A 115,343-nucleotide genomic window follows, 5' to 3' on the forward strand; every position below is an offset into this window, starting at 1 on the left:
GATGTTTCTCCAGCTTCGATTATTACAGTGTCTCCATTACTTAATATTACTTCTACATTTTTGCTTACTGGTTTATTAATGCTAATTGTAAAGATTGAATCTTTATCTTCAGTTACATTCTCAGTAGTAATACCTACTATTATCTCGTCTATTGTATCTGTTACTTCTACATCTACATTTGGAGTAATTGTTAGCTCTTCAAACTCATCTCCACCACTTTTCACTTCTGTTGTATATTCTAGTGTTTCTGGATCTACGAATACATCATCTTGATTTGGGTTTTTAATTGGATCACTTGAACCTGTAGTTTGTCCAGCTGGGATTTTGATTGTTGTTACTTCATTTCCATCTTTATCTTTTACTGAAATTACTAAATCTTCTTTTGGAGGATTTGTTACACTTGCATTAAATACAATCTCTTCACCCTCTTTTACAGGCTCTGCTGTTACTGTTACTGTTGTTGTAAATGGAGTTATTGTTCCAGGTATAGAACCTGGAGTTGTAGTACCAACTGGATTTAAAAGTTCAGTTGGAATTTGTTCTTGAGGCTCTTCAGTATTTCCTCCACCAAAAGAAGTATCTCTTAAATCACTCTCAACATTTGTTGAAGAACCATCTCTTGAGTTAAACTTACTTCTTAAAGCTCCTCCATCTTGTGCATTTTCGTCACCAGCATTTGTTGCTTGTTCTGTTACATCACCTGCTGCTGTCTCCATATCTGTTGCATCACCATCTTGTGCATTATTCCAAGCATTTAGAGTTTCATCTACTTCTTGTTTATCAAATGCCAACTCTTCATTTCCAAAAGTACTTGCTAGTAAAGTAGTATCTAAAAGTTGTTCACCTTGACTTAGTGTTACTAATTCATTTGTATCAAAAAGTATTTCTATTTTTGATAAATCTGTATTTGAGCTTGCAGCAACTATTGTATCATTTAAAGATACAGTGTCACCTACTTTTAACTCAGTTAAATTTCCTAGAGAATCTTTTACAAAAAATTGCCCCTGTGCAATTGATTGTATTTGTGCTAAATTTGCCATAATTATCTCCTATTAATAATAAAGTTAAATATTTTAGCGAAATAAAAAAATTAATACATCACCCATTGGGGTGATTTTTTGATAATTTTTTAAATTTTTTTACTTATTTTTTATATAAAGAGTTATTTTAGGTTTATTTGAGTTTCTACTCTATATCTTTTGGCTCAAATTTTTTGGCTAGTAGTAGCAAAATTGCTCCTCCCAAAACAATAAAAGCTGTAAGATATAATGCATAATCATAGTTTCCATATTTTTCAATAAAATATACACTATAAAGTGGTGCTATCACCTGCCCTATTCCATATGAAGATGTCATTGCTCCCATTAAAACAACAGGGTTTCCACGTGATAGCTGACCTCCAAGATTCATAAAAAGTGCAACTAGTCCTATAAAAGTACCTCCATATAAAACTCCACTTAAAAGATTTAAGTAGATATTTGAGCTAAAAGCAGGTATTAAAATCCCAACTGCTTGAAGCAAAAGAGCTATTATAATAATATTTGAACTTCCAAATCTATGAGCTAAAAGCATCCAAATAATACAAGACGGAATTCCAGCAACTCCAACCAAAGTCCAAGTAAGACTTCCATAACCTTCAAGACCTTTAAGGTTGTTTATAATATCTGGTAAAAATGTAGCTTGTACCACAAATCCAACACCTTCTGTAAAATATGCAATAATTAAAACTATTACAAAAGGAGTAAATATAGAGATATCAAACTTTACTTTTACTGCATTTTGTTTTACCTCTTTATCAAATGATAAAATATAAACACTATACAAAGATAAAATGATTGCAAAAACAGCTAAAACAGCCCAACTATCTCTCCAAGAATAATTTAAACTTAACACAAATCTTGCTAATAAATCTGTTGTTAAAATAGAAAAACCAATTCCACTAAAATGTATTCCCATAGCTTTTGTTTTACTTTTTATTGTAAGTTTTTGCATAACAATAGATGTTCCAACAATCAAACACATAGCACCAGCAAATCCTGCTAATACTCTTCCTATCATCCAAAGTGTATTATTGTCACTATATGCCAAAATAAAAGTTGTAGTTATAGCTAAAAAAATACCAAATCTATATAAATATACTTTGAAGTTTATATCTTTTACAAAAATTGAAAAAATAGAACCACTTAAATATCCAGCAAAATTTAGTGAAGCTAAAATTCCAACAAATTTGATAGTCAAATAATCATCAAGCATAGCAGGAATAAGACCTGTAAAAGCAAATCTTGCAACTCCAAGACCAATAATTATTGAAAAAATCCCAGCGATTAAAATCGCAATATTATCATTTCGATTAAACAATCTTTTTATCATAATCTAGCTCTCTATTATAATTTTTGGCATAATATCACGAATAGTTATTTTGTGTCAAATAATCAATAACGATAGGTGATATAAAGAAAAATGATATGGATTTGAATTTATTAAAAAAACTAGTGATTATTTTAAGAAAATAGATATTTAATCAATAAGTGATGAGTATAGTGTTTTAGTTAAACTTCTGCTGTAAGTTTTATACTCATCAGTTATTAATCGAAAAGATGGTGGATTATAACAAAAGTTTATTTTATTTACATTTATTTTAAAAACTTATTTAAAAATTTAAACAAAATGTAACAATAGGTAAAAATATTAAATATAAATACCAGAACCTATTGTTGCAACTCCTAAGAAAATAAGCCAAAAAGCACTTGAAACCGCTTTTTTCTTACCAAACCAAACTGCATATACTGCTTTTAAAATATTGTTACTTCCAGTAGCAATCAACATAGCGCTTGCAACCGCAGCTGCATCAATATTGTATTTTCCAGTCAATAAAGCCAAAATAAAAGGGTCTATATCAGTCATTCCTATAACAAAAGATAAGATATTTAATCCTGTTGTTCCATAATTATTTACTACAAAATTTGTAATAAACATAGTAACAATAAATAAAATTGCAAATACAAAAGCAGTTCCCAACTCCAAAGGATTTTTATCTTCTGTCTCTATTGTAGAAGTTTCATTTGTTGCTTTTTTATAATAAACAAAAGATATAAGCAAAGTAATAAAACCAAAAACTACATATGGTGCAGCAACAACTTTAAGCACCTCAAGATTAAAAATAGCAGCTATTATAATAAGTCGTAAATACATCATAAAAGTTGCACTTATTATAGAAGCTGTAAACATATTTGTATCTTCTACGGCTTGTGTTTTTTTTGATAATACAACTGTAGTAGCAGTTGAAGAGTAAGCACCACCCAAAATACCAGTCAATAAAACACCTTTTGATGGGAAAATATATTTTTGAACCAAATAGCTTATATATGAGATTGTAGAGATTACAACAACGGTAAGCCAGATTTTGTATAAAGATATTCCTAAATATGGGATATTGTTATCAGTTGGAAGAAGTGGTAAAACAACTGCTGAAAGCAAAATAATTTTACCAAAAGTCTCTAACTCATAGATATTTATTTTTGGATGGAAAGTTAAAATTCTATTTTTTGAGTTTAACAAAAATATAACCAATACAAATACTAAAGCACTTACCCAAAGAGGAAATATTCCTACAAGAGGTCCAAAACTATATACAATTATTGAGACTATATATAAAAGTATGCTATTTTTGTCTGTTTCTAGCATTTTTTTATATAAAATTGAATATAAAAGAGTAATAGACAAAAACCCAACTATAAAAAGTGAAAAATTCTTTGGCTCAATTTCATATAAAATAAATCCTAAAATTCCTAAAAAAGCATAAGTTCTAGTAGTTCCAAAAAAAACTCTAGCATCATTTTCATGAAATTTTGTCAAATAGGCTCTTACTTCCAAACCTATTATAAAACTAAAAATTACTACTGGAAGAATGTGTAATAAAAGCTCGTGTATCTGCATATTTGTTCCCTAATTTAAAACTATCTTTTCAATTATTTATTTACCATTTTATTTTACAATAATTTTTAAAAAATTAATCACTATCTCTTAAGTAATATAAAGCTAATATTTTCGTTAGTTTTACAATACTATCATAAAAGCATCTGATATTATGATTGGAAAATAAGGAAAATATTATGAAAAAAATTGTTTTAATATTTGCGATTTTATGCTCAACAGTTTTTGCAGGAACAATAAATGTAGCAGTTGCAGCAAATGTTTCTTATGCAATAAATGAGTTAATTGCAGAGTTTAATAAAACAAATCCAGATACAAAAGTTGAAGTAACGCTAGGAAGTAGTGGAAAATTTACAGCTCAAATTCAAAATGGAGCTCCATTTGATGTTTTCCTAAGTGCTGATATGAAATTTCCACAAGCTTTAGAAAAAGATAGTTTAACTATTACAAAACCTGTTATTTATGCTCAAGGTAGTTTAGCAATATTAAGCTCTAAAGAGTTGGATTTTAAAAAAGGTATTAATATAGTTGAAGATTCAAATATAAAAAAAATAGCTATTGCAAACCCAAAAACAGCACCTTATGGAAGAGCAACTATGGAAGCTTTTGAAAATGCAAATTTAAAAGAAAAAATTGAAAATAAACTTGTATATGCTGAATCTATATCTCAAACTGTAACTTATGCAATAACTGCAACTGATGTTGGATTTATAGCAAAATCATCTTTATATGATGAAAAAATGTCAAAATATAAAGAAAATATAAACTGGATAAGTGTAGATTCTAAACTTTACACTCCAATTGATCAAGGAGTTGTTATTTTAAAAAGAGCTCAAGGAAACAAAGAAGCAAAAGCTTTTTATGATTTCATTCTAAGCAAAGAAGCAAAAGATATTTTTCTTAAATTTGGATATTTAGTAAAATGATAGAGAAGTAAATTATGATTGCAAAAGTTAAGGAAATCAAAACAAAAGATAGTTTAAATATTGTAGAGTTTGATTTTAATAATATTCTACTAAAAATGATGAGTTTAGAACTCAATAAAGATTTAAAAATTGGCTCAAAAGTTGAACTTTTGGTAAAACCAACAAATGTAGCAATTTCAAAAAAATATATAGAAGATATTAGCCTTTCAAATCAAGCTCTTGCAAAAATTGTAGATATAGAAAATGGGGAGCTTTTAAGCTATCTATCATTACAAATAAATGATACATTTATCGAAAGCATAATCACAAAAAGCTCAAGCCTTAAACTTGATTTAAAAAAAGATGATATTGTGAATATTTTGATAAAAGCTAGTGATTTATCGATTTTAAAGGTTTTGAATGATTGATTATTTATTAAATGTAGATTATGCTCCATTTATACTCTCATTTAAATTAGCATTTATTACTACTTTAATTTTGTTTATTCTGTGCCTACCACTTAGCTGGTATTTATCACAAAGTAAATCAAAAATAAAGCCGTTTTTGGAAGCACTTTGCACAATGCCACTTGTAGTTCCTCCAACTGTTTTGGGTTTTTATCTTCTTTGGGGATTATCACATAATTCACCAATAGGTCAATTTTTTCAAGAGCAGTTTGGTATTAGTTTGGTATTTAATCTATATGGAATAATAATTGCAAGTTGTATATACAGTCTTCCTTTTATGGTTCAACCACTTCAAAGTGGTTTTGAAAGCTTAAATAAAAATATGCTTGAAGCTAGTTATATTAGTGGGAAAAGCAAATTTAAAACCGTTTTATTTATTGCTTTACCAAATATAAAACCATCTTTATTAACAGCTCTAATCATAACTTTTGCTCATACTGTTGGAGAGTTTGGAGTTGTTTTGATGATTGGTGGAAGTATTCCAAATGAGACAAGAGTAGCTGCAATTGCAATTTATGAGTTTGTTGAAATCATGGATTATAAAAATGCACATATTTATAGTTTAATTATGATTATTCTTAGTTTCATAACTTTACTTGCAGTATATATTTTCAATGGCAACCAAAAAAAGATAGGGTTTTCTAAATGATAAGTTTAAATATAAAAAAAGAGCTTCACGGTTCAAATGGAAATATGAATTTAGATATAAATCTATCTTTACAAGATGGTGAATTTGTAGCATTAAGTGGAGTTAGTGGAAGTGGAAAAACTACACTTTTAAGAGTTCTTGCTGGTCTTGAAGATGCTTTTGGAGAGATTATTGTAGATGGTGAAATATGGTTAAATGAAAAGCTTAAAAAACCTATTCAAAAAAGAGATATAGGTTTTGTATTTCAAGATTATGCACTATTTCCAAATTTAAGTGTAATTGATAATTTGCTTTATGTAAAAAAAGATAAAGATTTAGCTAAACAACTTCTAAGCTTAACAGATTTATATGAACTTAAAAATAGATATCCAAACTCTTTAAGTGGTGGTCAAAAACAGCGTGTGAGTCTTTGCCGTGCTTTAATGAAAAGACCAAAAATACTTCTTATGGATGAACCACTTTCAGCTCTTGATCCTCACATGAGATTAAAACTTCAAGATGAGATTTTAACACTTCACAAAGAGTTTAAAACTACAACTATCATGGTAAGCCACGATCCAAGTGAGATGTATAAATTAGCATCTAGAGTTTTAGTTATGAGTAATGGAAAAATTATAGATGATGGATTGCCAAAAGAAATTTTACTTAAAACTCAAGGAAGTCAAAAGTTTAGTTTTGAAGGCGAACTTCTTGATATTATAAAAGTTGATGTTATAAATATTGCTATTGTAGCTATTGGGCAACAAATTGTAGAAATTGTAATTTCAAATATGGAAGCTAAAAACCTAACAATAGGTGAAAAAGTAAATGTAAGTACAAAAGCATTTACTCCAACTATTAAAAAAATTTAAAGGATTAAAATAAAATGGCACTTATAAAAACAAATTTAGATAAATTAGATTTTTCTAAACTATACAAAAAACAGATGAAAAACTCTACTTTTAAAAGTAAAAGTAGTAGTGATTGGGATAAAAAAGCTCAAAACTTTAATCAAAATGTGATAAATAGTCCATATATAAAAGAGTTTATAAAAAGAGTTGATATAAGTGCTTGTGAAACTTTACTTGATGTTGGAAGTGGTCCTGCAACTATATCTTTAGCTCTTGCACCAAAGCTAAAAGAGGTTTTTGCACTTGATTACTCAACTACTATGTTAGAACTTGCAAACCAAAATGCAAAAGAGAAAGAAATTGAAAATTTAGTAAGCATTCATAAATCTTGGGAAGATTCATGGGAAGATGTTCCAAATGCTGATATTGTAATTGCTAGTAGATCAATGGAAGTAAAAGATATAAAAAAAGCTTTAGAAAAGTTAAATGAAAAAGCAAATAAAAGAGTCTATTTAACTACAAAAGTAGGTGGAAGTTTTATTGATATTGAGATTTTGGCTCAAATTAAAAGAGATATTGTTCCACGACCTGATTATATATATCTTTTAAATACTCTTCATAGTATGCGAATATTTGCAAAAGTTGATTTTATAAAAACAAGTAGCAAAAAGTTTGATACACAAAATGAAGATGAGTTTATTCAAAGATTAAAATGGAGTTTGGGAAAAATATCTAAAAAAGAGGAAAAAATATTAAGAGAGTATTTTAATACAACTTATAAATTAAAACAAAAAGATGATGGTTTAACTTGGGCATTTATCTCTTGGGAAAAAGATTTATAGTAATTAAATTACCAAAGCTATAAAAAGATATCTTGAAAACTTAGAAATTACTACTAAAACAAGAAATTTTCTAAAATCATATCTCAAAACTCCAGCTATAAAAGTAATTGGGTCACCAATTATTGGTAACCATGCAAAAAGTAAAGAGAAAGCTCCAAATTTATCAAAATATCTTTTGGAGCTATCTATATATTTTTGTTTAACTAATTTTTTATCTACTAAATACTCTTCACCTTTTAAACCCAAATAGTAGTTCAAAATTGAGCCTAAAACATTTCCAAAAGTTGCAACAAACAAAAGAGTATAGATGTTTAAACCCTCTTTAATATTGTAAATAAGTATTGCTTCACTTCCAAATGGAAGCAAAGTTGCACTTGCAAATGCTGAAATAAAAAGTAATAAATAGGTCATTTTTCTCTTTTATTATATATTAAAGTTATATTAGCTAAAATCTCAATCTTTAAAAGTAGCATTGAGAACACAAAAGTGTTTTGAATGCTCCTTTTTAGACCCTTTCAAGCATTTCTAAAGACAACGCCCCAGGATGGGAACATAGCAAGGCACCTTTTTTAGTGTTGTGTTTGGGTATCTGGAAAGGAGTACTTTGTACTTCTTAAATCAAATCTTCAAAACTATCATTTAAAATTAAAAGTTTTTTACTATTTTTATTATAAATAAATCTTTTGTCACCATTTTTTACAGCATTTAAAATAGTGTTTTTTATCTCCAAATCACTCTTTGAAGCTCTTTTTAAAATAATAAAAAAATCTTGTAGTGTTATAAATTCATTTTTTTTCTCATTTTTTTGATTTTCAATTTGAGGTTTATATATTGCTCTCATTTCATTAAAAGCACTTTGCAACAATTTTATTTCACTATTAAAAACTTCTATAATTCTTTTTTGATTTTTTTCGAGTCTTTTTATCTCCATAAAATGCTGATTTTTCATCCATTTTATAGACTTTTTCAAAATTTCTATCTGCTCATCTTTTGATTGAATTACTCTTTCAAAAATATTTTCTTGACTATTTTGTTTATCATTTTTTAAACTACTTTTTATAGTTTCTTCATCTATATAAACAAATATTTTTCCATCTTTTTTTTCTGATTTTAGTTGATTTTTTTTAATACGGTAGTGAATACCCTGCAAAGAGATTCCTAAAATCTCTGAAGCTTCTGAAGTGGTTACCAATCTTTGCAAGGTTATTCTCTTTTTATATTTTTGAGCTATCTATTTCAATAACTGTATGTACATTTCCTCGTGGTTTAAAATCTGCAATTACTTTAAGCCATTTTGGTTCTAGTTTTGAAAGAAGTGTATCAAAAATCTCATTTGCTGAATTTTCATGAGAAATATATCTATTCATAAATGAGTTTATATAAATTTTTAAAGCTTTAAGCTCAATAACTCTTTTATTTGGTGTATATTGAATTTTGATAGTTGCAAAATCAGGGTAACCACTTCTTGGACATTTTGCCATAAATTCTGGTAACTCTATATCAATTATATAATTTTTATCATGTTCATTTGGCCAAAAGTTTTCTTTGTCATTTATATCAAACTCTAAAATCTCTTTTTCACCATATTTTATTTCCATTTAGTAACCTTTTTTTTAAAATTTTTGAAATTATTCTATCCAAATATCTCTTATAAAGCTAATTTACGAAAATAAAGATAAAATTCAAATATATTTATAAAGGTTAAAAATGAGTTCAAAAATATTTGATACAGTAATTGTTGGAGCTGGAGTTTCAGGATTAAGTTGTGCTATAGAGTTAAAAATAAAAAATATCGAAAATATTGCTATTGTTGAAAAAAGTAATAATTTTTTTAACACAATAAGAAGTTTTTATAAAGATGGAAAAAGAGTTGATAAAAACTGGAGAAATCAAACTATTGAACTTCTTGGAAATATTAATTTTGATGGTGGTTTAAAAGAGGAAATTTTGGATTATTTTGAAGATTTATTAGAAAAACACAATATAAAACCTTTGTACAATAGTGAAGTAGAAAAAATTGTTAAAAACAAAGATGATATCTTTGAAGTTCATTTAAAATCAGATATTTTAAAAGCAAAAAATGTTGTAGTTGCTATTGGAAAAATGGGAAAACCAAATAAACCAGATTATAAAATACCTCTTGAAATTCAAAAAAATGTAAATTTTAATCTTGATAACTGTTCAAAAAATGAGGAAATTTTAGTTGTAGGTGGTGGAAATAGTGCGGCTGAATATGCTTACTCTTTAGCTTTAGATGAAAATATTGTAACTTTGGCATATAGAAAAGAGTCTTTTTCAAGATTAAATCCTACAAATGAAAAAATGTTAAAAAAGTTTGAAGTTAATAAAAAATTAACTATAAAATTAAATTGCGATATAAACTCTTTAGAAGATGAAAATGGATTTGTAAAGGTAAACTATTCAAATGGTGAAAGTCAAAATTTCAACAGAGTAATTTATGCAATAGGAGGAACAGCCCCAATTGATTTTTTAAAAATTTGTGGTGTAAATTTTGATAATAATATTAAACCAGTTTTTGATGAAAATTTTGAGTGTTGTTGTAAAAATTTATATTTAGCTGGAGATATAACTTCTATAAACGAAGGTTCTATCTCTAGCAGTTTAAATCATGGCTATTTAATAGCACAAAGAGTAGCTAAAGAGTTAAATCTTTAGCTTAAACATCAAGATGTTCTACATCTTTTGCGTGAGACTCTATGTAGTTTCTTCGTGGTTCTACTTCATCTCCCATAAATAGAGTAAATGTATCACTTGCTACTTCGGCATCTTCAATTTTTACTCTTAAAAGTCTTCTATTTTCAGGTGTCATAGTTGTTTCCCAAAGTTGTTCAGGATTCATCTCTCCAAGACCTTTATATCTTTGAATATATGCACCTTTTTTTGCTAAACTTTCAATCTCTTCAAGAAGTTCAATTAAATCACGACCATTAAATAGTGTTAAATCTCTATCTTTTAATTTAGTAAAAATAAATGTAGATTCACTAAAATAAGGTGATGCAAAAAGTTCTTCATCGATTATTAACTCTTCAAGTCCTGCATTTGTTTGAACAAAAAGTTGAATTTTTGTTTCAGTAATAGTTTTTGAAAGTATGTTATAACCACGTACTTCTAAAAATATTTTAACTTTTTCATATAAAGTAGCAAAATCTAAATTTACTAAATCACTATTTTCAATTAAATATTTTAAAACTTCAATCAAAGAGTATCTTTTTGCTAATTGCTCTAACATAGCTCTATATCTTGCTACTTGTTTAAATAAATCAAGTAAATCATTATATCCCATACCTTCAAACTCAAAACTTTGTAAACCATTTTCAATTAAATAAGCAGATAATGCTCCATTATCTTTTAAATAAATCTCACTTTTACCTTTTTTATATCTGTAAAGTGGTGGTTGAGCAATATATAAATAACCTTTTTCAATAACTGGTCTTAAAAATCTAAAAAAGAAAGTTAAAAGTAAAGTTTGAATGTGACTACCATCAACATCGGCATCTGTCATAAAAATTATTTTATGATATCTAATTTTTTCATCATTAAAATCTTCACCTATTCCACAACCTAAAGCTGTAATAATATTTCTAATCTCATCAGATTTTAAAATTTTATCAAGTCTTGATTTTTCAACATTTAGAATTTTCCCTTTTAGAGGTAAAATTGCTTGATAAACTCTATCTCTTCCTTGTTTTGCAGAACCTCCAGCTGAATCCCCTTCCACTAGATATAACTCTCTTATAGTTGGATCTTTACTTTGACAATCTGCAAGTTTTCCAGGAAGTGTTCCAACACTCATAGAATCTTTTTTTCTAGTTAGTTCTCTTGCTTTTTTAGCAGCTTCTCTTCCTCGTGCCGCCATCAAAGATTTTTCCATAACAGCTCTTGCTTGTGTAGGATTTTCTTCAAAATATTTATCTAAGTTATCAGCTGTTAGTTTTTGAGCAATTGGTCTTACATAAGAGCTTCCTAATTTTCCTTTTGTTTGTCCTTCAAACTGAGGTTCTGGAACTTTTACAGAAACAACTGCTATTAAACCTTCTCTTACATCATCTCCAGTTATTTTTGCATCTTTTTCTCTTGCAGCTGCATTTTCACTTAGATATTTAGAAATACTTCTTGTAAGTCCTGCTTTAAATCCAGCTTCATGAGTTCCACCATCAATTGTTCTAATATTATTTACAAAAGATAGAGTTTTTTCAATATATGTATCGTTATACATCATAGCAATGTCAACTTCTACACCATCTACTTTATCACTAAAGTGCATAACATCACACAAAGCTGCATCTTTATTTAAATCAGCAACAAATTGTTTAATACCACCTTCAAAGTGATAAACTTCTTTGATTTTAGATAATTCATCTTCAAGCGTAATAGATATAAGTGGATTTAAATAAGCAACTTCTTTAAATCTTTTTTTAAGAATATTAAATTCATATTTTAAAACTTCAAAAATAGTATCATCTACTAAAAATTCAATAGTTGTTCCAGTTTTTCGTGGACTATCTCCTATTACTTCTAAAACTCCTTGAGGAATTCCTTCTTTAAACTCTTGATAATGAATTTTTCCTTCTCTATAAATAGTCATTTTAAGATGTTTTGATAAAGCATTTACAACTGAAACCCCAACTCCATGAAGTCCACCTGAAACTTTATATGTATCTTTATCAAATTTTCCACCAGCATGAAGAACTGTTAAAGCAACAGTAGCTGCACTAATTCCTTCCGTTGGATGAATTGCAGTTGGAATTCCTCTTCCATCATCTTCAATTTTTGCCCATCCATCTTTAGAAAGTGTTATTTTAATATTTCTACAAAATCCAGCCATTGCCTCATCTATTGAGTTATCAACAACTTCATAAACTAAGTGATGAAGACCATTTATATTTGTATCTCCAATATACATCCCTGGTCTTTTTCTAACAGCTTCAAGACCTTTTAAAACTTTAATATTACTAGCACCATAATCTGACATTTTATTTTCCTTTTATTTTTCTAAAACTATTGGCATTACAATTGTGATAAATTTATTATCTTCTAAATAAAATGGAAGATTTGATTCATTAAATCCTATTTTAATTTTATCACTTGTTGTCATACTTAAAAAATCTAAAATATATTTTGCATTTACTGCTATATAAAAATCATTTGGAATATTTAAATCTATATCAACTTGTGTATTTGCAACACTATCTGTATCTAAAGATTCAAAAATAATAGCTTGAGTTGTAAATGTAATTTTTATATTTGAATTTAAAGATGTAATAAGTTTTATAGATTCAATAAATATATTTTTTGGAATATATAGATTATTTTTAAGATTTAAAGGAATAATTCTTTCATAATCTGGATATTTTCCATTTATAAGTTTTGTAAAGAAAGTTGTATTTTCATTTGAAATTACTAAATTTGTATTATCGTAAGATATTTTTGCATTATCCAAAAATAGTTTTTGAATTTCAAAAATAGCTTTTTTAGGAATAATTAATTGAACTTCTTCATTTGACATATTTTCTAAACTATTCATTGCTAATCTTCTAGTATCTGTTGCACAAAAGTTTATTTTTTGGCTTTTTATATCTAGTAATGCTCCATTTAATTCAAACTTTGGATTGTTGTTATCTATTGCTGGAGATATTTTTTTGATTGAATTTATAAAATTTATTGTAGAGATAGTTAAATCTTTTAAATTTTCATATTTGTTTATAGTTGGATATTCATTTGGATCATAACTTGGTAATTTGAATATTGATTTACCTTGTTTTATTATTAAGTTATTTGAACTAGTTTCTAAAGTAATATCTTCATTTTTTAATCTTTTAATAAATCCTAATAGATTATTTCCATTTACTGTTGTTTTTCCATCTTCAAAATTACTTATAGTATCAATTGTAACTTCAAGACCAATTTCATAGTCAGTAGCTTTTATAGTCATTTTGCTATTTGCAATTTCTAAATATAAATGAGATGTAATTGCACTTGAATCTTTTTTTTCTAAAAATGGTTGCATTTGACTTACAACATTTTCAAAAGTAGATTTGTTTATTACTAGCTTCATTTCTTTCTCCTATTTTTTATTTATTTTCAAGTATTAGTAGTAGTATATGTGAAAAGATGTAAATACAGTTCTAAGCACTATAAAATCGATGTTTAACATAGTGATTAAAATCAAGTATATATTCACATCTTTTCACACATCTAACTATTACTCCTTGTTTATTAATTTGTTTTTTAAATTTTGAATGATCAATTTAAAGTTTTCATCTTTTTCAATTAGCTCTGTTGTTTTTTTAACATTATGAGAAATTGAGCTATGGTCTTTCATCTCTAAAAATTTTGCAATATCTGGCATTGAATTATGAGTTAATTCACGTGCAAGAAATATAACTATTCTTCTTGCATTTGCTACGCTAGAAGTTCTTTTTTTAGATTTTATATCACTTGGTTTTATATTTAATTCATTTGCAACTAAACTTATAATATCTGGAAGTTTTATATTCTCTTTGTTCTCTTTTATTTGGTCTTTTAAAAGATTTTGAACCATTTGTAGATTTATTTCAAGATTAAGTAAAGATGCACTTGCATTTATTCTTATTAAAACACCTTCAATTTCTCTTATTGAACTATCAAGAGTTGTTGCAATAAATGAGACAATATCACGACTTAAGTTTATCCCATTTAATTCTGATTTTTTTTCAATAATTGCAATTTTTGTTTCTAGTTTTGGAATTTGAACATCTGTTGTAAGTCCCCACTCAAATCTTGATTTTAATCTATCAACAAGTCCAGCTATTTGAGATGGAAGCCTATCACTTGTCATTACAATTTGTTTTTTTGCATTGTGTAATTCGTTGAAAGTATGGAAAAATTCCTCTTGAGTGCTCTCTTTTCCGCTTAAAAATTGTACATCATCTATTAAAAGTAAATCACAATTTCTATATTTTTCTCTAAAATGTTCCATATTTTTTTTATTTATTGAAAATATAAAATCATTCATAAACTGCTCAATTGTTACATATATTACTGTTTTATCATTTTCTAAAGCATGGTTTCCAATAGCTTGTAAAATATGAGTTTTTCCAAGTCCAGTTCCACCATATATAAAAAGTGGATTATATTGAACACCTGGTTTTGAAGCTACTGCTAAAGCTGCATTATAAGCCATTTGATTTGAAGGACCAACTATAAATGAATCAAAAGTATATGAAGGATTTAGTATCGTACTTTCTGGAGTATGATTTTGAATTTGATTATTTAGTGTCTCTTTTTTTGTCTTTTTTTCACCAATTAATCTAATTTCAATATCTGGCTTAAGATTTATATTTTTTTCAAAGCAGTTTTGAATAAGATTTGTATATTTACTCTTTATCCAAGAAGCAATATATTTGTTTGCTACTTCAAATATGGCAATATTTTCTTCAATAGATAATTTTTTTAAAACAAGTTGTTTTAAATATCTTTCGAAGTCATTTTTGCTTGTTTCTTTTTGAATAAGTGATAAAAACTCTTTATTTGTCATAATAACCTAAAAAATCAAATTTAATTAAGCAATTATTATATCTAAATATTTTATAAAATAGCTTCAATGGAAAAAGTATAAAAAATAGTTTAAAATCATAAAATAATTTATTTGTACACAATGTGAATAAGTAGTGAATAGTTTTAGAATTTTATAAATAAAAACATAGTTAAAATACGATACAATCGAATATTTAAAAATGTGAATATAAAAAATAAAAAAGAGTGAAATAGTGAAAATATTAGGAATAGACCCTGGAACAAAAAATTGTGGATATGCTATTATTGAAAAAAGTGGAAGAGATTTAAAACTAATAGAAGCTGGATTAATTAAGATAAAAACTACAGTTTTGCAAGAGCAAATTGTAGAGATGACTGAGGGTTTTGATATGATATTTAAGGCTCACAAAATTGATGAAGTATCAATTGAAGATATGTTTTATGCTTTTAATCCAAAAACTGTTATAAAACTAGCTCAATTTAGAGGAGCTATATCTTTAAAAATTTTACAAGAGTTTGGAAATTTTGCAGAATATACACCACTTCAAGTAAAAAAAGCAGTTACTGGAAATGGAAAAGCTACAAAAGAGCAGGTTGCTTTTATGGTTAAGCGACTTTTGGGAATAAAAAAAGAGATAAAACCTCTTGATATTACAGATGCAATTGCAATTGCTTTAACTCACTCTCAAAGAATAAAAGGATAGAAATTTATGAAAAAAATAGGAATTTTGGCTTCGTACAACGGAAGTGGTTTTGAAACAATACAAAAAGCGATTGAAAGTGGTATTTTAAATGCAAAAGTGGAAGTGATTATTACAAATAACTCAAATGCTGGAGTGCTTGAAAAAGCTTCAAAATATGGAATAAAATCTTTTGTGATAAACAAAAATCTATTTCCAAACGAAAATTTGGATTTAAAAATTGCACAAACTTTAAAAGAGTTTGAGTGTGATTATATATTTTTATCTGGATATATGAAAAAAATAGAGGAAAACTTGCTTAAAACTTTTCCAAATAAAATAATAAATACTCATCCTGCAATTTTGCCATCTATTTATGGTGGTGCTGGAATGTATGGAAGTTTTGTGCATGAAGCAGTTATAAAAAATGGTGAGAAAAAATCAGGTGTAACAATTCACTATGTAAATGAAAACTATGATGAGGGCGAAAAGATTTTGATAAAAGAGCTAGAGCTAGAAAAAGATGAAACAGCTCAGAGTTTAGAAAATAGAATAAAAGAGCTTGAAAAAACTGCTATTGTTGAAGCTTTTGTAAAGGTTTTGGCATAAAATTTGCTAGAAAAAGAGTAGTTTTAAACTACTCTTTATCTTTTTAACTAAGGTTTAAAACTATCTGTTTCATCATATTCATATTGGATAGTTGCTTTTACATTTGACATAGTAGAAGCTCCCACTGCTTTTGTATGATATTTTAATCCCCAATTTCTTGCAACATCTAAGTTCTTTGCCAAATTTATATTATACGAACTATTTGATGAACTAGATATTGTAAGAACTTCTAGCATAAACTCTATCTGCTGTATTTGTAGCAAATGCAAAACCAATAAACATAAATAAAATTAATTCAATCTAAAGAATAAAGCTATATAATTAAACTATTATTAAGAATTGTATAGTAAAGGAGATTTTATGATAATTAATTCAAATACAGCATCACAACAAGTTAGCTCACTAAATGGAGCTATAAAAGTAAATCAAAATGATGTTAAAGTAAATTCTTACACAAGCAATTATGATAAAGAAGCTTATGTATTAGATATAAGTTCACAAAAAATAAACCTTTCAGATAAACCAGAAGCCATAATACAAAGTAACAATGCTTATGTAAATAAAAACAATGAAGCTACACATAAAATATTAGATGATTACTACAAAAAAATAGTTGAAGATAACAAAAAATTTGAAGACCCTTTAGCTCATGTTTATAAAAAATACAATGACAAAAGTTATGCTTATTATATAAAAGATTTAACTGATGAAGAAAGATTTGCAGCTTTTACAAATGAATTTGATAGGCAAAAAGGTTTTAAAGGTTCTTATTCATATTTAGACCCAATTTTAACTAGAAATGGAATAAAACCAACAAATGTCTATGTGGAAAAAGCTGAAAGAAATGCTTACAATAGAGAAGCTGTAAATAGTCAATTTGAAACTTTATTAAATAATTACGGAATAACTATCCCAAAAGATGAAAAGCTAACATTTACAATAGAACCAAACCATTTTATACTAAAAGTAAATGGTGCAAAAGATGAGAATTTGGCACAAGCAATAGAAGATATTTTAAATAAAAATAGTGAAAATGTAAAACAACTATTTTTTCATATAAATTATATGAAATCAGATAGTAGCACACAATTTACAAAGGAAAAAGAAGATAAGTGGAATATTGTAAATTCTGCAAAAGAGTTTACAGGATATAATTTAGCAGATTTAGAAGTAAAAGGAGATAGATTTTTAGCTCCAGACGGAACAGATTTATTTAGAATCTTCAAAAATAATTTTGATGAAAGATACCCAAACCCTGGGTTTGATAAAAATACTATTTTAATATACTATGAAAATCAACTTACAGAATTAGCAAGAAAAGGTTTTGAAAATGTACCTGATTTGGTTCTTTCAATAGAGTATGAAAATAGAAGTTTTTATGATATCGGACAAAAAGAAAACTATGGAACAGGAAAAACAGCTTGGATAGAAGAGTGGAATATAGCAAAAACAAGTGAATATAATGCAGCTCAAAATAAAATAAACTATAAATCACAATATACAGAAAATCCATCTGAATTTACAAGAAGTATAAATAAATATGATTTAGCAAATGAACTAAAAGATGTTATCGGATATGACTTAAATGATTTAAAAGAAGAAAATGGAAAATTTTTGACTAGCAAAGGAGAAGATATTTTTAAACTATATAAAAAAGAGCTTCAATCAAAATATTTTTTCTCAAAAGATTTGCAAGAAGCAAAGAGTGATTATTTTGGAAATTTACTAAAAGATTTTTCAAAAATTGGCTTAAACAATATCCCTAATTTTGAAGCAAAAAAAGAGGAAGATTTAATGCAAATTTTGAATAAAATCGAACCTTTGGAAATTTATGTGTAAGTAAGGGGATTTTTTAATATTATTTCATAAGAAAAAAACAAGGATTAAAAATCCTTGTTTCCAAGTTTATATTATTTTATAATATTTGCTAGCTCTTCTTTTGTAGAGATTTTTTCTATTTTAGAAACTTTTCCATTTTCTAAACTATAAACAATAATTTTTCCATCTTCTTTTACAAAGTTATCTTTGTTTGTATCATCTAATAATAAAACTGAAAATGGGTATTTTTTCATTTTTGGTAAAGCTATAAATTTAGAAATCAAACTTGGCATTCCTGAAATATCAGCAACATAAACAGCAGAATTTTTTTCTAAAATATTCTCTTTCTCGCTTAGTGGTAAAAGATAATCTCTTAACATATCGCTTGTGCTTTTATCACTTGCAAAAAGTATAGTTTTTACATTTGTGTCTATAACTTTTTCAACTTCATTTTGATCTTTGATTTTTAAGTTATCAACAACACTATCAACAGCAAGTGGAGCCGCATTTAATCCTAAAGCTAATAAAGAAGCTAAAAGTATTTTTTTTAACATATTTTTCCTTTTAAAAATTTTCAAGATTCTAGCTTTAAAAAGTAAACAGAAGATTAATTTTCTTTTGATAAAGTTGGTAGATTCCATTTTTTATAGTAAGCAAGTACTCTTAAAACAACTCCAAATATAAATACAAGAATAAGTGAAAATAGATTTCTAAGCTCAAAAATTTCTAAAATATAAACAACACTTCCAATAATAAGTGCAACGGTTGCATAAAACTCTGAAACCAAAATAAAAGGCATTCTGTTTATTAAAACATCTCTAATAGTTCCACCACCAACAGCTGTTATAAATGCAAGCATTACAGCACTTAAGAAGTTAAAACCACTCTCAATTGCAATTATTGCACCTGTTATTGCAAATGATGAAAGTCCAATTGCATCTGAGATTACAAATGCCCATTTACCTTCAAGATTTGTAATTTTGTGAAGTTTAAATAGCATGGCTATTAAAACTGTTGCAATTACCAAACTAAGAGGTAAGTTTGAAGTAAAAACATAAGGAGTTCTATCTGCTAGAACATCTCTTGTCATTCCACCACCAAAAGCAGTTAAAAATGCAGAAATAAAAACTCCTAAAATATCAAGTTTACAGTGAACACCAATTAAAAAACCACTTAAAGCAAAAGAGATAATACCTATAATATCAGCAATCTCTAGTGCGCTCATTTAAGAAGCTCTTGCATTGCAATTGCAGTTTGTCTTATCTCCCATTGAGCATGTTCATCAAGTCTTAGTTTAAAATAATTATCAAGCTGTTTTGGCATAAATGCACCCCAAATTTGTGTATATCCCATTTGTGGAATTACTCTTCTTGCTTCTTGAGGTTTAACTCCATTTTCAAGTAATTCAAAATATAAATCTTCACTTTGTTTTATTAAGTCTTGTACTTTTTGATTATCTTTTAATTTTTCACTAACATAAAATTCAAAAGGTACTCTTTTAGCACTTACATATCTTCTACTTAATTCTTGCCAAGAAATTCTGTGTCTTACCATTTGACTTCTTGTAGGAAAATCTACTTTAAATAAAAATACTTTGAAATAATCTTTTATGATATTACACTCTTCTTGTGTATTAAAAATAGTTCTAATATCAAAACTAAATTTATCTTTATCATTTTCAAAATCATAAACAAGTGCTCTATAATTTGTAAGCAAATATCTATCATCTAAAATTTCACCAAATTTTTTACAATTTGAATACTCCAATTTTAAAATCTCTTGATGTTTAGAATTTTCATAATCAAGTAAAACTGGAACAAACTCAAAGCTAGAACTTGGTAATCCCATACTTTCAGCCATAAGTCTATTATATAAACTTTCACTTCCAAGTGCTTTTGGATTTTGGTAACAAATTGAAGCAACTTGTGTAATAGCTAAAATTCTATTTTCTTCATTTAAATTTGCTTTTGAAAAATCCCAATTCTCTACAAAACCAATATTGTCATTTAAGATATTTTGTTTTTCATTTATTTTTTCTATCACTATTTTGCCTTTATAAAAAATTGAATTTAGATTATACAAAATCTCTAATGATATATTCATTATAAAATGATTTTAAATATATTAAATCCATTTTTATAGATATAAATAAGTTGAAAATTATGTTTATCAAGAATCTTTTTTACAATGCTCAAACCTAAGCCAAAGCCATCTCTTTGAATAAGTTCTTGTGTAAAAGGTTTTAAATAGTACTCTAAATCTTTTGATAGTTTTTCACCACTATTTGAAATAGAGATTTGATTTTTATCAACTTTTATAATAATTGGAAAAGCTGTAGCATATTTTAAAGCATTATCAATAAGATTTTTAAGTGCGATTGATAGATAATTCAAATCAGCTTCTATTTTAAAATCTTCAGAAATCTCTATTTTGATTTTTGATTCATCTTCTAAATATAATTTTCCCAAAGATTCTAAAATCAAAGTTTCCGCACTAAATGTTTTTATATCTAAGTTTGTAATATTTAGTTTTTCAAGCTCAATTAGCTCGTTTGTAAGTCTTTCTAAATCATTGAAAATCTTTTTAAGTAGCTCTTTTTTTGAAAAATCATCTATTTTTTCTATTACAAATTTTCCTTTTGCTATTGGAGTTCTTAACTCATGACCAATATCACGAAGTAGCTCTTCTCTTGTTTTTATAGAGTTTTCAATTGAACTTGCCATATTATTAAAACTCTTTGCTAAAGTTCCAATCTCATCGTTGGATTTTATATCTATTCTTGTTGATAAATCACCATTTGCAAAAGCTTTTATATCTTTTGTGATAGTTTTTAGAGGGCTTAAAAGTTTAATTATAAATAAAAACATCATTAAAAGTGCAAAAATATCCAAAAATACCAATATATTTAAAATATTTTTATCACTTAAATTCTCTTCATCTAATGCTTTAAAAGTATATAACTCATCCAAATATTTTATTTTTAGAATATAAATATTCGATGATTTATACTTTAAGATAGAAATCTCTCCAAATGTAGAGCTTTGAGAATATATAGTTTCTAAATTATTTTTATCTAAAAAAATTACTTTTTCTAAACCATTTTTTAAAATCAAAGAATCTAAATAATTTTTATTTTCTATATTTCTAAAAATATCATCAATAACTTTTAGGTATTTTTCTTTTGCAAAATTATCAACTCTTTTTGAATTTATATTATCAATCCATACTCCAATTATACTCATTAGAATAAAACTTAAAATAAAAAGGATAGTTAGTTTTTTAAATATTGACATTTTATCCTACAAACTTATAACCAATTCCCCAAACAGATTTTATATATTTAGGGTTTTTTGAATCATCACCAATTTTTGCTCTAATATTTGATATGTGCATATCAATAGTTCTATTTTTTGTATTAAAATCTAAAGAACTCGCATTTAAAATCTGCTCTCTTGAAGATATTTTATTTTTATTTTCAACTAAATAAATAAAAATTTCAAACTCTATTTTTGTAAAATCAATTGCATAATCATCTATTAAAACAGTTCTATTATCTTTATCTATTGTAAAATCAGCAACCTTAAAAGATTTATTTGAATTTCGTTTTAAAATAGACTCTATTCTTAAAACCAACTCTCGTGGCTCATATGGTTTTGCAAGATAATCATCAGCTCCAAGCTCAAAGCCGTGTATTTTGTTTCCTATATCACCTCTTGCAGTTGAGATAATTATAGGTATATTTTTTATGCTTTTTAGTTTATTAAATAGATCAAAACCATCCATAAACGGAAGCATTAAATCTAAAATTATAATAGAGTAGTCACTGTTTATTTTAAAATCTTCTAAAACATCTTTCGGATTATCAAAAGCAGTGACAACAAATCCATAATCTTTTAGATAATCAACTATTAAAGATTGCATTTGTAAATCATCTTCAATTAGTAAAACTTTTTTATTCAATTATCCACTCCTTGAAATGATCTGCAAATTCGTCTCTTTGCTCTTCATTTAAAATCTCTAATATCTTTTTTATTCTTTTAGCTTCTAAAATTGTAGCCTTTTTTTTGATTTCCATACTTTTTTGAATATATAATTTTTCATCAAAATTTGACTCTTCTATTAAATCTTCAATATCATCTTCAATATCATCTTTAAATTCATAAAACTCTTTATACTCATCTTTTAGCTCTAAAAGAATATTTTTTATAGCTTTTATTTGTTTCTCATCTAAATTTAAATAATCCAAATTTTTATAAGAGTGCTTATATTTTTTGTAATCATCATCACCATTTAGAAACAAAAATATACTACATAAAATCAGAAATATCTTTAATATTTTCATTTTCGATTAATCCTTTTTCAATATCACTATGACAAGCTTTACAGTTTGCAACACTTTTTACTTTTTCATTTTTAAAGACTTCTTTTGGAATCTTTTTGTGCTTTCTTTCCCAATAAGTAGTTTTTGTTAAAGCAATTATATCTTTATTGCCTATTGAATTTATAAAATTCCAACTAGCTTTCATGGTTGAAGTTTCTGCACTATTTTTTAATAAAAAACTCAAAATATCTTGATTTGTTTCTTCATTTAAACTTGCATCATCGCCAAAGTGATTTTCTAAATCACTCATTATTAATTCCCATGATTTTTTAGGTAATAGATTTGGTGGGATAAAGAGTATGGCAACTTCCACACTCGTTTACAAAAGCTACATTTTGTGTTTTATAATCAATTGGCTCAAATTTTGAAGCAACTAAAGCATTATCTGGTTTATAAAGATTAAAAATCAAAAAAGCTATAAAAGCTACAAACATAAAAATAGCAAATAGTTTTTGAAAAAATGAGAGTTTTATACTCTCATCTTCATAAGTCATTTTATATCCAGTTGCTATAGAGTTTAGAGTTTCATGTTTTTTATGAAATAATCTATCAAAAGCAATTCCAACTAAATGTGCAATAATTAAAAAAATAAGAAAATTTGCAAAGAATTCATGAATCTCTTTAAAAAGTTTCATATTTTTAAAAAAAGAGTCATTTAAAAAAGATGCTAATCCCTTTCCATCTTGTATTCCATAAGCTAAAACTCCCGTAACAATTACAATAAAAGTAACAATTAGCATAGCTATCATCACATAAGATGCTAATGGATTGTGTCCTATATATTTTTGCTCATTTTTTAAAGAGCCATCGAAAATATTTTTTAAAAACTCTTTAGCTTCATTTTTATTTGCTGGGAAATCTTTAAATAAGGAGTATTTTGGACCAAAATATCCCCAATAAACTCTAAAAAATAATAAAATCAAAATAGAGTAACCAGCAATTGCATGAAATTTTAGAAGTTTATCATCGTCTGTTAAGAAAGCAATTAGAATAAACAAAGCAAACAAGAGATGAAAAACTCTTGTTGGTAATGACCAAATATATGATTTTTGCATATGAATCCTTTTAAATAGTTCCTATTTAAAAGGAACCAAATCTTTTATTACTACTTTTTATAACGAATATTAAAAATATTCTAAAAAGTAGCAAAAACCTAAAGAGCTTTTAGAAAAAAGCTTTATTTCTCCCATTTTCCATAATTTGGAATATTTACATCATCATCGCTAAAAATACCTTTTTTGGCATTTTGATGACAAGCGGTGCAGTTAAACAAACCTTTAACCTCTTTTTGAGTGATTAAATGCTCTTTTATATCTCTATGTTTCTTTTTCATATATGGCATTTTTGAAATAGAATCAGGAATAGTCCCATTTAAATTCTCAACTATTTTTCTACTTCTTTTATTATTCATACTTTTTTCAGCACTATTTTCATTTAAATAGCCAACTAGAGTTTGAAAAGTTTTCTCATCTACACTTGCATCATCACCAAAGTGGTCACTTAAATTTGACATCATTTTATTCCAAGAGTTACTAGGAAGTAATCCTGCTTGATATGCAAAGTGGCAACTACCACACTCTTTTTCATAAATTGTATTATCAACTGGTTTAATAGTTACATCCATTTTTCCAGCAAATAAACAACAAGAAGTTAAACCTAAAAGAATTATTATTTTCATCTTTAAGCTCCTTTGTTACTTGTTGATGATGTAAGTAATTACATCACCTTTTTCAAGTGCAGTTCCTTCACGATTGTAAACATCATTGAAATTTCTTTTTAACCATTTTTCAATCTCTGTTTTATCTGTAAATCTTTTTGGATTTGCTTTTGGAGATAGAGCATCTATTGTTTTTCCTGTAAAATGATTTTGATTTGCTTTGTATAAATCTGTACCATGGCAAGATGCGCAAGAGACTAATTCACCTTTTTTTCCAATATGTTTTGATAAAAAAATCTCTTCGCCTCTTTTATAATCAAAACCTTTGAAAGATGAATTAGTTTTTAAAACTTCTTGTTTTAAAGAGTCTAAAAAATCATCAACTGTAGCACTAAAACTCAAAGTTGCAACTAAAGTTGCTATTAGAAATGCTTTCACAATTTACTCCTAAATATTTTTATATTTAGAATTGTAAAAGAATAGTTTAAAGATATTATGTTTTTTTACTTGACAATTTATTTACAAATATCAAATAATATAATTAACCATGTAATTACAAAAATAGAGATACTAATAAATACAATAGTACTTCCAACATCTTTAGCACGACCAGCCATAGGATTATGTTCAAGAGTTACTAAATCTACTACTCTTTCTATTGCACTATTTATGGCTTCAGCTAAAATCATTCCCATTAAAGTTATAAATAAAATAGCTTTATTTGTTAAGTTTGTATCAATAAAAATAATTACAGGAATTAGAAGAATTGTTACTATTAGCTCAATTTTAAATGAAGTTTCATTTTTTATTAAGTCAATTAAACCTTTTAATGCATAAGATGTATTTTTAAAAAAGTTATATTTTGGTTGATTTCTCAAAGTTTTGCCTTATTATGAGTTTATGAATAATTAAAATTACTAAGCAAGCTAATATCATAGTAACTAATGTATGACTTAAAAAGTGGTCACCAATTAATATTTTATATCCGCCAGTTAATACACCTACTGTTATACCAAAAGCTAGAGCAATTTTTTGATTTCTAGGTTTTTTAAATAAAAAATATAGAGCCATCAAAGAAAAACCCATTGTTGCATGACCAGCTGGCCAACATCTTTGTTTTTTTTCTTGAATATAATCTTTTGGATATGATTCAAGAATTTTTACATCAATAAAATCTCCGCCAAATTCTATAATATCTACAGGACAAGGAACATTTGTGACACTTTTTAAAGAAGCTAAAGCGGGTACTAAAATAGTACTTAAACATACTATCAATAAACCTTTTTTGTACTTTTCTAATATTTTAATTCTTTTAAAAAAAGATAAAATTGTTGCAATGAGAATAATAGATGAAAATATTATAAATATTTTTTTAAATCCACTATAAAAAATCAAATCTGCCAAATAATTATCTTTTGATAAAATCCAAGATTTTGTTTCAAAATTATAAAAAAGAGATTGAAATTCTATATCAAAATCTGTAAATTGAAATATTAAAATTACAGCCCAAAATAAAAAGGCTGTAAATATAATTTGTTTATTCTTCTTTTCTAGCTTCATTTAAAATATCCAACTCTTTTTTATATACTTCTGTTTTTACTTCAAATAGCCCCAAAAGAGTACTAAATAAATTATCATGTGAGTACTCTTTATCTTTATTTTGGTCTATTTTATTTTTGTCGTATTCATGAGCCATTTGTCCATCATCTAACCAAATAAGAGATGCAACTCTTGTTTGTTCTTTTGGAGCTATTGCATAAGGCATACCATGAAGATATATTCCATTTTCTCCAAGACTTTCTCCATGGTCAGATACATATAATAATCCTGCTTCATGAGTTCTTGAATATTTTTTTAAAAAATTTATAGCTTTTGATAAAAAATAATCAGTATATAAAATTGCATTATCGTATGCATTACTTATCTCTTCTTGTGTACAATTTTCTAGCTGGTTTGTTTTACATGCAGGTGTAAATTTTTCAAACTCTTTTGGATATCTTTTATAATATGCAGGACCGTGATTTCCCATTTGATGAAGAACTATTAATATATCTCTACCTTTGTTTTTTTCTATATAATTTTCAAGACCAACCAACATTCCTTCATCTCTACACTCTTCATCACAAACACTATTTGTTTTAGGAGTTTGATAATCTTCATAATCAACTCTAAGTGCTACTCCTTTTGAATCAGAGTTATTATCTCTCCATAAAATTGCAACATCTTGAGTATTATTTAAAACATCTAAAACATTTTTTGTAGAAGCACCTTTTTTATAGCTGTAGTCATCTTTTGGAAAGATAGAAAACATACAAGGAACTGAATGAGCTGTTGAAGTTCCACAAGAAGACATATTTGTAAAGCTTACAAGATCTTCTTGTTTTAAAAGAGGATTTGTCTCTTTAGAATAACCATTTAATGAAAATCTATCTGCTCTTGCAGTCTCTCCAATAACTAAAATAATCAACTCTTTAGGTTCATTTTCATCTTCAACTACTTTTGAATCCAAACCAATATCTTTAATTTCACTTGGTGCTGTATCTAAAGTTTTATTAACATAATTTCCTATGCTATACATCCAATAAATAGGATTTATATTATATCTTAGAGGTTTATGTTCTCTAAAAAAAGATGTATAAAACTTAGATAAACTAAAAATTATTATAAAAATAATAACTAGAGATAATGTTATAGTTTTTAATTTTGAAAGCAGTTCACCTTTTAATGATTTATAATTTATTTTAGTTTTATAAACAATATAAGAGGGAATAATTGCTAAAAGAACTGTATAAAGAACTAATTTAAAACTAAATAAATCAACAGATTCTTTAAAACTTGTTTGCAAACTATTTCTAATCATTTCTGAATCAATAACAACACTATAACTATCCATAAAATATGCTGCAAATGCAGAACTTATAAAAATCGTTATTAGTATAGGTTTTGTTGTATATTTTGAACTAAATAGAGTTAATAAAACTATAATTAAAAGCGTTAAAACAATAGTTATTGATAAAAAAAACAAAATATTTGAGCCAATAAAACCATATGTAAGAATAAGATCTTTGAAAAATTTATAATTATAAAATAGAGTTAAAAATATAGAGCTAATTATTATTAGTCTATTTTGAGAAAGTCGTAACACTAAAAGGTTCCTTGTAAAAAATTTAGAAATCATATTCCTAAATAATTAATGGATTATGAATAATTTGTCAAGAAAGTGTCAAGAGTTAAAAGTAGCAAGATGCTACTTTTATTTTGTGAATATTAACAAAAAAAGATTAAATTAATATAAAAAGGTAAAAAAACTTTTACTGAATATTTATTGTTTGCTTAACCATATTTTAAGGTATTATAAGCTTTTAAGTTTTTTTTAGCTACAATCCCCCAAAATTTTACAAAAAAAGAAGAAGTATGAGAGACATTAGAAATATTGCAGTTATTGCACACGTTGACCACGGTAAAACTACGCTAGTAGATCAACTATTAAAACAAAGTGGTACATTTTCAGCTCACCAAAATGTAGATGAAAGAGTTATGGATAGTAATGCTATCGAGAAAGAAAGAGGAATTACAATTCTTTCAAAAAATACAGCTATTGATTATGAAGGTGTAAGAATTAACATTATTGATACTCCAGGACACGCCGATTTTGGTGGAGAAGTTGAGAGGGTTTTAAAAATGGTTGATTCTGTTTTACTTCTTGTTGATGCACAAGAGGGAGTTATGCCACAAACAAAGTTTGTTGTTAAAAAAGCACTATCTTTAGGACATAGACCAATCGTTGTAGTAAACAAAATAGATAAACAAGCAGCTGAGCCTGAAAGAGTTGTTGATGAAGTTTTTGACCTTTTTGCACAAATGGATGCAACAGAAGAGCAACTAGATTTCCCAGTTATTTATGCAGCTGCAAGAGATGGTGTTGCAAGATATGATGCAACAGATGGAAATATGGATTTTAAACCACTATATGACACTATTTTAAAAGAAGTTCCAAAACCTTTAGGAACTGATGAAAATGGTTTACAACTTCAAGTATTTACTCTTGATTATGATAATTTTATTGGAAAAATAGGAATTGCTAGAATTTTTAATGGAACAATAAGCCACGGTGAAACAGTAATGTTATGTAAAGCAGATGGTGAAAAATTAAAAGGTAGAGTATCAAAACTTATTGGTTTTAAAGGAATGGAAAGATTCGATATTAAAACAGCAGGTGCTGGTGATATTGTTGCTGTTGCTGGGTTTGAGACAATTGATGTTGGAGATAGTTTATGTGATCCAAATAATCCAATGCCACTTGATCCTATGCATATTGAAGAACCAACTTTAAGTGTAACTTTTTCTGTAAATGATTCTCCACTTGCTGGAACAGAAGGTAAATTTATAACTTCAAATAAAATTGATGAGAGATTAAAAGCTGAGATGAATACTAATATTGCTATGAGTTATGAGCAAATTGGTGAAGGTAAATTTAAAGTAAACGGAAGAGGTGAACTTCAAATTACTATTTTGGCTGAAAATATGAGAAGAGAAGGTTTTGAGTTCTGTATTGGAAGACCTGAAGTTATTATCAAAGAAGAAAATGGTATTAAAATGGAGCCATTTGAGCATTTAGTAATTGATACTCCTGATGAACATAGTGGAGCTATTATTGAAAAACTAGGAAAAAGAAAAGCTGTTATGACAAATATGGTTCCAATGGGAGAAGGCTCTACTAGATTAGAGTTTGAAATTCCAGCACGTGGACTTATTGGAATTAGAACAGAGTTTTTAACTGAAACTAGAGGAGAGGGTGTTATGAATCACTCATTCTTAGAGTTTAGACCACATAGTGGAACAGTTGAAAGTAGAAAATATGGAGCACTTGTATCTATGGAAAATGGAGAAGCATTAGCTTATTCAATTTTTAACTTACAAGATAGAGGTGTTATGTTTATAAAACCTCAAGATAAAGTATATGTTGGAATGGTTGTTGGACAACATGCTAAAGATAATGACTTAGATGTTAATCCTATTAAAGGGAAGCAACAATCAAATGTAAGATCTTCAGGAGCTGATGAGGCTATTAAACTTGTACCACCAAGAACTATGTCTTTGGAAAATGCTTTAGAGTGGATTGAAGAAGATGAGTCTGTTGAAGTTACTCCTGTTTCTATTCGTGTAAGAAAAAGAGAACTTGATCCAACAGTTAGAAAACGAACAGCTAAGAAAGAAAAGAATTAATAAAAAGCGAATCTGTGAAAACGAACAGCAAAAAAAGAAAAGAGTTTATTTAAACTTAAAGGAGAGAGGTTTTACCTCTTTCCTTTTTTTATTTCTATCTTGACAGAAAAATTAAAATTAATTATAATTTATCAATTAGGTAGGTGATAAATATGAAAGTATCAAAAAAAACAGATTATGCATTAAGAGCATTATTCGCAATAGCAGAAGCTGATAGTTTAATCTCAATTAGAGAGCTATCAGAGCAGATAGATGTTCCAAGAAGATTTTTAGAAAATATTATGCTTGAGATGAACAAAGCTGGATGGGTAAAAAGTATTCCTGGAAGATATGGCGGTTATGTTTTGGCAAAAAAATCAGATGAGATAACTATGGGTGAAGTTATACGACATTTTGAAGGTATGATTGCTATGATCTCTTGTGTTTCAGTTTCTAGCTATCAGCCATGTAGTCAAGAAGGAAAATGTTATTTTAGAAGAGTTTTTTTAAATATTAGAAATTTAACAGCACAAATTTTAGATAAAACTACTATTGCTTCTTGTTTAGGACAAGTTCCTGTTACAAAAGAAGATGTTTTAAAAGAAGAATTTGTTGGTGGTTTGGGTATTTAAAAAAGAGATTTTATAATATTTTTTTGTTTTTTATATATTAAAATCTCTTCAATTTTAATATATATTTCAAAAGTATATTTTGTAAAATAGCCATTTTATAGATGTTTTGAACAAAATTTAAAAAATATTTTAAAAAACTCTTGACAAATATTTTTTTTATTATTATAATTTCACCAGTTTAGTAGGTGATAGATAGAAATCACCTTTATTGAAAGGATAAAAAATGATGTGCGACATGTGTAAAATAATATATAAATCAGAAAAAAGAAAATAGGTGAGATTTTTTTAAAATCTTTAATTATCATACATTTAATGTGTATTAAATTTAAAAGAGAGATAAAATGATAAAAAATATAAAAAACATAGCGTTAGCATCATTGCTAATATCAACATTAAGCTTTGCTAAAGATTATGATTATAAAGCAGAAGCAGAAAAAAAATCTATAGAGATTTTAAATGTATCGTATGACCCAACAAGAGAGTTTTATGAAGAGTATAACAAGAATTTTGCAAAATATTGGCAAGAAAAGAGTGGACAAAAAGTAATAATAAAGCAATCACACGGTGGTTCAGGTAAACAAGCTAGAGGTGTAATTGATGGATTAAAAGCAGATGTTGTAACTTTAGCACTTGCTTATGATATTGATGCAATTAGCCAAAAAGCAAATTTATTTCCAAAAGATTGGCAAAAAAAATTAGAGTATAACTCTTCTCCTTATACTTCAACTATTGTATTTTTAGTAAGAAAAGGAAATCCAAAAGGAATTAAAGATTGGAATGATTTAATAAAAGATGGTGTTGAAGTTATTACTCCAAATCCAAAAACTTCAGGAGGAGCAAGATGGAACTATCTTGCTGCTTATGCTTATGGGTTAAAACAAGAGTTAGGTACTTTGGACAAAATTGATTTTAATTCAGAATCTTATAAAAAAGCCAATGAAAAAGCAAAAGAGTATGTTTCAAAACTTTTAAAAAATGTTCCAGTTCTTGATTCAGGTGCTAGAGGAGCTACAAATACATTTGTTCAAAGAAAAATTGGAGATGTTTTACTTGCTTGGGAAAATGAAGCCTTTTTAGCAATAAATGAACTTGGACGTGATGAGTTTGAAATAGTTGTTCCATCTGTTTCAATATTAGCCGAACCACCTGTAACTGTTGTAAATAAAAATGCCCAACATAAAGGGACTTTAAATGTTTCAAATGAATATTTAAACTATTTATACTCAAAAGAAGGGCAAGAGTTAGCAGCAAAACATTATTATAGACCGAGTATTCCAAATCTAGTTAGTAAAGAAAACTTGGCAATATTTCCAAAATTAGAGTTAATTAAAATTGACGATGTTTTTGGAAGTTGGGAAAATGCACAAAAAACACACTTCAATGATGGTGGAACATTTGATTTAATCTATAAATAGATTAAATCAGATTTCTTAAAAAGGAGTTATAAAATGGCAAAAGTTTATATAACTAGAGAGTTAAAAACATATACAAATGGTAGATTTGAAATTGCTTTGCAAGGTGAAAGTATCAAAGATATTGTAGGAAATCTACTAAAAGAGCATAAAGATTTGGAAAATCATATTTATACAGATGATGGAAAATTAAAGAATTATGTAAATATATATCTTAATGAAGAGAATATAAATAGTTTAGAAAATTTTGATACAAAAGTTTATGAAGATGACAAGATAATTTTATTTCAAGCATCATAATTTGTGTAGGAAATAAAAGATAATATAAATATCTCTTGTGATATTCTTACGACTGAATTTTAATAAGGATTTAGTTTGATAAAAGAGCAAAAACTATCAGAGCAAGAGATAAATAGATATAGCAGGCATTTAATACTTCCAGAAGTTGGATTAAAAGGACAACTAAAATTAAAAAATTCAAAGGTTTTAGTTGTAGGAACAGGAGCTTTAGGTTCTCCTGTTCTTTTATATCTTAGTGCAGCTGGTATTGGAACTATTGGAATAATTGATTTTGATACACTTGATGAATCAAATTTACAAAGACAGATTATTCACTCAACAAATGAAATAGGAAATCCAAAAGTAAACTCAGCTAAAACTAGAATAAATGCACTAAATCCAAACATAGAAGTACTAGCTTACAATGATAAATTAACAAGCCAAAATGCTTTAGAGATTATAAAAAATTTCGATGTTGTAGTAGATGGAACAGATAATTTTCAAACAAGATATTTGATAAATGATGCTTGTGTTTTTTTAAATAAACCTTTTGTTTATGGAGCAATTTTTAGATTTGAAGGTCAATCAACAGTTTTTAATGCAGATAAAAATAGCCCTTGTTATAGATGTATTTTTCCAGAACCACCAAAAGCTGGGCTTGTTCCATCTTGCTCAGAAGCTGGAGTTTTAGGAGTTTTACCTGGAATTATTGGAACTATTCAAGCAAGTGAAACTATAAAAATAGTTTTAGAAATAGGGGAAACATTAAAAGGAAGATTGCTTACTTTAAATGCTTTAAAAATGGATTTTAAAGATTATAAAATAAAAAAAGATGAAAATTGTAAAGTTTGTGGAGAGAATGCAACTATAAAAGAACTTATTGATTATGAAGAGTTTTGTGGATTAAAAGATAGTGGAAAAGAGATTGAATTTAAAGAGTTAAGTGGTGAAAATCTAAAAGAGTTAATGCATAACAAAGAACAAATTTTGTTAATTGATGTTAGAATTATCGCCGATTTTCAAGCTAAAAATATTTTTAATTCAAAAAATATACCATTTGAAGATTTACTAAATAGAGTAAATGAAATAGACGAAACAAAAAAAGTTGTATTGATTTGTACAATAGGACTTAAAAGCAAAGAAGCTATTTCAAAATTAAAAAAAGCTGGTTATAAAGGAGAACTTTATAGTTTAAAAGGTGGGATTACATCTTGGATAAATGATAATCAAGATTAAAAATCTCTTTTCATTTTAAAAGGGGCTAAATGTGGAGAATAAAGAGAGTAGAAAGAATGAGATTTTACTACCCAATAGAAAAGCTTTTTTAAAAGATGTAGAAAATGGCTTTTTTAATAAACTTGTAATATTTGATATAAGTGGTTTTGGAAATATAAATCACTACTATGGATATGATTTTGGAGAAAATATATTAAAAATAATCTCTGTAAGACTTCAAGAGAGATTTGAAAATAGTCAAATGTACTATTTAGGTGGAGATATTTTTGTTGCAACTGCAAGTGAAAATATTTCAAAAGAAAAATTTATTCAAACTATAAAAGCTACTACTTGGCATTTTGGATACTCACCAATTGAACTAGATGGTCATAAAGTATATATTCCATTAAGAGCTGGAGTTGCTATAAACTATCCAGAACTTCTATTTTGTGCAGAATTTGCACTAAAACAAACAAGAGTTTTAAAACACAATCTAGTAATTTTTGATAGTGAAGAACATCAAGTGTGTCATCCTAACTCTTTGTCAATTGAGCAAGACTTATATTGGGAAGCACAAATTATTCAAGCTATAAAAAAAGATAGATTTGAGATTTTTGCACAATCAATTAGTAATCAAAATGATAAAAAATATGAGATTTTAGTAAGAATGAAAGATACAAAAGGAGAGATAATATCTCCATATTTTTTCATAGATAGAGCAAAAAAGATAAATTTATATGGGGAAATAACAAAAAAGGTAGTTCAAAAATCATTTGAATTTTTTGAGGGTAAAAATATCGAATTTAGTATAAATTTATCAATTAGTGATATTTTGGAAAAAGATATTTGTGATTTTTTGATTCAAAAAATATGTGAACATGATGTTGGTTACTTTTTAACTATAGAAATAACGGAGAGTGAAGGTGTTGAGAATATAGAAGAATTAGTATCTTTTATAAAAATAGTTAAAAATTTAGGTGTAAAAATAGCAATTGATGATTTTGGAACTGGTTACTCAAATTTTTCATATTTGGTTAAATTGCAAGCAGATTTTATAAAATTAGATGGTTCTATTATTCAAGATATAAATAAATCTCTTTCAGCTAAAGCAGTTGTTGAAGCAATAGTATTTTTTGCAAAAAAAGTTGGTATAAAAACAGTTGCGGAGTTTGTATCAACAAAAGAGATTTTTAAAACTTGCAAAGAGTTGGAAATTGATTATTTTCAAGGATATCTGTTTGATGCTCCGAAAAATATTAAAGATATAAGATTATAATTATGTAAAATAGTAACAGATTATAATATTTATAGATATATATTATAAAAAATAGTTATATCTATCTTCAATTATAATTTTTTTGTTATCATAATCCTTTAAATTATCATTTAGGGGAATTATGAATTCAGTAATAAAAAAAGTCTCTTTCTTTCAATCTTTAGCAGTAGCAATTATTTTAGTTTTTGCAGTTATTAGTATTAGTATTGTTGTAAAAAACTTTATAACAAAAGATGTAGAAAATACATTTCAAGATAGAGTTTTAGATATAAAAGCTACTTTTGAAGTTTTAAATGAATCAATAAAAGATTCTGCACTTTCAGCTTCAAATGTTCTTTCTACGCAATTAAACAATCTTGAAATTGACCATTTAAATAAAATAGATGTAAATGGTATTAAAACATCATCTTTAACTTCAAATGGAGTGGTTTTAAATAATAACAACTCTATTGTAGATAAGTTTACACAAACAACAAGTGCAGTTGCTACAATATTTGTAAAACAAGATGATGGTTTTTTTAGAATTGCAACATCTTTGTATAAAGAAGATGGTTCAAGAGCTATTGGAACTTTTTTAGCAAAAGAGAGTCCAGCTTTTTCAAAAATATCAAATAAAGAGAGATATTCAGGAATTGGTGAGCTTTTTGGAAAAAAATATATGACAATTTATACTCCAATTATTCAAAATAATGAGGTAATTGGAATTTTATTTGTTGCTTATAATTTTGATAAGTTGTATACAATTTTAGAATCTAAACTAGAGAGAATCAAGTTTGGAGATAAAGGTTATTTATATACAATTGATTCTAAAACAGAAACTTTAACAATTCATCCAACTTTAAAAAATAAAAAACTAAATGAGCTTGATAAAAATGTAGAAGAAGCTTTAAAGCAGATGCTAGTTTTAAAAGAGGGTGTAATAGCTTATACATTTGATGATGGCAAAGATGTAATAGATAAATTATCTGCTTTTACAACTTTTGAAGAGTGGAATATGATTATTGTAACTAGTTCTGATATCGATGATTTACTTTCGTTGAATTACACATTAAGACAATACTCAATATTTGGTGGAATAGCACTGTTATTTACTCTACTTGGAATAAGTTATTTTATTATCAAAAAAACAGTAAATGAACCACTTTTAATAATAAATAAAGATTTAAATGAATTCTTCGCTTACTTAAATAGGCAAAAAGATAGTATTGATTTTGTGCATGTAAATACAAAAGATGAGTTTGGAAGAATGTCAAAAGTCTTAAGTGATAATATTGAAAAAACACGACAAAGTATAGAAGAGGATAGAAAACTTATAAGTGAAACAATTTCTGTTTTAGGTGAGTTTGAGCATGGTGATTTATGTCAAAGAATAAATATAGAAGTATCAAATCCAGCCTTGACGCAGCTAAAACAAGTTTTAAATAATATGGCAAATAATTTAGAGAATAATATTGAAAATGTACTTGATATTTTGGAGCAATATTCAAAATATAACTATTTGAGTAAAATTCCAACAAAAGATTTAAAAGAACATTTACTAAAACTTGCAAATGGTGTTAATACTTTGGGTGAATCTATTACAACTATGTTAATAGAGAATAAGAAAAATGGATTAACTCTTGGTGATAGTTCAAATGTTTTACTTGAAAATGTAAATAAATTAAATAGCTCTTCAAATAGTGCAGCAGCAAGTCTTGAAGAGACAGCAGCTGCTATTGAAGAGATTACATCAACTGTTAGAAGTAATAGTGAAAATATCACAAAAATGGCTCTTTTATCAAATGATGTTACAAAATCAGTAGTTATTGGTGAAAAATATGCAAATCAAACAACTATTGCAATGGATGAGATAAATACACAAGTAAATTTAGTAAATGAAGCAATTAGTGTAATTGATCAAATAGCATTTCAAACAAATATTTTAAGCCTAAATGCAGCTGTTGAAGCTGCAACTGCAGGTGAGGCTGGAAAAGGATTTGCAGTAGTTGCTCAAGAGGTGCGAAACCTTGCAAGCAGAAGCTCAGAAGCTGCTAAAGAGATTAAAGATATAGTTGAAAATGCTACAAAAAAAGCAAATGAAGGAAAAGAGATTGCAAATAGTATGATTGAAGGGTATAAAGAGTTAAATTCAAATGTTTCTCAAACTATGAGTTTAATTAAAGATATTCAAAACTCTTCAAAAGAACAACTACTAGGAATTGAACAGATTAATGATGTTGTAAATAATCTTGACAGACAAACTCAACAAAATGCACAAATTGCATCACAAACAAATGAGATTGCAAAACTAACAGATAGTATTGCAAAAGTAATTGTAGATGATACAAATAGTAAAGAGTTTTATGGAAAAGATAGTGTACAAAGTAGAGATATAGGGATTTAGTTAAATAAAAAGTAAAAAGGAGAAAGAAGTTTTTCCTTTTTCTTGACAAATAAAAAAGAAATAGTTATAATTCACCAATTTTATAGATGATTAATTTAATCATCTATTTTTTTGTCTAATTTTAACATTCACCAATCTAGTGTATGTTGTATGAAAAGGGTTTAAATGAGATTAAATTTTGGAATATTAAAAAGACCAAATTCACCAATTCCTGGTTTTGGACTTACTATGGGATATACGGTATTTTACTTAAGTATTATTGTAATTATTCCACTAATTGCACTTTTTACAGAGGCTTTTAGTATGGGATTTGATGCTTTTATAAGTGCCACAACAGATGCTAGAGTAGTTGCTAGTTATAAATTGACTTTTATTACTTCTTTAATAGCAGCAGTTGTAAATACATTTTTTGGAGTAATCGTTGCTTGGTGTTTAGTTCGATATTCATTTTGGGGAAAAAGAGTTTTTGATGCAATTGTAGATTTACCTTTTGCACTTCCAACAGCAGTTTCAGGAATTGCTCTTACAACTCTATATTCAAGTTCTGGTTGGTTTGGACAGTATTTAGAACCACTTGGAATTAAAATAGTATTTACACCAATTGGAATTACAATTGCTTTAATATTTATTGGTCTTCCTTTTGTTGTGCGAACAGTTCAACCAGCTCTTGAAGAGATTCAAATAGAGCAAGAAGAGGCAAGTGCAAGTTTGGGAGCTAGTAGATGGCAAACTTTTTATAAAGTGATACTTCCTACAATTTTTCCAGCAGTTCTAACAGGATTTGCACTTTCATTTGCAAGAGCTTTGGGCGAGTATGGTTCTGTTGTTTTTATAGCTGGAAATATGCCATTTAAAACAGAGATTAGTACACTTTTGATTATTACAAAGCTTGAGCAGTATGATTTTGCAGGCGCAACAGCAATTGCAGTTGTGATGCTTTTAATCTCTTTTGTGATGTTACTTTTAATTAACATTTTACAAAGATGGAGTTCAAGAAGAAAAGGAATGGAGGCAATATGAAAACTATAAGTAATTCACAAAGTTCACAAACAGAATCAAGATTTGTAAAGTACTCTTTGATTTTTGTAGCAGTAGCATTTTTACTTATTATGCTTGTAGTTCCTTTAATAACTATATTTGCAGAAGCATTTAGAAAAGGTTATGAAGCATATTTTTTAAGTTTTAATGATGCGTATGTATTAAGTGCGATAAAACTTACATTTATCACAGCAGCAATAGCAGTTCCACTAAATGTTGTTTTTGGAATATGTGCATCTTGGGCAATAGCGAAATACTCATTTTTTGGTAAAAGTTTTTTAATTACTTTGATTGATTTGCCTTTTGCAGTTTCACCTGTTATTTCAGGATTTGTATATATTTTACTTTTTGGAGCACAAGGATGGTTTGGGCACTTTTTAATAGAAAACGATATTCAAATAATCTTTGCAGTTCCAGGAATCGTATTAGCAACTATATTTGTAACTTTTCCATTTGTTGCACGTGAGTTGATTCCTTTAATGCAAGAAATGGGAAATGATGAAGAACAAGCTGCACTTTTATTGGGAGCTAGTGGTTTTCAAACATTTTGGAAAGTTACTTTACCGAATATAAAATGGGGATTGCTTTATGGTGTAATTTTATGTAATGCAAGAGCCATGGGAGAGTTTGGAGCTGTTTCAGTTGTATCTGGACATATTCAAGGTGTTACAAACACTATGCCTCTTCAAGTTGAGATTTTATACAACGAATACAACTTTGTAGCAGCTTTTGCAGTTTCGACACTTTTGGCGATATTGGCACTTTTAACTCTTGTTTTAAAATATATTTTAGAGTGGAAAGCGCAAAAAAGAATAAAAAACTAGAAGAATTAAAAAATTAAATAATCAAGAGTAGGAAATAAAAAATGAAAATAGAAGTAAAAAATTTAACAAAATATTTTGGAAATTTTACAGCATTAGAAAATATTAATTTAGATATTGTGGAAGGTGAGTTATTAGCTCTTTTAGGACCATCAGGAAGTGGAAAAACTACACTTTTAAGAATGATTGCAGGACTTGAAACAGTTGATAATATAGATAAAGGTGAGATTTTATTTAACAATATTGATGTGGCAAAAAAAGATATTAAAGATAGAGATATAGGATTTGTTTTTCAACACTATGCACTTTTTCGTCATATGACTGTATTTGAAAATATTGCATTTGGTCTTAGAGTAAAACCTAAAAAAGATAGACTTAGCAATAAAGAGATTGAAGAAAAAGTTACAAAGCTTTTAAAACTTATTCAGCTTGATGGTTTTGCTTCAAGATTTCCTTGGCAACTTTCAGGTGGTCAGAGACAAAGAGTTGCTTTGGCAAGAGCTTTAGCAGTTGAGCCAAAAGTTTTATTACTTGATGAACCTTTTGGTGCACTTGATGCAAAGGTGCGAACGGATTTAAGAAGATGGTTAAAAGAGCTTCAAGAAGAACTTGGAATTACAACTATTTTAGTAACTCATGATCAAGAAGAAGCGCTTGAAGTTGCAAATAGAATTGTTGTAATAAACAAAGGAAAAATTGAGCAAATAGGATCTCCTGAAGAGGTATTTCATAATCCAAAAAATGAGTTTGTAATAAACTTTTTAGGAAATGTAAATTTATTTCATGCAAGAGAGATTGAAGATGGTGCTAATTTAGAAGATTCTCAAGATAATAAGTATCTTATTCGTCCTCATGAGTTAGAGATTGTTGATATAAATGATAGCGAAGCTGTAATTCATGCAAAAGTAAAATATATTCAACTGGCTGGTTCATTTGTAAAAGTTGAACTTACATATTTAAATGATGAAAAAAGAGTTGTTTTAGTTGAGATGCCACACTATGAATTTAGTGATAAAAATATAAAAAAAGGTGATATTTTAGGAATTAGAACAAGAAAGTTAAGAACTTTTGAAAATGGAGCTGGTATATAATTGACTATAATCAACATAAAATAATAGGTAAATAGATAATATCACAAAAATTTTTTAGGATTTAAAATGTTAATAGATAAAAATAGATTACCAATTGTTGATATGGATTTTATGAATGACACACACTATGAGGATGTTGATTTAATAAATGATCTTTATAAAAATATAGAACTTTATAATCAAGATAGCTCTTTAGAAAATTTTGAAAATCTAAAAATAAAATATAAAGAGTGGATTGAACATACTGTAAGCCATTTTGCAACTGAAGAAGAGGAGATGGTAAAAAGAGGCTTTTTCGCTTATCCATTTCATAAAGGTGAGCATGATGCAAATATTGAAGATATAAGAGCTGTTTGGGATAATTTTGAAAAAAACAGAGATATATTGGAACTTAAAAATTATATTGAATATGATGTAATAAATTGGCTTATAAATCATATAAAAAGTATGGATACAGTAACTGCAAGATTTTTCAAAACTGGAATGATGGGTGGTTGCGGAATGATGTAAAAGCTTAGGCTTTTGCCTCTTTTAGATTTAAAATTGTTATCTCACTACTAGCACCAAGTCTCATTGGTGGTCCCCAAAATCCTGTTCCTTTATTTACATACACTTGAGTTGTTTCATTGTGAACATTTAAACCTTTTACATAAGGTTGATCAAGTTTTACTAAGAAATTAAATGGAAAAATCTGACCTCCATGAGTGTGACCACATAAAATTAAATCAATATTTGATGTATTTGAAAGAGAGTTAATAAATTTTGGTTGATGTGCTAAAAGAACAGTTGGAGAGTTTTTACAATTTTCTAAAGCTTTATTAATATCTGGTTTAAAAAAATCAATTTTATTTCCAAATATATCATAAACTCCTGCTAAATTAAATCCAAGATTTTCATCACCAATATATACAGATTCATTTTCTAAAACTTTAATTCCAAGAGTGTTTACATAATCAATTATAGGAGTAACTCCGTGAAAATACTCATGATTTCCAACTATAAAATATGTTCCATATTTTGATTTTATATTTTTTAGCTCATCTAAAGCGGGTTTTGCAAATTCTAATTTAGTATCCACAAGGTCACCAGTTATTACTACAAGGTCACCATCTAAAACATTTACTTTTTTTACTAAATCTTCTATAAATTTTTTATCTATTAATCCACCAATATGAATATCACTTAGTTGAACTATTTTATATGGTTTTTTTAAATTTTTAATCTCTACATCTACAACTTCAAGTTCAATATGTCTTGCATTGTCAATCGCTTTTAGATTTGTTGCAAGAATTAGTGAAGTTGCACCAATATCAAAAGTTTTTTTGAAAAAATTTCTTCTTTGTGATGATATTTTTGATTTTTTGAAAGCTTTTTTAAATCCAATTGAAATGATATCGTGAAAAATAGTGATAATAAATGTTAAAAAAATCACCCCAATTGGTAGGGAAAGGAGAAAATAGAGCCAGTTAGGCACTAGTGGAAAGTATCTAGCCATTGGGTACAATAAAGCACCAAAAAATGTTAAATATAATGCAAAGCCAAGATACTTCCTAGTTTTAAGACTAAAATTTAGTTTATTTATAAATCTTTTTTTTATAGTATAGGTCTGAAGAAAAAATGCTACAAAATAAACTAAAAAGAAAATCATAAAACTCATAAAGGAATTATAAATATTTAGAGTTAATAGTTTTTAAATAGATAATTAATAGTTTGTATCTTTTGTTTTTATTATCTCATCTGTTCCTTCAAAAATATCTTTTATAGATACATCTAAAATTTTTGCTATTTTGAAAAGCTGAATTAAATTGAAATATTCACCGTTTTTTCTAATCTCCATTCTTCCAATATATGAAGCACTAGAATATCCCATCTCAACTGCTAATCTTAATTGGCTAAACCCTTTTGATTTTCTTATTTTAACAACATTCATAGAAATTAAATCTAAAAATTCTTTTGATTGATAATCTAAATATTCATTCAATTTTAACACCTTATATAGTGTTAATCTTATGAAGTTTAGTAAATTTAATGCAACCATATATATAGTGTTGCATTTATACACAACAATTATTTTTTATATTAAAATCTATGTAAAAAAATAAGAAAATAATTATAAACAGGTACAATCAAGATTAATACATTTTTTATGTATAAATTACAATTTAAGGAAATATAATATGATTAAAAAATCATTAGCAATGGCTAGTTTATTAGCTTTAGGAACATCTGCAATGGCAGTTGATGTGCAACCATATGTTGGAGCAGGTGCTGGAGTTAGTTTTGGTAAAACAGAAGTAACTGTTAATACACCAGGATATGTTTATCTTGGAGATGAATCAGAAAGAAAAAGTTCGGCATCTTTAATATTAAAAGGTGGAGCTATTTTAGATAGTTCTCATAGATTATCACTTTCTTATGCACCATCATTTCATAGTGATGCAAATGTTCATAATGTTATGGCTGGATATGATTATTTAATTCCATTAAATGATAAAAACAAATTATATGTAGGAGCTCATGCTGGTGTTTCTAGCTTCAAAGGTAAAGATGAAATAAGTGATTATAGTATGTCAGGATTTGCATATGGAGCACAAGCTGGTTATATTTACGATATTACAAAAAATATAGAGTTTGAATTTGGTTTAAATTATACAAAACATGATTTAGATAAAACTGGAACAATGAGAGCTAACAATGGTAATCCTGTATCAGTAAAGATTGAAATGAAAGATTCAATATCTACATTTGCGGGAATTAACTACAAATTCTAATTTTAATTTTCTTTAAAATTTCGAAAAAAAGGAAACTAATAAAATTAGTTTCCTAAATATATAATAAAACAAGGACAAGAATGAAAAAAATAGTTTATTTAAGTGTATTTTTTCTTTTAATTTTGTTTACTGGATGTTCCACAAAAAGCTCTTTAGTATTGAAAGATGGCTATTCCTTTAAAGAAAAACCAAGTATAAATATTGATAAAATTACAAATAATACTTCAAAAATATACGAACATAATATTGAAGAAACAATGAAAGAAGCTCTTATGAAAGAGTTTAAAGACAATAATCTTTTAGCTCTATCAGATAATTCAAATATTGATTTAGAAGTATCAATTTTAAATTATGAAGAGGGAAATGCTTTTAAAAGATGGTTGATGCCAGGTTGGGGAGCAACGATTTTAAATGTAGAGGCTATATTAAAAGAAAATGGAAATATTATAGCAACATCAAAAATCAATAATAATATACCAGCAGGTGGAGCATATACTATTGGAGCATGGAGACAAGTATTTTTTGATACAGCTGAAAAGTTAGTTGAAGATATTCAAAATGAGTATAAACAAAAGAAATGATTTGTTTTCAAATATTTAGATTAAAAAAAGATAAGCAAAATTGCTTATCTTAAAAATCTTATTGAACTAAACCAAACTCTTTTTAATCTCATCAACCAAAGCTTTGATTTCATCTTTTGTTTGAATATAGTGAACTCCAACTCTAAGCCAACCTGGTCGATTTTTCATAGATACTTTTTTAAGTCCCAGTAAATCATGCCCATAAGGTCCAGCACAAGAACAACCAGCTCTAGTTTGGAAACCACTATTTGAAAGTTTTTCGCATAATGTGTAAGGATTAAAATCTTTTATATTAAAAGATACAATACCAATATTATGGCTCTTTTTATTTCCATAAATAAGTAGATTTTGTACACTTTTTAACTCTTCTAATAGGTATAAATATAACTCTTTTTTTCTATTTTCTATAAATTCAAATCCTATTTCATTTCTTAATTTATATGCCAAAGCAGCTCTTATAAATTGTGTAATTGCTGGAGTTCCAGCATCTTCTCTTACTTCTATTTGTTCTTCATATATTTGATTATTTTTATTTACATATTTTACGGTTCCTCCACCTGCAAAACTTGGTGGTAAAGATGTATCTACTAAATATTTTTTAACTACCAAAATTCCACAAGATCCAACACCTCCTAAAAGTTTATGAGGAGATAAAAATAGTGCATCATAATATGATGATGAGATATTTATGTATGAACTACTTGCAGCTGCATCAAAACAGACAGTTGCCTTATATTTTCTTAAAAGATTTGATATTTTTTTGTAGCAAGTTATTATTCCACTTACATTTGAAGCTATTGTAAAAGAGCCTATAATTTCACGATTTTTATTTTTTTCTAATATATTTTCTAAGTGTTCAAGGTCTATTAGACCATCTTTTCTAAGTTTCACTCTTTTAACTTGTGCCAAACTCTCTCTAAAACTAACCTCATTTGAGTGATGTTCATAGGGTCCAACAATTACCAAAGGCATAGACTTTTTATCTATTTTTAGACCTTTTTCTTTTAGCCTCTCTTTTGTTTTTGGTGGAATATAAACTCCTAAAATCTCTTGTAGTTTTTTTATAGCACCAGTTGCTCCTGAACCACAAGGTAAAATAGTAAAGCTATCATCAATTTCTAAACTTTTTTGTAAAGTTTGTCTAGCATCTTCATAATATTTAGTAGTAATTTTTGCATTACTACTCTCTTTTGAGTGAGTGTTTGCATAAGTTTCTAAAACTTCGTGGATTCTATTTTCAATTTGTCTAAAAGCAAGACCTGAGGCTGTGAAATCAAAATATTTATCTTTGTTTTTACCTATTGTGTTATATCTAAGAAAATTCAGTTTATCACTATTCTCATTTAAAAATGGTCTAAAAATATCTTTTTGCATAAAACTCTTCTTTTTAAAATTATTTATAAAATTTATATAAACCATAATTTTATCTTATTTATATTTTAGAACTATTTAATCTGGTTTATTAGATTTATTTTATAGTTTCCTAGCTCTCTTTTTATAATATCATTTGTAGTATGTTCAAAAAGTTCTGGAAGATTTTCACTTAAAATTACCCCACCTAAACTCTTTTTATTTAATAATGAGTAGTAAATTAAAATTCCAGCTGCAACTCCTGTTGGATAAGATACATAAGTTGAACCTGAGTAAGGTGTTTTTAAAAGTTCTCTATACTTGTTAAAAGATAGACCAACTGATTCTATAGTTCTTATTTTTTCATCATTTTGAGGATATAAAATTTCTAAATATATATCAGCAACTGCTGAAAATTCAGCATATTTAATTGTTTTTTTCTTTATATAATCTTCAACAATTTCAGGAGTTTTCATTTTTGGAACTATATTTTTTATAATTGTATTAATCGATATTTTTGAATCACTGTTTTCATAGCAATATTTATTTGAAAATAAATTTAGCTGGTATAAGTTTTTCATTAGTTCAATTTCACTTCCACCAACAAATAATTTAAGATTTTCAATTTGAGGAAAACTTTGTTTTAGAGATATTAATTCCTCTTGAAAAACTGGATAAATATCTACAAAATTTCTAAAATATGGAAATTTATATACTTTTGATTTTGAAAATGGTTCAATAGTTTTTGGTCTATTCTTTTTATAAAAAACTGGAGGAAATGCAAGCTCATCAATAGCTACTTTTGGTGACCACGAAAAGATTAGTTTTTTTGATTGAATCTCTTCTAAAAGATTAATCTCTAATTTTTTAATCTTAACTTCATAAGGAAGATTTTTTAAAGAGTGTATTTTTTCACCAATTAAAAAATTTGTAATTCCAGGAGAAATTCCAAGATTTATTAAAGCAAATAAATTTTTATCTTTAAACTCTTTTTCTAAAATTTGTTGATCAAATTTAAGTGTTGAGATTATCTCATCTTTATAAATATCACTTGCCAAATCAGTATAATTTGTGTTGTATTTCAAAGCTAAATTCATAATATCTAGATTAAAAGATGGAGTAGAACTATTTATAAAAATATCACTATTTTTTAAATATTTTGCATATTTTTTACTATCTTCAAAAATCTCTTCAAAATGTTTTATCTCTAAAAAATCCGATTTATTCAAAACATTACTATTTTTGAAAAAATGACCTTGAGCTTTTTTTATATTTCTTACCACAAATATAAAATTTATATCTTTTTGTTTACTTTTATTAGAAAGTTCATCCAATAAAGTTGCCATAACACTACAAACAGCACCAACCCCAAAAAAAACTATCTTCATATGTACCCCTGAAATTATTTAAAATATTATAATATTTTTGTATTTTATTTCAAAGGTACTTAAAGGTAGAAACAAAAGCCATATTTGGAAAGTTTTACATATAAAAATTGATATTTTGGTAAATTTAAGGTTCTAATTTGGGAGAAAATAGTGCAAGAATTACTTATGGAAAAGAGGAGATTAATCCTCTAATCCTACTTTGTGGTCATTTATTGTTTTTTAGCTTCAATATCAACTTTTATTTTTACTTCATCTGAAACTGCTACACCACCTAGCTCTATTGCCTTGTTCCATTTTAGATCAAAATCTTGACGATTAATTTTTCCTTCAATAGAAAAACCAACTTTATCTCCCAGAATAGCTATATCTTCAACTTCTAAAACTACTGGCTTTGTAATTCCTCTGATAGTTAAATTTCCTGTCATTTTTCCATCATCTCCATCTGCTTTATAAGATGTCATCTCAAATGTCATTTTAGGAAACTTTTCAACAGCAAAAAAATCATCGCTTCTTAAGTGATTATCTCTTTTTTCAATTCCTGTATCAATTGATTTTGTATCAATATTTGTAACTAATTTTTTAAATGTTTTCGTAGCATCATCAAATTCAACTTTTGCATCATAAGATGTGAATTTTCCATGAACATTTGTAACCATCATGTGTTTTACAGTAAACCCTACATTTGAGTGTGCATTATCTACGCTATATGAAGCAGCCATTAGTAAACCTGTTGATAATATCATCCCACTAGCAATTTTTGATAAGATTTTCATTCTATCTCCTTTTATTTTGTATTAACGGTTCAATTCTATATTTTTATAATTAATCAAATATTAATCAATTATTTTATCTTTTTTTAATATTACTAAATAAAAAATAGCAGGAATTATAATTAAAGTTAAAATAGTTGAACTTAACATCCCACCAATCATAGGAGCAGCAACTCTTTGCATAACTTCACTTCCAATTGAATCAATATACATAATAGGAATAAGTCCTCCTAATATTGCAAAAAGAGTCATTAGCTTTGGTCGAAGTCTTAAAACAGCTCCATGATATATTGCATCTTTTAGTGCAACATTTGTTTTTTCTTTAATATTTTTATATGCTTCATCCAAATATAGCATCATAACAATAGAAGTCTCAGCAGCAACTCCTAAAAGAGCCATAAATCCAACAATAACAGCAATAGAGATATTAAATCCTAAATATTCTATATAAAATACTCCACCACTAAGAGCAAAAGGAAGTGTACAAAATATTATCAATGTATATTTTAAATTTTTTAGTGCTAAATAAATCAAAATGAATATAAACATTAAAACTATTGGAATAATAAAGCTTAATTTTGACATTGCTTGTTGTAAAAACTCACTTTGTCCTGACCACTCAAAATAGTAACCATCTGGAAGTTTTAAATCTTTTAAAAGTTTATTTGCATCATTTTTATATTGTTGTATAGAAAAATCACTTTTTGGACTAATATAGACATAAGCAACTTTAAGTGCTTTTTCCGATTGAATTATTGAAGGACTCTCTTCATAAGACAAAGTGGCAAATGTTTTAAGTGGTTTAAATCCTAAATTAGTTTTTATTTGAAGATTTTCTAAAGCTTTTATATCTTCTCTATATTGTGATTCATATCTTAAGCTTATTGGATATCTCTCTAAATTATCTAAAAACAGAGTTAATTGTTCAGCTCCAACTCCAATGCTTAAAGTTTCTAAAATAGTGTTTTTATTTATGTTGTATCTACTTATTTTCTCATCATCTATTTTTATATTTAAATAATATCCTTGATTTATTTTATCTGCACTAACACTCATAGAGCCTTCATATTTTTTCAAAATATTCTCTATTTTTGAGCTCTCTTCTTGTAAAACTTCTAAATCTTTACCATAAAGTTTTATTCCCAAAGGTGTTCTAATTCCTGTAAGTAACATATCAATTCTACCTTTAATTGGATATGTCCATGTATTTATAAGACCTGGAATTTGAAGTTTTTTATCCATCTCATCAATTAATTTTTTATAAGTCATCCCTTCTCTCCACTGCGATTGTGGTTTAAAAGTTATAATTGTTTCAATCATTGCAAGTGGTGCTGGATCTGTTGCTGTAGCAGCTCTTCCAGCTTTTGCAAAAGCATTTTGAACTTCTGGAAAAGATTTTATAACCATATTTGTTTTTTGTGTCAACTCTTTTGCTAAATCAGCTCCAATTCCATAGGGAGTTACAGGCATATACATAAATGTTGCTTCATTTAATGTAGGCATAAACTCCCATTTTTGTTTTGAATATGTATATAATGCAAAAATTATAATTATAAAAAAGATAGTAACCACCAAGTATTTTAATTTTAAACTCAATCTTAATATTGGTGAATAAATTTTTATAAAAAAACTATTTAAGATATTTTTATCTTCTTTGATAATTTTACCTTTTATAAAATATATCATCAAAATTGGCACTAAGGTAATTGAAAGTATTGCACCACTTAACATGGCAAATGTTTTTGTAAAAGCAAGTGGTGAAAATAGTTTTCCTTCTTGACCACTAAGTGCAAATATAGGTAAAAAAGAGATAACAACCAAAAGTAGGGCAAAGAAAATAGGACGACCTACTTGTTTTGCTGAAGATAATATTATCTCAATTCTTTGCTCTTTAGTAATATTATCTTTTCCTTGAAGATGTTTATGAGCATTTTCAACCATTACTATTGTTGCATCAACCATAGCTCCAATTGCAATTGCAATTCCACCTAAACTCATAATATTTGAGCCAATATTAAATATCTTCATAAGTAAAAAACTAATCATTACAGTTAAAGGAAGAGTAATGATTATAATTAAAGCACTTCTAAAATGAAACAAGAATATTGCAACTATTAACATAACAATAATTGACTCTTCAATCAAAGTTCTTTTTAAAGTATCAATTGCAGCATCAATCAAAGATGTTCTATCATAAACCTCCACTATTTCAATATCATCAAGATTTAGAGAATGTAATTTAGCTTTTACATTTTTAATTACACTATGAACATCAACACCATATCTAGTTACTACAATTCCTCCAACAACCTCACCTTCACCATTTAGTTCAGCAACGCCTCTTCTATCATTTGAAGTAAGATTAACCTCAGCTATATCTTTTATTTTCAAAGGTGTATTATTTTGAGTCTTTATAGTTATATTTTCAATATCTTTTTTAGATTTTAAATATGCTCTTGCACTAATAATTTGTTCATAACCATTTTCAAGTATTACTCTTGCTCCACTATCATTATTATTTTTAGTAATTGCTTCTTTAATCTCTTCTATACCTAAATCATATTGCACTAATCTATCTTGATTTAGTGTAATTTCATAGTTTCGTACAAATCCACCAACTGATGCCACTTCACTAACTCCATCAACTCCTAAAAGTGCAAATTTATAAAAATAGTCTTGCAAAGTTCTAAGCTCATCAAGACTTCTATTTTTTGATTTTAGTGCATACTCATAAGCCCAACCAACACCTGAAGCATCAGGACCTAATTTTACTTTTGCAAGAGTAGGAAATGTTCCTTGTAAAGTTGAAAGTTGTTCTAATATTCTACTTCGTGCATCATATAAATCAACTCCATCTTTGAAAATTACATATATCATAGAAGTTGAAAAACTGCTCATAGCTCTTATTGTTTCAATTTTTGGAAGACTCATAAGATTTGAAATTAGTGGATATGATATTTGTTCCTCTATTGTCTTTGCACTTTGATTACTCCATTCAACTTCAATTATTACTTGATTTGCAGATAAATCAGGAATAGCATCTAAACTTGTATTTTTTATAGCATATATTGAAGCAAAAGATAGAAGCAGGGTGATAAAAATTACAATAAAACGGTTTTTTACACTTAAGTCTATTATTTTTTCAACCATTTTTACCACTCCTCATCTGAAGTTTCATCATAAAGTCTATTTGTCATAGCATCTGCATCGTATAAGAATAAAGAGTTGTTTATAACCTCATCATCAATATCTAAACCACTTAAAATTTCATATTTATCACCACTTACTCTTTTTGCTTCTATTTTTTTAGGTATAAACTCACCATTTTCTTTTGGAATAAATACATAATAAGAGTTTGATTTTTTAATAACTGCACTTTTTGGTAAAACTAAAATCTCTTTACTCTCTTTTTCTATTTTTGCTTTCCCAAACATTGAAGGCAAAATCTTATTTTCTGAATTTTCAATAATGAATCTTATATCTACTGTTTTTTTCTCTTCATTAAAAACTGGATATATAAAATCAACTTTTGCTAAAATTGGATTTTCCACTCCATCAAGTTTAATTATTGAATTCATATTTGCTTTTATAAAACTCAGATCTTCTTGATATATAGAAGCTACAAACCAAATATCTTCAAGTGATGAAATTTGAAAAAGAGTTTTTCCTTTTTCTACATAAGATTTATTATTTATATTTTTTTGTGTGATTATTCCTGAAATTGGTGAACTTATAACTACTTCATTGTTTACAAACTTTGCATTTCTTATATCAAAATTTTCTAATTTACTATTTGCTTTATCATATAAATTTTTATTTAAATCTTTTGCTATTTCAATCTCAGCTTTTATTGATGCAATATCGCTTGAATAAATTGTATATAAAGTTTCACCTTTTTTAATATTCATATAATTTTTATTTGCATTTAAATGTGTAATATATCCATCAAACCTGCTTACAATATCTATCGTTTTACTCTCATTTAGTTTTGTAATTCCATAAAACTCTTTTGATTCTTTAAAACTCTCTTTTTTTACTTTTACTTTTTCAATATTAAAGAGTTGTTTAGCATCTATTGGATTTGAACTAAGATTTATAGCTATAAGCATTATAGTTAAGATTATTTTTTTCATTTTACACCTTTATTTGAGTAATATATAAGTTCACTGTAGTTCTCAAAATATTTTTCAAGCTGTTCACTTGCTTTCATCTCATAATCAATTAATTCATTTAAACTATTTAGATTCTCTTTTAAACTCTCTTTATCAAATCCTACAAACTCTTCTAAAACTTTTTGTATTTTTTGTTTTATAGGTACAATTTTTTCTTGAAGGATTTTATAATTTGTTTTATATTGCTCTAAATTATTTAAATATATTTTTGTTTGTAATCTTAGATTATGAATTTGACTATCTAGTTTATTATTAGTTTCATTTGTATTTAAATTCGCTTTTAATTTATTAATATTTTCTGTATTATAAATTGGTAGAGGCATAGACATTGTAATATTTGCATAATCTTGCTCTTTATTTTGCATATATTCTAAAGCTAAAGTTATACTTGAAAACTTTTTTGCATCTTCAAGTTGTGCACTGTCTTTATATTTTTGGCTTGTTGTTTGAAGTGTTTGTATCTTTGGATGAAATATTAATTGTTCTTCAATTTGTTGTCTGTTTATATCTTTTAGTACTAAGTTATCATCAATTTTATCAATCTTTTCATAACTTATTTGCTCTAAACTTAGGTATAAATTATCTTTTGTTGTTTGAAGTTCATTTATTTTTATTTGTAATTCATATTTTGAAATTTGTGTATTTAATATCTCATTTAAAGATACTTTATCATATGAATATAATTTTGTATAAAGTTCTTCTAATCTATTTAAATTTTTTTTATATTCATTTAGCAGTTTTAATCTATTTTCTAAAATTAAAATAGTGTATGAATATAGATAAATTTTTGATTCAAATTCTAGCTTTAAATCTTGTAGAGTTTGTTCTTGTAATAATTTATCTTTTTTTGCAATACTCTCTTCAAGTTCAAGTTTTTTACCAATAGGTATGGCTTGAGATAACTCAATTCCATACTCTTTTTGATTATTTACGTAGTTTTTATTCAGCATAATATCATTTGCTTTTAAGCTTATCATTGGATTTTCCCAATTTTTAGCCTGTTTTATTTGGAAATTAGCAATTTCAATAGAGTTTTCAAGGCTTTTAATATCAAAATTATTTTGTAAACTCTTTTGTACTATATTTTCAATTGAAGTTCCAAATAAATAACTAGCAAAAATTAGTGAAGTAAAAACTACTTTTTTCATTTTAGAAGCTCACACTACTTTTTACAGAGTGAACTTTATCATCAGCTGTTTTAAATCTGATATTATATTGCCAAGTTCCATCCATACAGAAATTAATTACAAAACTATAAATGCCATTTTCAAATTTTCCTTCACCTTCATGCTCCATATATGGCATTCCTGGCATTTCTGGCATAAAAAATTTAGCTTTTAATTTAGCATCATTTATCTCTTTTCCATCTTTTGTGATTTTCACAAAAAACTCATTACTTCCTGCACTTAAATCTCTTTTGCTTGTAAGTTCAAGATTGTATCCATCAACATTTAAACTCTCTTTTAATGAGTTCGCATTTAAAATAGTAGCTGTTAGAAACATAACTACAAAAGCTTTTAATACTCTTTTCATTTTCATTAATCCTTTATATTATGATTTATGAAAATTTACCAAAAGCTTTGTGTAGTTTGTGTGTAGATTTATATTTTTAGAGTTTTAAAGTAAAAGTTGAACCTATATTTTCCAAAGATTGAACATCTATTTTAATATTGTAAGTTTTACAAATCATATTTACAATATTAAGTCCTAAACCAAAACCACCACTTTGATTTGTTGCTCTATAATATCTGTTGAAAATATCTTTTATTTTATCTTTTGATATTCCAATACCACTATCTTTTATTATTAATTCTTTATTTTGTAAGGTAATATCTATATTTCCATCAGTTTTATTATATTTTATAGCATTTGAGAATATATTATTAAAAAGCCTTATAAAATCATCTTCATTTATATCGTAAAAGAACTCTTCTATATTAAGGTTTATTTTTAATCTTTTTCTAGCAATCATTGGTTCAAAACTTATAATTTCTTCTTTCATAACTTTTGATAAATCTAATTTACGTGAGCTCTTTTTTTCAATATTTCCTAAAAATATATATGTCAAATCTTTATAAATCTCACTAACTCTTTTTGCACTAAATTTTATTCTATGTATTTGTTTTTTAGTTAAATTATCATCTTCGCAAGACATAATTATTGCACTTATTGGTGTGTTTAATTCATGAGTAGTGTCTTTTATAAAGTTATTTAATCTTTTTCTCTCATCTTTTATTGGTTTTAAAAATAGTTTGGCTAATGACCAGCTAAGAATAGCAATTATTGTATAAAATATTAAAAAAATAAGAAAAATATTTAATTTTAAATTTGATATTTTCTCTTTTAAACTATTGTCTTTCAAAGCTATATACCAAATTCCTAAGTGACCAACAGTTGAACTATCAACAATAATTAATTTCTCTTCATCATTATAAAAATTTTGTTCAAAATTTAACTTTTCATCTAAATTTCCAAATAATAGATTTTTATCTTTATCATAAAAAGAGATTTTATAGTTTTGATTATTCAAATATAGATTTTTATTAAATTCACTATCTAGCATATGTGATATTATTATCTCATTTGAAACTTTAGATACTATATTTTGCATATTTGATTTTACTAAATCCAAATAAAGTGTCTTCTCATTTTGATAATAGAAAAATAGGGCAATTAACATTAATATAAAAGAAGATCCTAAATAAAGAGCTAAAAAGCTAAAAAAGCTTTTCTTTTCACTAGAAGTTAAATCTATATCCAACTCCTCTTATATTTAATATTCTATCTTCTCCCAATATTTTTCGCAGATTTTTTATATAAGTTCTAATAGTAGAGCTTTCTACACTATCTTCATATGACCAAATATTATTTATAATTTCTTCAATACTAATAGTTTTTTTTGAATTGTTTACTAAATAAGCAAGAATTTCCGACTCTTTTTTTGAGATTATAAAGCTCTTTTTATCTAAATTTATCTCCAAATTTTGTAAATCTAAATAACTATTTTCATCTATTTTTATAATTTTTGTATCTATATTAAAAAGCCTTTTTATATTATTTATTCTAATATCAAGTTCTTTTAATTCAAAAGGTTTTTTAATATAGTCATCGCATCCACTGTCAAATCCTTTTTGCATATCTTCGATCATATTTAGTGATGTTATAAATATTGTAGGAGTTAAAATATTATTATTTCTTAGCTCCTCTAATAGTTCAAAGCCATTCAAATCTGGTACATTTACATCTAAAAGTAGTAAATCAAAAGTTTTTGAATATAGCTCTTTTGTAGCTTCATTTGAAGAAAAGGTTGTAGTAATTTGATGTTTTTGTTTTATTAAGTGTTCTTCGAGAATTTCATTTAAAATTAAATCATCTTCAAGAAGTAAGATTTTCATATTTGCATAAAAAAAGGGGCTTTTAAACCCCTTGTAGTCTTAGAAGTTTCTTCTAGGTCTGCTGTCTCTTGGTCTATCTTCTTTTGGTTTAGCTTCGTTTACTCTTAAAGTTCTACCATCAGTTTCTTTACCATTTAAAGCTTCAATAGCAGCATTTCCTGCGCTAGCTTCTTCCATTTCAACAAAAGCAAAACCTTTAGATCTTCCTGTTTCTTTGTCCATAATTATCTTTGCACTTTTAACTGCACCAAATTTAGCAAAAGCTGCTTCTAAATCATTATCGCTCATTTTGTACGATAAATTCCCAACGTAAATGTTCATATTTTTAATCCTTTGAAAAAGTTAGATATTATGCCTTAATATTTTTTTAAAATCAAGAGTTTTGGAAATTTTTTTCCAAAGCTTTTGAAATTCTTGCATTACTTTCAGCAAAATCTAAGATAAAAAGAATATCGTAAACAGATGGTGCTTGTGTTCCACCTGTTAATGCAATCCTTATAGGCTGGAACAATTGTGGGAATTTTAAGCCTTTTGCTTCTATAAATGGTTTTGTAATATTTTCAAGTTCACTAGGTGATGAAAAACTACTTTGATTTTTTTCTAAAAGTTCTAAATACTCTTTTAAAATAGAATTTGTATCTTCTTTTACAAATTTTTTAACTCCAGCTTCTTCAAACTCTTTTGGAGCATCTTTTATGTCAAGAATAGATTTTTTTAACTCAACTAGAGTATTTGCTCTTTGTTTAGAAAGATTTAAAATCTCATCTTTTTTAGAATAATTAGTTAAATCTAAATCAAAAAATTTCAACTCTTCTACTAACTTATCGTTTGTTCTAGCTTTTATATATTCACTATTTAACCATAAAAGTTTTTCAGCATTATATGCAGATGCTGATTTATTTATATTTTTTGGATCAAATAGTTCTAGCATCTCTTTCATACTAAATATCTCTTGATCTTTATTTGACCAACCAAGTCTTACTAAAAAGTTAAGTAAAGCTTCTGGTAAATATCCAAGTCTTTTATATTCCATAACATCCATAGCACCATCTCTTTTAGATAGTTTTTTACCTTCAGGATTATTTATCATTGGTACATGATAAAAATTTGGATGTTTTACTCCTAAAGCATTATATATAACTATTTGTTTTGGAGTATTTGATAAGTGATCATCACCTCTTATTACATCTGTAATTTGCATTAACATATCATCAATCGTAACAACAAAATTATATGTTGGCATTCCATTGCTTCTTGCAATTACAAAATCATCAACAAAAGAAGCATCAAATTTCATATCACCTTTTACGCCATCGCTAAATCTTATCTCTCCTGTTTTTGGAGCTTTGATTCTAATAACAGGCTCAATTCCTTCCGGAATTGCAGGTAAAACTTTTCCATCTTCTGGTCTCCATGTTTCATCATATCTTGGAGTTTGTTTTGCTGCTTCTTGAGTAGCTCTTAAACTATCTAGTTCATCTTTGCTCATATAACATTTATAAGCATTTCCATTTTCAAGAAGTTTGTTGATGTACTCTTTATATATATCTGTTCTTTTTGATTGATATTCAACTTCATCATCATAAGATAAACCTACCCAATCAAAAGCTTCGATTATAGCTTTTAAAGCATCATCACTATTTCTTGCTAAATCTGTATCTTCAATTCTAAGTTTGAAAACTCCACCATTTTTTCTTGCCCATAAATAACTATAAAGTGCTGTTCTTAATCCACCAATATGCAAATATCCTGTTGGGCTTGGTGCAAATCTTGTAACTGTCATATTAATTCTCCTCAAATTTATCATTTTGTTTATCATCTTTATTGTGAATATAAAATCCAATAGCACTAGAAAGTACTACAACTATTATAAAAATAATTAAAGCTATTTCAAGAATCTCCATTTAACTCCTTCTCTTTTAACTGTCCACAAGCTGCACTTATATCCAATCCTTTTGATTCTCTAATTGTGCAAATAACACTTTTAGAGTTTAAAAAATCTTTAAATCTCATCATATCAGCTTCTTGAGGTCTTTGATAAGTTGTTCCAGGATATGGATTAAAATATATTAGATTCACTTTTGCTTGAATTCCATCTAGTAATTTTACAAGTTTTTTAGCGGCATCTAAACTATCGTTTTTATCTTTTATAACCAAATACTCAAACATAACTTTTTTTCTAGTATCAACTGGAAACTCTTTAACAGCTTCAATAATACTTGCAATATTATAAGCTTTGTTCATAGGAATAAGCTCACTTCTTAACTCATCATCAACAGCATGAAGTGAAATAGCTAGTTGAATTTGTAAATCTTTTTCACCAAGTTTTTTGATTTTACTTGCAATTCCTGAAGTTGAAACTGTTTGTCTTCTTCTACTTATTGCTAAACCATCAAGTTCTGAAAATATTTCTACTGCTTTTACAAAGTTGTCAAAATTATCAAGAGGTTCACCCATTCCCATATAAACAATATTTAAAGCTTTGTTTTCAGCTATTTCATTGTCTCTTTTTATATGTACTATTTGAGCTATGTACTCTCCAACTGTAAGATTTCTTACGAATCCACCTTTTGCTGTTAGACAAAATGAACATCCAACTTTACATCCAACTTGACTTGAAATACAAACTGTATACTTTTCACTTCTTACAATTTGTCCATCTTCATCAATCTTTTTATCTTTCATTAAAAGTAAAACAGCTTCAATAGTGTGATTATCTCTTAATTTAAAAAGATATTTAATACTTCCATCACGACTTTGCTCTTTTTTTATAACTTGCAAAATATCAATTGGATAGTTTGTTTTTAAATCTTCAATTAACTCTTTTGGAAGATTTTTCATATCATCATAAGAGTTTGCGTACTTTTTATAAAGCCAATTATAAACTTGCTTTGCTCTAAATGATGGTTTTAATTTCTCTTTTAATTCATCTAATGTGTAATCATATATAGATGATAATATCTCTTTTGTCATTATTCTTCTGCTTTTATTTTAATTATATTTTTATCTATTAAATATTGTGTTAGTTTTTCCATGGCGGTTTTATGATTTTTTAAAAAATCACTATGTGCATCTTCATTTGTATAATTTGTAACTACAAAAATACCAAAAGCTGGTATTTCAAACTCTTTTGCAACACTTAAAACTGAAAAAAATTCCATATTTTCTAATTCGACATTGTATTGTAAAAACTCTTTTGATAAAGTTTGATTTTTACTTATATAGTTTGAGCTATTTACAACTACTTCGCTTTTTGTTAAATTTGTATCAATTCTAACTGCATTATCTATTGGAGTATATGAAAAATTTTCTAAAAAACTTAACTCTATATTTGATGAATTTTTTGATTCAACAATATCAAAAATATTATGATTCCCATAGCTTCCAGCACTTCCAATAAACAAAATAAATTCTGGTCTATCAAATAGGCAAATTTTTGTTAAATTTATTGCGCTAGAAACTAATCCAACACCTATTGATTTAGCAAAAGCAAATGTTTCTTGATTTCCAGCACTTACAATCACTTACAATCCAGTACAAAATTTGTATTTATTTTTATGATTTCTTCTGTATTTATTGGTGAAATATTTATTGATTCAGATTTATTAACCATATCTAAAGAAGAACTCATAACTCTATTTTTAAAAGTAGGGTAGTTAAAATCTTCGTTTATATTTACATTTTTAACTTCGCATTTTTTTCCAATCTTATTTGAAAGTTCTTTTGTATAATTTCCTATCCATAATAAAACATCAATTCTTAACTCATCAATGTTTTTATTTTGTAAATTTTCACTAATGTCCCAAGATAAATTTGAGATATTCACTTTGATATCATCTGATTTAAAACTATCTTTTAAAGCTAGTAAATCATCTAAAAAATCGTTTATTTCTTTTGCTTCTTTTGACTCTGCTTGGAATCTTGTATTTGCTATGAATCCTTTAAATATTGATTTATTATTCTCATAATCATATTTTGGAGTCAAATTATAATTTGTATTTTTTATTGTAATATTTTTTGTATTCTTTAAAAAAGTATTAAATTTTTCTATTTCAATATTTACACTTTTTTCATCTTTTTTTTCAACACTTATATTTATATTTGTTGTTAATAAATCTGGATTTACAACTTTTGAAAATGATTTATTAAAATTTATTTCATAAGAAAAAGCTAAAATTGGTAAAAATATAACAGTTGCTAATATCTTTTTCATTTTATATCCTAACATTTATATTGTTTTTTTGTAAATATCTTTTTAAATCCATAATATCTACCTCTTTAAAGTGGAAAATTGAAGCAGCAAGTGCAGCATCAGCTCCAGCTTCAAAAGCATCTTTAAAATGCTCCATTTTTCCAGCTCCACCACTTGCAATTACTGGAATATTTACAATTTTTGAAATCTCTTTTGTAATATCTAAATCAAAACCTTGCTTAACTCCATCTGTATCCATAGAAGTTAATAAAATCTCTCCTGCACCTCTTTTTTCAACTTCTTTTGCCCAAGATATTGCATCAAGTCCTGTATCTTCTCTTCCACCTTTTACAAAAACATGATAAGAGCCATTTGCTACTTTTTTTACATCAATTGCTACAACAATACATTGACTTCCAAATCTTTTTGCTCCATCATCTATTAAGTTTGGTGTTTTAACAGCACTTGAGTTTATAGATATTTTGTCACATCCTACATTTAATAGTGCATAAATATCATCTAAACTTCTTATTCCTCCACCAACAGTTAATGGAATAAATACCTCTTTGGCAACATTTTTAACAATATCTACAATAGTTCCTCTATTTTCTACACTTGCACTAATATCTAAAAATGTTAACTCATCAGCACCTTCATCGTTGTATCTTTTTGCTATTTCAACTGGATCTCCAGCATCTTTTAATCCTACAAAGTTTACACCTTTTACAACTCTTCCGTTGTTTACATCTAAACATGGGATTATTCTTTTTGTTAGATTATTCAATTGTAATTCCTTAAAAATTAGTTAAAGATATTACCTAAATGTAAGTTAAAAAAAGATATACTCTTGTTTCATGGAAAAAATAAAAGCAAAAAAAGAGTTTGGTCAAAACTTTTTAAAAGATAGTTCAATATTAGATAAAATCATCCAATCGATGCCCCATAACAATAATCATATTGTAGAAATCGGGCCTGGCTTAGGTGATTTAACTAAAAACTTAGTTAAATACAAAGATGTGACAGCTTATGAGGTTGATACCGATTTAATCGGTATCTTAAAGTCGAAATTTGCAAATGAGATAGAGAGTAAAAAATTCATACTAAAACATATTGATGTTTTAAGAGCTTGGGATGAGCTGAAGTTTTTACATGATGGTAAATATGACTTAATAGCAAACTTACCATACTATATCGCAACAAATGTTATATTAAGAGCTTTTGAAGATGAACTTTGTGAACACATTATTGTAATGGTTCAAAAAGAAGTAGCACAAAAGTTTACTGCAAAAGTAAATGATAAAGAGTATTCTTCTTTAGGGATAATTACCGAACTTATCTCTAAAGAGTCAAAAATACTTTTTGATGTTCCTTCTACGGCATTTGACCCAATGCCTAAAGTTACATCTTCTGTTCTTTATATAAAAAAAGATTTATCTCTAAAATTTGATAAAGATTTAAATAAGTTTTTAAAAGTTTGTTTCGTGCAACCAAGAAAAAAATTATCAAAAAATCTTAGTTCAATTTTAGAAAAATCTAAAATTTTAGCTCTTTATGAAGAGTTAGATTTAAACGACAACTTAAGACCTCATGAAGTTAGTTCATCTTTGTATAGCCAAATGCATACAAAGGTAAAAAATGGAAGAGATAAATAAAGAAGAAATTTCAAAAAACAATGAAATAAAAACAAGTGAAACAAGAGAAGAGTTATCAAGTACTGTAAGTCCTGAAAAAAAAGAGTTCATTCCTAGAACACCTAGACCTCCTAGAGTTCAAAACCCTAAAGAAAATGTTGAAAATGGTGCTACGCTTGAACAAAGTGTAGAAAAAAAACCTCCTTTTAAGAAGAAAAAACCAAATAATAAACCAAGATTTATAAGTAAAGATTTACCTATAACTGGTGATGGTTGGACAAATGACCTTAAAAAAGCTTATATGGTAAATGAAAAAATTCATAAAGATAGATTAAATCCACACTATAAATTAAATCTAAATACAAATGCCAAACTTAGAATCACTCCACTTGGTGGATTAAATGAAATTGGTGGAAATATGATGGTTGTTGAGACTGAAAATGAAGCAATTATTGTTGACGTTGGAATGAGTTTCCCTGATGAAAATATGCATGGAGTTGATATTTTAATTCCAGATTTTACATATCTTAGAGAAATAAAAGATAAAATTGTTGCTGTTATTATTACTCACGGACATGAAGACCATATTGGAGCAATGCCATATTTATTCAAAGAAATGCAATTTCCAATCTATGGTTCACCGCTTCCTTTGGAGATGATTGGAAGTAAGTTTGATGAGCATAAAATGAGAGAACATAGAGCTTTATTTAGAGCTATTTCTAAAAGAACACCAATCAAAATTGGAAATGAATTTGAAATAGAGTGGATGCACGTAACTCACTCAATTATAGATTCATCTTGTATTGCTATTAAAACTGCTGCTGGAACTATGATTCATACGGGAGATTTTAAAATAGATCATACTCCATATGATGGTTTTCCAACAGATATTCACAGACTTGCTCACTATGGAGAAGAGGGTGTTTTAGTTATGACTTCTGATTCAACTAATTCTCACTCACCTGGATTTACAAAGACTGAAAAAGCTGTTGGACCAACTTTTGAAAGAATATTTTCAACATCAACAGGAAGAGTTATTATGAGTACATTCTCTTCAAATATACACAGAGTTGCTCAAGCAATTGAAAAAGCTATAAAATATGGAAGAAAAATTTGTGTAATTGGTCGTTCTATGGAGAAAAACTTAGATATTGCTATGACTTTAGGATATATAAAATTTCCTAAAGACCAATTTATTGAAGCTCACGAAATAAATAAATATGTAGATAAAGAGATTATGATTGTAACAACGGGAAGTCAAGGTGAGTCAATGAGTGCTTTATATAGAATGGCAATTCATGAGCATAGACATGTAAAAATTAAACCTGAAGATCAAATAATTTTATCAGCAAAAGCAATTCCAGGAAATGAAGGAAGTGTGTCTGAGATTATTAACCATCTTTTAAAAGCTGGTGCAAAAGTTGCTTATCAAGATTATACAGATATTCACGTATCTGGACACGCTGCTCAAGAAGAGCAAAAATTAATGTTAAGACTTGTTAAGCCTAAATTCTTCTTACCAGTTCATGGAGAGTACAATCATGCACTAAAACATGGAGAAACTGGAGTTGATTGTGGTGTTTTAGAAAGAAATGTTTATGTTATGGCTGATGGTGAGCAAATTGAAGTAAATCCTAAATATCTTAAAAAAGTAAAAAGTGTAAAAAGTGGAAAAGTTTATATTGATAATCAACTAAACCATAAAATATCTGATGATGTTGTTATTGATAGACAAACAATGGCAAAAGAAGGTATTGTTATGATAATTGCTCAAATAAATGAAAACGATAGAACTCTTGCAACAAAACCTAAAGTTGCTACATTTGGATTTATATCTGATAAGCAAGATAGATTTTTTACAAATGAGGTAGAAGAAATTTTAAATACTTTCCTTTTAAATGCAAAACCTGGGATATTTAAAAATAGTAGAATCTTAGAAGATGAGCTTAGAAAAGTTGTTAGAAAACATTGTGTAAGAAAATATAAAAAATATCCAATGATTGTTCCAACAATATTTGTACAATAAGGTAAAAAATGAACTATAAAGAGATAGTAAAAGAAGTTTTACTTACTGAAGCAAAAGAGCTTGAAATTGCTTCAAGCTCTATCTCTTTTGATATTGAAAATATTGTAAATATTATTATAAATTCAAAAGGTAAGCTTATTGTTACAGGAGTTGGAAAATCTGGACTAGTTGGCGCAAAAATTGCAGCAACACTAGCAAGTACTGGAACTAGTTCATTTTTTCTTCACCCAACAGAAGCTATGCATGGAGATTTAGGAATGATAGGAAAAGAAGATATTGTTCTTGCAATTTCTTATAGTGGAGAGAGTGAAGAACTTATCCAAATTCTTCCTCATATAAAAAGATTTAATATTCCATTAATTGCAATGGCAAAAGATAAAAACTCAACTTTAGCAAAATATTCAGATTATTTTATAAATATTAATGTAGAAAAAGAGGCTTGTCCACTTGATACTGCTCCAACATCATCTACAACATTAACAATGGCAATGGGTGATGCACTTGCTGTTTGTTTGATGAAAAAAAGAGATTTTAAAAAAGAAGATTTCGCATCTTTCCATCCTGGTGGAAGTTTAGGGAAAAAACTATTTGTAAAGTTAGATGACCTTTTAAGAAAAGAGAATCTTCCTATTGTTTCACGTGAAACAAAATTAAAAGATGCAATAATTGTTATGAGTGAAGGGCGACTAGGTTCAGTAATTATTGAAGATGAGAATAAAAAAGTAATTGGTGTTTTAAGTGATGGAGATTTAAGAAGAGCTTTGATGAAAGATGGTTTTTCTATAGATTGTAGTGTTGAAACTATTGCAACTTTAAATCCAAGAACATTTGATGATGAAAACCTTTTGGCAAGTGATGCTTTACAGATTATTGAGAATTATAAAATTCAACTTCTTATAATTACAAATAAAAATAGAGAGCTTAAAGGCTTATTACATATTCACGACCTAATAGAGGCAGGTATAAAATGAAAAACGAAACAAGAAAAGAACAAAAAAAAGATATAAAAAAACCAGAAGTAAGAACAAGAGCTGTTGAAGAGTTGAGATTAAACAAATTTATATCTCATAATAGCAATTACTCAAGAAGAGAAGCAGATGCTTTAATAGCTGAGGGAAAAGTAAAGGTTAACAATCGAGTTATTACAGATTTAGCTACAAAAGTAAAAGTAAGTGATAAAGTTGAAATTGGTAAAAAAATTATCAAAGAAGACAAAGAGAGAATGTACACTGTAATAGTTTATAATAAGCCAAAAGGTGAATTAGTAACAAAAAGTGACCCACAAGGTAGAAATACTATTTATGATGGCTTAGAGAGCAAGTATAAGCATTTTATGAGTGTAGGGCGACTTGACTATGCAAGTGAAGGACTTTTGCTTTTAAGCGATAGCGTAAATGTAGTAAACTCTTTAATGCATTCAAATCTTGAGAGAGTTTATAAAGTAAAAGTAAGTGGTCCAATAGCTCCAAAAATTGAAATGGCAATGCAAAGAGGATTAGAAATAGAGGATGCTACAAAAGGTGCATATAAAAAAACAAAGATAAAATCAATGAATTTTGCTCCATTTTTAGCATATGATATTCAAACAAATGGAGAGAAGATTTCTAAACTAAAAGTAGTAATTAGTGAAGGTAAAAATAGAGAACTAAGAAGATTTTTTGGCTATTTTGGACTTGATGTTATGGATTTAAAAAGAGTTGAATATGGTGGAGTTAGTTTAAATAATCTACCAACTGGAAAATCAAGATTTCTTACAAAAGAAGAGTACAAAAATTTACGAATCTTTTTAAATGAAGAAGATGATAGACTTAGCTAATAAATATAGACCAACAACACTTGATAGTTTTGTTGGTCAATCTCATATTATAAGTAAAGAGAAAGCTCTTTATAAATTAATAAAACAAAAAGATATCCCACACTTATTTTTTTATGGAAAACCTGGAACTGGGAAAACTACTTTAGCAAAAATTATAGCTCGTGAGATAAGTAGCGATTATCACTATTTTAATGCAACAACATTTAAAATCGAAGATTTAAGAAAGGTATTTGACAGATACAAAAATAGCTTTATTAAACCTTTAATATTTATAGATGAAGTTCATAGACTTTCAAAAAATCAGCAAGAAGTTCTTCTCCCAATTATGGAAAATTATGATGCTACAATTATTGGAGCAAGTACAGAAAATCCATTTTTTACTCTTACAAATGCAATAAGATCAAGATCATTTTTATATGAATTTTTACCATTTTCGTGTGATGAAATGGAGAGAATATTAAATATAGTTTTAAAAGATATTGATATAACTTTATCAAATGAAGTTAAAGACTACTTGATATATTCAAGCTCTGGAGATGCTAGAGCGATGCTTACTTTATTGAATTTTTCATATAAAGCAAATCAAGAGATTGCTCTAGCTACTTTAAAGGAGTTAAGAGCAAATGTTATAGGAGATGGTGTTAGTTCTAGTAGTTCACACTATGATTTAGCAAGTGCAATGATTAAATCTTTAAGAGGTTCAAATGTTGATGCTGCTTTATACTATCTGGCAAGATTAATAGATGGTGGAGAGAGTGTTGATTTTATAACTAGAAGATTTGTAATATTTGCAAGTGAAGATATAGGAAATGCAAATCCAAATGCTTTAAATCTTGCAAGTAGTACAATGCAAGCTTGTAACAAAATAGGCTATCCAGAATCAAGAATTATATTGGCTCAGTGTGCTATTTATTTAGCTTCAAGTCCAAAATCAAATAGTGCATATAAAGGAATTAATAAAGCTCTTGAGCAGATACAAAATGGCAAAATTCTTGATATTCCAAAACACTTGGATAGTCAACATATTGGTTATCTTTATCCCCATGATTTTGGTGGATATGTAGAACAAGAGTATTTAAAAGAGGGTTTAAAACTTTATAATTCTCTTGATATTGGATTTGAAAAAACTTTAAGTGAGTGGATTAAAAAAATTAAGAATGAAAAGTAAAAATATAGATATATTTTCATTTTAATATTTGTTAATTTTGATAGAATGAAATTTAATATATTAGGAGAAATTATATGGAATATTACACTTGGATTTTGAGTTTGCATATTATTGCAGTTTTATCTTGGATGGCGATGCTATTTTATCTTCCTAGGCTTTTTGTATATCATGTTGAAAATAGCCATAAAAAAGAGTTTGTTGAAGTTGTGAAAATACAAGAGATGAAAATATATAGGTATATAGGTCATCCAGCTATGTGGATAACTATTTTAAGTGGAATTAGTATGATAGTTTTAAATCCAGCACTTCTAAGTCAAAATTGGATGATTGCAAAGCTATTTATGTTATCACTTTTGATAGCTTACTCTTTCTCCTTAGATTATTATAGAAAGCAACTAGAAAATAATAGTTGCAAAAGAAGTGGAAAATTCTTTAGAATGTACAATGAACAGCCAACACTTTTAGCTATTTTAATTGTTACTTATGTAGTTACAAAAAGTTTTTCGATTCTTTTTACAGTAATCATAGTTTTATTATTTGCATTTATATCATATATGATTATGAAACCAAAAAAGGTGAAAAATTAAGATGAATTTTGAAAAATATTACCTATTAGATACAAATATATTACTTGAAGATGCTAGAAATATCTTTAAAATAAGTGATGGTGCAAAAAACTTAATAATCTTAAGTGAAACAGTTTTAGATGAACTAGACTCTAAAAAAAGTGGATATGATGAGATAAATTTTCAAGCAAGAGAGTTTGCAAGAATTCTAGAAAACTCTGAAATTTTAAGTTCAAATAAATATGAAGATTTTAAGATAATTAGATTAAAACTTATAAATCAAGATGAAACAATAGTTGATATTATCTCTAAAGATGAATACTCTATAAATAGTAAAAATATATCTTTAAATATTTTGAATGATAGAAAAATACTTGAAGTTGCAAAGTTTGCACAAATATACTATAGCAAAGATATAATATTTGTCTCTATGGATATTATGGCAAGAACAAGAGCTATATCTCTTGATATAAAAAGTGTAGCACTTCATGGTAAAGATAGTGATAAATTTAATTTTGACTTCATTAAAAACATTGAAATAAACTTCGAAGACTTAGAGGATTTGGATAATCAAGATATAATCAAGTTTGATAAAGAATATAAAGTTTCTGATTTTTCATATTGTCTAAAAGTTAAGCACTCAGATCAAATTATTTTAGCTTCAATTCAAAATAATAGAATAAAAATTCTTGATGAAGAAGAGATAAGAAATCAAATAATTACTCCTTTAAATAAAGAGCAACTATTTTTCTCAAATGCTATAATAAATCATTTTTATAATGTTTTAATAGTTGAAGCTAAAGCTGGAAGTGGAAAAACACTTTTAGCTTTAAGCGGTGCGTTAAAACTTGTAAAGCAGAAACATTTTCAAAAAATTATATATATTAGAAACTCTATTGAATCTTTAGATAAAGGTGAAGATGTTGGTTATTTACCAGGACTTGAAGAGAAATTTAGAATATATAATCATCCGCTTATGGATAGTTTAGAGTATATTATACGAACTGAACACAAAAGAAGAAGAAGTAAAAGAGATGATGTTTCATATACTTCACTTGAAGATAGTGAAATAAGTTCAAGAGTTGAGCAGATGATTTCAAATTATGGTATTGAAACTATGTGGGTTGGTGAGATGAGAGGAAGAACACTTTCAAACTCATTTATTATAATTGATGAAGCACAAAATATGTCAAATAAAACAATGCAAATGGTACTTTCTAGAATTGATAATAGCTGTAAAGTTGTAATTCTTGGCTCAAATAAACAAATTGATAATTTCTATGTAAACAGATATACAAATGCCCTAACAACTCTTTTAAAATCTACTCAAAATGATAATAATCTTGTAAATATTTTTGCAATTAAGCTTGAAAAAGTTTTAAGAGGACCTATTACAGAGTGGGCTGAGAATATTTTTAGCAAATAAATATTTATTTATAAATAATTTATAAAATGTGTTATAATACAAGTTATTTTATGTAAAGGATTACATTATGTCTTTATTACAATACACATCAGATGAGATGTTTTCGGCAACAGATTTAGTAAGAAAAAACAAATCTATTTTTGATAAGTTACAAAAAAAAGAGATAGAAAAAGCGATAATTCTTCGTGATGGTAAACCATCTATAATGATGTTGGACTTCTCGGAGTATGAAAAACTAATGAAAGATTATTTGAATTTAAAAGCTGGAAATATTACAAATATAAACACAAAAACTATAAATGAAACAGTAGTTGAAGAAGAAATTATAAAAAGTGACTCAAAAATTAGTCAAGAAGATTATGAAGCTGCTATGAAAGATATTGAAAATATAAGTTTTAGTTCAGATTTTAGTATTAAAGATGATGAACAAAAAGATCAACAACCACTAAAAGAGTTTTGGGAAAAATAAGGATGTTTCACGGGAAACATTCTAAATAAAATTAAAGATATACTTTTTTGTACCACAAAGAGAAAACAAAAAGTGAGTACAGATGCTGTTTAAATTTATTTGACCTAGCAAGTGTAAAAATTTGTCTTAAATAATTTTCATTAAAAAATGCAGTTTGTCTATTTACTTCCAAAATAGTATCTAAAATAGAGCTTCCAAATTCCTCTTGAAGCCACTCATTAAAAGGGGAGTTAAATCCTTTTTTTGTTCTGTTTATAATTTGTTCAGGAATATATTTTGATGCAATTTTTTTAAGTAAGTATTTATTTGTATTACCCATTTTAATTGAACTTTCAACGCTAAAAACATATTTAAGTAAATCATTATCCAAAAATGGAGTGTGAATTTGTAGAGAGTTTGCTCTTGAAACTTTATAAACTTTTGTTAAAACAGGATTGGAAACCCAAAGTTTTAAATCAATATAACTCATATTATCAACAAAGTCTTGTTTTGGTGTTTCATTTTTAAATGTTGGAACTTTTACAAATAACTTTCTTTTTTGTATATCATTAAAAATCTCTCCAAAAGAGTTATATATATTTTGTTTTTTTACAACTCTTCTTAAATATTCACTCTCTTTTGTATTGTTTTGTAAAGCTGAAATTATTTCATTCAAAAAATCATTTTGTTCTTTTGATAAAGATTTTTCAAAATTATGATACTTTAAAAACTTTGCATAGTTGTCATATCCAAAAAAAAGCTCATCTGCTCCTTCTCCAGATAGAAGTGAATTTACACCAAAATCTTTAACATTTTTTAATAAAAAATTTAGTGGAACAGCAGCACTATCACCGTGAGGTTGATCAAAAAACTCTAAAGTATTATAAAAACTATCTATATAGTTCTTTTTATCAATTATTATTTCATGATGATTTGAGTTTATATAATTTGAAGTAATTTTGGCATATGGAAGTTCACAATAGTTTTTGTATTCATTATAACCAATACTAAAAGTATCTATTTTTCTACCAGATATTTTTGTATAAATTGAAGATATAAGAGAGCTATCAACTCCACCACTTAAAAGTGTGCTAGGAGACGATATAAGCCTTTTTTCAATTGCGAAGTACAAAAGCTCTTCTAAGTCATTTAAAGCTATATTTTCATCGTTTATGGCTTTATATGTGTTTATTTTATAATACTTCTTTTTGATTAAATCTTTTTTTGGCTCAAAAATCAAATATGAGCTATCTTCAAGCTTATAAATATCGCAGTAAAATGTATCTTCACCAAAAGTTGAGAAGTGCTGAATATACTTACTAAGAGCAATTTTATTTAATTTTGGCAAATTTGGAAGCTCTTTTAAAATATCTTTTATAGAAGTTGAAAATATAAAATTTTCATTTTTTATATAATAATAAAATGGAATATTTCCAAATCTATCTCTTGAACAAAAGTAAAGATTTTTTATTTTATCATAAATACAAAAAGCAAAAATTCCATCAAGTTTTGATACAAAATCAAAAGAGTATTTTATATATAAATCTTTTAAAGACTCCCCAATATTATTAACTATATACTCTTCTAATTTATATATTTCACCCTCAAAATATATAGTTAAATCTTCAAAATCATATTTTTTCATATATCTATGCTATAAAATAATCAATGATTTCAATATAAAAGTGAAGAATTGCTACGAAAATAGCACTAGAAACTAAAATAGTTGCAGCCACATCTGTTGGTTTTGTATTGTATATTACAGAAAAATTTACATTATTTACAGCAAGTGGCATCATAAGTTCCATTATTAGAATTGAAGCTACCATAGAGTTTAAATTTGTAAAACTAATAATGATTAAAATACCAATAATAGGTAAAAGTATATGTTTAACAAAACTTATTTGCAAAGATAATTTCCAAGGAATAGTTTTTATTTTTACACTATAAAGATATGTCCCAAAGATTAATAATTGTAGCGTTAAAGATGTATATGCTCCCATTTCTAAAGCAAAATCAAACTCTTTTGGAATAGGAACTTCATAATAATTTACAGCCAAAGCTAAAAGTGCAAACCAAATTACTGGAATTTTAAATATAGATTTTAAAGATTGTTTGAAATTAAACTGTTCTCTTGCAAAAAAGTAGATTGATATTGTGTACATAAAAAAAATGTTTGCTATATTTATAATACTTGTATATGGAACACTTTGCTCTCCAAAAAGTGCAATACCAAGCGGAATTCCTAGATTTCCAGTATTTCCAATCAAAGCTGTTGCTAAAAAGATATTTTCATCTGTTTTTGAAGAGAAAATAAATTTTGAGTAAAGAAGCATTAAAAGTAAAGTTGAAGCCATACAAAAAAGAAAAAATATTGGAGATAGTATAAACTCATAATTTATAGGCTCTTTTGTTAATCCCCAAAAAATCATAATTGGTTGAAGAAAATATAGAGATATTAAAACTAATGATTTTTCATCTATTTGAGTTTTTAACTTTTTTTTGGCAATAAAACCCAAAAAGATAAAAAAATATATTGGAAGAACTGATAGTAATGCTTCTATTTTTTTATCCTTTTGTAACAGTTTTTAAACTGCTACAATTCCTTTTATCATATAATAAATTCCAGCAGCTAAAAGAGCTGATGTTGGTACTGTAATAATCCAAGCTGCAATTATTTTTTTTACTGCATCTCGTTTTACATATTTAGTACCTTTTGCTTCTTTGAAATCTTTTTTCTCTTGCTTAACTAAATCTTCTATCTCATCAATTTTTTTAAATAATTCTACAATTTTTATATATGTAGATTTATTTTTATCTTTAATGGCTTCAAATTTAGCTAAATCTGCTTGAGCCTTCTCTAGTTCTTTTTTATGTTTTTTAAACTTTTCTCTAATATCTTGAACATAGTTTTTTTCACTCATATCAAGTGCTTCTCTTAAAAATCCAACTCCAAAAACCCCACCAATTGCAATATGAGTTGAAGAAACAGGAAGTCCCATTTGACTAGCGATAATAACTGTTACAGCCGTTGCCATTGCAACTGAAAAAGCTCTCATTTGATCAAGTTCTGTAATTTCACTACCAACAGTTTTAATAAGCCTAGGACCATACAAAATAAGACCAATAATAATACCAATAGCACCAACAACCATAATCCAAAAAGGAACTGTTGCATTTATGCTTCCACCACCATTTACTATTGCATCATTAATAGCAGCAAGTGGTCCAATAGCATTTGAAACATCATTTGCACCATGAGCAAATGATAGTAAGGCAGCACCAAAAATAAGTGCAGGTGTAAATAATTTATTTACACTAGATCTATCATTTGATAAGTTTGATAAATTTTTATCTATATGTTGTTTAGTTAAAAAATATGCAGCAATAGCAAATAAAATACTAATTCCTGAAGCAAATAAGAAACTAACATTAAATAATTGCTTTAAACCTTTTAAAATTAAGTATGTTGTAAAAGCCCAAGTCATTATTGCAATTAAAATAGGTACAAATTTTTGCGCTTGTTCTAGCATATTCTCTTTATAAACAATTTGTTTTTTTATGAAATACAAGAAACTTGCAGCAACAATACCACCAAGCAAAGGTGATATTACCCAAGAAGATGCAATCTCTGCTAAACTACCCCAGTTTAATATTGAAAATCCAGCACTTGCAATTCCAGCTCCCATAACTCCACCAACAATTGCATGAGTAGTTGAAACAGGTGCTCCAATAGATGTAGCAAAATTTAACCAAACAGCACCTGCAAGAAGTCCAGCTGTCATAGCCCAAATAAATGAATTTTTATCAGCAATTAATGAAGGATCAATAATTCCACTTTTAATAGTATTAACAACATCCCCACCTGCAATAATAGCTCCAGCACTTTCAAATATAGCTGCTATTATAATTGCTCCTGTTAGTGTTAAAGCTCTTGCACCAACTGCTGGTCCAACATTGTTTGCAACATCATTTGCTCCAATATTTAAAGCCATGTAAGCGCCAAAAATAGCACCAATTATTAAAAAAGTATTATCGGGTACTTTACCGTGAGAAGAGTATGTCCAAAGAAATACTGCTAATAAAAATAGAAGAGAAAGAGATAATTTTGCGAAGCTTGAAAGAGATTTCTCGGTGGCACTTTCAATAGTTTTTATGGTTTTCATATCCATAGAATGTTCCTTGTGTAACTAAATTGTAATAAGGTTATTATAGTTTAATTACTCTTATTTGAAGTTTAGTTACAAGGAAAAATTAGAAGAAGAGATTAGTCTCTTCTTCTAGGTCTTGAGCTTCTTGCAGGTTTGTCAGCTGAATCTCTATTTGTATCTCTGCTTGAGCTATTTCTTGATGTTGATGGTTTTCTTTGACCACCTTTATCATCTCTTGAACCAGAATCTCTTCTTTGTCCACCACCGCTTCTTCCTCTTCCTCTTGGAGGTCCTCTTCTATCATCACCTCTATCACTAGTTCTTGCTGAGTTTTCAATTAGTCTACTTATGTCACTTTCACTTTTTCCTATGTTGTTGTTTCCTTTTACATAAGTTTTAGAAGCAATAATTGAAGCTAATTTGAATGCAATTGTTGAAATATCAAACTCTTCTTTTAACTCCTCAACAATAGTTATTGCATAATCTTTTACTTCTTGATCTAAGATAGATTGTTTAAGCTCATCAATTTTCTTTTGTTTAACAGTTGAAATATTTGGAACAACCTTTGACTCTAATTTTGCACCAATTGTTTTCTCAATTCTTTGAAGAGTTCTAAACTCATGAGGTGTTACAATTGAAATTGCAACTCCATCTTTTCCTGCTCGTCCAGTTCTTCCAATTCTATGAACATAAGATTCACCGTCAAAAGGTAAATGATAGTTAAATACGTGAGTTACATCATTTACATCAAGCCCTCTTGCTGCAACATCTGTTGCAATTAGAATTTCAAGTTTTGAAGTTTTAAATGCTTTTATAGCTTCTTCTCTTTGTTTTTGTTCCATATCACCGTGTAATGATTTAGCCATAAAACCTTGAGATAATAAAAATGTAGATAATCTATCAACATCTTTTTTTGTTCTACAAAATATAATAGATTTTTTTGGATTTTTATAATCAAAAAGTCTAATTAATGCATCATCTCTTTCTCTTTCATCTACTACATAGAAAGTTTGAGTAATGTTTTTATTTGTAACATCTGATTTTGTAATTGTTATAAATTCTGGCTCTTTTAAAATAGTTTTTGCAAGATTCTTTATTGCTGTTGGCATTGTTGCTGAGAAAAGTAAAGTTTGTCTATTTTCTGGAAGATATGTAAAAATCTCTTTAATATCTTCTAAAAATCCCATATCAAGCATTTCATCAGCTTCATCTAGTATCACAAATCTTGGTTTAATTTTTATATGTCCATTTTTTAATAAATCCAAAAATCTTCCTGGAGTTGCTACTATAACGCTTGCTGTTTCAATTAATTTTAGTTGTCTTGCATAAGCTTGTCCACCATAAACAGTTGCTGTGTTTAAACCTAGAAATCTACCAAATTTGAATAATTCATCGCTTACTTGCATTGCTAGTTCTCTTGTTGGAACTATAACAACTGCTTCTGCATTTGTTCCTGTTAATTGATTTAAAACAGGTAATCCAAATGCTGCTGTTTTACCTGTTCCTGTGTGTGCTTGTCCTACAATATCTTTACCTGCTAAAATATGAGGAATTGCATCTATTTGTATTGGACTTGGTTCTTTAAAACCAGCCTCGTCTATTGCTTTTTGTAAATTGTCTTTAAATTTAAAGTCTTGAAAAGTCACTTTTTATCCTTAAGTATATATTGCGAATATACACTCTTATATTAAAAAACCTTCCTATAATGGATAATCAAATATAAAAAATACGTAAGTTTTTAGTATAAAATTACTAAATCTTAAAAAAAGATAGGCATATAAATGTGTATAAATCTGCGGATTATATCTAAAAAAGGATTAAATTTAGCTTTAAGAAAGAAAAATCTCTCTTAAATGCCAAAATATCTAAATACTATCAAGACCTTTGTAGTTTTCAAGGTATTTTGTATCGTAGTTGTTGCTTATGAAATCTTTGTTTTGCATCATTTTTTGGTGAAATGGAATATTTGTTTTAATTCCTTCAACCTCAAATTCGCTTAAAGCTCTTTTCATTATATTAATAGCTTTTTCTCTATCTCTTCCCCAAACAATTAGTTTTCCAATCATTGAGTCATAGTGAGGAGGAACAATATAGTTTGTATAAACGTGTGAATCAACTCTTACATTTCTTCCACCTGGAACCATCCATTGAGTAACTTTTCCTGGACTTGGTAAAAATGTATTTGGATCTTCAGCTGTAATTCTACACTCTATTGCATGACCTCTGAATTTAATAGATTCTTGAGAAGGTAACTCTTCACCTTGAGCAACTTTAATCATCCACTCAACAATATCAATTCCTGAAACCATCTCTGAAACTGGATGTTCAACTTGAAGTCTTGTATTCATCTCCATGAAGTATATATTTTGTTGATCATCTGCTAAAAATTCAAAAGTTCCAGCACCTTCATATTTTAAGTATTTTGTAGCTTTTACTGCAACATCAAGAAGTTTTGCTCTTGTTTCGTCATTTAATAAAATTGCAGGTGACTCTTCTATTACTTTTTGATGTCTTCTTTGAAGTGAACAATCTCTCTCACCTATATGAATAGCATTTCCATGACTATCTCCAATAACTTGAACTTCTATATGTCTAGGATTATTAATAAATCTCTCTAAATACATTGTTCCATCACCAAAAGCTGCTAATGCTTCACTTGAAGCTGCAAGATATTGTGAATCAAAGTCTTTTTCTTCTTTTATAAGTCTCATTCCTCTTCCGCCACCACCAGCAGAAGCTTTTGCCATAATTGGATAACCAATCTCTCTAGCAATTTTTTTACCTTCATCAAGAGTTCGTACAGCACCTTTACTTCCAGGAACTACAGGAACTCCAGCTCTTACCATCTCTTCTTTAGCTTTTGATTTATCAGCCATTTTCTCCATAACTTCAGAAGATGGACCAATAAATTTAATGTTGTGAAGTTTACAAATCTCTACAAAATCTTGATTTTCAGATAAAAATCCATATCCAGGAAAAATTGCATCACAACCTGTCATTTCTGCTGCTGTTATTAAAGCTGGAATATTTAAGTATGATTCGCTTGATTTCGCACCACCAATACAAACAGCTTCATCTGCATGTTTTAAATATGAAGCATTTTTATCACCAGCACTATAAACAGCAACAGATTTTTTACCCATCTCTTTTATAGTTCTAATAGCTCTTTGAACTATCTCGCCTCTATTTGCTATTAAAATCTTTTTTATTTCTGCCATATGTTACTCTTAAACTTTTTCAACTATAAATATTGGCATATCGTATTCAACTGGTTCCCCATTTTGAACTAACATCTCAAGAATTTTACAATCAAATTCAGCTTCAACTTCATTCATAATTTTCATAGCCTCTAAAATACATATAGTTTGTCCTTTTCTAACAATATCACCAATTCCACAAAAAGATGGAGAATCAGGAGATGGAGAAGAGTAATAAGTTCCTACCATTGGTGCATTTATTGCTATACCATTTGATGAACTATCTTTTGACGTTTCATTTGAAATAGCAGGAGTAGATAAAACAGATGAAGATGTAGAAGCATTTTGAGTAACAGAAGCAACAGTTTGAACCATTGGAGAAGTTGAAACTGTAGTAACTCCACCTTCAAAACCTCTTTGCATAGAGATTTCAAACTCTGCTTCTTTAACTCTTAGTTTATTAAGTTCACTTTTATCGAAAACTCTAATTAACTCTTTTATATCTTTAAAATCCATATTTAGCCTTTTTTTTATAAAAATTTCTATGATAATATCAAAAACTTTCTAATTATTATATTTTTAGATGTAAAAATAAGCTTTTTTTAAGATTATAAATCAAAATTTGCTATAATCTCAAAAAAAATTAGGCAAAAATTATGATTAGTGATAAAAACTTTTTAAATATAGCAAAAGAGTTATCTTTTGCTTCTAAATGTGTATCAAAACAAGTAGGTGCTGTAATAGTAAAAGATGGAAGAATTCTATCAACTGGATATAACGGAACACCTGCTGGTTATCAAAATTGTAGTGATTTCTGGGATGGAAAATATACAAAAGATCATCACGATTGGTCAAAAACTTATGAAATTCATGCAGAGATGAATGCTATTATTTGGGCTGCAAGAAAAGGTATTAGTATAGAAGGTGCTACAATTTATGTTACATTAGAGCCTTGTAGTGAATGTTCAAAAAATTTAATAGCAAGTGGAATAAAAAGAATAGTATATGAAAAATCTTATGAACATACAAATTCTCAAATCATCTCAAAATTTTTAGAAGATAATAATGTTCAAATTGAACAAATTTCTGAATAATAGTTTTTAATGGCATTTAAAGATAATCATATATTTTATAAATCAGCGATTTCAAAACATGGAATAAGTGCGCAAGGAGTTCATTGGAACTCCGAATACAATCAATATAAAAGATTTGAAGTTTTAACTTGTTTTGTAAAAGATGAAATAAAAGAATCAACTATTGTAGATGCAGGTTGTGGTTTTGGAGAGTATTATAATTATCTATTTGATAATGATTTTAAACCAAAATCATATATTGGAATTGATTGTGAAGAAAAGATGATAACTCTTGCATCAAAAAGATTTTTAGATACAAGTTTTTATACTAAAAATATTTTAGAAGATGAACTTCCAATTGCAGATTATTATATTTGTAGTGGAGCTATGAATATATTGGAAGAAGAAGAAGCTTTTATTTTTATAAATAAATGTTTTAAAGCTTCAAAAAAAGCATTTGTTTTTAATTTATTAAAAAATGACCAACTTTCAAAACTAAATATTAATGATATTTATACTTATTGTAAAAGTTTATCAAAACAAACAGAGGTAAGGGAAAATTATTTATATAATGATATTAGCATCTTGATGCAAAAATAAATTATCATATATATCTCATACATATGATATAAAATTAGTTAATAAAAAAATAAGGAGCGTAGATGAGAATAGGTCTTTTTATTCCCTGTTTTATGAATGAGCTATATCCAAATGTTTGTAAAGCAACATACAAGTTATTAAAAAATCAAAGTTTAGATATAGATTATCCTATGGAACAAACTTGCTGTGGGCAAGCTATGGCAAACTCTGGTTGTTCTAAGGATATAAAAACTTTAGCAATAAATTTTGTCAATACATTTAAAGATTATGATTATATAGTTGCACCAAGTGCTTCATGTGTTACTATGGTAAAAGAGCATTATGCAGAGTTTTTTGACAATAATAAAGATTATAATAAAGTAAAAGCTTCTATTTATGAAGTTTGCGAATTTTTACATGATATTATAAAAGTTGAAAATATAAATTTTAATGTTTCATTTCCGCATAAAGTAGGGCTTCATAATTCATGTCATGGACATAGAGTTTTAAAACTTGCAACTGCTAGTGAACTTAATATTCCTTATGATTCAAAATTAAAAAATCTTCTAAACAAAGTATCTGATATTGAATTAGTTACATTAAAAAGAGAAGATGAGTGTTGTGGATTTGGTGGAACATTTAGTGTTGCTGAAGAAGCAATTTCAGTTGCTATGGGAAAAGATAGAATTAAAGACCATTTAGATTCAAATGCTGAGATAATGACAGGTGCTGATATGTCATGTTTAATGCATATGGATGGAATTATAAATCGTGATAAAAATCCTATAAAAGTAATGCATATTGTTGAAATCCTTGCAGGTGTAAGACCATGAGTAGTCACAGTGTAAATGCAGCAAAATTTGTTGCTAATGATGAGAGAATGCATTGGCATGATCAAGCACTTTGGTTTGTAAGAGAAAAAAGAGATCTTGCAAGTAAATCAATTCCTGAATGGGAACAATTAAGAGAGTTCGCAAATCAAATAAAAACTCATACAATGGCAAATCTTGATACTTATCTTCTAGAATTTGAAGAAAATGCTACAAAAAAAGGAATAAAAGTTTATTTTGCATTTGATGCACTTGAACACAATCAAATTGTTGCAAAAATATTAAAAGAACACAATGTCACAAAACTTGTAAAATCAAAATCAATGTTAACAGAAGAGTGCCATCTAAATCCTTATTTAGAAAAATTAGGAATTGAAGTTATTGATACAGATTTAGGTGAAAGAATAGTTCAATTAAGAAATGAACCACCTTCACATATCGTTCTTCCAGCAATTCATCTAAAAAAATCAGATGTAAGTGATACTTTCCATGAACATTTAGGCACAGAGCAGGGAAATTACGACCCAACTTATTTAACACGAGCAGCAAGAGGAGCTTTAAGAGAAGATTTTTTAACAGCACAAGCTGGACTTACAGGAGTTAATTTTGCGATTGCTGAAACTGGTGGAGTTGTAGTTTGTACAAATGAGGGAAATGCAGATATGGGAGCTAGTGTTCCTAAGCTTCATATTGCTTCTATGGGAATTGAAAAAATCATTCCAAGACTTGAAGATTTATCTGTATTTACAAGACTTCTAGCAAGAAGTGCAACTGGTCAACCAATCACATCTTATACTTCACATTTTCATGAGAGTGTTGAGGGTGGAGAGATGCATGTAATTATTGTTGATAATAATAGAAGTCAATTTTTATCATCTGAAAAAAATAAAAAAGCACTAAATTGTATAAGATGTGGAGCTTGTATGAATACATGTCCAGTTTACAGAAGAAGTGGTGGTCACTCTTATGAATATGTAATTCCAGGACCTATTGGTTCAATTTTAGGAGCAAAAAAAGAGCCAGAAAAACACAACTCTTTACCATTTGCTTGTACATTATGTGGTTCATGTACAAATGTTTGTCCAGTAAAAATTGATTTAGATTCACAACTTTACAGCCTAAGACAAGATTTAGGTAATGCAAATTTAATTGATAGTAAAAAGAAAATGGCAATGAAGGTAACCGCTTGGTTAATGAGTAAACCAGCTTTATTTGATTTTGCTGGTAAAATGGCAAGAGTTATAGTGCCAAAACTTCCAAAATCTATACTCTATAATAAACTAAATGTTTGGGGAAAACAAAGAGATTTACCAAACTTCCCTAAAAAAAGTTTTAAAGAGATGTTCAAAGATGGAGATTTAGATGACTAGTAAAGAAAAAATTTTAAAAAATATTAAAGAGAATAATTTAGTAAAAGATGCGAAACTTCCATCTTATGAAAATTTTGGAGTAAAATTCGAAGATAAATTTGAAACATTTTCTAAAATGATTGAAAGTGTTGGAGGAAAGGCTCTTTTAATTTCAAAAGAAGATTTGGATAAAACAATAAAAACTCTTTATCCAGATGAAAAACAAATAGCTAGTGATGTTGATTTTTGTTCAGTTGGGAATTTTGATGCCAATGATTTTGATGATGCACATGATTTAAAAGATATTGATTTAGCTGTTGTAAAAGGTAATTTTGCAGTTGCTGAAAATGGTGCTATTTGGATGAAAAATGAAAACAATAGACATAGAGCTTTATATTTTATCGCACAAAATATAGTAATTGTAATAAATGAAGATGAGATTGTAAATAATATGCACGAGGCTTATGAAAAACTTAGCTTTGAAAAAGCTGGTTTTGGTGTATTTATATCAGGTCCTTCAAAAACAGCAGATATAGAACAGTCTTTGGTAATTGGAGCACATGGTCCAAAATCTGGTTATGTAATATTTATTAAATCCTAATATAATTGCTAGATAGGAAAATAACAATGAGATACTTTTTACTATTTAGCATATTTTTTATTAGCTTTTTACAAGCAAGTCAGAATAAAGAAGTATTATTAATCCACTCATATCATAAAGGGTATGCTTGGACTGATGATATTTCAAGTGCAATAGAAAAGAGCTTTAAAGAACACAAAGATATTGAGCTTACTACCGTTTATATGGATACCAAAAGAATAGATGATTCAATATATTTAGATAATCTTGCAAAACTATATAAACAACAATTCTCTAATAGACCATTTGATTTAATAATAATTAGTGATAATAATGCTTTTGATTTTATATCAAAATATTATGAATATTTATTTAAAGATACACCAGTTTTATTTTGTGGAATAAATGATTATAATAAAGATAGCTTAGAAAAATTATATTTTAAAGATATTTCAGGAGTTGCTGAAGCTGTAGATGTTGAAAGAAATTTTGAGTTAATTTCAAAACTACACCCAAATATAAAGAATCTTTTAATTATAAATGATAAATCAATAACTGGTTTAGCTGTAAAAAAAGATTTAACAAAAATTATTGAGAAATATAAAAAAAGATTTGATATTGAATACACTGATAACCTTGAAATATCTGATTTAAAAACAAAAGTATCAAATCTTGAAAAAGGAAATAGTGCGATTTTATTTGTTCTATTGTTTAAAGATACAACAGGAAAATATTTTACCTATAAACAGAGCTTTGAAGAGGTAAGAAAAGTTAGCAAAGTACCAATATATGGTCTTTGGGATTTTTATTTAAATAGTGGAATGGTTGGAGGATTATTGACTTCAGCCGTTGCTCAAGGTCAAACTGTATCTAAAATGGCAATAGAAGTTTTAAATGGTAAAGATATAAAAGATATTCCAGTAGTTGAAGAATCACCAAACATTTATATTTTTAATTATAATGAATTAAAAAGATTTAATATTGATATTCCAAAATATATTGAAAATCCTATAATAATTAATGAGCCTAGATCAATATATAAAGAGCATAAAAACTTTTTTATAATTACAATTATTATAATCTTATTATTAAGCATTATTGTTGTTATCTTAAAGGTTAATATTAAAAGAAGAGAAAAACTTGAGCTAGAACTATCAAATAGAATAGAGTTTGATAAAGTGCTTCTTGATACTATTCCAAATGCTATTTATTATAAAAATATTGATGGAAAATTTCTAGGTTGCAATACTGCTTTTGGAACTTTAGTAAACTCTACAAGAGAAGAGATTATAGGTAAAACTGCCTTTGATTTTTTTCCAGAAAAAATTGCTATGATAAATACACAAATTGATAAAGAGTTATTAAAAACATTTACGACAAATAGTTCTGAATTTACTTTTTATACACCTTCAAATGAAATGAAGCATATAGTTTTAAATAAAGCCGTATATAAAAATATAGATGGAACTATTGGTGGAATTGTATGTATTATGGATGATATGACAGAGAGAATTCAGCAAAAGCAGTTTCTAATTCAACAAAGTAAACTAGCTGAAATGGGTGATATGATTGCAGCAATCGCTCATCAATGGAATGAACCTTTAGTTGAATTATCTGCACTAGTTCAAGATATTCAAACTTCATATTTATTAAATGAATTAAAAGATAATGATGTCCAAAGTTTTGTAAACGATTCAATGGTTCAAATAAAATATATGTCTAAAACTTTAAGTGATTTTAGAAATTTCTTAAAACCATCTACAAAAAAGGTTCTTTTTTCTATCTCAAAAGCATTAAATGAGATAAATGAAATTATAGGAAAACAAGTTTTTTACTCAAATATAAATATGAGTTTTAACTATAAAAATGAAAATGAAGAACTTTTAATTTATGGATATGAGAATGAGTTTAAACAAGTTTTATTAAATATTATAAACAATGCAAAGAATAAAATTATTGAAAAAAACCTTCCAATAAATAAAAAAGGAAGTATTGATATAAATATTAAAAGATGTGAAGAATCTAATATGATAGAAATTATTGATGATGCAGGTGCAATTGATGAAAAAATAATAAACTCAATTTTTGAACCATACTTCACAACAAAAGAAGAGGGAATGGGACTTGGACTTTATATGGCAAAAATAATTATTGAGGATAAAATGAAAGGAATTATAAATGTTAGGAATTATAAAAATTGTGTTATTTTTACAATAAATCTTCCATTTAAAAGGATTAAAAATGAGAATTTTACTTTTAGAAGATAATAAAAAACTAAATGAAACAATCACTAAAAGATTAAAAATGAAAAACTATAATGTAGCATCTTTTACCGATGGTGCAGAGGCTTATGAAAAAATAACTGAGGGTTTCTCTTGCTTTATCTTGGATATTAATGTTCCAAATATTGATGGAATAAATATTTTAAGAAAAATTAGAGAGTTTTATGAGATTGTTCCAGTTATTATCATAAGTGCTAGTGTTGAACTTGATGTAATAAAACAATCATATGATTTTGGATGTAATGACTATTTAAAAAAACCTTTTTTTATAGATGAATTAGAGATAAAAATAGAAAAACTATGTCAAATCAAAGATGATAAAATATATTTTGATATAGACTCATATTTTGATTTTATATCTTCAACAATAATTTCTAATAATAAAGAGATTCGACTAACTAAAAAAGAGAAACTTCTCATGAATCTATTTCTTAGTAAAAAGAATCAAGTTATTACCTATGAAACAATAGAGAACTATGTTTGGGAAGGGAATTATGTATCTTTAGAATCTATTAGAAGTCTAATTCGAAGACTAAGAAAAATACTAGATAAAGATTTTATTCAAATAGTTATTGATACAGGTTATATTTTTAAAAATCTTTAAATACTTCTTTAATTTTAATATTAAAATCATATAAATCTCATATCTTTTTATTAATATCCTAGTTATTATTTTTACTAGGAGGTTTATATGCAAACTTGGCAACAAGTATATGCGCCAATTGGAGGAAGTTTAGGTTTATCAGCACTTGTGGCACTAATTCCTATCGTTTTTTTCTTTTTGGCACTTGCGGTATTTAGAATGAAAGGACACTATGCAGCAATAATTACACTAGCATTATCAATGGTTGTGGCAGTTTTTGCCTTTGAAATGCCAGTTAATATGGTATTTGCATCTGCTGAATATGGGTTCTTGTTTGGTTTATGGCCGATTGCTTGGATTATCGTAGCATCAGTATTTTTGTACAAATTAACTGTAAAAAGTGGACAATTTGAGATTATTAGAAATTCTATTATTAAAATAACAGAAGATCAAAGAATTCAAGTTATTTTAATTGGTTTTTCATTTGGTGCTTTTTTAGAAGGTGCTGCTGGTTTTGGTGCACCTGTTGCTATTACTGCTGCTATTTTGGTAGGGCTTGGATTTAAACCATTATATGCTGCTGGATTATGTCTTATTGCAAATACTGCTCCTGTTGCATTTGGAGCACTTGGTGTGCCAATTATTGTTGCTGGACAAGTTACTGGAATTGATGCTTTTACAATTGGAGCAATGGCTGGTAGACAGTTACCTTTACTATCTTTGATTATTCCTTTATGGCTTGTTGCAATGATGGATGGATGGAAAGGTATAAAAGAAATATGGCCTGTTGCATTAATTGCTGGAGGAAGTTTTGCTATTTCTCAATATCTTACTTCTAACTATATTGGTCCTGAGTTACCAGATGTTACTTCGGCTATAGTTTCTATTGTTGCAACAACAATATTCTTAAAATATTGGAAGCCAAAAAATATTATGAAAACAGTAGAATTAGAAGATGTTGTTCAATCAACATATTCAACTTTTAAAATATTTAAAGCTTGGTCTCCATTTATTATTCTTTCTATAATAGTAACAATATGGACGACTACATGGTTTAAAGCTTTCTTTGCAAAAGGGCAAATTTTATCAAATACTATTTTTAAGTTTGAGTTTTCAGCTATTCATAATATGATTTCTAAAATGCCTCCAATTGTAAGTGAACCTAAAACATTTGATGTTGTGTACACTTTTAATCCTATTTCAGCAACAGGTACTGCTATTTTCTTAACAGCAATTATCACTATGTTTATTTTTAGATTAAATATAATTACAGCAACAAAAACAATGGGTGAAACAGTTTTTGAATTGAAATGGGCTATTGTATCTATTGGTATGGTTCTTGGATTTGCATTTGTAATGAATTATTCAGGTATGTCTTCAACTATGGCACTTGTTTTAGCAAATACTGGTTTCTTATTCCCTTTCTTCTCACCATTTTTAGGATGGCTTGGAGTGTTTTTAACTGGTTCAGATACTTCATCAAATGCACTTTTCTGCGGATTACAACAACAAACTGCTCAACAATTAGGTCTTAATGAAACACTAATGGTTGCAGCAAATACAACTGGTGGGGTAACTGGAAAAATGATTTCACCTCAATCAATTTCTATTGCTTGTGCATCTACTGGAATTGTTGGTAAAGAGTCTGATTTATTTAGATTTACAGTTAAACATAGTTTAATACTTGTAGTAATTATGGGACTTATAACAATGTCTCAAGCATATATTTTTACTTGGATGATTCCATAACTAATATAAATTTTATTTAGGTTTTTTACCTAAATAAAATTACTCTTTTATAAATATCATACTATTATCATTTAGTAAAGTTAGAATTTATATCTTATGAATCCTAGGAGAACTAAAATGCTAGATAGCAAATACCAAAATTTCTTTGATGAAATATCAAAAAAGATTTCAATAAACAAAATTTTTACAGATAAACTTCATACTTTAGCTTATGGAACTGATGCATCTTTTTATAGATTAATTCCAAAAATTGTTATAAAAACAGACAATGCAAAAGAAGTTCAAGACATTATTGAGTTATCACACTCTATGAATTTAAGTATTACTTTTAGAGCAGGTGGAACTTCGCTTTCAGGACAAGCTATTAGTGATTCTATTTTAGTTATTACATCTAGAAACTTCTCAAAATTTAAAATCTCACCAGATGCTAGTTTTATATCTTTACAACCAGCACTAACAGGTTCTCAAGCAAATGGATTACTTGCAAGATATTCTAAAAAAATTGGTCCAGACCCAGCTAGTATAAATGCTGCTATGATTGGTGGAATTGCTGCAAATAATGCATCTGGAATGTGCTGTGGAGTTTCTCAAAACTCATATAAAACTCTAAAATCTATGAAATTAATCTTTGCAGATGGAACTAAACTTGATACAGCAGATGAAAATAGTAAAGATGAATTTAGAATTAGTCATGCAGCTTTTTTGCAAGATTTAAGAACTTTTTCTAATGAAACAAAATCAAATGAAGAGTTAAGAGCAAAAATTGAAAAAAAATTTAAAATAAAAAACACATGTGGTTACTCAATAAACTCTTTAATTGATTTTGATGATGAGTTTGAAATTTTGCAGCATTTAATCATTGGAAGTGAAGGAACTTTAGCTTTTATTGAAGAGATTACTTATTATACAGTTGAAGATTTAAAAGATAAAGCAAGTGCATTAATATATTTTAAAGATATGAATGAAGCCTGTCATGCTGTAACAAAACTAAAATTAGCAAAAGATTCAAATCAAATAGTTGTAGATGCAGTGGAACTTATGGATAGAGCAGCTTTAAGAAGTATTCAAAATGACCCAGCGATGCCAATATTTATAAAAGATTTTGATGATGAGGTAACTGCACTTTTAATAGAAACAAGAGCAATAAGTGATGAAAAATTAAATACTCAAATAAATCAAATTGAGGATTTATTAAAAGAGTTTAATGTCAAAAGAGATATTTATTTTACAAAAGATGAAGAAGAATACAATCTTTATTGGAAGATTAGAAAAGGACTTTTTCCAGCTGTTGGAGCTGTAAGAGTTACTGGAACAACAGTTATTATTGAAGATGTTGCATATCCTATTGAAGTATTAGCAGAAGCTACACTTGAACTTCAAAGCTTATTCCAAAAATATGGTTATAGCGAAGCAATTATTTTTGGTCATGCCTTAGATGGAAATTTCCATTTTGTATTTACTCAAGATTTTTCAGATATAAAAGAAGTAAAAAGATATGATGATTTAATGAATGATGTAGTTAATTCAGTTGCAGTTAAATATGAAGGAAGCTTAAAAGCAGAGCATGGAACAGGAAGAAATATGGCTGCATTTGTTGAAGTTGAATGGGGAAAAGAAGCTTACAATATAATGAAAAAAATCAAATTATTGTTTGACCCAAAATGTTTATTAAATCCTGGAGTTATAATAAATGATGATAAAGAAGCTCACCTTAAAAATCTTAAAACACTACCTGCTACAAATGAAATTGTTGATAAATGTATTGAATGTGGATTTTGTGAACCTACATGTCCATCAAATGAACTAACTTTAACTCCAAGACAAAGAATTGTAATAAATAGAGAGATTTCAAGACTTGAAAGTATTGGAAATGTAAAAGAAGCAAAAGAGTATAAAGATTTATACCAATATGACGGAATAGAAACATGTGCAACTTGTAGTTTATGTTCAACTGCTTGTCCTGTTAAAATAGATACTGGGAATTTAACAAAACATTTAAGAGCTGAACAATTAACTTCTAAAGATAAAGCTATCGCAAATTATGTAGCAAATAATTTTTCTACAACTTTAACAGGTATTAGATTTGGTCTTCATAGTTCAAACTTTATACACAAAGTTTTGGGAACTTCTAAGATGGAATCATTTACAAAAACATTAAGAAGTATTAGTAAAAATAAAACTCCAAAATGGTCACCAACAATGCCAAAAGCTATAAGTATAAACTTAAACTTTGAACAAAAAGATAGTGATAAAAAAATAGTTTATTTTCCATCTTGTATAAATAGAACTATGGGTTTAAACTCTATATCAAAAGAAGACAAAGAGCTTTTTGATATTACAGTTGAGTTACTACAAAAAGCTGGTTACCAAATCATTTTTCCTCAAAATCTATCTAATCTTTGCTGCGGTATGCCATTTTCTTCAAAAGGATTTAATGAAGCTTCAAATACAAAATCTTCACAACTTGAAGAGGCACTTTTAAATGCAAGTGAATTTGGAACTTACCCAATTTTATGTGACACAAGTCCATGTACAAAAAAGATGATGGAGAGTTTTTCTCATAAATTATCAATTTATGAACCAATAGAGTTTGCATTAAAATTCCTAACAAACGATTTAGAATTTATGCCAACAAATGAAGCAATAACAATTCATACAACTTGTAGTTCAAGAAAAATGGGACTTGAAGATAAATTCAAAAAATTAGCACAACTATGTTCAACAAATGTAATTATTCCATCAGATGTAAAGTGTTGTGGATTTGCAGGTGATAGAGGATTTAACTTCCCTGAATTAAATGATTCAGCTTTAAGATATTTAAAAGAACAAACTTTTGGTGCAAAAATGGCATTTTCTACATCGAAAACTTGTGAAATTGGATTAAGTGAAGAATCAGGACTTGATTATAACTCTATTTTTTATCTAATAAACAAAGTTACTAAAGCTAAGATATAGAGAAAATCTCTATATCTTAAGCTTATTACTTAATATTAGCTACTAAAGTATTTTAGGTATATTTATTTTTGTGAATTCTTTTTTTAGCATATTTTTATATATAAATTAAAAATAAAAGAAATATTTACTAAGTTTTCGATAAAATATTGGCTTTATCAAAGAAAGGATTCCCAAAATGCACAAATTTCTACTAGCTTTAGTTTTAGGCTCAAGCTTAACATACGCTTCAACAATAAACGGTATAGCGATAACTGTTAATGATGAACCAATAACACAATATGATATTGAAAAAACAATGTCTGTAAATAAAATCTCGAAAAACGAAGCAGTTATTTACTTAATTGATAAGGTTTTATATGACCAACTAGTTAAGAAAAACAATATCACTGCTGATATTTTTGAAACAAATGAGTATATTGAAAAACTTGCAAACTCAAATGGAATGGATGTGTATGCATTTAAAGGAATTGTAAAACAAGAGTATCCAAATTATGAAGCTTTTGAAAATGAGGCAAAAAATGCTGTAATTAGACAAAAACTTATTGCTAGTTTGGTTCGTGGACAATTGGCAATTGCAAATGATGAAGATATGCAATTATATTATGAAAAAAATATAAACAAATATTTAACTTCAAAATATTTCGATGTTGTTCAATATAGCTCTACAAATAGAAATGCACTTGTTGATACAATTCAAAATCCATCAAAAGCAGCTTCAGGTGAAGTTACAAAAATGCCATTAAAATTAGAGAGTAATAAAATTCACGCTCAGCTACAATACATTTTAAATGGTACAAAACCAAATACATTTACTCCAATATTTACAGCAGATAAACAATATGTAACTCTATTTTTAAAACAAGCAGAAGGTAAAGTTGCAATTCCTTTTGAAGCTGCAAAACCTAGAGTTTTTAATGATATTATGGAGCAAAGAGAACAGACATTTTTGAAAGATCATTTTGAAAAACAAAAAGTAAAAGCAGATATAAAAGTATTAAGATAAGGATTTAAAATATGTCAAGTATGTTTGAAATAGTAATAGGTTTAGAAGTTCATGCACAATTAAATACAAAAAGTAAACTATTTTGTTCTTGTGCAACAAGTTTTGGAGAAGAAGCAAACAGTAACACTTGTCCAACTTGTCTAGCACTTCCAGGAGGACTTCCTGTTTTAAATAAAGAGGCAGTTCATAAGGCTATTATGCTTGGAACTGCACTAAAATCACAAATAAATCAAGTATCGGTTTTTGATAGAAAAAACTATTTCTATCCTGATTTACCAACTGGTTATCAAATATCTCAATTAAGTACTCCAGTTGTTGGTCTTGGTGAATTAACTATTGATTTTCCAGATGGAAGCCAAAAAACTATTGGAGTTACAAGAGCTCATTTAGAAAATGATGCTGGAAAAAATATCCATAGTGGTAACCATTCACAAGTTGATTTAAATCGTGCTGGAACTCCACTTCTTGAGATTGTTTCAGAGCCTGATATGAGAAGTGCTGAAGAGGCTATTTTATATCTTAAAAAACTTCATTCGATTGTAAGATATTTGGGAATTAGTGATGCAAATATGCAAGAGGGAAGTTTTAGATGCGATGTTAACGTATCTATAAGACCAAAAGGTGATACAAACTTTTACACTAGATGTGAAATAAAAAATATGAACTCATTTAGATTTATTGAAAAAGCAATTGCTTATGAGGTAAATAGACATATTGAAGCTTGGGAAGATGGTGTTCATTCTACGCAAATTGTTCAAGAGACAAGACTTTTTGATACAACTACTGGAGAAACAAGAAGTATGAGAGGAAAAGAAGATGCGGCTGATTATAGATATTTTCCAGACCCAGACCTTTTACCTTTAATTATTAGCGATGAAATGCTAAAAGAGTACTCTAAAATTCCAGAGCTTCCAGATGAGAAAAAAGCTAGATTTGTAAAAGAGTATGGACTAAAAGAGTACGATGCTTCTGTTATAACTTCATTTTTAGAGATGGCAAACTATTTTGATGAGATGATGAGTGAAGGAATTAGCTCTAAAAATGCTACAACTTGGCTAACTGTTGAGCTACAAGGAAGATTAAAAGAGGGTGTTACTATTGAAGAGTCGCCAATAGATGCAAAAACACTAGCTACAATTGTAAAAAGAATTGAAGATAATACAATCTCTGGAAAAGCTGCAAAAGAGGTTTTAGATGATTTAATTGCAAACTCTTCAAAAGATGTAGATGGAACAATTCTTAAATTAGGACTTAAACAAGTTTCAGATGATGGAGCTTTATTTGCAATTATTGATGAAATTTTAGCTGCAAATGCTGATAAAGTTGCAGAATATAAAGCTGGAAAAGAGAAAATGTTTGCATTTTTTGTAGGACAAACTATGAAAGCATCAAAAGGAAGTGCAAATCCTCAAAAACTAAATGAGCTAATAAAAGAGAGATTAAGCAAATAATGAAAAATGGCAAAATCGCAGTAATTGGTGCTGGAAAATGGGGACAAGCTCTTCATTTTGCACTAAGTGCTAAACAAGAGTGTTTTATAACTTCAAGAACAAAAAGAGATATAAAAAATTTTGTACCTTTAGATTTTGCCCTATCTTGTGAATATTTGATTATTGCAATTCCAGCACAAGAGATAAAAGCTTGGTTAAAAGAGAATTTTGTTTTTAAAGGTCAAAAAATCCTTGTTGCTTCAAAAGGAATTGAGGCAAACAGTGGAGAGTTTTTAAATGAAATCTATGCATCTTTTGTACCAGATGAAAATATTGGATTTATCTCAGGACCTTCATTTGCTGCTGAGGTGATAAAAGGCTTGCCTTGTGCTTTGGTGATTAATTCAAAATCAAAAAAAATATATGAAGAGTTTAGTAAATTTTTCCCAAATTTTATAAAAACATATTATAGTTCAGATGTTGTTGGAGCTGAAATAGCAGGAGCTTATAAAAATGTTTTAGCAATTGCAAGTGGAATTTGTGAAGGATTAAATCTTGGAAAAAATGCACAAGCATCACTTATCTCACGAGGTTTAGTAGAGATGCAAAGATTTGGAAAACATTTTGGTGCAAAAAAGATGACTTTTTTGGGTCTTAGTGGTGCAGGTGATCTATTTTTGACTGCAAATTCTACAATGAGCAGAAACTTTAGAGTTGGTTTGGGATTAGCAAAAAACAAAAGTTTAAATGATATTTTAGATGAGTTAGGTGAAGTTGCAGAGGGTGTAAAAACTGCAAGTGCGATAGATAAATTATCAAATGAGCATAAAATTTATACACCAATAGCTCAAGAGGTAAAATTAATACTTGATGGAAAAAATCCAAAAGATAGCCTAAAAGATTTACTTAAAAATTAAGGAAGAAAATGAAAGCTTTTGTAGTTGAAAAAAATCATAATGATGAAATTATTTCTAGTTTAAAAGATGTTGAAAAACCAATTTGTGGTGAAAATGAAGTTATTATAAAGGCTACATACTCATCTTTAAACTATAAAGATGCTCTTAGTTCTGTTGGAAATGCTGGAGTTACTAGAGTTTTTCCACACATTACTGGTGTTGATGTTGCAGGAGAGATTGTTGAGACAAAATCAAATATCTTTAAAGTAGGGCAAAAAGTTATTGTTACTGGATATGATTTGGGTATGAATACAAATGGTGGACATAGCCAATTTGTTAAAGTTCCTGCTTCTTGGCTTGTAGTAATTCCTAGTGCTTTAAGTCAAAAAGAGGCTATGATTTATGGAACAGCAGGACTTACAGCAGCACTAAGTATAAATGAGTTAATAAATAACAAAATAACACAAGAAAATGGCGATATTTTGGTTACTGGTGCAACAGGTGGAGTTGGTTCTTTGGCAGTTGCAATTTTGAGTAAATTAGGTTTTAATGTAATCGCTCTTTCTGGAAAAGAAAACAAGATAGATTTTTTGAAAAATATTGGTGCAAGTGAAGTAATTTTAAGAGAAGAATTTTTAAAAGATAGTTCAAAAGCTCTTTTGAAACCAAGATTTGCAGGAGTAATTGATACAACAGGTGGAGATATTTTATCAACAGCTTTAAAACAGACAAATTATGATGGAGTTGTTACTTGCTGTGGACTTACAGCTTCAAGTGGTTTAAATACAAATATTTTCCCATTTATTCTAAGAGGTGTAAGATTAATAGGAATTGATAGTGTTGAGTGTAGTTTAGATAAAAAACAAGATGCTTGGGAAAAATTAGCAAGTAAATATAGTGTTAAAAATCTAAATGAAATTACAAATGAAATAAGCTTAGATGGGATAAAAGATGCCTATGAAAAACTTCTAAATGGTACTGCTGTTGGAAGATATTTAGTGAAAATTGAAAGTTAAAAAATGGGATTTAAAGCCCAAGCTATTTGTGTTCTTAAAAAGAAATCATAAATATCTTTTTGATGCTTTTATTAACTTATATCTTAAATTTTTTTTTCTAGCATAGCTATCTTCTATATGATCATTATCATATATATATTCTTTTTTAGGTTCAATATAATATTGATTATTTTTGCTTTTATCATCAATATAGGGAGTTTCGGATTCTAATTTTCCACTCTCGTAATAAGTTTTTTCAACTTCTTTTATAACCATTTTCTTTAATCCTTTTATGATAACTATAAAATATTTTTTAATGAAATATATAGCATATTTAATAATTTAGGGATGCAAAAGAGTGTAAGCAGATCAAATTATTGATAAAAAGTATCTCAAAAGATGAGATACTTAGCAAAAAATAAAATTGAATAAATACTTCCCTACGATTTATATTAATTCATCTTGTGTAAAAAAATTATATAAAAAAGATGTAAGATAAATGTAATATTTTTAACTTTTTTAATATAATTTAATTTTATTTAAAAAATATTACATTTATTTGACATTAGTTTCATATAATGGGCTTATAAAAATGTAAAGTTATATAAAATGTTTAAATAGATTAAAAATAAATAAAAGAGTATTAACAATTAATGAAAGTTTTAATAATAGAAGATGACGTACTATTAAACTCTACTGTTACAGATTTTTTAATTCTTAAAAATCATGAAGTAACTTCTACTTATGAGGGAGTAGAAGCTATTAATAAAATTGATTTAAATAAATATGATATGTATATAGTCGATATAAATATACCGAATATAAATGGTTTGGATATTTTAAAATATATCCGTCAAAAAGATTTAATATCTCCAATTATTATTATAACTGCTTCAATGGAGTTAGAAAATTTAAAAGAAGCATATAATAATGGGTGTAATGAATATATAAAAAAACCATTTTATTTAGAAGAATTAGAAATAAAAATTAATAAAATTACAAATGAAAAAATAAATAATGTTATTCAAATTTCAAATACTATATTCTATGATACTGATTATGAAGAGTTATTTATTAATGGTCAAACAGTAAAATTAAGAAAAAAAGAGAGAAGATTACTTTATATTCTTCTAAAAAATCTAAATAAGACTGTTTCAAGTGAAAAATTAGAAAGCTATGTTTGGGAAAATGATATAAGAGAGGCATACCCTTTAAGACAATTAGTAAATGATTTAAGAAAGAAGTTTAATAATGGTGAAAGTTATATCTTCACGGATAATGGATTAGGTTATAGATTTGAAATTAAAAAATAAAATATATATAATTCAGTTTTTTATATTTGTATCTTTTTTTCTCTTTTTTTACTTTTTATATACAAATTATGAAAAAAATTATGAAAAAACCTTAAAAAATTCTATAAATCAAATTATTGAAACAAATAAATATCATATAGAATACACATTTAGGAATATTAATAAAGATTTTAGATCGAATCAAAATCTATATTTTAAAATTCATGAATATACTAAAAATGAATATTTAAAAAATCCAAATATTAATTTAGATACTTTAAAACAAAATATTAAATTAACATTTGATATTAAAGATATTGATATAGATATACTTTTAATAAATAATAATTACACTATTACAGATGCGACTTTCAAAAAAGATATTGGATTTAATTTGAGTGTAATAAAAGATGCAAAAATGTATTTAGATAAAACAAAAATTGATTCTAAAATTTATGTTGCAAATGTTATTTCAGTGGATATGTTAGATTCAAATATTAATATTTACTCATATTCTAAATTAAATGAAAATCAATTCTTTGAAGTGGGATTTAAATTAAAAAATAATATTTATATAGATATTAAAAGAGATTTAGAAAATATACATAAAGAGACAAATAATAAAATTACAATTTATAGAGTAGCTGAAGATTCAAAAGGTGATGAATTTTATGATGATTTATTAAATAAAAATCTAAATTCAAATATTTCAAAAAAAGAGTATGAAGTTTCTTTAATAAAATTTCCAAAAAATGAACCAACAACAAATAACTATATAAATGCATTTAGGAAGCAAACTATTATTAAAGAATATAGTGACAATAAGATTATAGTTTATTTACCACTACTTAATGTTAATAAAGATATTTCACTTTGGGATAATTTAATGATGAAAGTAGAAATTGATATTTCAGAGCAAATTAAAACATTAAATGAAACTAAAGAAAATTTTATAATATTTGGATCTATTTTGTTGCTTTTATTGGGAAGTCTTTATTATATTATTAGATACAATTTTTATAAGCCTATTATTGATATAACACAAACTCTTGAAAAAGAAGAAAAAATTAATAGTTTACATCTTTTAGATAAATCAGATGAATTTGGAATTTTGGTTAAAGAGTATAATAAATTATATGATACTTTAAAAAGTGAAATTAAACTTAATTCTAAACTTTTAGATGAGAATAAAAGATTTATAGCAGATACTGTTCATCAAATAAGAACACCTCTTACAAATATTATGATGAACGGTGAGATGGTAAAAAAATTTCAAAATGATGATAATCTATCAAAATATATAGATAAAATTGATGCTTCTGTTAATATGCTTTCAAACTCTTATGAAGATTTAGCTTATATAACTACCTATGACACTATTGAGTATCAATCAAGTAAGATTTCTATAAGCAATATGTTAAATGATAGAATTAAATTTTTCTCAACAATCTCAAAAGTAAATCTCAAAGAGATAGTTTCAAATATTCAAGATGATATTTATATTTATATAAATGGAATAGAATTAGAAAGGATAATTGATAACAATATTTCAAATGCTATAAAATATGGAACAATTAACAAACCTATTTTTATAAATCTTTATTTAAAAGAAAAGAATAAAATAGTATTAGAATTTTATTCTTTTGGTAAAGCTATAGAACATCCTTCTAAAGTTTTTGATAAAAATTATAGAGAAGATGAAGGAAAAAGAGGATTAGGATTAGGACTTAATATGGTTAAAAATATTTGTGATAAATATAACATCTATTATAGTTTGAGATATGAAAATGATAAAAATATTTTTACTTATACTTTTGGGCTGTAACTAATTTTCAGTTAAAATCAATCTTCATTTTTAAAAAAGCTTGTAAATTAGAAAAAATAATTGGATGATTTCAAAATAAGAGTTTGCTTGATTATACTTTAAAAATTTTAGCATTACCAATTATTTGATTTAAAATATTTAATCTTTTTTGTATATTTATAAATTTAATTTGTTATTTTTAAATTTCAATCCAATCAGATTCATCAAAATCTTCATCTGTAACGAATTTCATAACTTCTCCTTTATGTAATTTAAAAATTATATAAATTAAATGTAATATAAATGTCAGATTTATGTTTTAATATATCTAAAATTTAAGATAATGGATTTATTATAAAATATAAAAAATATCACATCATTTCTAATAATCTTATTTAAATCTAGTGATGTAAGATTAGTTCACTTTCAAGTTAGTTATTTGATGTAAAAATAGTTCAAAATTACATAAAAAAGTAGAAATAGTAAATACTTTTAAAAGAACTAACTTACTCAAATGTTATTATTATGTGTTTAGACTTTCGATTTAAAGATTTCGAATGTATCAATCTTAAAAGATACGTATTAAAGGTAATTCTATAATTAATAATGGTGTTTTTTTATTTATAACAATTTAATAAGCACTAAAAATATTACTATAGAAAAGTATTATTAGAAATTACTTTTCAAAATGAAAAAAAGAAGGTACTAAAAAGTAGTAATTAACCTACTTTCTGTACTGTAAAATCACATTTATCATCAAAGAATTTGTTTAAAACTTTTTCATAAATTTCATTAGGATGTAGAGCATCAAATAAAGTCATTGATGATTTTAATTTCATAGCATCAATAGGACCTAAAATTTGTGTTGCAGATTTATCTGATTTTAAAAGTAATTCACAACATTCAATCAATCTTTCTTTAAGAATTGTGTTTTTAGTGTATTCAATAGCTTCTTCTTTAGTTAAACTATATTTTTTAGCTATATCACTTTGACCCAAACCTTCAATTTGTGGAAATATAAACCACATCCAATGAGTGTTTTTTTGTTGTTGTTTTAGTTCATCAATAACTGTATTATAAATTGGGTTTTGTGCTTCAATAAATCTTTTCATTTCTAAATCCTTAATTATATCTGTAGGTGTAATGATACTATAGAAATTGTAATTTAAAATATGAGATATTTTGTTTGTAAGAGGTTTTTTAATTTAAGAATATATTGTGAGTAGTTTAGATGGTTTGTAAGGATTTGACCGATTTGTGTTGTTTAGAAGAGTATTTAGAAATAAATTTTAAAAGATGATGTTAAAGATTATATAAATTTTATAATCATAAAAGATTCCATGAAAGTTTAGAGTATAAAAAACCAATGGAAGTTGTTTTAAAAGTTTGAATTCCAGCAACAAAATCTAAAGCCTCACTAGAGTATTAATTCCCAAAGATTCTAAATCAGAAGCATATAAAACAGTCATTGCTGTTGGTTTATAATCTATATTTAGATTTGTTTTATCGCTATAGTCATTTAAATTGTCTAATAAATTTTCCAACTCTTGCGAAAAAGAACTTATAGCTAAAGAAAAAAATAAAATAGCCTTTTTTAAATACATTTTTTATTCACCTAAATAATGATTTTTTAATATTATATTTAAAAAGCGTGATGAAGTGTGATGTTTTTTAATAAGATTTTAGAACTTACTATTTTGTATTTAACTCTATGTTATCTTCACCTGATTCATCTAAAAGCTTTTGACTATAGTTTGTTTCTCTTCCTGTTTTTAGGATTTTTGCTTGATCAACCCATTGGTTTGCTCGTACATAGTTTGGAAGATTTAAGAAATTTTCTATCCACTCTGCATTTTTTGTAGACCAAATTGATATTTGTTCAAAATGATAAATTCCAAGTTTAAATAGTTCATTTTCTATATCTTCATCGATACCTTTTATTTTTTTAAGATTATCTTTTTTATTTGATGAGCTTAAAACCATTGGTTTGAAGTCTAAACTAGCACTTTTATTGAAAATAGGATTTATTTTAAACTTATTCTTTTCGGTAATATTTGTATCTCTATTTTTACTACTTTGTATAGAGTTAAATTTCTCTTTATTCCCTTTTCCTATAATATAACCAACAACTAAACCTAAAATAAATGCAACTGATAAATTTATAACAATATATTGTGCGATTTCTACTAGCATATTATTAATCCCCTATAATAAATTCTACTCTTCTGTTTATTTCTGATAATCCATTTTCATCATCTTGTGCAATTGGTTGTTCATTTCCATATCCAACTGCTTTAATTCTATTTTTATCAACACCAAAGCTCTCTAAAATCTCTTTTACTCTATTTGCTCTATCTTGAGATATCTTTTTATTTAGCTCTTTATTTCCTCTTGAATCTGTGTGTCCAGCAATTTCTATATTAAAGTTAGTATTTTCTTTTAAAATATTACTAACTTTTTCTATAAGAATTTTTGATTTCTCTGTTGGTTCTACGCTTCTTCTTTCAAAAGAAATTTTATCTGTTATAAAAATATTATTAACAGAAGATTGTACATCATTTTTTGACAATATTTTATCTTTTTGTTCGTTATTTTTATCTATTTCATCAAAATTTTCATTTTTTGTAACATTATCTATATTTAAATCAATTAAATTATCTTTTTTTTCATAAATATTAGTTTGTATTTCATATTTATTGATTTTTGATATAACAGTTGTTATTAAATCTTTATGATTATTATCTTTTAATTCACCTTCTAGGAGTAATTTATTTCCATCAAAGCTTATTTTTGAACCATTTTCAAAATTATCTTTTAGAAGTTCAGTAAGTTCTGAAATCTGTCTTAATAAATCTTTGCTAACCTCACTATTTTCTAAAATATTAATATTTTGAGTGGCGTTGATTTTTAGAAAATCAAGAACTTGTTTTGCAACTTCATTGCTTGAAAATGTACCACTAAGAAATAAAAGATTATTATTTTTAGAAATAACAAATTCAGATGGTTTATAACCAGCTTTTTTGAAGAAATCTTCACTAAAGAACTTAAAGATGCCTTTTTTATCTTTTAGTTCTATATCCTCTTTTTTATTTGTAAAATAATCTTCATAACTAAAAGTATATATAGAAACTATGTTTAAAGATACAAATAAAATCAGTAAAATAAAAATCTTAATAAAAATTGACATTTTGTCCCCTATCTTTTTTTGCTAAATTTTAGAAATCATCAAAATCTATACTACCTTTTGAGTAGTTTACAACATTTCCTTCAAAGAAATTTGTTCTTTGGTCATTAAATGAAGCATAACCATCAACCCAAGGAATAGGGTGTTTTACATTGTACTCTGGTCTATATCCAACTGCATCAAGCCTCTTATCTGCAAGATATTGAATATATTGAGTGATTATTCCGTCTGTAAAACCTAAAATTTGACCTTGAGTAATATATGCTCCCCAAGATGCTTCAAGTTCAACTGCTTTTCTAAACATAGATCTTACAGTCTCTTCTAATTCAGGAGTAAATAATTCGGGTCTCTCTTTTCTAACACTATTTATCATATTTTGAAATAGTAATAGATGAGTAACTTCATCTCTTTGAATAAATCTAATCATCTGAGAGCTTCCAAGCATTTTTCCACTTTTTCCTAGAGCATATATCGCTGCAAATCCAGCATAAAAATATAGACCTTCAAGAATTTGATTAGCAAAAAGTGCTAAAAGCAGTTTTTCATCAGTTAATTCACCATTTGATAAATCTTCATAAACTCCAGCAATATAAGTATTTTTTTCTCTTAATTTAATATCTGTTTTCCACATATCATAGATTAAATCTGTATTATCGGAAATACTCTCAACCATTACAGCATAAGATTTACTATGATTTGCTTCTTCATAAGATTGTCTGCTTAGACAAGCATTTATTTCAGGAGCAGTTATATATGGATTTATATTATCCATTAGATTATTTGTTTGTAAACTATCCATAAAAATTAATTGACTTAATACTAAGTCATACATTCTTTTTTCGGCTGGTGTTAAATACTTATAATCTTTTGCATCTTGAGTCATTTGAACTTCTCGTGGAAACCAAGTATTTGCTTCCATTGTATCCCAAAGATTTAAAGCCCATTGGTATTTCATTTTTGTAAAATTTATCATACCATCACTATTCCCACCAAAAACTCTTCTATCGTTTAAACTCTCTTTAGAATCTGGGTTGTATATAGTTTTTCTTTCCATTTCATTCCTTGTATGCTAGTAATTTTATATTTTTATTCTTAATTTGATTTTACTGGCAACCAGCACATTCCATACTTCTATCTTCAACATCATTTTTTGCTTCTGGACTTTGACTTCTTAAATAATATGTTGATTTAAGTCCTAGTTTCCAAGCTAGAGTATAAATTTCATGTAGATATTTTCCACTTGCTTTATCTAAACTCATGAATATATTTGTACTTTGTCCTTGATCAATCCATTTTTGTCTAATTGCTGCTGCTTTTACAACTTGAAGTTGGTCTATTTCAAATGCAGGAGTGTAAAAAGACCAAGTTTCTGGACTTAGTTTTGGTGCAACTACTGGAATTAGACCACTTAGATTTTCTTCAAACCATTTTCTTTTATATACAGGCTCAATAGCTTGTGTTGTTCCTACTAAAATAGATATAGATGATGTTGGAGCAATTGCCATTAGGTAACCATTTCTCATACCATCTTTTTTAACTTTTTCTCGTAAAAATTCCCAATCACAAGAGTTATCAAATAAATCTTTGTCTACTATAGCATTTACAGCTTGAGGAGTGTGGTCATGTGGCATAATTCCCTTGCTCCAATTTGAACCATCAAAAGTAGGATAAGCGCCTTTTTCAATTGCTAAATTTGAACTTGATAAAATAGTATTGTATGAAATACACTCCATAATTTGATCTATTTTTTTAAAATGCTCATTACTTCCCCAAGCAATCTTTTGATTTGCCAACATCTCAGCTTCACCCATAACACCAAGACCTATTGCTCTTGATTTTAAGTTTGTAGCTTTTACTTTTCTTAGTGGATAAAAGTTTAAATCTATTACGTTGTCAAGCATATTTACAGCTATTGGTACAACTCTTTTTATATCTTCACTTTGATTTATTCTTGATAAATTTATACTTGCAAGATTACAAACAGCAGTATCTCCATCTATTTTTTGTTTTTCAACTATAAATATTTTTTTACCATTTATACTATCAAGTGCAGTTACTTTATTTGCTTTTTTTGTAATTCCACCATCAACTACTACTAAATCTTCTTCTTCAAAAGTTTTTATAGTACCATCTTCAAACTCTATTTTTATTTTATAGTGATTTGGGTTTGTATTTTGAAAAATCTCTGTACAAAGATTTGAGCTTCTTATATGTCCTGCATGTGGATTTGGATTTGCTTTGTTTGCACTATCTTTAAAACATAAAAATGGACTACCGCTTTCAAAATATGAAGTTAAGATTTTTTTCCATAAATCTTTAGCTTTTATTCTATTTTTTGTAACACTATCATTGTTTTCATAAGCTATATATTTTGCTGTAAATTCTTCACCAAAATATTCACTCAAGTCTTTTACTTCAACAGGGTCAAATAGTGTCCAATGAGAATCTTCTAAAACCCTTTCCATAAACAGATCACTTATCCACAGTGCTGGAAATAAATCATGAGCTCTTCGTCTTTCTTCTCCACTATTTTTCTTTAAATCAATAAAATCCATAATATCCATATGCCAAGGCTCAAGATAAACTGCAATTGCACCTTTTCTTGTACCTAATTGATCAACAGCAATAGCAATATCATTTGTGATTTTCAAAAATGGAACAGTTCCACCAGCTGCACTTTTATGACCATCAATAGCACCACCAAGACTTCTTATTTGGTTCCAATCCCATCCAATTCCACCACCATATTTAGATAGTAGCGCCATCTCTTTGTAACCATCAAAAATACCTTCTATATTATCAGGACTTGAACCAATATAGCAAGAACTAAGTTGATGTCTATTTGTTCTAGCATTACTTAATGTTGGAGTTGCAAGCATTACTTCAAATTTAGAGATAACATCATAAAACTCTTTTGCTTTTTCTTGTTTTTTCTCTTCATTTTGAGCTAAAAACATAGCAATTGCCATAAACATTTGTTGCGGTAACTCTATTGGTTCACCTTTACCATTTTTTAGTAAATATCTATCATATAAAGTTTTAATTCCTAAATAGTTAAATAAAAAGTCTCTATTTGGATCAATATATGAGTTTAAATCATCCAAATCATAACCATTTGCTAAGTTTGGAATAATTCTTCCAGCGTCTATACCAAATTTAATATAATCTTTTAAATGTCTATAAGCCTCACCTTTTACTCCATAAGTTGCAATTCCAACTCTGTGATATAAATCGTATAAAAATAATCTTGCAGCAACAAAAGTCCAATTTGGAACATCAATATCAATTTTTTCAACTGCTGTTTTTATTAAAGCATCTTGAATATCACTTGAATTCATTCCATCGATAAATTTTATATGTGAGTCAAGTTCTAATTCACTTTGACTAACTCCATCAAGTCCTGCTGTTGCTTCTATACTCATTTTTTGGATTTTTGTAATATCCAAAACCTCTTTTCGCCCATTTCTTTTTTGAATCATTATTGTCATTTAAATCCCCTATTAATTAAAAACTCTATTGAAAATCTTTTCTACATTTTTTGTATAGTAGTCAAAATTAAAGCACTCTCTAATCTCATTCTCACTTAAAGATTTTCCAAGTTCATCATCTGCAAGTAGATATTGAAGATACAAAGACTCACCTTTTTCATTTGTTGTTGGTTTTCCTTGTTGTATCTCTTGCCATACTTTCATAGCATTTCTTTGTACTATTTTATATGCATCTTCTCTACTAACACCTTTTAGTGGAAGTTCTAGTAAAACTCTTTGAGAAAATACAAGTCCACCAGTTAAGTTTAAGTTTTTCATCATATTTTCAGGCATTACAGTTAAATTTGCTATTACACTATCCATTCTATGAAGCATAAAATCTGTTGTAATAAATGCATCTGGTAACCAGAATCTCTCTGTTGAAGAGTGTGAAATATCTCTTTCATGCCAAAGTGCAACATTTTCTAAAGCTGGAGTTACATAAGCTCTAATCATTCTTGCAAGTCCTGTTATATTTTCAGTTAAAATAGGATTTCTTTTATGTGGCATTGCAGAACTTCCTTTTTGCCCAGCTGCAAAATACTCTTCAGCTTCATAAACTTCAGTTCTTTGAAGATGTCTTACTTGTACTGCAAATTTTTCTACACTTGAAGCCAAAAGAGCTAAAGTTGTAGCAAGTCTTGCGTATCTATCTCTATGAATTACTTGATTACTACAAGGTTCTGGTTTAAGTCCAAGCTCAGCCATCGCATACTCTTCAAGCTCTAAAGGTGCATGTGCAAAATTTCCCATAGCTCCAGAAATTTGACCAACTGCAATAACTTCCATAGTCTGCTCAAGATTTTTTAGGTGTCTTTTAACTTCATCATACCAAACAGCAAGAGTTAAACCAAAAGTTATTGGCTCTCCATGAATACCGTGGCTTCTTCCTACCATTAAAGTATATTTATGCTCGATTGCTCTTTTTTTGATACTCTCTAAAAGCATTTGAACATCTTTTATGATAATTTCTAAAGAGTCTCTCATTTGCAAAGCAACACCTGTATCAACAGCATCTGAGCTTGTCATTCCATAGTGAAACCATCTTGACTCTTCACCTAAGCTCTCAGATACACTTGTATTAAATGCTATTAAATCATGTTTTGTAATAGCCTCTATCTCTTCAATTCTTTCAACACTAAATTTTGCATTTTTTACTATTTTTTCACAATCTTCATCTGGAATAAGACCCAATTTATTCCAAGCCTTTACAGCTGCTTTTTCAACTTCAAGCCAAGCTGCATATCTTGCTTCTTGTGTCCATTTTGAACTCATCTCTTTTCTTGCATATCTTTCAACCATAAAATACCCTTCTAATCATATTTCTATATTTTTTATTATATTATTTTGTTAAAAATTAAGGGATATTGTATCCATTATGAACTTAAAATAGGAAGATAATTTTGCCGTTTACACTCAAAAAATTCAAAGCAATCAAAGACAAAAAAATTCAATTTTTTTTAGAAGATGATTTAGGATATAGCCCTAAAATAGCACAAAAACTAATAGGAAAAGGAAGAGTTTTCAGAAGCGATATGAGTGCTTTTAATCCAAGCGAACTAATTGATTGTGATGAGATTTCTATTGGAGTTTTCGAAGGAGTTAGCAGGGGGTTAAAACCTCTTTTAGAGTTCAAAGATTTTGCAATTTTTGATAAACCAACTCATCTTATGGTTCATCCAATATCTAAAAATACTCCTTATTCTTTGCTTGATGAAATAAGATTTCATTTTGGAGAGAATGCAAATTTGATTCATAGAATTGATGCTGAAACAAGTGGTTTGGTAATTGTTGGAAAAAATAAAAAGAGTGAAATAGAGCTAAAAGAGATGTTTCAAGAAAAAAAATATCATAAATCATATCTAGCTATTGTTTGTGGGAAAATAGAAAAAGAGATAAAAATTGATAAAAATATAGATAAAGAGGGACTTTTAATTGGTGTTAAAATGAAAACTTGTCAAAAAGAAGAGGGTGGAAAAGAGTCTGTTACTATTATAAAACCTATTAAATATAATAAAGAAAAAAATTTGACACTTATTGAAGTAATCCCACTAACTGGGAGGCAACATCAAATAAGAGTTCATCTTAATTCAATTGGATATACAATTTTAGGAGATCCAATTTATGGTATTGATGATGAAAATGCAGAAAATTATTTAAATAAAACTTTAAGTTTGGAAGATAGATTCAAAGTTACAGGTTCAAGTAGACTTTGGCTTCATGCAAACTATTTGGAGTTTATTTATAAAGATATAACTTACAAAATATATTCAAAAAATCAAGATTTAAAAAAAGAATTCTTTTAAAAAAAATAGAAGAATTTAATCTTCTATTCTTATCATAGCGGGTTTTTTTAGAACTACTTGAGAGTGTTCAAGTTCATCAATCGCTTTTAAAATATCTTTTTCAACACAAGTGTGAGTTGTTAAAAGTAGGTTTGCTTTTTCATCTTTTTTTGCTTTTTGCATCATATTTTCTATTGATATATCATTATCTCCAAAAACTTTTGCAACTTTTGCTAAAGTACCTGTTTTATCAGCAACTTCAAGTCTTAAATAATATTTTGTTTTAATCTCATCTTTTGGCATTAAAGTTGGTTTCGTTCCTACTTGTTTTTCAAATCCAAGCATAGGAGAGCCTTTACCTTTTCTTGCAATATCAATTATATTTGCAATAACGGCACTAGCCGTTGCATCTCCACCAGCACCTGCTCCATAAAACATAGTTTCACCAACTTTATCTCCAACAACAGAGATTCCATTCATAACACCATCAACTTTTGCTATCATTTTTTCTTGTGGCACTAAAACAGGATGAACTCTAAGTTCTATTTGATTTCCTACTTTTTTTGCAATTCCTAGAAGTTTTATATTGTACTCAAACTCTTTTGCAAACTCTATATCAGTTTTAGAGATATTTTGAATACCTTCAATTAAAATATCTTCTGGTTTTACATCTATTCCATAAGCAATTGAACCTAGAATTAAAAGTTTATGAGCTGTATCAAATCCACCAACATCAAAAGTTGGATCAGCTTCTGCATAACCCAAATCTTGAGCTTCTTTTAAGATAATATCATAAGCAATACCTTCATTTATCATCTTTGTAAGCATATAGTTACAAGTTCCATTCATAATACCTTGAATAGATTTTATATTGTTTGCACTCAAACCATCTCTTAAGGCATTTATGATTGGAATTCCACCAGCAACTGCAGCTTCAAATTCAAAAGGAGTATCACTTGCAAGTTCTTGAAGCTCATATCTATGATATGCTAGCAGTGCTTTGTTTGCAGTAACCACTGCTTTACCATTTTCTAAAGCTCTTTTTACTATCTCATAAGGTTTTTCAATTCCACCCATAAGTTCAACAACTATATCAATACTATCATCTTCTAAAACTTTAGAAACATCATCTGTAAGCTCTATTTGCACATCTCTTTTTTTATTTAAATTTGAAACTACTCCAATAGTAGGAACAATTTCAACTCCAGCTCGTGCAGTTATAATATTTTTATTATCTCTTAAAATATTTATAACACTTGTTCCAACTGTTCCTACTCCAATAATTCCAATTTTAAGCATTATTATTTTTTCCTATTCTAATGTTTTTAAATATCTTTTGATATTTTTTGCAGCTTGTCTAATTCTTTTTTCATTTTCAATCAAAGCAATTCTTACATACTGGTCACCATAATGTCCAAAACCAATTCCAGGACTAACAGCAACTTGAGCTTCTCTTAAAAGTTGTTTAGAAAACTCCAAACTTCCTAAATGTCTAGCTTTTTCAGGTATTTTTGCCCAAATAAACATAGAAGCATTTGGTTTATCCATAACCCAACCAGCTTCAGCAAATGATTGAAGCATAACATCTCTTCTTTTTTCATATTTAGCAACTATCTCATCAACACAATCTTGCGGACCATCAAGTGCAACAGTTGCTGCAATTTGAATTGGAGCAAACATTCCATAATCAAGCCAAGATTTTATTCTTTTTAAAGCACCAACAAGTTTTTCATTTCCAACAATAAATCCAACTCTCCATCCAGCCATATTATATGATTTACTTAAAGTAAAGCACTCAACAGCAACATCTAAAGCACCTTCAGCTTGGAAAATAGATGGAGTTTTATATCCATCAAAAGTAATATCAGCATAAGCAATATCAGAGATTATATAAAATCTCTCTTTTTTAGCCATAGTTACAAGTTTTGTATAAAACTCAGGCGTTACAGTTGCACAACTTGGATTGTGAGGGAAGTTTACAACTACATATTTTACTTTTGGAATTGATTCATCTATAGTTTTTTGAAGATTTTTAAAGAAAAGCTCTTCATCTACTTTAAACTCATTATCAAACACTAATTCAAATTTATGAATAGCAGCACCATTTAGCATAAAAGCATATGAGTGAATTGGATATGTTGGGTCTGGAACAACAGCAACATCACCAACATTTACAATAGCTTGAACTAAATGCACATATCCCTCTTTTGAACCCATTGTTGCACAAGCGTGTTTATCTGGGTCTAAAAAATCTACATTATATTTTCTTTTGTACCAATTACAAATAGCAAGTCTTAATTTATATATTCCAATACTAGCGCTATATCCGTAGTTTTTTGGTTTACTTGCAGCATCTTTTAATTTATCAACAATATGTTTTGGAGTCTCTCCATCTGGATTTCCCATAGAAAAGTCAATTACATCAACTCCAGCTCGTCTTGCTTCCATTTTAATAGCATTAACTTCTGCAAACACATAGTTTGGAAGTCTTTTCATTCTTTCAAATTCAATTTCATCAAACATTTTATTACTCCTTAGTAATATTTAAACCATTTTTTATATTTGTTAAAGCATAAAAATCATCTATTTTTATAAATCTTGTATTTGTTGGAACATCAACTCTTAGATTTTTATGCAAACTCTCACTCTCAAAAACATCAATTACATTAAAACTATCATCATAAAAAATAATATTTGGATACCAACTATTTCCTACATTTGAATCAATTTTGATTGAATCTGTATTCGCAATCTCCAAAATGTATGGCTTTATTGGTTTTTTTAATGAAACACTAGCTCTTGTAACTAAATCTTCAGCTCTATAAATAGAAGATTTTTTTGAGTCAATATAATAACTCCATTTATTGTTACCCTCTTTTTTTATATCAACAACTCTACAATTTGCATTTTGTAGTTCTTGTGATAATCTAAGAGGGTTTATGGCGGCTGCTGTTTGTACTTTTATACTCCATTTTAGCTGATTTTGTGAAACACTTTGATTTATTGTTACAAAATTTTGAATACCTATTGCTTTTAAAATATCATTTATATTTTTAAAAGATTTTTTTGGATCAGAGTTAAATATAAAAGTTGCTTCAATAGATTGAGTAGAACCTAAAGAAAGTTTTAAAAGATTGTTGTTTTGTAAAGTTTGAGAAATTTTTGCATAATCAAGACTTCCATTTGTATAAAAATAGCTTTGATTTTTGAAAAGAGTATTAATCAAATTTCTATGAGTATTGAAATCACTACTTCCAATTATTCCTAAAACAGCTTGATTTATATTTGCATTCAAGCTTAGGCATAAAAATATTATTAGTAGTAGTTTTTTCATATATTTTCCTTTTTATCTTTTTAAATTGTATATTAAAATAGCAGCTGCTGAGCTTACATTTAAAGAATCAAATTCGTGTTCCATTTTTATTGAAACTTTTAAGTCTAATTTTTTTGCAACTTTTGGAGAAATTCCTGCACCTTCATTTCCTAAAAATATTGCAACTTTATCAGTTTTTTCTATTTTTCCATATTTTTTTAAATCAACTCCATCAGTTGTTGCACCTATTAGTGTAAAACCAGCATCGATTAATTCACTTGCTAAATCTACACTTCTTGGATGAATTGCAAAAGGTAAATCAAGCAAAGCTCCAGCACTTGTTCTTATAGTTCCAGAGTTGCTTATAGTTTTGATATCCGCTGCAATCATTCCATCAACTCCCAAAGAGTAAGCAGTTCTTGCAATTGCTCCAATATTTCCTACATCTGTAAGACCATCTAAAACTATAATAAAATTCATATTTTTTATCTCTTTAAGAGGTGCATAGTGATAGTCACTAAGTTTTAAAATAAGACCTTGGTGATTTCCACCTTTTGCCAAAGCTTGAGCTTTTTGGTTATCAACTTTGTGAATTTTTTTATTTAGTTTTGCAAATCTTGAAAAAAGTTTACTATCAATCTCTTTTGATAAAAAAATCTCTTCTATTAAATCTTGGTGTTTTTCAAGCACATATAAAACTATTTGTTTTCCGTATATTATCATTTTTTCTCGTTTAAATTAATTTTGGATTTTATCCAATAATTCTTGATAAATCTCTTTTACGCTAGCACCTGTAAGCTTTGCTATTAACTTTGCTTTTATTTTTGGAGCAATATCAAGCGGTAAAATATCATCTAATTCAAGATTAAAACCAAATTTCTCTTTTGGTTCAACTACTACAACCCATTCACCTTTTATTTCAATATTCTTTAACTCTTCATATAGATTTTTTGCACTATTTTTATATGTTTTTTGATAAAACTTACTTATCTCTTTTACTAAAAACATTGTTCTATCTGGTTCTTTTTTATTTAACTCTTCAAGAAGTTTTAAAAGTCGATGAGGTGATTCATATAAAATACCAACTCTAGAACTATTTAAAACCTCTTCAAGTTTTGAAGCACGACTTGCTCCTTTGTGGTCTAAAAAACCAAAAAATGTAAACTCTGTACTAATAAACCCACTCATAGCAAAAGCTGTTAAAATTGCATTTGCTCCAGGGATTACATCGAAAGCAACTTCGTTTTTTATGCACCAATCAACTAAACTAGCTCCTGGGTCACTAATGCAAGGCATACCAGCATCGCTACAATAAACAACATTTTTAGTAAAAGTATCTTTTGTTAAATTTTTTAATATCTCTTTTTCATTGTGAGAGTGAAAAGATTTGAACTCTTTTTGTGAAAAATCTAACTCATATTTTTCGCCTAAAAGATTTAGAAGTTTTTTTGTGACTCTTGTATCTTCACAAAAAATTAGTTCCGCTTCCAATAGAGCCTTTAAAGACCTTTTTGAAATATCTTCAAGGTTTCCTATTGGTGTTGGAACTAAGCACAACATAGCAATAAACTATTTTGCCATATTATATTTAGCTTTGAATTTCTCAACTCTTCCAGCAGCATCAACTAATTTTTGCTCTCCTGTAAAGAATGGATGACAATGTGAACAAATATCAACTCTTAAAGTCTCAGTATTTGATTTTGTCTCAAAGCTATTTCCGCATGCACAAGAAACTTGACATACTTTGTAATCTGGATGAATGTCTTTTTTCATTCCATTTTCCTTTTTAAAATTAATCGTTTGGAAAAAGATCAAGTCCTTGCAAGTCCTTTACCAAACTTTTGAACTTGCGATTATATCGAAAAATACTTAATAATCTCTGAATTTAAGCTAGGAATTATATTTGAAACTCTATTTGTAAATTGACCTTTGTTAAAAGTATTTTGTCTTTTTGCAAGTTTTAAACTGTTTTGTATAATTTTATCTTCCAACTCTTGCTTTGATATTTTGCCATCAAGATACTCTAAAGTTTCTACTATTCCAATGCTACTCATACAATTTGGGCTTCTTGTATATTTTTTTTCTAAATATATAATTTCATCTATAAGTCCAGTTTTTATCATCTGTTTTGTTCTTATTTTTATTCGATTTATTAATTCATCTTTTTCCCATAAAATCTCAAAAATTGGAAGGTTTGGGCATAGAGCAATTTTTGGGTTTTTCAAAAAATATTCACTTGGAGTTAGTCCACTTTGTTTATAAATCGAGTAGGCTTTTTCTACTCTATATTTATCATTTGGCTCAATTTTTTGCATATACTCTTTATCCAAACTATAAAGCAAATTATAAGTATCATTTAAACACATATCTAAATATGTATTTTCTTTTAAACCATCACTTATTCCATCAACTAATGCTTTAAGATAAAAACCTGTTCCACCTACTATTATTAAGTTTTTCATATTTTTTTTTGCATATTCTTTTGCATTTTTATACAAATTTAAAAACTCAATAACATCAAATTTCTCATTTGGAAAAACTTCATCTATCCCAAAATGAACTATATCAGCTCTTTCTATTTTTGTTGGTTTTGCACTTGCTATATCTATTTCTTTATATACACAAAGAGAGTCCAAAGATAAGATTATAGAGTTTGTTTTATTTGCTATTTCAAGTGAGAGTGCTGTTTTTCCTGAAGCTGTTGTTCCTATTATTGCTAATTCTTTCATTTTTTTAATCTACTCTTTTTTTTGTAGCTCCACACTGTTCAAGCTCTTTTATAATATCATTTATATCTTTCTCTTTTTGTGCCAGTTGATCTAAAAGATTTGATATATCAGCTGTATTTGAGTTATCTATAGATTCATCAATTTTTGTACTACAAGATGTAAAAAGTAGAGAAAAAATACTTAAAAGTATTAGAAATATATATTTTTTCATAATTAATTCCATATTAAAATTTGATTGATTATAACCAAAAAGCATTAATTTACTCATTATTTGATAAAATCCAGCCCATGGAAAAATTAATAAAAAAAATAAAAGATTTTAGTGAACTAGTGATGTTTCAGCACTCTGTTTTTGCTTTACCATTTATATTTATAGCTATGGTTGTATCTTCTTCACAAGTAAATGGAACTCCTTGGTTTGGATTTAAACTTTTGATTTTGGGAACTTTATGTGCAGTATTTGCACGAAATTTTGCAATGGGTTTCAACCGTTTTATGGATAGAGATATAGATGCTTTAAATCCACGAACAAAAAATAGACCAAATGTAGATGGAAGAGTATCTGCAAAAGCTATGTTTTTATTCTTTGTGGCAAATGCTTTTGCATTTATTTTAGTAGCTTATTTTGTAAATGATTTGGCTTTGATTTTATCACTTCCTATTTTGATAATAATTGGTTCGTACTCATACTTTAAGAGGTTTTCTTATTTAGCACATATTATTTTGGGTATTTCTTTGGCTCTTGCACCTATTGCTGGGGTTGTTGCTGTTAGTGAAACTATTCCTTTTTGGGTGATACTTCTTAGTATTGGAGTTATGTTTTGGGTTGCTGGGTTTGATTTACTTTATTCGCTACAAGATATTGATGTAGATAAAAAACTAGGTCTTCACTCAATTCCTTCAAAATTTGGTGCAAAAAAGACGATGCTTTTTTCAAAAGTTTTCCACTTTTTCACAGTTTTATTTTGGCTTTTATTTGTTATTTACTCATCTGGTTCATATTTTGGATATTTAGCAGTAATTATAAGTGCCTTGATGCTAAGTTATGAGCACTATTTAGTTTCAAAAGATTTTAGAAAAATAGATAGAGCATTTTTTACTGTAAACGGTTATTTAGGAATAGTTTTCTTCTTTTTAATAGTTTTAGATAATATCTTCTTCTAAAATTTTTAAGCAAAATTAGGATAAACTTCAATCCTAATTTTTCAAGTGCGTCTGTAGTTCAACTGGATAGAATACTCGGTTTCGACCCGAGGGGTTGTGGGTTCGACTCCTACCAGGCGTACCACTTTAAAATTTTTATAAAATCAATTTTTAATTTTCCAATTTTTATCTTCTTTTTCAAAAAAAATGGTAACATTTAAACTTAACAAAATCACACAAGGTCTATTTTTATGTCAATGTTTCAAAAATCAATAATAAATAGTGCAAAACAAGATGAAGCTAAAGTTGCACTTCGTTGGGCTTCATTTCAAAAGTTTTTAGCAAAAGTTGAATATATAAAAACAGTAAAAGAGGAAAAATATCAAGATGGTTTTTTGGTAGATATTTTTGAAAACTGCTTAGGCTATACTCTTGATATGACAAATCCAAAATCTTTTAATCTTGAGCGAGAAAAGAAAAATGAAACTGATAGTAAAAAAGCAGATGGTGTAATTTATGTAGATGAAAAAGTTATTGGAGTGATTGAGCTAAAAGCTCAAGATACAAGAAACCTTGACAAAATAGAAACACAAGCATTTAACTATCACGCTTCGCACTCAAACTCAAAATATATAATAATCTCAAATTTCGATGAACTAAGATTTTATGTAGATAAAAAGACAGCTTATGAGAAGTTTAATCTTTTTACTCTAAATTATGAAGAGTTTAAAAAGCTTCATCTTTTAATCTCTTATGAAAGTATAAAAGCTGATATTCCTCTAAAATTAAAAGAAAAATCAAACAGCTTTGAGCAAGATATATCTAAAAAACTATATAAAGATTTCTCAAACTTTAGAACACTTCTTTTTGAAAATATTGTAAAAAATAATCTAGGAAATGGGATTTTAATCCCATCTGTTTTAAATGGTGAGGTTGAAACCTCACTTCCAAACCAACAAACACTTCTAAGACTCACTCAAAAACTATGCGACCGTATTATTTTTATTTTGTTTGCAGAAGATAGAGATTTGCTTCGTTCAAATATGATAAAAGAGATTAGAGAGGAGTTTATAAATCAAAAGTTCACAAACTATACTTTATATGATATTTATAAATTCTACTTTGATGCTATAAACAAAGGAAACGACAAACTACAAATCCCTCAATACAATGGAGGACTTTTTGCAGTAGATGAGCTTCTTGATAGTTTGATTATAGATGATTATATTTTAGATGATAATGTACAAATACTTTCAAACTACGATTTTGCAAGTGAAATATCTGTAAATATTTTGGGACATATTTTTGAGCAGAGTTTAACAGACCTTGAAGAGCTTCAAGCAAATATAGATAATGTAAACTTTGATAAAACAAAATCAAAAAGAAAAAAAGATGGTGTTTTTTATACTCCTGAGTACATCACAAGATATATAGTTGAAAACACTTTGGGAAAAATGTGCCAAGAAAAAAGAGAAGAACTAAAAATTGGAAGTGAGACTTTAGTCTCACCATCAAACCCAAAAAAACTAACAAAACAAGAGCAACAAACAAAAGATAACCTGCAAGAGTATAAAAACTGGCTTTTAAATCTAAAAATACTTGATCCTGCTTGTGGAAGTGGAGCTTTTTTAAATCAAGCTTTGGAATACTTAATATCTGAACACAAAAATCTTCAAAATGATTTAGCCTTAATGGGCGATCTGTTCGCTTCTTATATGGTAGAAGAAGAGATACTTGAAAACAATCTTTATGGTGTAGATATAAATGAAGATGCAGTGGAAATAGCAAAACTAAGTTTGTGGCTAAGAACTGCAAAAAGAGGAAGACCGCTTACTAAATTGGTAAATAAAATAAAATGTGGAAACTCTTTGATAGATGATAAAAATGTAGTTCCAAATGCTTTTGTTTGGCAAGATGAGTTTAAAGAAGTTTTTGAAAATGGTGGTTTTGATGTAGTTATTGGAAATCCACCGTATATAACTTTTGCACTTGGTAAAAAACAAGAATTTGAAGATAATGAAATCGAATATTATAAAAGTAAATTTCCTTTATCTTCTGCATATAAAGTTAGTTCATATTTAATTTTTATTGAAAAATCTTTAGGACTAATTTCAAAAACTGGTTTGTTATCTTTTATTGTTCCTAATACTATTTATACAAATTATTTTTATGCTAATTTTAGGAAATATTTAATAGATGATTTTTCAATTCATAGTTTATTTAATTTAGAATATGAAGTTTTTGAAGATGCTGATACTGGTGGTTCATCTATATTTGTTATTGGTAAAGATGAAATAAAAAATACAATATTGCTATCTTCAAAAAGTGAAAAAGAATATTCAACTCCTTACATTTTTAAATTAAATCAAAACGAATTTAAAAATATTCCCGATAATAAATTTTTATTTTCAGATAGTTTGATTTCTTTATGGAATAAATCTTTTGAAGATTCTATATCTCTAGGAAGTGATAATTTTCAATTTTACAATGGTATAAAAACTGGAGATAATAAAAAGTTTTTATCAGAACAACAATTAGATGACAGATATAGACCAATAATAAGAGGTAGGGATTTTTATAAATATACTCCTTTAGTAAATGAAATATATGTATTGTTTGACCCTGAACAATTATGGAGTAATACAAATGAATTAATGTATCTAGTAGATGAAAAATTAATTTTTAGACAAACATCTGACCATTTAGTAGTATCTTATGATAATAAGAAAAATTTTACGATGGATACAACACATTTATTATTTGATAAATCACAAAAATTTAATCATAAATATTTATTATCAGTTTTAAATTCTAAATTATTAAATTTCTTATATCAAATAATTGTTCCAGAGGTTGGAAAAACTTTTTCTGAAGTTAAAATAGTCAATTTAAAAAAATTACCCATAAAAGAAATAAGTTTAAAAGAGCAAGAACCCTTTATCCAAAAAGCTGATTTAATGCTTGAATTAAATAAAAGATTACAAGAGCTAAAACAAAACTTTATAAATGAATTAAATCTTGAAAAAGTTTCTACAAAACTACAAAAATTTGAAGAACTAGATTTTGATGATTTTGTAAAAGAGTATGCAAAAGCAAAGAAAATAAAATTTGCTGATAAATTAGAAGAAAGAAATTTCAAAAACGACTGGCAAAGACTTTTTGAAAATGATAAAAAAGAAGTTTTAGAAATCCAAAACCAAATCAATATTACAGATAAAGAAATCGACCAAATGGTTTATAAACTCTATGATTTAACTCCTGATGAGATTAAAATTGTGGAGGGTGTGTTATGAAAAATATTATAGTTCAAGTAATAACAGAAAAAGGAATTTATATTATTTTGGCAGTTATTGGGTTTTTATCTAGCATAACAACTATGTTTATTGATTTAAATGCACAAATATCAATTAGATGGTTTTTGGCTCTTTTAACAATCTCTTTATTTATCCTAATTGTTTTTTTTAGTATATTAAATAAAATTATTTGGGAAAAACAAATTATAGATACAATAAAAATAATTCAAGTTATAGATGATGATAGATTGATATTAAAAACTAACCAAAAAATTTCTATAAATTCACTATTAGCTATATATCATCTAGACAAATTATATGAAGAGCTACTTTGTCTTTGTCTTGTTGAGAATATTCAAGAAAGTGGATTGATATCAATAAAAATAATAAAAGTATTTTCTGAAAAGATAGATAAAAATTTAATAAAAAAAGGAATAGTAAAAACTACTATCCCAAATAATATACTAGGAGAATTAAATGTTTAAAGTTATAAAAGTTATTGATGATAAGACATTAGTTATTAATGCAGGATTTAAAAAGAATATTATAGATAACTATGAATTTTTAGTATATGAAATAGGAGAAGAACTATTTGACCCAGATACTAATGAAAGTTTAGGAAAATTAGAAATTATAAAAGGTACAGCTAAGCCAATACATATACAAGAGAATATGACTATTATTAAATCAAATAAGTATAATACGGTAGAAGATAAAAAGATAATAAAAAAATCTAATCAAGGGCTATCACTATTTTCAGGCACCCATATTGAAGAAATTATTGAACCTAGAGAAAAAACTATTAAACCATTTGATAATCCAGCGATTGGAGATTTTGTGAAAATTTTGAATAAATCAATTTCTTAATACATTAAAATATCATAATTACAATGAATCATATTGAAAAGTTTTTAGCAAACGACACAAAAGGATTTGAAGCCAGAAAAGAGCTATTTGAAAAAGCTTAAAATATAAAAATCAAATATGATATAATCTAAAACTTGATTTAAAAAGGATTTTTTATGAAAACTTTAACAATAGATATTCAAGATAGTTTTTTGAAAGAGTTTCTAAACTTTGTACAAAAAAGTCAAAATAAAATATTAGTTCGAAATAGTAGCGATTATGAAGATATATATTTTGATGATAGAAAAAAACAACTTCAAAAAATAAGAGAAGATATAAAAGATGGCAAAGAAAAGCTTTATTCAATAGATGAGTTTGAGAAAAGATTTGATTTATTTGAAAAAGAAATAGATAAAAAATATGCAAATTAAACTTTCAAATAATTTTTAAAAAAATCTATATCTTATTTATGAGTTTATATCAAAAGATAAACTAAGTGCTGCGAAAAACTTCAAAAAAGAACTTTTAAAAACTATTAAAGCATTATCAGATTTTCCTCTAAAATATAGAAAATCATACTATTTTGATGATGAAAATATAAGAGATTTGACTTTTAAAGGATATACAATAGTTTATGAAGTAGATTTTGATAAAAAAGAGATTTTTGTATTTCATATTTTTAATAAAAACTTGCCAATAAATATAAAAAAAGAGAATCAAAATGAATCATATTGAAAAGTTTTTAGCAAATGATACAAAAGGATTTGAAGCTAGAAAAGAGCTATTTGAAAAGATTTCAGATGAGCTTTATGCAATATTTTATGAAAACAAAAAAGTAGATTTTGATATAGATTTACTCTTTGAAGAGTGGATAAATCAGCTTGGTTTTTTGGTGAAAGCATTAAGAGTTTGAGAA

General features: G+C 27.2%; 116 protein-coding genes and 1 tRNA gene (1 of these 117 running past the window's edge). 55 read left to right on the top strand and 62 right to left on the bottom strand.

The window, feature by feature from the left end:
* From CJ670_RS00375 to CJ670_RS00385, 3 genes are all read right to left on the bottom strand, one after another.
* Positions 1-1,040, bottom strand: a 1,040-nt coding sequence (locus CJ670_RS00375) for an immunoglobulin-like domain-containing protein (RefSeq protein ID WP_207763594.1), incomplete at its 3' end; no start/stop codon positions are given.
* Positions 1,041-1,185: 145 nt separating this feature from the next.
* Positions 1,186-2,367, bottom strand: coding sequence for a YbfB/YjiJ family MFS transporter (locus tag CJ670_RS00380; protein WP_105938747.1), 1,182 nt, complete (start codon positions 2,365-2,367; stop codon positions 1,186-1,188).
* Between the two features lie 321 nt (positions 2,368-2,688).
* Complete coding sequence (locus CJ670_RS00385; protein ID WP_105938434.1) at positions 2,689-3,936, bottom strand: MgtC/SapB family protein; 1,248 nt, start codon at positions 3,934-3,936, stop codon at positions 2,689-2,691.
* A gap of 176 nt (positions 3,937-4,112) precedes the next feature.
* Between CJ670_RS00385 and modA the strand changes: the two genes are divergently transcribed.
* The 5 genes from modA to CJ670_RS00410 are packed head-to-tail and all read left to right on the top strand — an operon-like array spanning position 4,113 to position 7,626.
* Positions 4,113-4,859, top strand: coding sequence for a molybdate ABC transporter substrate-binding protein (modA, locus tag CJ670_RS00390; RefSeq protein WP_105938435.1), 747 nt, complete (start codon positions 4,113-4,115; stop codon positions 4,857-4,859).
* A gap of 14 nt (positions 4,860-4,873) precedes the next feature.
* Positions 4,874-5,266 (top strand): TOBE domain-containing protein, encoded by a 393-nt coding sequence (locus CJ670_RS00395; protein WP_105911812.1) that lies wholly within the window; start codon positions 4,874-4,876, stop codon positions 5,264-5,266.
* The gene (gene modB, locus CJ670_RS00400) at positions 5,259-5,954 is read left to right on the top strand and encodes a molybdate ABC transporter permease subunit (protein WP_105938436.1); all 696 of its coding nucleotides are present in this window, start codon (positions 5,259-5,261) and stop codon (positions 5,952-5,954) included. Before CJ670_RS00395 ends, modB begins: the two co-directional genes overlap by 8 nt.
* Positions 5,951-6,805: an ABC transporter ATP-binding protein gene (locus CJ670_RS00405; RefSeq protein WP_105938437.1), complete on the top strand. Its 855-nt coding sequence runs from the start codon at positions 5,951-5,953 to the stop codon at positions 6,803-6,805. Before modB ends, CJ670_RS00405 begins: the two co-directional genes overlap by 4 nt.
* 14 nt (positions 6,806-6,819) lie before the next feature.
* Positions 6,820-7,626 carry a class I SAM-dependent methyltransferase gene (locus tag CJ670_RS00410; protein WP_105938438.1) on the top strand — a complete coding sequence of 269 codons (807 nt, stop codon included), beginning with the start codon at positions 6,820-6,822 and terminating at the stop codon, positions 7,624-7,626.
* Positions 7,627-7,629: 3 nt separating this feature from the next.
* Here the strand turns inward: CJ670_RS00410 and CJ670_RS00415 are convergent, their stop codons facing one another.
* The 3 genes from CJ670_RS00415 to queF all read right to left on the bottom strand — a co-directional run bounded on the left by CJ670_RS00415 (position 7,630) and on the right by queF (position 9,218).
* Positions 7,630-8,037, bottom strand: coding sequence for a YqaA family protein (locus CJ670_RS00415; RefSeq protein WP_105938439.1), 408 nt, complete (start codon positions 8,035-8,037; stop codon positions 7,630-7,632).
* A 202-nt stretch (positions 8,038-8,239) separates the two neighbouring features.
* On the bottom strand, positions 8,240-8,827 hold the full coding sequence (locus CJ670_RS00420; protein ID WP_105938440.1) for a DNA-binding protein: 588 nt from the start codon (positions 8,825-8,827) through the stop codon (positions 8,240-8,242).
* A 13-nt stretch (positions 8,828-8,840) separates the two neighbouring features.
* On the bottom strand, positions 8,841-9,218 hold the full coding sequence (gene queF / locus CJ670_RS00425) for a preQ(1) synthase (protein ID WP_165785168.1): 378 nt from the start codon (positions 9,216-9,218) through the stop codon (positions 8,841-8,843).
* 115 nt (positions 9,219-9,333) lie between these two features.
* Between queF and CJ670_RS00430 the strand changes: the two genes are divergently transcribed.
* Positions 9,334-10,302 carry an NAD(P)-binding domain-containing protein gene (locus tag CJ670_RS00430; protein WP_105938442.1) on the top strand — a complete coding sequence of 323 codons (969 nt, stop codon included), beginning with the start codon at positions 9,334-9,336 and terminating at the stop codon, positions 10,300-10,302.
* A 1-nt stretch (position 10,303) separates the two neighbouring features.
* Here CJ670_RS00430 and gyrB read toward each other — a convergent pair whose 3' ends face one another.
* The 3 genes from gyrB to dnaA all read right to left on the bottom strand — a co-directional run bounded on the left by gyrB (position 10,304) and on the right by dnaA (position 15,163).
* Positions 10,304-12,619, bottom strand: a complete 2,316-nt coding sequence (gene gyrB, locus CJ670_RS00435; RefSeq protein ID WP_105938443.1) for a DNA topoisomerase (ATP-hydrolyzing) subunit B — start codon at positions 12,617-12,619, stop codon at positions 10,304-10,306.
* A gap of 12 nt (positions 12,620-12,631) precedes the next feature.
* On the bottom strand, positions 12,632-13,702 hold the full coding sequence (gene dnaN / locus CJ670_RS00440; protein ID WP_105938444.1) for a DNA polymerase III subunit beta: 1,071 nt from the start codon (positions 13,700-13,702) through the stop codon (positions 12,632-12,634).
* Positions 13,703-13,849: 147 nt separating this feature from the next.
* A complete protein-coding gene (gene dnaA / locus CJ670_RS00445) occupies positions 13,850-15,163 on the bottom strand; it encodes a chromosomal replication initiator protein DnaA (RefSeq protein WP_105938445.1) in 1,314 nt (437 codons plus the stop codon).
* A 232-nt stretch (positions 15,164-15,395) separates the two neighbouring features.
* On the opposite strand from dnaA, the gene ruvC reads away from it, so the two are divergent.
* Positions 15,396-15,866 (top strand): crossover junction endodeoxyribonuclease RuvC, encoded by a 471-nt coding sequence (gene ruvC, locus CJ670_RS00450; protein WP_105924698.1) that lies wholly within the window; start codon positions 15,396-15,398, stop codon positions 15,864-15,866.
* Between the two features lie 6 nt (positions 15,867-15,872).
* The gene (purN, locus tag CJ670_RS00455) at positions 15,873-16,451 is read left to right on the top strand and encodes a phosphoribosylglycinamide formyltransferase (protein ID WP_105938446.1); all 579 of its coding nucleotides are present in this window, start codon (positions 15,873-15,875) and stop codon (positions 16,449-16,451) included.
* 47 nt (positions 16,452-16,498) lie between these two features.
* Here purN and CJ670_RS00460 read toward each other — a convergent pair whose 3' ends face one another.
* A complete protein-coding gene (locus tag CJ670_RS00460) occupies positions 16,499-16,687 on the bottom strand; it encodes a hypothetical protein (protein WP_105938447.1) in 189 nt (62 codons plus the stop codon).
* A gap of 124 nt (positions 16,688-16,811) precedes the next feature.
* Between CJ670_RS00460 and CJ670_RS00465 the strand changes: the two genes are divergently transcribed.
* Entirely contained in the window at positions 16,812-18,290 is a 1,479-nt protein-coding gene (locus CJ670_RS00465) for a DUF4885 family protein (RefSeq protein WP_105938448.1), read from the top strand.
* A 71-nt stretch (positions 18,291-18,361) separates the two neighbouring features.
* Here the strand turns inward: CJ670_RS00465 and CJ670_RS00470 are convergent, their stop codons facing one another.
* The 13 genes from CJ670_RS00470 to CJ670_RS00530 all read right to left on the bottom strand — a co-directional run bounded on the left by CJ670_RS00470 (position 18,362) and on the right by CJ670_RS00530 (position 27,452).
* A complete protein-coding gene (locus CJ670_RS00470) occupies positions 18,362-18,823 on the bottom strand; it encodes a hypothetical protein (RefSeq protein ID WP_105912563.1) in 462 nt (153 codons plus the stop codon).
* Positions 18,824-18,876: 53 nt separating this feature from the next.
* The gene (locus tag CJ670_RS00475) at positions 18,877-19,494 is read right to left on the bottom strand and encodes a trimeric intracellular cation channel family protein (RefSeq protein ID WP_105912564.1); all 618 of its coding nucleotides are present in this window, start codon (positions 19,492-19,494) and stop codon (positions 18,877-18,879) included.
* Complete coding sequence (locus tag CJ670_RS00480) at positions 19,491-20,312, bottom strand: FAD-dependent thymidylate synthase (protein ID WP_105938449.1); 822 nt, start codon at positions 20,310-20,312, stop codon at positions 19,491-19,493. The genes CJ670_RS00475 and CJ670_RS00480 overlap by 4 nt, the downstream gene beginning before the upstream one ends.
* Before the next feature lie 59 nt (positions 20,313-20,371).
* A complete protein-coding gene (locus CJ670_RS00485) occupies positions 20,372-21,562 on the bottom strand; it encodes an ArsS family sensor histidine kinase (RefSeq protein WP_105938450.1) in 1,191 nt (396 codons plus the stop codon).
* 1 nt (position 21,563) lies between these two features.
* A complete protein-coding gene (locus CJ670_RS00490) occupies positions 21,564-22,229 on the bottom strand; it encodes a response regulator transcription factor (RefSeq protein WP_105938451.1) in 666 nt (221 codons plus the stop codon).
* Positions 22,222-22,611 (bottom strand): hypothetical protein, encoded by a 390-nt coding sequence (locus CJ670_RS00495; RefSeq protein WP_105938452.1) that lies wholly within the window; start codon positions 22,609-22,611, stop codon positions 22,222-22,224. The genes CJ670_RS00490 and CJ670_RS00495 overlap by 8 nt, the downstream gene beginning before the upstream one ends.
* On the bottom strand, positions 22,577-22,900 hold the full coding sequence (locus CJ670_RS00500; RefSeq protein WP_245391654.1) for a diheme cytochrome c: 324 nt from the start codon (positions 22,898-22,900) through the stop codon (positions 22,577-22,579). Before CJ670_RS00500 ends, CJ670_RS00495 begins: the two co-directional genes overlap by 35 nt.
* A 19-nt stretch (positions 22,901-22,919) precedes the next feature.
* Complete coding sequence (locus CJ670_RS00505; protein WP_105938454.1) at positions 22,920-23,705, bottom strand: cytochrome b/b6 domain-containing protein; 786 nt, start codon at positions 23,703-23,705, stop codon at positions 22,920-22,922.
* 122 nt (positions 23,706-23,827) lie between these two features.
* On the bottom strand, positions 23,828-24,328 hold the full coding sequence (locus CJ670_RS00510) for a diheme cytochrome c (protein WP_105938455.1): 501 nt from the start codon (positions 24,326-24,328) through the stop codon (positions 23,828-23,830).
* A gap of 15 nt (positions 24,329-24,343) precedes the next feature.
* Positions 24,344-24,745 carry a DUF1924 domain-containing protein gene (locus CJ670_RS00515; RefSeq protein WP_105938456.1) on the bottom strand — a complete coding sequence of 134 codons (402 nt, stop codon included), beginning with the start codon at positions 24,743-24,745 and terminating at the stop codon, positions 24,344-24,346.
* Positions 24,746-24,822: 77 nt separating this feature from the next.
* Positions 24,823-25,185: a diacylglycerol kinase gene (locus tag CJ670_RS00520; protein ID WP_105938457.1), complete on the bottom strand. Its 363-nt coding sequence runs from the start codon at positions 25,183-25,185 to the stop codon at positions 24,823-24,825.
* Entirely contained in the window at positions 25,163-25,867 is a 705-nt protein-coding gene (locus tag CJ670_RS00525) for a phosphatase PAP2 family protein (protein ID WP_105938458.1), read from the bottom strand. The genes CJ670_RS00520 and CJ670_RS00525 overlap by 23 nt, the downstream gene beginning before the upstream one ends.
* Positions 25,845-27,452 (bottom strand): phosphoethanolamine transferase, encoded by a 1,608-nt coding sequence (locus CJ670_RS00530; RefSeq protein ID WP_105938459.1) that lies wholly within the window; start codon positions 27,450-27,452, stop codon positions 25,845-25,847. The genes CJ670_RS00525 and CJ670_RS00530 overlap by 23 nt, the downstream gene beginning before the upstream one ends.
* Before the next feature lie 269 nt (positions 27,453-27,721).
* Here CJ670_RS00530 and typA point away from each other — a divergent pair, with 269 nt between their 5' ends.
* The 11 genes from typA (at position 27,722) to CJ670_RS00585 (ending at position 40,169) form a co-directional block, all read left to right on the top strand.
* The gene (gene typA / locus CJ670_RS00535; RefSeq protein ID WP_105938460.1) at positions 27,722-29,533 is read left to right on the top strand and encodes a translational GTPase TypA; all 1,812 of its coding nucleotides are present in this window, start codon (positions 27,722-27,724) and stop codon (positions 29,531-29,533) included.
* Between the two features lie 152 nt (positions 29,534-29,685).
* On the top strand, positions 29,686-30,144 hold the full coding sequence (locus tag CJ670_RS00540) for an RrF2 family transcriptional regulator (protein WP_105911645.1): 459 nt from the start codon (positions 29,686-29,688) through the stop codon (positions 30,142-30,144).
* 341 nt (positions 30,145-30,485) lie between these two features.
* Positions 30,486-31,559: a sulfate ABC transporter substrate-binding protein gene (locus CJ670_RS00545; RefSeq protein ID WP_105938461.1), complete on the top strand. Its 1,074-nt coding sequence runs from the start codon at positions 30,486-30,488 to the stop codon at positions 31,557-31,559.
* Positions 31,560-31,592: 33 nt separating this feature from the next.
* On the top strand, positions 31,593-31,856 hold the full coding sequence (locus CJ670_RS00550; protein ID WP_105938462.1) for a MoaD/ThiS family protein: 264 nt from the start codon (positions 31,593-31,595) through the stop codon (positions 31,854-31,856).
* A gap of 75 nt (positions 31,857-31,931) precedes the next feature.
* Positions 31,932-33,071 (top strand): molybdopterin-synthase adenylyltransferase MoeB, encoded by a 1,140-nt coding sequence (moeB, locus tag CJ670_RS00555; protein ID WP_105938463.1) that lies wholly within the window; start codon positions 31,932-31,934, stop codon positions 33,069-33,071.
* Between the two features lie 31 nt (positions 33,072-33,102).
* On the top strand, positions 33,103-34,326 hold the full coding sequence (locus CJ670_RS00560; RefSeq protein WP_105938464.1) for an EAL domain-containing protein: 1,224 nt from the start codon (positions 33,103-33,105) through the stop codon (positions 34,324-34,326).
* Between the two features lie 121 nt (positions 34,327-34,447).
* The gene (locus CJ670_RS00565; RefSeq protein WP_105938465.1) at positions 34,448-36,709 is read left to right on the top strand and encodes a methyl-accepting chemotaxis protein; all 2,262 of its coding nucleotides are present in this window, start codon (positions 34,448-34,450) and stop codon (positions 36,707-36,709) included.
* Between the two features lie 165 nt (positions 36,710-36,874).
* Complete coding sequence (cysT, locus tag CJ670_RS00570) at positions 36,875-37,729, top strand: sulfate ABC transporter permease subunit CysT (protein ID WP_105938466.1); 855 nt, start codon at positions 36,875-36,877, stop codon at positions 37,727-37,729.
* Positions 37,726-38,571, top strand: coding sequence for a sulfate ABC transporter permease subunit CysW (gene cysW / locus CJ670_RS00575; RefSeq protein WP_105938467.1), 846 nt, complete (start codon positions 37,726-37,728; stop codon positions 38,569-38,571). Before cysT ends, cysW begins: the two co-directional genes overlap by 4 nt.
* Positions 38,572-38,612: 41 nt before the next feature.
* Positions 38,613-39,659 carry a sulfate/molybdate ABC transporter ATP-binding protein gene (locus CJ670_RS00580; protein WP_105938468.1) on the top strand — a complete coding sequence of 349 codons (1,047 nt, stop codon included), beginning with the start codon at positions 38,613-38,615 and terminating at the stop codon, positions 39,657-39,659.
* 66 nt (positions 39,660-39,725) lie between these two features.
* The gene (locus CJ670_RS00585; protein ID WP_105938469.1) at positions 39,726-40,169 is read left to right on the top strand and encodes a hemerythrin family protein; all 444 of its coding nucleotides are present in this window, start codon (positions 39,726-39,728) and stop codon (positions 40,167-40,169) included.
* Positions 40,170-40,173: 4 nt separating this feature from the next.
* On the opposite strand, the gene CJ670_RS00590 is transcribed toward CJ670_RS00585, so the two are convergent.
* Positions 40,174-41,091 (bottom strand): metallophosphoesterase, encoded by a 918-nt coding sequence (locus tag CJ670_RS00590; protein WP_342587559.1) that lies wholly within the window; start codon positions 41,089-41,091, stop codon positions 40,174-40,176.
* A 270-nt stretch (positions 41,092-41,361) separates the two neighbouring features.
* On the bottom strand, positions 41,362-41,640 hold the full coding sequence (locus CJ670_RS00595; protein WP_105938471.1) for a helix-turn-helix domain-containing protein: 279 nt from the start codon (positions 41,638-41,640) through the stop codon (positions 41,362-41,364).
* Positions 41,641-41,836: 196 nt separating this feature from the next.
* Here CJ670_RS00595 and CJ670_RS00600 point away from each other — a divergent pair, with 196 nt between their 5' ends.
* Positions 41,837-42,430 carry an outer membrane beta-barrel protein gene (locus tag CJ670_RS00600; RefSeq protein WP_105938472.1) on the top strand — a complete coding sequence of 198 codons (594 nt, stop codon included), beginning with the start codon at positions 41,837-41,839 and terminating at the stop codon, positions 42,428-42,430.
* A gap of 80 nt (positions 42,431-42,510) precedes the next feature.
* Complete coding sequence (locus tag CJ670_RS00605; RefSeq protein ID WP_105938473.1) at positions 42,511-43,011, top strand: DUF4410 domain-containing protein; 501 nt, start codon at positions 42,511-42,513, stop codon at positions 43,009-43,011.
* A gap of 66 nt (positions 43,012-43,077) precedes the next feature.
* Here CJ670_RS00605 and CJ670_RS00610 read toward each other — a convergent pair whose 3' ends face one another.
* The 15 genes from CJ670_RS00610 to hisF form a co-directional block, all read right to left on the bottom strand.
* Positions 43,078-44,385: an aminotransferase class V-fold PLP-dependent enzyme gene (locus CJ670_RS00610; protein ID WP_105938748.1), complete on the bottom strand. Its 1,308-nt coding sequence runs from the start codon at positions 44,383-44,385 to the stop codon at positions 43,078-43,080.
* Between the two features lie 71 nt (positions 44,386-44,456).
* Positions 44,457-45,749: a saccharopine dehydrogenase C-terminal domain-containing protein gene (locus CJ670_RS00615; RefSeq protein WP_105938474.1), complete on the bottom strand. Its 1,293-nt coding sequence runs from the start codon at positions 45,747-45,749 to the stop codon at positions 44,457-44,459.
* 209 nt (positions 45,750-45,958) lie between these two features.
* Positions 45,959-46,522 carry a YceI family protein gene (locus CJ670_RS00620; protein ID WP_105938475.1) on the bottom strand — a complete coding sequence of 188 codons (564 nt, stop codon included), beginning with the start codon at positions 46,520-46,522 and terminating at the stop codon, positions 45,959-45,961.
* 60 nt (positions 46,523-46,582) lie between these two features.
* Positions 46,583-49,669, bottom strand: coding sequence for an efflux RND transporter permease subunit (locus tag CJ670_RS00625; RefSeq protein ID WP_105938476.1), 3,087 nt, complete (start codon positions 49,667-49,669; stop codon positions 46,583-46,585).
* Between the two features lie 2 nt (positions 49,670-49,671).
* Complete coding sequence (locus CJ670_RS00630) at positions 49,672-50,652, bottom strand: efflux RND transporter periplasmic adaptor subunit (RefSeq protein WP_105938477.1); 981 nt, start codon at positions 50,650-50,652, stop codon at positions 49,672-49,674.
* On the bottom strand, positions 50,649-51,839 hold the full coding sequence (locus tag CJ670_RS00635) for a TolC family protein (RefSeq protein WP_105938478.1): 1,191 nt from the start codon (positions 51,837-51,839) through the stop codon (positions 50,649-50,651). Before CJ670_RS00635 ends, CJ670_RS00630 begins: the two co-directional genes overlap by 4 nt.
* A gap of 1 nt (position 51,840) precedes the next feature.
* A complete protein-coding gene (locus tag CJ670_RS00640) occupies positions 51,841-52,224 on the bottom strand; it encodes a FixH family protein (RefSeq protein WP_105938479.1) in 384 nt (127 codons plus the stop codon).
* 76 nt (positions 52,225-52,300) lie between these two features.
* A complete protein-coding gene (locus CJ670_RS00645; protein WP_207763595.1) occupies positions 52,301-53,302 on the bottom strand; it encodes a sensor histidine kinase in 1,002 nt (333 codons plus the stop codon).
* A 127-nt stretch (positions 53,303-53,429) separates the two neighbouring features.
* On the bottom strand, positions 53,430-54,086 hold the full coding sequence (locus CJ670_RS00650; protein ID WP_105938480.1) for a response regulator transcription factor: 657 nt from the start codon (positions 54,084-54,086) through the stop codon (positions 53,430-53,432).
* Positions 54,087-54,125: 39 nt separating this feature from the next.
* A complete protein-coding gene (locus CJ670_RS00655) occupies positions 54,126-54,407 on the bottom strand; it encodes an RNA-binding regulator (protein WP_105911626.1) in 282 nt (93 codons plus the stop codon).
* Positions 54,408-54,459: 52 nt separating this feature from the next.
* Entirely contained in the window at positions 54,460-55,869 is a 1,410-nt protein-coding gene (gltX, locus tag CJ670_RS00660) for a glutamate--tRNA ligase (protein WP_105938481.1), read from the bottom strand.
* 107 nt (positions 55,870-55,976) lie between these two features.
* The gene (gene rlmN, locus CJ670_RS00665; RefSeq protein WP_105938482.1) at positions 55,977-57,059 is read right to left on the bottom strand and encodes a dual-specificity RNA methyltransferase RlmN; all 1,083 of its coding nucleotides are present in this window, start codon (positions 57,057-57,059) and stop codon (positions 55,977-55,979) included.
* On the bottom strand, positions 57,059-57,610 hold the full coding sequence (locus CJ670_RS00670; RefSeq protein WP_105938483.1) for a phosphorylase family protein: 552 nt from the start codon (positions 57,608-57,610) through the stop codon (positions 57,059-57,061). The genes rlmN and CJ670_RS00670 overlap by 1 nt, the downstream gene beginning before the upstream one ends.
* Positions 57,607-58,299, bottom strand: a complete 693-nt coding sequence (locus CJ670_RS00675; RefSeq protein WP_105938484.1) for an SIMPL domain-containing protein — start codon at positions 58,297-58,299, stop codon at positions 57,607-57,609. Before CJ670_RS00675 ends, CJ670_RS00670 begins: the two co-directional genes overlap by 4 nt.
* A gap of 1 nt (position 58,300) precedes the next feature.
* Entirely contained in the window at positions 58,301-59,062 is a 762-nt protein-coding gene (gene hisF, locus CJ670_RS00680) for an imidazole glycerol phosphate synthase subunit HisF (RefSeq protein ID WP_105938485.1), read from the bottom strand.
* Positions 59,063-59,132: 70 nt separating this feature from the next.
* On the opposite strand from hisF, the gene rsmA reads away from it, so the two are divergent.
* The 8 genes from rsmA (at position 59,133) to CJ670_RS00720 (ending at position 67,380) form a co-directional block, all read left to right on the top strand.
* Complete coding sequence (gene rsmA / locus CJ670_RS00685) at positions 59,133-59,930, top strand: 16S rRNA (adenine(1518)-N(6)/adenine(1519)-N(6))-dimethyltransferase RsmA (RefSeq protein ID WP_105938486.1); 798 nt, start codon at positions 59,133-59,135, stop codon at positions 59,928-59,930.
* Positions 59,914-61,935 carry a ribonuclease J gene (locus CJ670_RS00690; protein WP_105938487.1) on the top strand — a complete coding sequence of 674 codons (2,022 nt, stop codon included), beginning with the start codon at positions 59,914-59,916 and terminating at the stop codon, positions 61,933-61,935. Before rsmA ends, CJ670_RS00690 begins: the two co-directional genes overlap by 17 nt.
* 8 nt (positions 61,936-61,943) lie before the next feature.
* Positions 61,944-62,906: a KpsF/GutQ family sugar-phosphate isomerase gene (locus CJ670_RS00695; protein WP_105938488.1), complete on the top strand. Its 963-nt coding sequence runs from the start codon at positions 61,944-61,946 to the stop codon at positions 62,904-62,906.
* A complete protein-coding gene (locus CJ670_RS00700) occupies positions 62,903-63,751 on the top strand; it encodes a pseudouridine synthase (protein WP_105938489.1) in 849 nt (282 codons plus the stop codon). Before CJ670_RS00695 ends, CJ670_RS00700 begins: the two co-directional genes overlap by 4 nt.
* Positions 63,735-64,919 carry a replication-associated recombination protein A gene (locus tag CJ670_RS00705; RefSeq protein ID WP_105938490.1) on the top strand — a complete coding sequence of 395 codons (1,185 nt, stop codon included), beginning with the start codon at positions 63,735-63,737 and terminating at the stop codon, positions 64,917-64,919. The genes CJ670_RS00700 and CJ670_RS00705 overlap by 17 nt, the downstream gene beginning before the upstream one ends.
* A 74-nt stretch (positions 64,920-64,993) precedes the next feature.
* Positions 64,994-65,506, top strand: coding sequence for a protoporphyrinogen oxidase HemJ (hemJ, locus tag CJ670_RS00710; RefSeq protein ID WP_105938491.1), 513 nt, complete (start codon positions 64,994-64,996; stop codon positions 65,504-65,506).
* Between the two features lies 1 nt (position 65,507).
* Entirely contained in the window at positions 65,508-66,911 is a 1,404-nt protein-coding gene (locus CJ670_RS00715) for a PhoH family protein (protein ID WP_105938492.1), read from the top strand.
* Between the two features lie 67 nt (positions 66,912-66,978).
* On the top strand, positions 66,979-67,380 hold the full coding sequence (locus CJ670_RS00720) for a hypothetical protein (protein WP_105938493.1): 402 nt from the start codon (positions 66,979-66,981) through the stop codon (positions 67,378-67,380).
* 31 nt (positions 67,381-67,411) lie between these two features.
* On the opposite strand, the gene CJ670_RS00725 is transcribed toward CJ670_RS00720, so the two are convergent.
* From CJ670_RS00725 to accB, 6 genes are all read right to left on the bottom strand, one after another.
* A complete protein-coding gene (locus tag CJ670_RS00725; RefSeq protein ID WP_105938494.1) occupies positions 67,412-69,004 on the bottom strand; it encodes an asparagine synthetase B family protein in 1,593 nt (530 codons plus the stop codon).
* Between the two features lie 4 nt (positions 69,005-69,008).
* A complete protein-coding gene (locus CJ670_RS00730; RefSeq protein WP_342587565.1) occupies positions 69,009-69,944 on the bottom strand; it encodes an AEC family transporter in 936 nt (311 codons plus the stop codon).
* A gap of 3 nt (positions 69,945-69,947) precedes the next feature.
* Positions 69,948-71,531 (bottom strand): inorganic phosphate transporter, encoded by a 1,584-nt coding sequence (locus CJ670_RS00735; RefSeq protein ID WP_105938495.1) that lies wholly within the window; start codon positions 71,529-71,531, stop codon positions 69,948-69,950.
* A 95-nt stretch (positions 71,532-71,626) separates the two neighbouring features.
* Positions 71,627-73,156, bottom strand: a complete 1,530-nt coding sequence (locus tag CJ670_RS00740; protein WP_105938496.1) for a DEAD/DEAH box helicase — start codon at positions 73,154-73,156, stop codon at positions 71,627-71,629.
* Positions 73,157-73,375: 219 nt separating this feature from the next.
* On the bottom strand, positions 73,376-74,728 hold the full coding sequence (locus CJ670_RS00745) for an acetyl-CoA carboxylase biotin carboxylase subunit (RefSeq protein ID WP_105911608.1): 1,353 nt from the start codon (positions 74,726-74,728) through the stop codon (positions 73,376-73,378).
* Positions 74,729-74,737: 9 nt separating this feature from the next.
* Positions 74,738-75,223: an acetyl-CoA carboxylase biotin carboxyl carrier protein gene (gene accB, locus CJ670_RS00750; protein WP_105938497.1), complete on the bottom strand. Its 486-nt coding sequence runs from the start codon at positions 75,221-75,223 to the stop codon at positions 74,738-74,740.
* Between the two features lie 140 nt (positions 75,224-75,363).
* Between accB and CJ670_RS00755 the strand changes: the two genes are divergently transcribed.
* The 13 genes from CJ670_RS00755 (at position 75,364) to CJ670_RS00815 (ending at position 91,032) form a co-directional block, all read left to right on the top strand.
* Positions 75,364-75,801, top strand: coding sequence for a deoxycytidylate deaminase (locus CJ670_RS00755; RefSeq protein WP_105911606.1), 438 nt, complete (start codon positions 75,364-75,366; stop codon positions 75,799-75,801).
* Positions 75,802-75,810: 9 nt separating this feature from the next.
* On the top strand, positions 75,811-76,380 hold the full coding sequence (locus CJ670_RS00760) for a class I SAM-dependent methyltransferase (protein WP_105938498.1): 570 nt from the start codon (positions 75,811-75,813) through the stop codon (positions 76,378-76,380).
* Positions 76,381-76,442: 62 nt separating this feature from the next.
* Positions 76,443-77,192: a (Fe-S)-binding protein gene (locus CJ670_RS00765; protein WP_105909701.1), complete on the top strand. Its 750-nt coding sequence runs from the start codon at positions 76,443-76,445 to the stop codon at positions 77,190-77,192.
* Positions 77,189-78,559, top strand: coding sequence for a lactate utilization protein B (locus tag CJ670_RS00770; RefSeq protein ID WP_105938499.1), 1,371 nt, complete (start codon positions 77,189-77,191; stop codon positions 78,557-78,559). The genes CJ670_RS00765 and CJ670_RS00770 overlap by 4 nt, the downstream gene beginning before the upstream one ends.
* The gene (locus CJ670_RS00775; RefSeq protein ID WP_105938500.1) at positions 78,552-79,139 is read left to right on the top strand and encodes a LutC/YkgG family protein; all 588 of its coding nucleotides are present in this window, start codon (positions 78,552-78,554) and stop codon (positions 79,137-79,139) included. Before CJ670_RS00770 ends, CJ670_RS00775 begins: the two co-directional genes overlap by 8 nt.
* 26 nt (positions 79,140-79,165) lie before the next feature.
* Positions 79,166-81,385 (top strand): sensor histidine kinase, encoded by a 2,220-nt coding sequence (locus CJ670_RS00780; RefSeq protein ID WP_105938501.1) that lies wholly within the window; start codon positions 79,166-79,168, stop codon positions 81,383-81,385.
* Entirely contained in the window at positions 81,360-82,004 is a 645-nt protein-coding gene (locus tag CJ670_RS00785) for a response regulator transcription factor (RefSeq protein ID WP_105909697.1), read from the top strand. Before CJ670_RS00780 ends, CJ670_RS00785 begins: the two co-directional genes overlap by 26 nt.
* Positions 82,005-82,091: 87 nt before the next feature.
* Entirely contained in the window at positions 82,092-83,732 is a 1,641-nt protein-coding gene (locus CJ670_RS00790) for a lactate permease LctP family transporter (protein WP_105938502.1), read from the top strand.
* A 117-nt stretch (positions 83,733-83,849) separates the two neighbouring features.
* A complete protein-coding gene (locus CJ670_RS00795) occupies positions 83,850-86,687 on the top strand; it encodes an FAD-binding and (Fe-S)-binding domain-containing protein (protein ID WP_105938503.1) in 2,838 nt (945 codons plus the stop codon).
* Positions 86,688-86,862: 175 nt separating this feature from the next.
* Positions 86,863-87,690 carry a peptidylprolyl isomerase gene (locus tag CJ670_RS00800; protein WP_105911597.1) on the top strand — a complete coding sequence of 276 codons (828 nt, stop codon included), beginning with the start codon at positions 86,863-86,865 and terminating at the stop codon, positions 87,688-87,690.
* 20 nt (positions 87,691-87,710) lie between these two features.
* On the top strand, positions 87,711-89,141 hold the full coding sequence (gene gatB / locus CJ670_RS00805; RefSeq protein WP_105938750.1) for an Asp-tRNA(Asn)/Glu-tRNA(Gln) amidotransferase subunit GatB: 1,431 nt from the start codon (positions 87,711-87,713) through the stop codon (positions 89,139-89,141).
* A complete protein-coding gene (locus CJ670_RS00810) occupies positions 89,141-90,037 on the top strand; it encodes an NAD(P)H-dependent glycerol-3-phosphate dehydrogenase (protein WP_105938504.1) in 897 nt (298 codons plus the stop codon). The genes gatB and CJ670_RS00810 overlap by 1 nt, the downstream gene beginning before the upstream one ends.
* A gap of 8 nt (positions 90,038-90,045) precedes the next feature.
* The gene (locus CJ670_RS00815) at positions 90,046-91,032 is read left to right on the top strand and encodes a YhdH/YhfP family quinone oxidoreductase (protein WP_105938505.1); all 987 of its coding nucleotides are present in this window, start codon (positions 90,046-90,048) and stop codon (positions 91,030-91,032) included.
* Between the two features lie 45 nt (positions 91,033-91,077).
* On the opposite strand, the gene CJ670_RS00820 is transcribed toward CJ670_RS00815, so the two are convergent.
* Positions 91,078-91,287, bottom strand: a complete 210-nt coding sequence (locus tag CJ670_RS00820; RefSeq protein ID WP_105911594.1) for a hypothetical protein — start codon at positions 91,285-91,287, stop codon at positions 91,078-91,080.
* A 377-nt stretch (positions 91,288-91,664) separates the two neighbouring features.
* On the opposite strand from CJ670_RS00820, the gene CJ670_RS00825 reads away from it, so the two are divergent.
* Together CJ670_RS00825 and CJ670_RS00830 are read left to right on the top strand one after the other, a co-directional pair.
* Positions 91,665-92,324, top strand: a complete 660-nt coding sequence (locus tag CJ670_RS00825; protein ID WP_105938506.1) for a response regulator transcription factor — start codon at positions 91,665-91,667, stop codon at positions 92,322-92,324.
* Positions 92,308-94,128: a sensor histidine kinase gene (locus CJ670_RS00830; protein WP_105938507.1), complete on the top strand. Its 1,821-nt coding sequence runs from the start codon at positions 92,308-92,310 to the stop codon at positions 94,126-94,128. The genes CJ670_RS00825 and CJ670_RS00830 overlap by 17 nt, the downstream gene beginning before the upstream one ends.
* A gap of 698 nt (positions 94,129-94,826) precedes the next feature.
* Here the strand turns inward: CJ670_RS00830 and CJ670_RS00835 are convergent.
* From CJ670_RS00835 to purB, 7 genes are all read right to left on the bottom strand, one after another.
* On the bottom strand, positions 94,827-95,219 hold the full coding sequence (locus tag CJ670_RS00835; protein WP_105938508.1) for a DUF1810 domain-containing protein: 393 nt from the start codon (positions 95,217-95,219) through the stop codon (positions 94,827-94,829).
* A 294-nt stretch (positions 95,220-95,513) separates the two neighbouring features.
* Positions 95,514-95,711 carry a hypothetical protein gene (locus tag CJ670_RS00840; RefSeq protein ID WP_105938509.1) on the bottom strand — a complete coding sequence of 66 codons (198 nt, stop codon included), beginning with the start codon at positions 95,709-95,711 and terminating at the stop codon, positions 95,514-95,516.
* 88 nt (positions 95,712-95,799) lie between these two features.
* Positions 95,800-96,300 (bottom strand): helix-hairpin-helix domain-containing protein, encoded by a 501-nt coding sequence (locus CJ670_RS00845; protein ID WP_105938510.1) that lies wholly within the window; start codon positions 96,298-96,300, stop codon positions 95,800-95,802.
* A gap of 4 nt (positions 96,301-96,304) precedes the next feature.
* Positions 96,305-97,294: an OmpA family protein gene (locus tag CJ670_RS00850; RefSeq protein WP_105938511.1), complete on the bottom strand. Its 990-nt coding sequence runs from the start codon at positions 97,292-97,294 to the stop codon at positions 96,305-96,307.
* Between the two features lie 28 nt (positions 97,295-97,322).
* Positions 97,323-98,345 (bottom strand): ribonucleotide-diphosphate reductase subunit beta, encoded by a 1,023-nt coding sequence (locus tag CJ670_RS00855; protein ID WP_105938512.1) that lies wholly within the window; start codon positions 98,343-98,345, stop codon positions 97,323-97,325.
* Positions 98,346-98,394: 49 nt separating this feature from the next.
* Complete coding sequence (locus CJ670_RS00860) at positions 98,395-100,779, bottom strand: ribonucleoside-diphosphate reductase subunit alpha (protein ID WP_105938513.1); 2,385 nt, start codon at positions 100,777-100,779, stop codon at positions 98,395-98,397.
* A 12-nt stretch (positions 100,780-100,791) separates the two neighbouring features.
* Positions 100,792-102,120: an adenylosuccinate lyase gene (gene purB, locus CJ670_RS00865; RefSeq protein ID WP_105938514.1), complete on the bottom strand. Its 1,329-nt coding sequence runs from the start codon at positions 102,118-102,120 to the stop codon at positions 100,792-100,794.
* A gap of 101 nt (positions 102,121-102,221) precedes the next feature.
* Here purB and CJ670_RS00870 point away from each other — a divergent pair, with 101 nt between their 5' ends.
* Positions 102,222-103,124: an RluA family pseudouridine synthase gene (locus CJ670_RS00870; RefSeq protein WP_105938515.1), complete on the top strand. Its 903-nt coding sequence runs from the start codon at positions 102,222-102,224 to the stop codon at positions 103,122-103,124.
* Positions 103,125-103,139: 15 nt separating this feature from the next.
* Here the strand turns inward: CJ670_RS00870 and CJ670_RS00875 are convergent, their stop codons facing one another.
* From CJ670_RS00875 to CJ670_RS00910, 8 genes are all read right to left on the bottom strand, one after another.
* Positions 103,140-104,402, bottom strand: a complete 1,263-nt coding sequence (locus tag CJ670_RS00875; RefSeq protein WP_105938516.1) for a homoserine dehydrogenase — start codon at positions 104,400-104,402, stop codon at positions 103,140-103,142.
* 12 nt (positions 104,403-104,414) lie between these two features.
* Positions 104,415-105,626, bottom strand: a complete 1,212-nt coding sequence (locus CJ670_RS00880) for an LL-diaminopimelate aminotransferase (protein ID WP_105938517.1) — start codon at positions 105,624-105,626, stop codon at positions 104,415-104,417.
* A gap of 4 nt (positions 105,627-105,630) precedes the next feature.
* A complete protein-coding gene (locus CJ670_RS00885) occupies positions 105,631-106,437 on the bottom strand; it encodes a hypothetical protein (RefSeq protein ID WP_105938518.1) in 807 nt (268 codons plus the stop codon).
* A gap of 12 nt (positions 106,438-106,449) precedes the next feature.
* Positions 106,450-107,139, bottom strand: a complete 690-nt coding sequence (gene rlmB / locus CJ670_RS00890) for a 23S rRNA (guanosine(2251)-2'-O)-methyltransferase RlmB (protein WP_105911348.1) — start codon at positions 107,137-107,139, stop codon at positions 106,450-106,452.
* 15 nt (positions 107,140-107,154) lie between these two features.
* A complete protein-coding gene (gene rsmI / locus CJ670_RS00895) occupies positions 107,155-107,976 on the bottom strand; it encodes a 16S rRNA (cytidine(1402)-2'-O)-methyltransferase (RefSeq protein ID WP_105938519.1) in 822 nt (273 codons plus the stop codon).
* Between the two features lie 9 nt (positions 107,977-107,985).
* The gene (rpmE, locus tag CJ670_RS00900; RefSeq protein ID WP_105911350.1) at positions 107,986-108,189 is read right to left on the bottom strand and encodes a 50S ribosomal protein L31; all 204 of its coding nucleotides are present in this window, start codon (positions 108,187-108,189) and stop codon (positions 107,986-107,988) included.
* 80 nt (positions 108,190-108,269) lie between these two features.
* Positions 108,270-109,145 (bottom strand): tRNA (adenosine(37)-N6)-dimethylallyltransferase MiaA, encoded by an 876-nt coding sequence (miaA, locus tag CJ670_RS00905; RefSeq protein ID WP_105938520.1) that lies wholly within the window; start codon positions 109,143-109,145, stop codon positions 108,270-108,272.
* Positions 109,146-109,149: 4 nt separating this feature from the next.
* Complete coding sequence (locus CJ670_RS00910) at positions 109,150-109,413, bottom strand: hypothetical protein (protein WP_165785162.1); 264 nt, start codon at positions 109,411-109,413, stop codon at positions 109,150-109,152.
* Between the two features lie 20 nt (positions 109,414-109,433).
* Here CJ670_RS00910 and mqnP point away from each other — a divergent pair, with 20 nt between their 5' ends.
* The 9 genes from mqnP to CJ670_RS10775 form a co-directional block, all read left to right on the top strand.
* Positions 109,434-110,309: a menaquinone biosynthesis prenyltransferase MqnP gene (gene mqnP / locus CJ670_RS00915; RefSeq protein WP_105938522.1), complete on the top strand. Its 876-nt coding sequence runs from the start codon at positions 109,434-109,436 to the stop codon at positions 110,307-110,309.
* Positions 110,310-110,356: 47 nt separating this feature from the next.
* Positions 110,357-110,433 (top strand) — tRNA-Arg (locus CJ670_RS00920).
* Positions 110,434-110,539: 106 nt separating this feature from the next.
* A complete protein-coding gene (locus tag CJ670_RS00925) occupies positions 110,540-113,581 on the top strand; it encodes an Eco57I restriction-modification methylase domain-containing protein (RefSeq protein ID WP_105938523.1) in 3,042 nt (1,013 codons plus the stop codon).
* Positions 113,578-114,066, top strand: a complete 489-nt coding sequence (locus CJ670_RS00930) for a hypothetical protein (RefSeq protein ID WP_105938524.1) — start codon at positions 113,578-113,580, stop codon at positions 114,064-114,066. Before CJ670_RS00925 ends, CJ670_RS00930 begins: the two co-directional genes overlap by 4 nt.
* Positions 114,059-114,448 carry a hypothetical protein gene (locus CJ670_RS00935; RefSeq protein ID WP_105938525.1) on the top strand — a complete coding sequence of 130 codons (390 nt, stop codon included), beginning with the start codon at positions 114,059-114,061 and terminating at the stop codon, positions 114,446-114,448. Before CJ670_RS00930 ends, CJ670_RS00935 begins: the two co-directional genes overlap by 8 nt.
* A 155-nt stretch (positions 114,449-114,603) precedes the next feature.
* Positions 114,604-114,858 carry a hypothetical protein gene (locus CJ670_RS00940; protein WP_066183714.1) on the top strand — a complete coding sequence of 85 codons (255 nt, stop codon included), beginning with the start codon at positions 114,604-114,606 and terminating at the stop codon, positions 114,856-114,858.
* A 34-nt stretch (positions 114,859-114,892) separates the two neighbouring features.
* A complete protein-coding gene (locus CJ670_RS00945) occupies positions 114,893-115,162 on the top strand; it encodes a type II toxin-antitoxin system RelE/ParE family toxin (RefSeq protein WP_207763599.1) in 270 nt (89 codons plus the stop codon).
* A complete protein-coding gene (locus CJ670_RS00950) occupies positions 115,149-115,340 on the top strand; it encodes a hypothetical protein (protein ID WP_105938526.1) in 192 nt (63 codons plus the stop codon). Before CJ670_RS00945 ends, CJ670_RS00950 begins: the two co-directional genes overlap by 14 nt.
* Positions 115,337-115,343: the beginning of a hypothetical protein gene (locus CJ670_RS10775; RefSeq protein ID WP_165785163.1), read on the top strand. It continues 158 nt past the right edge of the window; the window shows 7 of its 165 coding nt (coding positions 1-7); its start codon is at positions 115,337-115,339; its stop codon lies beyond the right edge, outside the window. Before CJ670_RS00950 ends, CJ670_RS10775 begins: the two co-directional genes overlap by 4 nt.

The sequence above is a fragment of the Arcobacter cryaerophilus gv. crypticus genome (genome assembly GCF_002993025.1).
Lineage (GTDB): Bacteria > Campylobacterota > Campylobacteria > Campylobacterales > Arcobacteraceae > Aliarcobacter > Aliarcobacter cryaerophilus_B.

Bases quoted from the DNA above. Each gene is read 5' to 3' on its own strand.
- CJ670_RS00385 (WP_105938434.1), bottom strand. From the start codon at position 3,936: ATGCAGATACACGAGCTTTTATTACACATTCTTCCAGTAGTAATTTTT.
- modA (WP_105938435.1), top strand. From the start codon at position 4,113: ATGAAAAAAATTGTTTTAATATTTGCGATTTTATGCTCAACAGTTTTT.
- CJ670_RS00395 (WP_105911812.1), top strand. From the start codon at position 4,874: ATGATTGCAAAAGTTAAGGAAATCAAAACAAAAGATAGTTTAAATATT.
- modB (WP_105938436.1), top strand. From the start codon at position 5,259: ATGATTGATTATTTATTAAATGTAGATTATGCTCCATTTATACTCTCA.
- CJ670_RS00405 (WP_105938437.1), top strand. From the start codon at position 5,951: ATGATAAGTTTAAATATAAAAAAAGAGCTTCACGGTTCAAATGGAAAT.
- CJ670_RS00410 (WP_105938438.1), top strand. From the start codon at position 6,820: ATGGCACTTATAAAAACAAATTTAGATAAATTAGATTTTTCTAAACTA.
- CJ670_RS00415 (WP_105938439.1), bottom strand. From the start codon at position 8,037: ATGACCTATTTATTACTTTTTATTTCAGCATTTGCAAGTGCAACTTTG.
- CJ670_RS00430 (WP_105938442.1), top strand. From the start codon at position 9,334: ATGAGTTCAAAAATATTTGATACAGTAATTGTTGGAGCTGGAGTTTCA.
- gyrB (WP_105938443.1), bottom strand. From the start codon at position 12,619: ATGTCAGATTATGGTGCTAGTAATATTAAAGTTTTAAAAGGTCTTGAA.
- dnaN (WP_105938444.1), bottom strand. From the start codon at position 13,702: ATGAAGCTAGTAATAAACAAATCTACTTTTGAAAATGTTGTAAGTCAA.
- dnaA (WP_105938445.1), bottom strand. From the start codon at position 15,163: ATGACAAATAAAGAGTTTTTATCACTTATTCAAAAAGAAACAAGCAAA.
- purN (WP_105938446.1), top strand. From the start codon at position 15,873: ATGAAAAAAATAGGAATTTTGGCTTCGTACAACGGAAGTGGTTTTGAA.
- CJ670_RS00460 (WP_105938447.1), bottom strand. From the start codon at position 16,687: ATGCTAGAAGTTCTTACAATATCTAGTTCATCAAATAGTTCGTATAAT.
- CJ670_RS00465 (WP_105938448.1), top strand. From the start codon at position 16,812: ATGATAATTAATTCAAATACAGCATCACAACAAGTTAGCTCACTAAAT.
- CJ670_RS00470 (WP_105912563.1), bottom strand. From the start codon at position 18,823: ATGTTAAAAAAAATACTTTTAGCTTCTTTATTAGCTTTAGGATTAAAT.
- CJ670_RS00475 (WP_105912564.1), bottom strand. From the start codon at position 19,494: ATGAGCGCACTAGAGATTGCTGATATTATAGGTATTATCTCTTTTGCT.
- CJ670_RS00485 (WP_105938450.1), bottom strand. From the start codon at position 21,562: ATGTCAATATTTAAAAAACTAACTATCCTTTTTATTTTAAGTTTTATT.
- CJ670_RS00495 (WP_105938452.1), bottom strand. From the start codon at position 22,611: ATGAAAATATTAAAGATATTTCTGATTTTATGTAGTATATTTTTGTTT.
- CJ670_RS00500 (WP_245391654.1), bottom strand. From the start codon at position 22,900: ATGAGTGATTTAGAAAATCACTTTGGCGATGATGCAAGTTTAAATGAA.
- CJ670_RS00505 (WP_105938454.1), bottom strand. From the start codon at position 23,705: ATGCAAAAATCATATATTTGGTCATTACCAACAAGAGTTTTTCATCTC.
- CJ670_RS00510 (WP_105938455.1), bottom strand. From the start codon at position 24,328: ATGAAAATAATAATTCTTTTAGGTTTAACTTCTTGTTGTTTATTTGCT.
- CJ670_RS00525 (WP_105938458.1), bottom strand. From the start codon at position 25,867: ATGAAGCTAGAAAAGAAGAATAAACAAATTATATTTACAGCCTTTTTA.
- typA (WP_105938460.1), top strand. From the start codon at position 27,722: ATGAGAGACATTAGAAATATTGCAGTTATTGCACACGTTGACCACGGT.
- CJ670_RS00540 (WP_105911645.1), top strand. From the start codon at position 29,686: ATGAAAGTATCAAAAAAAACAGATTATGCATTAAGAGCATTATTCGCA.
- CJ670_RS00545 (WP_105938461.1), top strand. From the start codon at position 30,486: ATGATAAAAAATATAAAAAACATAGCGTTAGCATCATTGCTAATATCA.
- CJ670_RS00550 (WP_105938462.1), top strand. From the start codon at position 31,593: ATGGCAAAAGTTTATATAACTAGAGAGTTAAAAACATATACAAATGGT.
- CJ670_RS00565 (WP_105938465.1), top strand. From the start codon at position 34,448: ATGAATTCAGTAATAAAAAAAGTCTCTTTCTTTCAATCTTTAGCAGTA.
- cysT (WP_105938466.1), top strand. From the start codon at position 36,875: ATGAGATTAAATTTTGGAATATTAAAAAGACCAAATTCACCAATTCCT.
- cysW (WP_105938467.1), top strand. From the start codon at position 37,726: ATGAAAACTATAAGTAATTCACAAAGTTCACAAACAGAATCAAGATTT.
- CJ670_RS00580 (WP_105938468.1), top strand. From the start codon at position 38,613: ATGAAAATAGAAGTAAAAAATTTAACAAAATATTTTGGAAATTTTACA.
- CJ670_RS00585 (WP_105938469.1), top strand. From the start codon at position 39,726: ATGTTAATAGATAAAAATAGATTACCAATTGTTGATATGGATTTTATG.
- CJ670_RS00600 (WP_105938472.1), top strand. From the start codon at position 41,837: ATGATTAAAAAATCATTAGCAATGGCTAGTTTATTAGCTTTAGGAACA.
- CJ670_RS00605 (WP_105938473.1), top strand. From the start codon at position 42,511: ATGAAAAAAATAGTTTATTTAAGTGTATTTTTTCTTTTAATTTTGTTT.
- CJ670_RS00610 (WP_105938748.1), bottom strand. From the start codon at position 44,385: ATGCAAAAAGATATTTTTAGACCATTTTTAAATGAGAATAGTGATAAA.
- CJ670_RS00615 (WP_105938474.1), bottom strand. From the start codon at position 45,749: ATGAAGATAGTTTTTTTTGGGGTTGGTGCTGTTTGTAGTGTTATGGCA.
- CJ670_RS00620 (WP_105938475.1), bottom strand. From the start codon at position 46,522: ATGAAAATCTTATCAAAAATTGCTAGTGGGATGATATTATCAACAGGT.
- CJ670_RS00625 (WP_105938476.1), bottom strand. From the start codon at position 49,669: ATGGTTGAAAAAATAATAGACTTAAGTGTAAAAAACCGTTTTATTGTA.
- CJ670_RS00630 (WP_105938477.1), bottom strand. From the start codon at position 50,652: ATGAAAAAAATAATCTTAACTATAATGCTTATAGCTATAAATCTTAGT.
- CJ670_RS00635 (WP_105938478.1), bottom strand. From the start codon at position 51,839: ATGAAAAAAGTAGTTTTTACTTCACTAATTTTTGCTAGTTATTTATTT.
- CJ670_RS00640 (WP_105938479.1), bottom strand. From the start codon at position 52,224: ATGAAAAGAGTATTAAAAGCTTTTGTAGTTATGTTTCTAACAGCTACT.
- CJ670_RS00645 (WP_207763595.1), bottom strand. From the start codon at position 53,302: ATGCAAAATATAGTATCTAAAGTTTCAAATGAGATAATAATATCACAT.
- CJ670_RS00650 (WP_105938480.1), bottom strand. From the start codon at position 54,086: ATGAAAATCTTACTTCTTGAAGATGATTTAATTTTAAATGAAATTCTC.
- CJ670_RS00655 (WP_105911626.1), bottom strand. From the start codon at position 54,407: ATGAACATTTACGTTGGGAATTTATCGTACAAAATGAGCGATAATGAT.
- gltX (WP_105938481.1), bottom strand. From the start codon at position 55,869: ATGACAGTTACAAGATTTGCACCAAGCCCAACAGGATATTTGCATATT.
- rlmN (WP_105938482.1), bottom strand. From the start codon at position 57,059: ATGACAAAAGAGATATTATCATCTATATATGATTACACATTAGATGAA.
- CJ670_RS00675 (WP_105938484.1), bottom strand. From the start codon at position 58,299: ATGAAAAAGATATTAGCAACTGTTATATTTTTACCAATTTTAGCTTTT.
- rsmA (WP_105938486.1), top strand. From the start codon at position 59,133: ATGGAAAAAATAAAAGCAAAAAAAGAGTTTGGTCAAAACTTTTTAAAA.
- CJ670_RS00690 (WP_105938487.1), top strand. From the start codon at position 59,914: ATGGAAGAGATAAATAAAGAAGAAATTTCAAAAAACAATGAAATAAAA.
- CJ670_RS00695 (WP_105938488.1), top strand. From the start codon at position 61,944: ATGAACTATAAAGAGATAGTAAAAGAAGTTTTACTTACTGAAGCAAAA.
- CJ670_RS00700 (WP_105938489.1), top strand. From the start codon at position 62,903: ATGAAAAACGAAACAAGAAAAGAACAAAAAAAAGATATAAAAAAACCA.
- CJ670_RS00705 (WP_105938490.1), top strand. From the start codon at position 63,735: ATGATAGACTTAGCTAATAAATATAGACCAACAACACTTGATAGTTTT.
- hemJ (WP_105938491.1), top strand. From the start codon at position 64,994: ATGGAATATTACACTTGGATTTTGAGTTTGCATATTATTGCAGTTTTA.
- CJ670_RS00715 (WP_105938492.1), top strand. From the start codon at position 65,508: ATGAATTTTGAAAAATATTACCTATTAGATACAAATATATTACTTGAA.
- CJ670_RS00720 (WP_105938493.1), top strand. From the start codon at position 66,979: ATGTCTTTATTACAATACACATCAGATGAGATGTTTTCGGCAACAGAT.
- CJ670_RS00725 (WP_105938494.1), bottom strand. From the start codon at position 69,004: ATGAAAAAATATGATTTTGAAGATTTAACTATATATTTTGAGGGTGAA.
- CJ670_RS00735 (WP_105938495.1), bottom strand. From the start codon at position 71,531: ATGGATATGAAAACCATAAAAACTATTGAAAGTGCCACCGAGAAATCT.
- CJ670_RS00745 (WP_105911608.1), bottom strand. From the start codon at position 74,728: ATGGCAGAAATAAAAAAGATTTTAATAGCAAATAGAGGCGAGATAGTT.
- accB (WP_105938497.1), bottom strand. From the start codon at position 75,223: ATGGATTTTAAAGATATAAAAGAGTTAATTAGAGTTTTCGATAAAAGT.
- CJ670_RS00755 (WP_105911606.1), top strand. From the start codon at position 75,364: ATGATTAGTGATAAAAACTTTTTAAATATAGCAAAAGAGTTATCTTTT.
- CJ670_RS00760 (WP_105938498.1), top strand. From the start codon at position 75,811: ATGGCATTTAAAGATAATCATATATTTTATAAATCAGCGATTTCAAAA.
- CJ670_RS00765 (WP_105909701.1), top strand. From the start codon at position 76,443: ATGAGAATAGGTCTTTTTATTCCCTGTTTTATGAATGAGCTATATCCA.
- CJ670_RS00770 (WP_105938499.1), top strand. From the start codon at position 77,189: ATGAGTAGTCACAGTGTAAATGCAGCAAAATTTGTTGCTAATGATGAG.
- CJ670_RS00775 (WP_105938500.1), top strand. From the start codon at position 78,552: ATGACTAGTAAAGAAAAAATTTTAAAAAATATTAAAGAGAATAATTTA.
- CJ670_RS00780 (WP_105938501.1), top strand. From the start codon at position 79,166: ATGAGATACTTTTTACTATTTAGCATATTTTTTATTAGCTTTTTACAA.
- CJ670_RS00785 (WP_105909697.1), top strand. From the start codon at position 81,360: ATGAGAATTTTACTTTTAGAAGATAATAAAAAACTAAATGAAACAATC.
- CJ670_RS00790 (WP_105938502.1), top strand. From the start codon at position 82,092: ATGCAAACTTGGCAACAAGTATATGCGCCAATTGGAGGAAGTTTAGGT.
- CJ670_RS00795 (WP_105938503.1), top strand. From the start codon at position 83,850: ATGCTAGATAGCAAATACCAAAATTTCTTTGATGAAATATCAAAAAAG.
- CJ670_RS00800 (WP_105911597.1), top strand. From the start codon at position 86,863: ATGCACAAATTTCTACTAGCTTTAGTTTTAGGCTCAAGCTTAACATAC.
- gatB (WP_105938750.1), top strand. From the start codon at position 87,711: ATGTTTGAAATAGTAATAGGTTTAGAAGTTCATGCACAATTAAATACA.
- CJ670_RS00810 (WP_105938504.1), top strand. From the start codon at position 89,141: ATGAAAAATGGCAAAATCGCAGTAATTGGTGCTGGAAAATGGGGACAA.
- CJ670_RS00815 (WP_105938505.1), top strand. From the start codon at position 90,046: ATGAAAGCTTTTGTAGTTGAAAAAAATCATAATGATGAAATTATTTCT.
- CJ670_RS00820 (WP_105911594.1), bottom strand. From the start codon at position 91,287: ATGGTTATAAAAGAAGTTGAAAAAACTTATTACGAGAGTGGAAAATTA.
- CJ670_RS00825 (WP_105938506.1), top strand. From the start codon at position 91,665: ATGAAAGTTTTAATAATAGAAGATGACGTACTATTAAACTCTACTGTT.
- CJ670_RS00835 (WP_105938508.1), bottom strand. From the start codon at position 95,219: ATGAAAAGATTTATTGAAGCACAAAACCCAATTTATAATACAGTTATT.
- CJ670_RS00840 (WP_105938509.1), bottom strand. From the start codon at position 95,711: ATGTATTTAAAAAAGGCTATTTTATTTTTTTCTTTAGCTATAAGTTCT.
- CJ670_RS00845 (WP_105938510.1), bottom strand. From the start codon at position 96,300: ATGCTAGTAGAAATCGCACAATATATTGTTATAAATTTATCAGTTGCA.
- CJ670_RS00850 (WP_105938511.1), bottom strand. From the start codon at position 97,294: ATGTCAATTTTTATTAAGATTTTTATTTTACTGATTTTATTTGTATCT.
- CJ670_RS00855 (WP_105938512.1), bottom strand. From the start codon at position 98,345: ATGGAAAGAAAAACTATATACAACCCAGATTCTAAAGAGAGTTTAAAC.
- CJ670_RS00860 (WP_105938513.1), bottom strand. From the start codon at position 100,779: ATGACAATAATGATTCAAAAAAGAAATGGGCGAAAAGAGGTTTTGGAT.
- purB (WP_105938514.1), bottom strand. From the start codon at position 102,120: ATGGTTGAAAGATATGCAAGAAAAGAGATGAGTTCAAAATGGACACAA.
- CJ670_RS00875 (WP_105938516.1), bottom strand. From the start codon at position 104,402: ATGCTTAAAATTGGAATTATTGGAGTAGGAACAGTTGGAACAAGTGTT.
- CJ670_RS00880 (WP_105938517.1), bottom strand. From the start codon at position 105,626: ATGTTTGATGAAATTGAATTTGAAAGAATGAAAAGACTTCCAAACTAT.
- CJ670_RS00885 (WP_105938518.1), bottom strand. From the start codon at position 106,437: ATGAAAAAACTACTACTAATAATATTTTTATGCCTAAGCTTGAATGCA.
- rlmB (WP_105911348.1), bottom strand. From the start codon at position 107,139: ATGATAATATACGGAAAACAAATAGTTTTATATGTGCTTGAAAAACAC.
- rsmI (WP_105938519.1), bottom strand. From the start codon at position 107,976: ATGTTGTGCTTAGTTCCAACACCAATAGGAAACCTTGAAGATATTTCA.
- rpmE (WP_105911350.1), bottom strand. From the start codon at position 108,189: ATGAAAAAAGACATTCATCCAGATTACAAAGTATGTCAAGTTTCTTGT.
- miaA (WP_105938520.1), bottom strand. From the start codon at position 109,145: ATGAAAGAATTAGCAATAATAGGAACAACAGCTTCAGGAAAAACAGCA.
- CJ670_RS00910 (WP_165785162.1), bottom strand. From the start codon at position 109,413: ATGAGTAAATTAATGCTTTTTGGTTATAATCAATCAAATTTTAATATG.
- mqnP (WP_105938522.1), top strand. From the start codon at position 109,434: ATGGAAAAATTAATAAAAAAAATAAAAGATTTTAGTGAACTAGTGATG.
- CJ670_RS00925 (WP_105938523.1), top strand. From the start codon at position 110,540: ATGTCAATGTTTCAAAAATCAATAATAAATAGTGCAAAACAAGATGAA.
- CJ670_RS00930 (WP_105938524.1), top strand. From the start codon at position 113,578: ATGAAAAATATTATAGTTCAAGTAATAACAGAAAAAGGAATTTATATT.
- CJ670_RS00935 (WP_105938525.1), top strand. From the start codon at position 114,059: ATGTTTAAAGTTATAAAAGTTATTGATGATAAGACATTAGTTATTAAT.
- CJ670_RS00940 (WP_066183714.1), top strand. From the start codon at position 114,604: ATGAAAACTTTAACAATAGATATTCAAGATAGTTTTTTGAAAGAGTTT.
- CJ670_RS00950 (WP_105938526.1), top strand. From the start codon at position 115,149: ATGAATCATATTGAAAAGTTTTTAGCAAATGATACAAAAGGATTTGAA.